We start from the raw sequence: 111,088 nt of genomic DNA on the forward strand, positions 1-111,088 counted from the left end.
CCCAAGGGGTCGCGGATTGCTGGATCAGGGTAAAGCCCGCGACCGGCACTTCCTCCAGCGTTTGGCGGACGTAATCATCGATGTCAGTCGCCACCCGAAACTCGGCCCCCGGCATCATCACCCGCGCCAAAGAAACCAAGTGATCCTGGGTCACAAAGCGGCGGCGGTGGTGGCGGGCCTTTGGCCACGGGTCGGGGTAGTTCAGAAAGGTTTTGGCGATGCAGGCATCGGGCAAAATATCAAACAAATCACGCACGTCTTCGGGGTGCACCCGCAGGTTCGACACATCTGCCGCGCGGATTTTGCCCAAGAGCATGGCCACGCCGTTCACAAACGGCTCGCACCCGACAATGCCGACTTCGGGATAGCGCGCGGCCATATGGACCAGATGCTCGCCCCCGCCAAAGCCGATTTCCAGCCACAAAGGTCGGTCGTCACCGAAAAAGCTGCCGGGGTCGACGACCGTGCGGTCGGGGTTATCGGCGTGGCTGGTGCCTGCGGGGCGCAATGGTTCCAGATCCTCGGCCAGATAGGCCTTTTGGCTGGGCCGCAGGGTCTTGCCGTGATGACGCCCGTAAAAATTACGGCGTTCGGGCGTGGTTTTGATCTCATTTTCCGGCATTGTGGCCCCCTTGGCTAACGCGGGGTGGGGGTAGACCCTGCGCGGCGGCGCGTCAAGCGGTTGGATAGTGTGGAAATGTGGGTGCGCGGCGTTGCAATTTGCCTTGGGCAAGGCGAAGCTGTGCCAACGCGACACCGGAGCACGCCCCATATGAAAACGATCTATCTTTTGAACGGCCCCAACCTGAACCTATTGGGCAAACGCCAGCCCGAGATTTACGGGCATGAAACGCTTGCCGATGTGGAACGCGATTGCACGGCTTTGGCGCAGGGTTTGGGGCTGGGGCTGGTGGCGTTTCAATCCAACCATGAAGGCGCGATCATCGACAAAATCCATGAGGCGCGGGATAGGGCGGCGGCGATTGTGATCAATCCCGGTGCGTTTACCCATACATCCATTGCCATTCTGGATGCGTTGAATGCCTTTGACGGCGCGGTGATCGAGGTTCACATCTCAAACGTCCACAAGCGAGAGGAATTCCGCCATCATTCCTATGTGTCCTTGCGGGCCGAGGGTGTGATCGCGGGTCTGGGGACCGAAGGCTATAAGGCCGCCGTTCGCCGCATCGCGCAGCTAGTCGCTTAGGCTGGCTGTCACCGCTGAATACTCCGCAAGTGCGGCCACACCTTTGGGCGTTAGCATGTAAATCCCGCGCTCGACCCGTTCAAACCAACCGTAATGGTCGTCGCGCATCAAAGGGGCGGCGCGTTTCACGCCTGTGGCCCCTGCCACAACCGAGGCCTTGCACGGCCCCGCCTGCAAATGCACTGCGCAGCGCAAGGCGTCCTGGCGGTACACGGTCATCTTTTTCACGCCGGTACTGCCGCCCAAGTTCGGATCGCCCACACGGCGGTCAAATTCGCGCAGCAGCCGCGCGGCGGGTTTGGTTTTCAGCTTGGGCGCATAGGGTGCGGGGTCCAGATGCGCCTCGACCCCGTCGGGCCCCACAGCCAGCAGGCCCAATGACAGGCGGCGGCACAGCGCGATAATGTCGCGGTAGCGCAGTTTCCAGCCCTTGTTTCGCGGCACGGCCAAATAGACCTGCTGAAACATGCCCTGCCGTTCAACCCCTTGCATCACCAGTTGCAGGGAAAACGTCAGCTTCATTTCCACAATCACCGGGGGTTCATCGCCGCGCCGCGCCATGATATCGCAATCGCCGATTTCGGCTTTCACCTCATAGCCTTGCGCCTGCAAATAGGCCTTTAGCGGCGCGTAAAGATCGGCCTCGCGCATGGGCTATCAGGTGCGGCGCAACCGGATCACCACATCAACCTTTGAAATCTCGGTCCCTTCGGGCAGATCGGGCAGGCGCGTGATTTCCAGTTGGTCGGCTCGGGCATCTGTTAGCTCGGCCGTAGCTTCCCAATAGAAATGCGGGTGGTCATCCATGCGGGTATCAAAATAGCTTTTCGACCCGTCTACCACGACCTCTTGCATCAACCCCGCCTCGCAAAAGGCGCGCAGGGTGTTGTAGACGGTGGCAAGGCTTACCCCTTCGCCCGTGTCATTGGACGCGGCAAACAGGCTTTCGGCCGTAACATGGCGGTCAATACCATCACCAACCAGCAGACCCGCCAGAACCACGCGCTGCCGCGTTGGCCGCAGCCCGCCTTTGGCAAGCCAATCGGTCGCACGTTGCAAAGCCTGATCACCCATTCAATATCCGCCTTTTATACTTGCCCTATATATAAGGCCGGATTTGATGGTTTTTCAACCCGAATGCGTGCCCTAAATGCCGCCGCCCTTGCCAGTCTATAAAGCGGGGTGTTAATGGAGAGGAAAGAGCAGCGAAAGAAGGGGCTTTGCCTTATGTCACAATATCCAACAAGTTTTGACAAAGAGGGCTTGCTGAAATGCGCACGCGGCGAGCTGTTTGGCCCGGGCAATGCCCAGCTGCCTGCCCCGCCCATGCTGATGATGGATCGCATTACCGAAGTATCGGCCGATGGTGGCGCCCATGGCAAAGGCCATATTGTCGCTGAATTTGATATCACCCCCGACCTGTGGTTCTTCGACTGCCACTTTCCGGGCAACCCGATCATGCCCGGCTGTCTGGGCCTTGACGGGTTGTGGCAGTTGACCGGCTTTAACCTTGGCTGGCGCGGCTGGCAGGGGCGCGGCTATGCGCTGGGTGTCGGCGAAGTAAAGCTGACAGGCATGGTGCGCCCTGATCGCAAGATGCTGACCTATAAGGTAGATTTCACCAAAGCGATCCAAACCCGCCGCCTGACCATGGGCGTGGCTGACGGGATTGTCGAAGCGGATGGCGAAGTGATCTATATTGTTAAAGATATGAAGGTTGCGCTGTCGGAAAGCTGATCTGCGCAAGATTAAGACCCAAAGATTTGTCTACGACCAAGTTCTGACTACGAAAGGAATGCGCCCATGCGTCGCGTCGTTATCACCGGTATCGGTATTGTTTCGTCTATCGGCAATAATGCCACCGAAGTAGAGGCCAGCCTGCGCGCAGGCAAATCCGGCATTGTCGCCGCCCCGCAATATGTTGAACACGGCTTTCGCAGCCAGATCCACGGCATGCCGCAGATCGTGCTAGAGGACCATATCGACAAGCGCGACCTGCGCTTTATGGGCGCCGGTGCGGCCTATAACTTTATCGCGATGGAACAGGCGATTGCCGATGCGGGGCTGGATGCCGCCGATGTATCGAATGAACGCTCGGGGCTGATTATGGGCTCTGGCGGGCCGTCGACCTCGAACTTCTTTGCCGCGCATAACATCGTGATTGAAAAAGGCGCGCCCAAGCGTATGGGCCCGTTCATGGTAACGCGCTGCATGTCCTCGACCAACTCGGCCTGCCTTGCCACGCCGTTCAAGATCAAAGGCGTGAACTATTCGATCACCTCGGCCTGCTCGACCTCGGCGCATTGCATCGGCAATGGTGCCGAACTGATCCAGATGGGCAAGCAAGACATCGTTTTTGCTGGCGGTGGTGAGGAGTTGGATTGGACCCTCTCTTGCCTGTTCGACGCGATGGGCGCGATGTCCAGCAAGTACAACGACACGCCGGAACTGGCAGCCCGCGCCTTTGACGCCACGCGTGACGGCTTTGTCATCGCAGGCGGCGGCGGTGTTGTGGTGCTTGAGGAATTGAACCACGCGCTGGCCCGCGGCGCCAAGATTTACGGCGAAGTGACCGGCTATGGCGCCACATCCGACGGCGCCGATATGGTTGCCCCTTCGGGCGAAGGCGGTGAGCGGTCGATGAAGCTGGCGATGTCTACCCTGCCCGAAGGCCGCAAGGTTACCTATATCAACGCGCACGGCACCTCGACCCCCGCAGGCGATGTGACCGAGGTAAAGGCCATTCGCCGTGTCTTTGGTGACGGTTCGGTGCCGCCGATTTCGTCCACCAAATCGCTGACCGGCCACTCTTTGGGCGCAACCGGTGTGCATGAGGCGATTTACAGCCTGCTGATGATGCAGGGCGGTTTCATCACTGCCTCGGCCAACGTCACCCAGCTTGACCCGGAATTGAAGCCCGAAGAAATCGCCACTGAATTCCGAGAGATCGAGCATGACAGCATTCTGTCCAACTCTTTCGGCTTTGGCGGCACCAATGCCACGCTGCTGATGTCGAAGTATAAAGGATAACAAATGGCCGATCTGATGAAGGGCAAGCGGGGCCTTGTGATGGGTGTCGCGAATGAGCGCTCTATCGCTTGGGGCTGTGCACGCGCCTTGGCGGCCGAAGGGGCCGAGCTGGCCTTTACCTATCAAGGCGAGGCGTTCGGCAAACGTCTGGAACCGCTGGCCGCAAGCGTTGGGTCAACGCTGATGGTCGATGTCGATGTGACTGACGATGCCTCGCTTGATGCCGCCTTTGCGCGGATCAAAGAGGAATGGGGCAGCATCGATTTCCTGGTCCATGCCATCGCCTTTTCCGACAAAAGCGAACTGACCGGCCGGATCAGCAACACCAGCCGCGCCAACTTTAAAACCACGATGGATATCAGCTGCTTCAGCTTTATCGATGTGGCCCGCCGCGCGGCTGAATTGATGCCGGATGGTGGCACGTTGATGACCATGACCTATGGCGGATCAAACCGTGTAACGCCCAATTACAACGTGATGGGCGTGGCCAAGGCGGCGCTGGAATCGGCTGTGCGCTATTTGGCGGCCGATCTTGGCCCCCAGAAAATCCGTGTGAACGCCATTTCACCCGGCCCGATGAAAACGCTGGCCGGCGCTGCGATTGGCGGTGCACGCGCCACCTATCGCCATACCGAAAACAACGCGCCGCTGCAAACCAACGCCAGCCTGGAATCGGTTGGTGGCACAGCCGTTTACCTTGCATCCGATTACGGCATGCATACCACGGGCGAGATTGTCCGCGTTGATGGCGGTTACCATGTTCTGGGCATGCCACGGGCCGAACATATCGCTTGACCAAACTATCATTCGGCGCATCCTGTCTATGACAAAGGAGTGCGCCGAATGACCCAAAAGATCTTTGTTAACATCCCGGTGTCCGATCTCGAACGCTCCAAAGCGTTCTATCAGGCCATCGGCTTTTCGCTAAACCTGAATTTCGCCGATGAAACCGCCTGCTGCGTGGTGATCTCCGAGCATATTTTCCTGATGATTTTGACCTATCCTCGGTTCGAAGGTTTTGCCACCCTGCCCCGTGCCGATACGCAAAAAACCACAGGCGCCATGTTTGCACTTTCCTGCCAAGATCGCGCCGCCGTGGATAAAATCACCGAGGCCGCACTGGCCGCAGGCGGTTCCGAACCTAAACCTTTTGACGATCACGGCTTTATGTACACCCGCACCTTCCAAGACCCGGACGGCAACGTGTTTGAACCGTTCTGGATGGACGAAACCGCCATTCCAACGCATGAAACCTGAATGATTGGAGCGGGTGACGGGAATCGAACCCGTGTCTCTAGCTTGGAAGGCTAGGGTCTTACCATTACACAACACCCGCGCTGCACTTGGTATAATCATCCGGCCCGCCCTGTGCAAGCAGGTGCGCAACCAAAATGACGCAAATCACATTAACCCGCTACAGCCACACTTCCGTTTTGGCAGAAATCAAAGCTGTTGGGCTTCATCTTGGCCTAAATACCTACTCTGCCTTTACAAAAAGGTACAAAGGCCGCGCAATTCAGCGCGGCCTTTGCTAAAAATTCAATACCAACGGCAAGCGATCACTGACCGACAGTTTTAATGCGGCCTTCAACCTTGCTGGTTACGCCGCCCATTTTGGCCACATAATCCATCACGTCATTGGCCATCAAATTGCCATTGCCCGCGTTAATCAACACCTTACCACCGCCAAGCGCCGCAAAGCCGTCACCGCCGCCCAGAATGTAGTCATTCGCCGCAACCTTATAGACCTTGTTGATGTCTAGCGGCGCGCCGCCAACCGTCGCCTCGGTAATGCGCGACCCTGCTGGCGCGCTCGGGTCATAAACAATTGTCGCGCCCGAGATTTGCAAGAAACGGCCGGCGCCTTTTTCAACCTGGCTCACACCATTTTCAAAGGCGGCAAGCACATGGCTGCCAGGAAGCTCGGTTACAACGGTAACGTTGCCGAATGGCAGTTCGGTCAAAATATCGCGCCGCGTCAATGTCCTGCCCGCGTCATAGGTTGTATCGCCACGAATGCCGCCACCATTGGCCAGCCCGATATCGGCGCCAGTCGCATCACGCAACGCATCCGCGATCAGGTTGCCCATTGCCGATTCTTCGCCCCGAACCACGTTGCGGCGCGAATCCAGAACACCTTCGGTTGCACCAAGTGCGACATTCAGGCTTTCATCCAGCTTGGCCTGAAACCCGTCAACCATCGCTTGGCTTTCAGCATCTGGTTCAACATTCGCGGTGTCAATAAAGCGGAACATCGGCGTCCATTTCACCACCCGCTTGCCATCCTTTTCCGACACATCCACGATCAAATCGACAGGTGACAGAAACCGCGCGTCGATCGAGGTTTCGACATAAGCGGTGATCCCGTCATAAGAGGTGCCATAGCTGTGGTCATCGCCCGACAAAATCACGTCAAACGCCTTTGACGCGATCAACAGCGCATCGTTGGATTTGTCAGTCTGCACCACACCAACAACCAAATCTGCCCCATCCTCACGCGCTTGTTTCGCGGCAGCGATGCCCATATCAACCGTCGGCCCAAATTTCAGATCTTCGGTTGACGACACCGTGGGCGAGGTATCTTGCGCCACCGGAATAAGCGCGACCTTCAGCCCGGCAACCTCTTTCACCATGACACCGCCAAGCCCCGGCACTGCCGAACCATCAGCCTGCGTGATGTTGATCGCAGCCCAAGGGTATTTCGACGCCGCAACCTTTTCGGCAAAATTGGCAGGCCCGAAATCGAACTCATGGTTGCCAGGAACGGCCAGATCGAACGGCACAAGGTTGGTCAGCTCGACCGTGTTTTGCCCTTTGTCAAAGCCCGACAAAATCGAAGGCGACAGCATGTCACCATCAAACACATAAATCGTGTTCGGGTTGGCGGCGCGTTCGGCCTTGGCTACCGCATTCAAACGCGCAAACCCCCCGCGGCCTTTATCTTCGGCAAAGTTGTAAACATCACCTACGCCCAGAAAGGTCAGCTTCACCGTCTCGGCCGTTGCTGCCGTCATCGGTGCTGCAGACAAAGCCGTCGCGCCCAAAAGCAAAGCAGAAAGTCGTTGTGTCAGGATTTTCATATCCATTCTCCCTATCGGTTTATGGCAACATCATTGCGCCCTAAGGGCCCTGAGTCAAAGGGCTTGATCGTCTTGACCACAGCAACATCACAAACAGGTAACGATACCGTCGCGTTAAGCACCCCATTGACGCAAATTTAACCTCGGTGCATGTAGACAACATGTTTATTTTCAAAATCTTCCGCCGCCCAGAATGGAACGAATTGCGCGACGCCGGCGAAACCTCCGGCGCGCCGATTGATCTGACTGATGGCTATGTGCATTTTTCGACCGCTGCACAGGTGGCAAAAACAGCCGCGCTCTATTTTGCCGATCAATCCGATCTGGTGCTGGTGGCCGTGGATGCGGATAGCTTGGGTGATGCCCTGAAATGGGAACCCTCGCGCGGGGGCGATCTTTTTCCCCATCTTTACCGCAAGCTGCGCATGGAAGACGTGGTGTGGGATAAGGCATTGCCGCTGGGCGCATCGGGCCATATTTTCCCCGAAGGCCATATGTTTACGGGGGCGCAGCCATGAATTTTGCAGAACGTCTGGCGCTGGCCGCCCTGCACAAACTCGACCCCGAGCGTGCACACTGCCTGTCACTTGCCGCATTGCGTATGGGCCTCGCGCCCGAGCCGGGGCCATTTTCCTCCCCGCGGCTGGCCACTTCGCTTGCGGGGATGTCCCTGCCAAATCCCGTCGGCCTTGCCGCAGGTTATGACAAAAACGCCGAGGCCCTGCCCGCCCTGATGGCCGCCGGTTTTGGCTGGCTAGAGGTGGGGGCCGCGACCCCCCTGGCCCAGCCGGGCAACCCCAAACCGCGCCTGTTTCGCCTGACCGAAGACCGCGCCGCCATCAACCGCTTTGGCTTTAACAACCAAGGGATGGAGGCAATCGTCACCCGCCTTGCCCAACGGCCGCGCGGTGTGCCTGTTGGCCTTAATCTCGGGGCGAACAAAACCTCGGATGATCGCGCCGCCGATTTTGCCCGCGTTTTGGCGCGTTGCGGCCCGCATGTCGATTTCGCGACCGTCAACGTATCATCGCCCAACACCGAAAAACTGCGCGACCTGCAAGGTGCAGCCGCGTTGAAAGGCTTGCTGACCGGCGTGATGGATGTCCGCGAGGAACTGCCCAGCCCGATTCCTGTTTTCCTGAAAATCGCCCCTGATCTGACTGGGGATGAACTGGCCCAGATTGCCGAAATCGCTCTGTCCTCGGGCCTGTCCGGTATTATTGCAACCAACACCACCCTGTCGCGAGACGGGCTGAACAGCCCGCATAAATCCGAGATGGGCGGGCTTTCCGGTGCGCCATTGTTCGAAAAATCGACCCGTATTCTGGCGCAACTGTCTTTGCTAACCAATGGCCAACTGCCCCTGATCGGGGTCGGTGGCATCGCAAACGCGGAACAGGCCTATGCCAAAATCCGCGCTGGTGCCTCGGCTGTGCAAATCTATACCGCGATGGTTTACCACGGCATCACCCTTGCCACCGACATTGCCAGCGGCCTTGATGCGCTGCTGGAACGCGACGGTTTTGCATCCGTCGCCGAGGCCGTCGGCACCCAGCGCGAGCCTTGGCTATAGCCCTAGAACGCCTTGAACGTCATCGTCGTCAGCGTCCGCACGATGCCCGGAATATCGAACAAGGCTTGCGACAGGTAATGCCCGACATCCTGCCCCTCGGGGATGTAAATCTTTGCAATCAGGTCATATTCCCCGCTGGTGGAAAACAGCTCTGACACCACCTCGCGGTCATAGATCGCATCGGCGACCTCGTAGGTTTTGCCGGGGGTACAGCGGAATTGAACAAAAACGGCGGTCATGGTTTGGCTCCTCGGTTCTTTGCGTCAAACCATAGGCGCGGGCGTCAAAGGGCGAAAGCCCTATTCCTCGGCCTGCAATGCCAGCGGTGCGGGTTTGGCGACCAGATCGGCAACCCCCAGCGCCTCATTCGGGCGGCCAAGACGGTTGCGCACCACCCACAGCAAACGATCCTGCGCGCGCGTAATCGCCACATAGGCCAGCCGTTTCCACAGCGGCATCCCCGCCTCGCTCCGCCCGGCCTGCGCCGCGGCCCACAGATCGGGCGCAAAAACCTGCACCGTATCCCATTGGGAACCCTGCGCTTTATGAATGGTCACCGCCGCACCGTGCAAAAACGCAGCCCCCATTTTGGCCGCCGACGGGATAAAGGGTTCATCCTCATCCGGTTTTTCAATCTTGATAATGCTGGCGGCTGAAACCTGCGGCTCCTCGGCGCCGACAACATGCAGGCGGGCGAATCCGTCGCGGTTGCCCGGCCCCATATAGATGACCTGCGCGCCTTTGATCAGGCCCCGCGCCTCAAGGTCGATCCGCTTTTTACGGTGCTTTGCAGGCAATTCAATCCCGTCACAAATCAGCGGCTCACCGGGGATCAGCTCAAATTCCGGGGCACCGTGGGCCGCGCGAAACGCCGTAATCAGCCGGATGCGCGTGGCGTTGCGCCAAACCAAAACCGGACTGCGCGCCATCAGATCGCTGTCGACCCGCTGCGCCATAACCACCCTGTCATCACGCGCGGCGGCCTCTTCGACCATGCGCTCGAATGCTTCAAACGTCAGATCGGGGTCGGCCAGCGCGTGGGCAAGGTCTAAAATCGGGTTGTCTTGGGTCTGGCGGTGAATACGGTGCAACTCCAGCCGCCGCGTGCTGCCCAGCTTGTCAAACACCATCTCGCCCGAGTTGCCGACAGGCGCCAATTGCGCAGGGTCGCCAAACAGGACCAAGGTTGGAAAAATCTCACGCAGGTCATCGAACTGCCGCTGATCGAGCATCGAGGATTCGTCCACAAACCCCACATCCAGCGGCTCTTCGCGCCGTTTCCAGCCCTTGATAAAATCTGACCCCCGTAAACCGGCCGCCGCCAATGCCCCGGGAATAGAGGCAACCGAATCATAAAACGCTTTGGCCCTGTCCAGCGCAAGATCGGTCAGCCCCTCAACCTGAGGGCGCGGTCCATTCCCTGCAAGCCACTCGGCAATCATCTCATACTGTGGGTCATACAGCGGGGTATACAAGATGCGGTGAATCGTGGTGGCCGGCACGCCCCGCAATCGCAGCACCGATGCCGCCTTATTCGTCGGGGCCAAAATCGCCAAAGTCCGTCGATCTTTGCGCTTTTTGCCTTCATAATCGCCGGAAACCACATCGACACCGGCTGCCACCATCGCTTTATAAAGCTTTGCCAACAGCATGGTTTTACCGGAACCGGCTTTGCCCACAATGGCCATCACACTCGCCTTGCCCTCGGACGCAGGGGTCAGGCTTGCATCGTCCAAATCAATACCCATCCCTCTGAACTGATCAGAAAGCCTGTCCCAAGCCTCTGCCTGATCTTCGGAAAATGTGATTGGTGTGCTGTTCATCGCGCGACCATAGCCAAGCCACCGACGCAAGACCAGCCGAGCACCCCATTTTTCACCACCGCCAATCGCATTTATCTGCGGTCTTAATGCGTCCTTCGCCTTCGCGCTGCCCTTTCCTCCTCGGATGAATGATCAAGCCGTCGCGCCGGTGACATCGCCTCCTCTGCTACTTCCATATCTGCAACGCGCAAGGCAGCCGTTATATGTGCTGCAAACGCCGGTAAGTTGTTTTGCTCCGCATAGGCCCGCAGATCGGCCAATACGTCAAATATCCATTCATGGCGCATTGCGCCCCCATATCATGTTTACAAAAATGCCGCCAAATGAGAGCTGCCACTTCCGCCAGTTTAGCGGCAAATCCGTCAACAAATCGTAACCAAAGATCAGATAAATCTGCACAGCAAAAAGCCGCCAAACCCGGTGGGGCTTGGCGGCTATCCTGTCGCAGGGCCGATTACTGCTTTTTGCCGGCTTCCAGCGTGTCTGCGAACGTTCGCAGCCCGGTACGGGGCGCCTGTACCAGCACCGACATGTTGCCCGGCTTATGCTCGTTCCGGCGCATTTTCATATGGGCCGCCGGAATTTCTTCCCAAGGGAAAACCTCGGACATGCAGGGATCAAGACGCCGTTCCAGCATCAGCTTATTGGCCGAGGAGGCCTGTTTCAAATGCGCAAAATGGCTGCCCTGAATGCGCTTTTGGTGCATCCACAAATAGCGCACGTCAAAGGTGCAGTTAAAGCCGGTGGTGCCCGCGCAAATCACGACCATACCGCCTTTTTTGCACACCAAGGTCGATACCGGAAAGGTCGCCTCGCCAGGGTGTTCAAACACCATATCGACGTTGTTGCCTTTGCCCGTAATATCCCAAATCGCCTTGCCGAACTTGCGCGCTTCGGTAAACCACGCCTTATATTCGGGCGTGTTCACCGTGGGCAACTGCCCCCAGCATTTGAAATCCTTGCGGTTAATCACGCCTTTCGCGCCCAGGCCCATCACAAATGCGCGCTTGTCCTCTTCGGAAATCACGCCAATCGCATTGGCGCCCGCCGCGTTGATCAACTGGATCGCGTAGGAACCCAAACCGCCCGAGGCACCCCACACCAGCACGTTCTGGCCGGGCTTCAGGTCATGCGGTTCATGCCCGAACAGCATCCGGTAGGCCGTGGCCAGCGTCAGCGTATAGCACGCGCTTTCCTCCCACGTCAGGTGCTTGGGGCGGGGCATCAACTGCTGCGCCTGCACATTGGTGAACTGCGCGAAAGAGCCGTCTGGCGTTTCATAGCCCCAAATCCGCTGGCTGGTCGAGAACATCGGGTCGCCACCGTTGCACTCTTCATCATCACCATCGTCCTGGTTGCAGTGGATCACCACCTCGTCGCCAACTTTCCAGCGCTTCACCTTATCGCCCACGGCCCAAACGATGCCCGCAGCATCGGAACCGGCGATGTGATAGGGCTGTTGGTGGCCATCAAACGGGCTGATTGGCAGGCCGAGTGCTGCCCAAACGCCGTTATAGTTAACGCCTGCAGCCATAACCAGAACCAGCACTTCGTGGCTATCAACAACCGGCGTATCAACCACCTCAACCTGCATCGCGGTATCAGGCTCGCCATGGCGTTCGCGGCGAATGGCCCAAGCATACATTTGCTTTGGCACATAGCCCAAAGGTGGCATCTCGCCGATTTCGTAAAGGTCCTTTTCCGGTGCATCATATGCAACGATGTCCAGCTGCGTATCCAGTGCCATGCGGGCCTCCCTTATCCAAACTTCTGTGCCGCATCGCAGAATCGCGCGGGCTTGAAATAGGGAATACGGGCCATTGCGCAACTTTGCAATAGCTAGATGGATGTTTTTTGTAATTTTATGTCCGCTGCGTCGCGGCATTCACCCAGTGTTTGCCCCAAAGCCTGCAAAACCGGCGCCGCGTAAAAGCTGATCATAGCGCGCCCCTTTGCCGTGACCTGCACCCGCCCGCCATCCTCGGCCACAAATCCGCGCGCCATAAGCGGGGCCATACCTTCTTGCACCAAATCAGCCATCTTCCCTATCCGCAACACCGCCCCTTTGACTCGCAGATCTTGCACCAGCCCCGCGGCCCGTTGCGCCAGTTCGGCCTGTGTGGCGGCGCCCTTGCTCAGCACAGCCGCCATCAACGGCACTGGCAAAATCGGAACCGAGGCCGTAATACGCGCCATCAATTCTTGGCCCAACGCCTCGGTATCGCGTTCCGGCCCCTGCGCCAGCCAGTCGCGCAACGACAATGGCGCACCAAATCCGGCGGCAGCAATGCCAAAGCCCTGAAATCGCCCGCGCAGCTTTTGCCACAATAGCTTGGCCCCGAACCGCAGCATCACACCCAGCCGCGCCCGAAACCTCCTCGTGCCTGCTGCGGCGGCTTCGGTTAAAACACGGTCCTCCAGCACACGATCATAGGCAAGGCCGACCGGCACAAACACCACATCGCGTCCCGCAGGGTCAAACCCGGCTTTGATATAACTCAGCAATCCCATCTTGGCCTTACCCACACGGCCATCAAGGCTTAGCCCGCCTTCGGGAAATACCGCCTGCGTCGTGCCCTCGGCTGTGATCATCTGCACATAGCGGGCCAACACCTTGCGATACAGCGCGCTCCGGCTGTTGCGGCGAATGAAATACGCCCCCATCGCGCGGATAATCCGGCTCAGGGGCCAAACCCTTGCCCATTCCCCCACCGCATATGACAGCGCCGAGCGATCAGCGACCAACCATGTCACCAACACATAGTCCATATTGCTGCGGTGATTTATCACAAAGATCACCGTGGCCTCGCGGTCGATGCCGTTATGGTCGCCCCCTTTCAGCGCCGCATCAACCCGGCCAATTTTCACGCGGTACAGCTGCTTTGTCAGCCAGCGCGACACCCGCGTCGCCACGCCAAAATACAACAAGGTGGAAAATCCCGGCACAATTTCACGCGCATAGGCTTTTGCCTCGTCCAGCACGACATTCATCGGCGCGCCTGTTTCTTCTGCATGGTCGGCAATGGCCTGCATGACCTGCGGGTCATAGATCAGCCGCACGATCTTGTCTTGCCTGCGCATCAGTTTCAGCGGGTCAATCGGCCGCTGCAACTTTGCATTCAGCCGCGCCAATCCACGCTCGACCCGCCCGCGCAAAAACCAGCGCACCGAAGGAAACAGGAAATGCGAGGCAAAAGTGACCGCGCCAAACAGCACGATCAAGATAACAAGCCATAGCGGAAGCGTGACGGTGCTGCTCATGATGCGCAGTCTAGCGATTTTGTGAATAGGGTCACGCATCAATACACCTGCCCCCTTGCGCGGTGCAAAATCCTCACATCCAATGCCGCAACTGCAAATCCAGACCTGCCGCATCGCAGCGAATTGACATTGGCATAAAGTTACGCCTATCTAGCCAGTAACGTAAGATAATTGCGCGACACGATTTAAGGAGGCCGCCATGACCGCCCAGACCCCCAACCTGACCAATGCGCCCGCGCGCGACAAACCGTGGCTGTTTCGCACCTATGCCGGCCATTCGACGGCCTCGGCATCAAACGCGCTGTATCGCAGCAACTTGGCCAAGGGGCAAACCGGCCTCTCGGTCGCTTTCGATCTGCCAACGCAAACCGGCTACGATTCCGATCATGAACTGGCGCGCGGCGAAGTAGGCAAAGTGGGCGTGCCCGTGTCACATCTGGGCGACATGCGGGCGCTGTTTGCCGATATTCCGTTGGAAATGATGAACACCTCAATGACGATCAACGCAACCGCGCCATGGTTGCTCGCGCTCTATATCGCCGTGGCCGAGGAACAAGGCGCCGATATTTCCGCGCTGAATGGCACCGTACAAAACGACATCATCAAGGAATACCTGTCGCGCGGCACCTATATCTGCCCGCCCGCGCCCAGCCTGCGGATGATCACCGATGTCGCGGCCTATACGCAAAAACACCTGCCCAAATGGAACCCGATGAACGTTTGTTCCTACCACCTGCAAGAGGCTGGGGCCACGCCGGAACAAGAGCTTGCCTTTGCGCTGGCCACCGCCTGCGCCGTGCTGGATGACCTGAAGGGCAAAGTCTCCGACGATGATTTCCCGAATATGGTCGGCCGGATTTCATTCTTTGTAAACGCAGGCATCCGTTTTGTCACCGAGATGTGCAAAATGCGCGCCTTTGTTGACCTCTGGGATGAAATTTGCCTGACCCGCTATGGCGTCCAAGACGCAAAATACCGCCGCTTTCGCTATGGCGTGCAGGTCAACTCTCTCGGCTTGACCGAACAGCAACCCGAAAACAACGTCTACCGGATTTTGATCGAATCTCTGGCGGTAACCCTGTCGAAAAACGCCCGCGCCCGCGCCGTGCAACTGCCTGCGTGGAACGAGGCGCTCGGCCTGCCCCGCCCGTGGGATCAGCAATGGTCACTGCGGATGCAACAGATTCTGGCCTATGAATCCGACCTGCTGGAATATGACGACTTGTTTGACGGCAACCCCGCTGTGGACCGCAAGGTTGAGGCGCTGAAACAAGGCGCGCGCGAGGAACTGGCGCAAATCGACGCGATGGGCGGGGCCGTGGCCGCGATCGACTATATGAAAGGCCGGTTGGTCGAAGCAAACGCCGAACGGATCAACAAGATTGAGACGGGTGAGACGACAGTTGTCGGCGTCAACCGCTGGGTTGAAACCACACCCAGCCCGCTGACCGCAGGCGATGGGTCGATCATGGTCGCCGACCCCAAGGCCGAGGCCGACCAGATCGCACGCCTGACCGATTGGAAAGCGGCCCGCAGCTCGGCGGCCGTCGAGGCCGCACTCGCCGCGCTGCGCAGTGCCGCGCAGGACGGCACCAACATCATGCGCCCGTCTATTCTTTGCGCCAAAGTGGGTGTCACGACAGGCGAATGGGCCAGCACCATCCGCGCGGCCTTTGGCGAGTATCGCGCGCCGACAGGCGTTTCGCGCAACCCGTCAAACCGGACCGAAGGGCTGGAACCTATCCGCGAAGCTGTGCAGGCGGTTTCGGCAAAACTGGGCCGTCCATTGAAGTTTCTGGTCGGCAAACCGGGACTTGATGGCCATTCTAACGGCGCCGAACAAATCGCTGCCCGCGCCCGCGATTGCGGTATGGACATTCACTATGAAGGCATCCGCCTGACCCCGTCCGAGATCGTGAATGCGGCGATCGAGCAAAAAGCCCATGTCATTGGGCTATCAATCCTGTCGGGCTCACATTTACCACTCATTACCGAAGTGCTTGAAAAGATGCGCGTTTCCGGATTGGAAAACGTGCCTTTGGTTGTGGGAGGCATTATCCCCGAGGATGACGCGGCAAAGCTGCGCGCCCTTGGCATTGCGGCGGTTTATACGCCAAAGGATTTTGAGCTGAACCGCATCATGATGGACATCGTGACACTGGTAGATGCCCCCCTGGTCGCCGCGCAATAGAAAAAGGGGGGCAACAACGCCCCCCTTCCATATCATCTATCCAAAAATATCCCCGCCGGAGGCACAAATTTTCACAGAAAATTTGTGCCTTTTAGGCGTGGATAGCTCCATCGCCACAGGCAAGCGCAGCTTCGCGCACCGCTTCGGAATAGGTCGGGTGGGCGTGGCAAGTCAGCGCCAGATCCTGCGCCGAGGCCCCGAATTCCATAGCGACGCAAACCTCATGGATCAAATCACCTGCCATCGGGCCGATGATATGCGCGCCCAGAATCCGGTCAGTCTCTTTATCCGCCAGAATTTTCACAAAACCCTCGGCCTGAAAAATAGCCTTGGCCCGCGCGTTGCCCATAAAGGAAAACTTGCCAACCTTATAGGCGCGGCCCGCTTCTTTCAGCTGCTCTTCGGTCTTGCCAACACTGGCAACCTCGGGGGTGGTATAGACCACGCCGGGAATGACGTCGTAATTCACATGGCCCGCTTTACCGGCCAGAATCTCGGCCAGCGCCATGCCCTCATCTTCGGCTTTATGCGCAAGCATCGGGCCGACGATGGCATCACCGATGGCGTACAAACCCTTAACATTGGTTGCAAAGTGATGGGTTTTCACTTGGCCGCGTTTCTCCATCTCGACACCAAGCGCCTCTAGCCCCAAACCATCGACATAGGGTTTGCGACCTGTGGCAACCAGAACGCAATCAGCATCCAGCACGGCCTCGGACTCATCCTTGCGCAGCTTATAGGTCACTTTGGCTTTGCCGCCCTTGGTGGTCACACCCTGAACCGCCGCACCCAGAACAAACTTGATGCCTTGCTTGGCGAGGATTTTCTGGAACGAGCGCGCCACCTCGGCATCCATGCCGGGCGTAATCGCCTCAAGATACTCGACCACTGTGACCTCCGAACCCAAACGCGCGTAAACCGAGCCCATTTCAAGGCCGATCACACCCGCGCCGATGACAACCAGCGATTTCGGGATCTTGTTCAAAGTCAGCGCACCCGTCGAGGTAACAACAGTCTTTTCGTCAACCTCGACACCAGGCAGGCTTGCCGCTTCGGAGCCGGTCGCGATGACGATGCTTTTGGCCTCATGCACTTCATCGCCAACCTTAACCTGACCTGCCGCAGGGATAGAGCCCCAACCTTTCAACCAGGTTACCTTGTTCTTTTTGAACAGGAATTCGATACCCTTGGTATTGCCATCAACGACCTCTTGTTTGTAGGCCTTCATCTGGTCCCAATCGACCGAAGGGCTTTTGCCCTTGAGGCCCATTTTGGCGAAATTATGCTCGGCCTCATGCAGGGAATGGGTTGCGTGCAGCAACGCCTTGGAGGGGATGCAGCCCACATTCAGGCAGGTGCCGCCCAATGTTTCGCGGCCTTCAACCACAGCCGTTTTCAGACCAAGCTGCGCACAACGGATGGCGCAAACATAGCCGCCAGGGCCACCGCCGATGATGATGACGTCAAAATTTGCCATGGGTTCGTTCCTTGTTTTAAGTCAGAGCCGGGGGCTGTCTGCCCCCGGACCCCCGAGGATATTTTAGGATAGATGATTTACAGCAGGGCTGCGACAATCATCGCTAGTGTAGAGCCGAAGCCTATGGCCCAAATTGCGGAACGCCAAGGGCGCCAGCCAAAAGCATAGGCGGGGATGTAGAGAGTGCGGGCCGCGAGGTAGACCCAAGCGCAGGCGGCGGTGAAGCCGGTCGATTGGTTGCCAAGCGTGACCACCAATGTTGCGATGGTAAAGAGGATGAGCCCCTCGAAATGGTTATTCAGCGCGCGTTGGAGACGCCCCGTGCGTTCGGATATTTGGCGGGATGGCGGCCGGTCGCGGGCCGAGGAGGTGTAACCGGTGCCGAGTTCCATGTTTGCAGGGACCGCGAAGAGGAGGAACTGGACGGCCTGCAGCAGGGCCGCGAGGGCTAGGGCGGTGAGTTCTGGGGTCATTTAAGCACTCGCAAGAGACTTAAAAAGACCGCCTACAAATCCGCCCGCTAGGTCTCCAGCACCAGTAAAGTAACTTGTTTCTTTTTGTGTGCGCTGAACAGCTTCCCCGACAGTGGTCGTGCCTTCTCCTACTTTGAGCTGCTGCCCCATAAGTGCTAACCCGCGTGCCGTTAATGTTGGGCCCAAAATCCATGCATCACCACCGCCAAACTTCTGTATTTTATTCGTTCGGATAATGGCTTCAGCCTCAAGCCATTCTATGCATGTTGTAAAGAAAGGGAGATATTCATCATCGAGGTCAAGCTTGTAAAACTTAAGCTCCGCAGCCGACAGGCCCCACTCCATCAACAAACCCAGTATCTTTGCTATAACTAGTTCGCTTTTTTCGATGTTCGACAAGACCAGCCCCTTGTTGTTTAAGAGAGCTCTAACACGGATTGGGATCTGTGCTAGGCGCGATCAAACTTTTGAAGTTTTGCGGGTCGGCACCCACCCTATAAGTTGCCCCTAGGGTGGGTTCACCCCGACTCCCTCACAGATCCATCAACAACCGCCGTGGATCTTCCAGCGCTTCTTTCACCCGCACGAGGAACGTCACCGCGCCTTTGCCGTCAACGATGCGGTGGTCATAGCTAAGCGCCAGATACATCATCGGGCGGATCACGATTTCACCGTTCACCACGACCGGACGATCCTGGATTTTGTGCATCCCCAAGATACCCGATTGCGGTGGGTTCAGAATGGGCGAGGACATCAGCGAGCCGTAGACGCCGCCGTTCGAAATTGTGAACGTGCCGCCTTGCATTTCCGCCATCGACAGCTTGCCATCACGGGCGCGCAAGCCCTTTTCGGCAATCGCTTTTTCGATTTCAGCAAAGGACATGCTGTCGGCGTCGCGGATAACCGGCACAACAAGGCCCGAAGGTGTGCCAGCAGCCACGCCCATGTGGACGAAGTTCTTGTACACAATATCGGTGCCGTCGATTTCGGCGTTCACCTCGGGCACTTCTTTCAGCGCATGGCAGCAAGCCTTTGTAAAGAATGACATAAAGCCAAGGCGGACTTTGTGCTTTTTCTCAAACTGGTCTTTGTACTGGTTGCGCAGGGCCATCACCTCGGACATGTCCACCTCGTTATAGGTGGTCAGCATGGCGGCGGTGTTCTGGCTTTCTTTCAGGCGGCGCGCGATGGTCTGGCGCAGCTTGGTCATTTTCACCCGCTCTTCACGGCTGGCGTCATCAGCGGCCACAGGGGCGCGCGGAACCGACACGGGGGCTGCTGCGGCAGGCGCAGCGGCGGCCTTGGCCACGTCTTCTTTCATCACGCGACCATCGCGGCCAGAACCCTGAACCTGATCGCGGTTCAAACCGGCCTCGGCCATCGCTTTCTTGGCCGAAGGCGCGTCTTCGACGTCCTTTGCACCGGTCGCAGCAGGGGCGGCAGGCGCTGCCGCCGCCGGTGCCGCAACAGCTGCACCGGCCGAGGCGCCTTCGGCCACAACGGCCAGCTTGGCATTGGCAGAAACGGTAGCGCCTTCGGCTGCAATAATTTCAGTCAACACGCCAGCAACGGGGCTTGGAACCTCAACAGAAACCTTGTCGGTTTCCAGCTCGCACAGCATTTCATCTTGCGCGACCGTATCACCAACCTTTTTGAACCAGGTCGAAACGGTGGCCTCGGAAACGGATTCGCCAAGGGTTGGCACATTTACATCAGTCATTTTACCCTCTTCCGCGCTGGCCGGGGCCGATGCGCCTTTGTCATGTGTGGTCGAGGCAGCCGCCCCGGTGTTATCCGCTTGCGCACCGATCTGGGCCAACAGGGCGGCTACGCCCACGGTGGTCCCTTCGGCAGCAACGATTTCGATCAAGGTGCCTGCCACAGGGCTTGGCACTTCGACCGTCACTTTATCGGTCTCCAGTTCGCACAGCATTTCATCGACTGCGACCCTGTCACCCAGTTTTTTGAACCAGGTTGCAACGGTCGCCTCGGTGACGCTTTCACCCAGAGTGGGAACCCGTACTTCAGTTGCCATGCGTACGCGCCCCCGTCAGTGCATCGGCGATCAACGCCTCTTGTTCGGCCTTGTGGCGGCTTGCAAGGCCCGTCGCTGGCGAGGCCGAGGCAGCACGACCCGCATAGCGCGCACGGCTGCTTTTGGCTTTGATCTTGCCCAACACCCATTCGATATTCGGTTCGACAAAGGTCCAATAGCCCTGATTTTTCGGCTCTTCCTGGCACCAGATCACTTCGGCTTCTTTGAATCGTTCCAATTCCTTGACCATCGACATCGCAGGGAAAGGATAGAACTGCTCCAAACGCAGCAGATAGACGTCATCCAGACCCTGCTCATCGCGGGCGGCCAGCAAGTCATAATACACCTTGCCCGAACAAACGACGACGCGCTTGATCTTGTCATCCGCTTTCAGCTTCAGGTCGGAATGGCCCTTTTGCGCGTCATCCCACAAAACGCGGTGGAACGAGGAACCGGTGGTGAAATCATCGGCATCCGACACACACATCGGGTGGCGCAGCAGCGATTTCGGCGTCATCAAGATCAGCGGCTTGCGGAAATCGCGGTGCAGCTGACGGCGCAGAATGTGGAAATAGTTGGCCGGCGTCGAACAGTTAGCCACGATCCAGTTTTCATTCGCCGACATCTGCAAGAACCGCTCGGGCCGCGCAGACGAATGCTCTGGCCCCTGCCCTTCATAGCCATGCGGCAACAGACAAACCAGACCCGACATCCGCAACCACTTGCTTTCGCCCGAGTTGATGAACTGGTCAAACATGATCTGTGCGCCGTTGGCAAAGTCACCAAACTGGGCTTCCCACAGGGTCAAAGCGTTCGGTTCCGACAGCGAATAGCCGTATTCAAAGCCAAGCACCGCATATTCCGACAGCATGGAATCGATCACCTCATAGCGTGCCTGGCCCGCTTTGATGTGGTTCAGCGGGTAATACCGCTCTTCGGTGGCTTGGTTGATAAAGGCCGAATGACGTTGGCTAAAGGTGCCGCGCGTACAATCCTGCCCTGACAAACGCACAGGGAAACCTTCGGTAACCAACGAACCAAAGGCAAGCGCCTCGGCTGTAGCCCAGTCAAAGCCGACGCCATCTGCGAACATCTTTTTCTTGGCGTCCAACTGGCGGCCAACGGTTTTGTGCAAATCAAACCCGTCCGGCACACGGGTCAGGCCCGCACCCACCTCGGCCATCGTTTTTTTGGTGATCGCGGTTTTACCTGCTTCATACTTTTCGCCTTCACGGCTCATGTTTTTCCAGCGGCCATCCAACCAGTCGGCCTTATTCGGCTTATAGTCTTTGCCCGCGTCGAATTCCTCGTTCAGATAGGCCTGAAACGCGGCTTTCATATCCTCGATCTCACCCTCGGGGATCAAACCATCCTTGACCAGACGCTCGGTATAAAGCGACAGCGTGGTCTTGTGCTTTTTGATCTGGGTGTACATCGCCGGGTTGGTGAACATCGGCTCGTCGCCTTCGTTGTGACCAAAGCGGCGATAGCAGAAAATATCCAGAACCACGTCTTTGTGGAACTTCTGGCGGAACTCGGTCGCCACTTTGGCGGCATGAACCACGGCTTCGGGGTCATCGCCATTCACGTGGAAAATCGGCGCTTCTACCACCAAGGCGTTATCGGTCGGATAGGGCGACGAGCGGCTGAAATGCGGCGCAGTGGTAAAGCCGATCTGGTTATTCACCACAATATGAATGGTGCCGCCGGTGCGGTGCCCGCGCAGCCCCGAAAGGCCAAAGCATTCCGCAACAACACCCTGTCCTGCAAAGGCCGCGTCGCCATGCAGCAGGATCGGCAGAACCTGATAGCGCTCGGTATCATTCAACTGGTCTTGCTTGGCGCGCACTTTGCCCAGCACAACAGGGTTCACAGCCTCAAGGTGGCTTGGGTTGGCCGTCAGTGACAGGTGCACCGTATTGCCATCGAACGAACGGTCGCTTGACGCACCAAGGTGGTATTTCACATCGCCCGAGCCATCAACGTCTTCGGGCTTGAAGCTGCCGCCCTGAAACTCGTTGAAAATCGCGCGATAGGGCTTTTTCATCACGTTCGACAGCACCGAAAGGCGGCCGCGGTGCGGCATACCGATCACGATTTCCTTAACGCCCAACGCGCCACCGCGTTTGATGATCTGCTCCATCGCAGGGATCAGGCTTTCGCCCCCATCAAGGCCAAAACGCTTGGTCCCCATGTATTTCACATGCAGGAATTTCTCGAACCCTTCGGCCTCGACCAGCTTGTTCAAAATGGCTTTGCGGCCTTCGCGGGTAAAGGCGATTTCCTTGCCGTAACCTTCAATCCGTTCCTTCAGCCAGCTTGCCTGCTCGGGGTCGGAAATATGCATGTATTGCAGCGCGAATGTGCCGCAATAGGTGCGGCGCACGATCTCGAGGATCTGGCGCATCGACGCCATCTGAAGGCCCAGCACGTTATCAATAAAGATCGGACGATCCATATCCTGCTCGGCGAACCCGTAGGATTTCGGGTCCAGCTCAGGGTGCGTGGTCGTATCCTGCATTTTCAGCGGGTCCAGATCAGCGGCCAAGTGACCACGGATCCGGTAAGCGCGGATAATCATCAACGCGCGAATACTGTCCAGAACGGCGCGCTGCACTTGCGCATCCGACAGCGACACCCCTGCCTCGGCGGCCTTGGCGGCAATCTTTGCCCCCGCGGCTTTGCTTTCCTTGGCAGGCACAACCGGCCATTCGCCAGTCAACGCACCTGTCAAATCATCGCTTGGCACCGGCGGCCAATCGGCCCGCGCCCAGCTCGGGCCAGCTGCGGCAGCGGTCGCGACACGGTCCGCTTCACCCAACTCGGCAAAAAACGCGGCCCAGCTTGCATCAACCGATGCAGGGTCCTGCGCATGTTTTGCCGCAATCTGGTCGATGTATTCGGCATTGGCGCCATCCAGATAGCTTTGGGCGCGGAATTGGGCGTTTGGGGATTGTTCGGTCATTTTTGGACCTCATAAGGGTTGGGGCCGGGGGGCGCGGGTGAAAAGCACCACTGCCAGAATGAAGTAATGGCGGGGTTGCCCCCGCCAAAAGTTTTATGCCTTGATCGCGGCCATTACGGCCTCACCCAAATGGGCAGGGCTTTCGGCAACCACAATACCTGCGGCTTTCATCGCTTCGATCTTGCTTTCGGCATCGCCTTTGCCACCGGCAACAATCGCGCCGGCATGGCCCATACGGCGGCCAGGAGGTGCCGTGCGCCCTGCGATAAAGCCGGCTGTTGGTTTCCAACGGCCTTTCTTACGCTCATCCGCAAGGAACTGCGCGGCTTCTTCTTCGGCAGAGCCGCCAATCTCACCGATCATGATGATCGAATGGGTTTCAGGGTCGGCCAGGAACATCTCCAGAATATCAATATGCTCGGAACCCTTGATCGGGTCGCCACCAATACCGACAGCCGAAGATTGGCCAAGACCCAGATCGGATGTCTGCTTAACGGCCTCATAGGTCAACGTGCCCGAGCGCGACACAACACCAACCGACCCGCGGCGGTGAATATGGCCCGGCATAATGCCGATCTTGCAAGCATCAGGTGTAATAACACCGGGGCAGTTTGGCCCGATCAGACGCGACTTCGACCCTTCCAAAGCACGTTTCACACGCATCATGTCCAGCACCGGAATACCCTCGGTAATGCAAACAATCAGCTCCATCTCGGCGTCAATCGCCTCAAGGATCGAGTCGGCAGCAAACGGCGGTGGCACATAGATCACCGAGGCATTCGCCTGCGTCAAAGCGCGGGCCTCATGCACCGAGTTGTAAACCGGCAGGTCCAAATGCGTGGTGCCGCCTTTGCCTGGTGTCACACCGCCAACCATTTTGGTGCCATAGGCAATGGCCTGCTCGGAATGGAATGTACCTTGGCTTCCCGTAAAACCTTGGCAGATCACACGGGTATTTTCATTAACGAGAACGGCCATTCGGGCCTCCTTATGCAGTCATAAAAGCACCAAGCGGTGCCGGTTATCAGTTGGCAGGGCGGGTATGATCTGGGCAAGTAATGGTAATATCGCCGCCGTCAACTTTGCCACTGCGCGCCCAATCCGATTGCTCGGCACATACAGCTGCTTCATTGCCGTCGCTGGCAGTGCCGCCGCCTGCACAAGCAGCAAGCATCAACAAGATCGCTGACCCCATCACAAACTTTTGCATTCCATACCCTTTCACCACTGTTGACGTTATCCGCGCGCCTCATGGCCGCTGCGGTATCTTTCGCCGGGGGCCAAAACGACACCCGGCGCAAACAGGTTTAGCCTTTGACCGCTTTCACGATCTTTTGCGCGCCGTCTTTCAGGTTTTCCGCGGCGATCACGTTCAGGCCGGAATTGTTGATGATGGCCTTGCCTTCTTCAACATTCGTGCCTTCCAAACGCACAACCAATGGCACCTTCAAACCGACTTCTTTCACAGCCGAAACCACGCCTTCGGCGATCACGTCACAGCGCATGATACCACCAAAGATGTTGACCAGAATGCCTTTGACGTTCGGGTCCGAGGTAATGATCTTGAACGCTTCGGTTACCTTTTCCTTGGTCGCACCGCCACCAACGTCAAGGAAGTTCGCAGGCTCGGCGCCGTACAGTTTGATGATGTCCATCGTCGCCATCGCAAGGCCCGCACCGTTCACCATGCAACCAATTTCGCCGTCCAGCGCGATATAGTTCAGGTCAAACTTGCTGGCTGCCAGTTCTTTCGGGTCTTCTTCGGTCTCGTCGCGCAGCGCCATGATATCAGCGTGGCGGTACAGCGCGTTGCCGTCAAAGCCCATCTTGGCGTCAAGGCATTTCAGGTTGCCATCTGGCGTCACGATCAGCGGGTTGATTTCCAGCATCTCCATGTCTTTCTCAACGAAAGCCTTGTAGAGAATTTTGATCAGGCTGACGCATTGCTTAACCTGACCGCCGGTCAGGCCCAGCGCGAACGCAACCCGGCGACCGTGGAAATCAGACAGCCCCGAGGCCGGATCAACCGAGAAAGATACGATCTTTTCAGGGGTTTTCGCCGCAACTTCTTCAATATCCATGCCGCCTTCGGTCGAGGCAACGAATGAAATGCGGCTGGACTGGCGGTCAACCAACAGCGCCAGATAAAGTTCGCGCGCAATGTCGGAACCGTCTTCGATATAGATACGGTTCACTTGCTTGCCCGCAGGGCCGGTCTGATGCGTGATCAGGGTGCGGCCCAGCATCTGCTTGGCCATCTCGGCAGCTTCCGACACCGATTTTGCCAAACGCACGCCGCCTTTTTCGCCGGCTTCCGCCTCTTTAAAATGGCCCTTGCCACGGCCACCTGCATGGATCTGCGCTTTTACCACCCAAAGCGGGCCATCCATTTCGCCTGCTGCGGTTTTGGCCTCTTCCGCCTTCAGAACGACGCGACCATCGGACACGGGCGCCCCATAGCTGCGCAAAAGGGCTTTGGCTTGGTATTCGTGAATGTTCATCGTTGGTCCTATCGGTAAGGAATTTGCACTGTGATGCCATAGAAATAAGCATTTTCAAATGGCATTTGTTGGAAATCCACGTTTTGGCGAAAAAAACCGACATTTGTGATCACAGCCTTGAAAAGTGTGATCACAAAACTGCGCAGCAATCCGAATCTCGGACAACCGCCCCCCGAACAACGCCCTTATTCCGCCAAATCACCGGCCATTTTGGCCTGCTCTATTTCGGCCACCAACTTGCGCAACTTCCAATTCGGCACCACTTCCAAGGCGCGTCTGGCGGCCCGTTCGGCCAGTGTCAAATGCCCCTTGGCAACCGCAGCGGCCAGCAGGTTCAGCAAATAGGGCACCGCCTGCCGCCGCGACCGCATCAACTGACGAAAGGCAAAAGGCGTCAGATCTCCGCGCATCCCCAGCAGCGTCACCTCTTTCAATACGCCCATGCGCTTCAACATCGGTGGTATCTTATGCGAGAAATGCGGCACCGGCAGCAACTGCACCGCCCCGCCCGCCATGCGCAAGGCGTGCAGCCTGTCGCCTTCGATCAAGGGGTCAAAGACCAGATAGGCACAACCGGCGCTTGCCACCCCCTCTGCCGCATCGTGGAATGGCGCCGACCAATCGCCAAGCCCGCGCCCATAGCGATAGCGCCGCTCAAACGGGGCAAGCCCACGGTCCAACGTCGATTGCGCAGCAAAGGCCAAAACGGTGCAGCCCGGCGCCAAAGGCGCAAAAGCCGCGGCTCCAAACCCGCCCATCGACGCGCCATACATGGCGACATTCTCATATCCCGCAAACAGCCCCGCATCCCGCAGCGCCAGCAGTGCCGCCTTCAAATGCGGGCATTGAAACCAGTCTTTACGCTTGACCATCACCCCCAGTATCGCCCAGCCCTTGCGCCGCACCAACTGGCAGGCAAAGGGCATGCGGCCCTCGACATCGCGGTCGGATGCAAGGTTGTCAAAGGTCACCACCAAACGCTTTTGCCCCGGCAGATAGGCCAGCATGTGATGCTCGGTTTCAATGAAAAACGCGCCGGCCGTTTCATGACACAGTGCCTGCAACGGCCCCATTCCGGGCGGCAACGGCGTTGCATCATTTGTTAGCAATGGCTGGGCAATCACAAGAAATGCGGTCCTGAAAGGGCAATGGCCCAAACCGTATCACCGCAGCCCAAAATAAAACAAGCCCCGCAACGCGGGGCCTGTCCGTCCGAATTTCAACGTGAAACCGCGCCGCAGCTTAGGTCAAAGATGGATCGATTTCTTTGCAAGCGACCATCAGGCCCTTTACCGCATCAACCGACTTGTCGAACATCGCCTGCTCGGCAGCGTTCATCTTGATGTCGGCAATCCGCTCGATCCCGCCAGCGCCGATGATCGTTGGCACGCCAACATACATGCCTTTCACGCCCAGCTCGCCATCACAATAGGCCGCACATGGCAGCAAACGCTTTTGGTCTTTCAGATAGGCCTCGGCCATTTCGATCGCCGAGGTCGCAGGCGCATAAAACGCCGAACCGGTTTTCAACAGACCAACGATTTCGGCGCCGCCATCACGGGTGCGCTGAATGATGCCGTCCAGCTTGTCTTGGGTAGTCCAGCCCATGGCCACCAGATCGGGCAAAGGAATGCCGCCAACCGTCGAATACCGCGCCAATGGCACCATCGTATCACCGTGGCCGCCCAGAACAAACGCTGTCACATCGCGCATCGAGCATTCGAATTCAACTGACAGGAAATGACGGAAACGCGCGGAATCCAGAACGCCGGCCATACCAACAACCTTGTTGTGCGGCAGACCCGAAAACTGCTGCAAAGCCCAAACCATAGCGTCCAGCGGGTTGGTGATGCAGATCACAAAGGCGTTCGGCGCGTGCTTGGCAATGCCTTCGCCAACCGATTTCATCACCTTCAGGTTAATCCCCAACAGGTCGTCACGGCTCATCCCCGGTTTGCGGGCAACACCGGCGGTAACGATGCAAACATCAGCGCCTGCGATATCGGCGTAATCATTTGCGCCTTTCATTACAGCGTCAAAGCCCTCGGACGGGCCCGATTGCGCGATGTCCAGCGCTTTGCCCTGCGGGGTGCCTTCTGCAATATCAAACAGGACGATATCGCCCAGTTCTTTAATCGCTGCGAGATGGGCAAGCGTGCCGCCAATCTGCCCTGCGCCGATAAGTGCAATCTTAGGTCTGGCCATGGTATCAATCTCCGGATCGGGTTATTTTGATGCAGCGATGCCTAGACTCTTGGTGCACATTAATCAATAGCGCTGCAACGCGGCATTGCGATTGACTACCATACAGGCCTAATGTTTGCGCTAAATGTCGACCGAATCTAACGCGGGGGCCCTGTGGAAGGCACAACATTCTGGATCATCGCGGTCATCGCATCCATCTCGGTCGGCCTTTCCAAGGGCGGGTTGCCCATCATCGCCATGATGTCGGTGCCGATTCTATCGCTGGTCATGCCACCATTGCAGGCCGCCGGTTTGTTGCTGCCCATCTACATCGTATCCGATTGGTTCGGCGTCTGGGCCTATCGCCGCGAATTTGACCTTAAACTGCTGAAAATCCTGATACCGGCAACGGCCATCGGCGTGGCCATCGGCTGGGCCACGGCAAGCCTGATATCCGAAAACATGGTCGGCGGGGTAATCGGCGCCTTGGGCTGTGCCTTTGCCGCCACCCGCCTGCTCGGCTGGGGCGTAAAGCCCGAGGCCCAAAGCGCCAAGCTGGCACCGGGGCTGTTTTGGGGCACTGTTGCCGGTTTTACCAGCTTTGTCAGCCATTCCGGCGGCCCACCTTACCAAATCTACACCCTGCCGCTGCGCTTGCCCAAAGCGGTCTTTGCCGGCACTTCGACCATTCTGTTCGCATGGGTCAATTTCATCAAACTGCCCGCCTATTATGCCATCGGCATCGTGTCATTCGACAGCCTGCACATCGCGGCATGGCTATTTCTGCCCGCCACGCTTGCCGTGTTCGCCGGTGTCCGCCTTGTACGGATCCTGCCGGAAAAGCTGTTTTACGACCTCGTGTTATGGGCGCTTTTGCTACTGTCGATGCGGATGCTCTGGGTGGCGGTCGCGCATACCTTAGCGGCCTAGGCAGGCTCTCCTTTGGCGGGCAGCGGCTCGGCCATCGCCTCATACCCCTGCCCCGAGGCGATCAGGCAGGTCTGCCCCTGCGTGGTCGTCACCGTGATCGACCAGCTTTGCGATGCGTCCGAGGCAAACAGCTCCATCACCATAGTATTCGCCGCAACGCCTATCGACCGCCGCGTTTCGCCATAGCGGTCGGCCAGTTGCGCCATCACTGCTGCCCGCGGCCCGCATTGCGGTGCCCCTGCTTGGCCCCCCGCTTGGGCCCAAACTTCGGCCTGCGCCTGTGTCACCAAAATCAATGCACCAAAACCCAATGACAGTGCAAAAAGTGTCTCTTTCATCGCATCCCCCTTTCCGATTGGCCTTGGATCAGCCTGCCCCCAACTTGCGCAAAAAAGGTTAACGCGCCGCACCACATATGCTGCGCTGCGGCAACTTTGGGGTTGAAGAATGTGCCAAAATAATGCCCCTTAACGCAACAAAGTTGCTTGGGAGAGAATCATGGCCACCACCCGCCCTTACCGTTCCGTCCTTTATATTCCCGGCTCGAAAGAGCGGGCGCTGGAAAAGGCACAAACCCTTGCCACCGATGCCATCATCTTTGATCTCGAAGACGCCGTGTCACCCGATGAAAAACCGGCGGCCCGTGCGCTGCTTGTCGAAACCTTGGCATCGGCCAATTTCGGCAACCGCGCACGGATTGTCCGCGTGAACGGGCTGGATACCGAATGGGGCGCCGATGACATCGCTGCCTTTGTCGGCGCCGATATTGACGCCCTGCTGATCCCCAAGGTCTCGACCCCCGAAGACCTCGATGCCGTGGCCGAGATGATCCCCAATACCCCGCTTTGGGCAATGATGGAAACGGCACTGGGAATGCTGAACGCCACGGCAATTGCCGCCCACCCGCGCCTTGCCGGCATGGTCATGGGCACCAATGACTTGGCCAAAGAACTGAACAGCCGTTTCCGCGCCGACCGTCTGCCGATGCAGGCCGGCCTCGGCCTGTGCCTCTTGGCGGCCAAAGCGCATAACCTGACCATCATCGACGGCGTTTATAACGCCTTTAAGGATGACGATGGCCTGCGCGCCGAATGCGACCAAGGCCGCGACATGGGCTTTGACGGCAAAACCCTGATCCACCCCGCGCAATTGGAAATCGCCAACACCGCCTTTGCGCCAAGTGAGGCCGAAGTCACCCTTGCCCAGCGCCAGATCGATGCCTTTAACGCGGCCAAAGCGGAAGGCCAAGGCGTGGCCGTCGTAGATGGAAAAATCGTAGAGAACTTGCATATTGTCACCGCAGAGGCGACCTTGGCCAAAGCGGCGGCCATCGCCGCACAGTCTTAAGTATTTGCCCTAACCCCAAAGGCTCAATATGCTCCTCATCTTCCTCGGCCTGATCCTGTGGTCTGGCGTCCACTTCTGGAAACGCATTTCACCCGACAGCCGCGCCAGCTTTGGCGACAAAGGCAAAGCCATCGTCGCCGCAGGCTCGGTACTGGCGATCATCCTGATGGTCATCGGCTATCGCAGCGCCGAGGGCACGTTCTTTTGGGGCCGCAGCCCCGCGATGACGGGCATCAACAACCTGTTGATGATCTTCGCTTTTTACCTGTTTGCAGCATCCGGCGCAAAAACCCGCATCACCAAATGGGTGCGCAACCCGCAGCTCACGGCGGTTAAGGTCTGGGCAATTGCCCACCTGCTGGTCAATGGCGACACGCCTTCGTTCCTGCTGTTCGGCGGAATATTCGCTTGGGCGCTGGCCGAGGTGATCGTGCTGAACCGCGTCGCGCCCCCCGGTCCCTATCACGCCGTTCCGGTGAAAAAGGAAATCACCGCCGTTGTTGCCACCATCGTTGCCTTCTCACTCACCGCCGCCGTGCATATCTGGCTCGGCTATAACCCGTTCGGATAATTCCATGAAACTTTACCGCCTGCTAACCGAAGAAGACACCTCGGCATTTTGCCACAAAGTCACCGATGCGCTGAACAAAGGGTGGGAGCTGTACGGCTCGCCCACCTATGCTTGGGATGCCGCCAAAGGTGTGATGCGCTGCGGCCAAGCCGTGACCAAAGAGGCGCCGGGCACCTACACGCCCGAAACCAAGCTCGGCCAGCAATAGCCCTGCAATGGTGCGCTAAAGCACACCCTACCCCAACGCCCGTAGGGTGCGCTTCAGCGCACCGCCCCTCACCAACCACGAGCCTCCCCCAAGGAAAACCACCATGAAAACCAACGCCAAAACCAACTCCGGCCGCTTTTTCGAAGACTACACCTTGGGCGAGACTATCCAACACGCCGTCCCCCGCACCGTGGCCGAAGGCGAACGCGCCCTTTACCACGCACTCTACCCCGCCCGCACCGCGCTCTATTCTTCGGATGATTTCGCAGGCAATTGCGGGTTAGAGGGCTCTCCGCTCGACGACCTCATCGCCTTTCACACCGTGTTCGGCAAAACCGTTCCCGATATTTCCCTGAACGCCGTGGCCAACCTTGGCTATGCCGATGGCCGCTGGCTTGCCCCTGTCTACCCCGGCGATACCTTGCGCTCGGAAAGCACCGTCATCGGGCTGAAACAAAACTCGAACGGTAAATCCGGCGTAGTTTACGTTCGCACCACCGGTCTGAACCAACGGGACGAGCCGGTGCTGGACTATGTCCGCTGGGTCATGGTGCGCAAAAACCGCGACACACCCGCCCCCGAAACCACCATCCCCGCCCTGCCCGAAACCGTCACCCCCGACCGCCTTGTCATCCCCGAGGGATTAGACTTTTCAAACTACGATTTCACCTTGGCAGGCGAGCCGCACCGCTGGGGCGATTATGCCATCGGCGAGCAAATCGACCATGTTGACGGCGTCACGATTGAGGAATCCGAGCATATGCTCGCCACCCGCCTCTGGCAAAACACCGCCAAAGTGCATTTTGACGCCACCAACCGCGAGGATGGCCGCCGTCTGATCTATGGCGGCCATATCATCAGCCTCGCGCGGGCGCTGTCGTTCAACGGGCTGGCCAATGCGCAAATGATCGTGGCCTTGAACGCGGGCGCCCATGCCAACCCGTGCTTTAGTGGCGACACCGTCCGCGCATGGTCGCAAGTGCTGGATAAGGCCGACACAGACGCGCCAGGCGTAGGCGCCATTCGCCTGCGGCTGGTTGCTGTGAAACACGGCGCCGCGCCCTTTGCCCTGCGCGGCGCGGATGGCAAATACGACCCGTCGGTTCTGCTTGATCTCGACTATTGGGCCTTGATGCCGAAATAACATGAAACGCTTTTGCCTCGGCCTTTTCGCGGCGTTGTGGCTGGCCGCCCCGCTTCACGCCCAAGACATCGCGCCCCAAGACCTTGAGGTGTTCTTTGAACTTGTCGCCGTTGGCCCCACTGCGGCGGTTGCGGCGTCTCTGGCCGAAACTCCTGCCCTTGCCACCCAGCGCGATGCCTCGGGGTTCGAGGCGATGCATATGCTCGACTACGCCGATTTCGCACCCAAACTGGCGCTTTTGCTGGCCAATGGCGCGCAGATCAACGCACAAAACGAAGATGGCATCGCATTGATCCACATCCTGATCGACCCCGCGTTTTTGCCAGCCGTCCTCGCCGCAGGTGCCAATCTCAACCTGCCTGACAGCATGGGCCGCACGCCGCTGATGCTCTTTGCGCAAGAGCCCGACGGCCCCGCCATGGTCCATGCCCTTCTGGCAGCCGGCGCCGACATCAGCCTGCGTGACGCCAACGGCCAAAGCATCCTGTATTACGCGCGCGAAAGCGGCCAAGATGACAGCTTTATCCAAAGCCTTATTCAAGCCGGCGCCCAAGATTAACCAACCCCTACCTGGGGCCAAATCGCGCCCAAGGCATCTCACGGCTGTATTTCAATGGCACAAACCCCGATCCGGCCAACATAGGCATCCATGTTCACCGCCGTCACGATATGCCCGCCCCGCAACCGCAACGCAGCCCCCACGGCATGCCATTTCGGCCTGTGACGCGCGTTGATAATCGCCGTGGCCGCGGCTATCAGTTCGGCCTCTTGTTTTTGCATCACACACCTCTCGCACCCTGAAAAAGACGCTTGCACCACCTTAGCCAAAAGCGCCAGATAGCGCCTATCTGCCCCTTTCGATTCAGGTGACGCCGTTGTTCAAGACCTGCTGTTCCGTCCTTCTCGTCAGCCTTTTGCCGCTGCAAGCCCATGCCGATGGTGCGCAAGATTTTGTTACGGCAAACATCGTCTCGACGCTTTATCACGAATTCGGCCATGCCCTGATCGACATCACAGACGCCCCCGTTTTGGGCCAGGAAGAAGATGCCGCCGATATTTTATCCGTCGTCTTGCTTGATGCCTTTTGGGAAGAGGATGCTGCGCAATCCATCACCGCCCTGACCGCCCTGTCGTTTGAACTTGCCGCGCAAGAAAACGAAGAACCGGCCTATTGGGATGTTCACGGTCTTGATATGCAACGCTATTACAATCAGGTCTGCCTGTTCTACGGCGCAGACCCCGAAACCCGATCCGAGCTTGCTGCGGATTTTGAGCTGCCCGAGGAACGCGCGGACAGCTGCGTTGACGAATTCAATCTGGCAGAAAGCTCTTGGGCGGCTGTTCTGGAACCGCTGGAAACCCAAAAACCGTCCAAAACCATTCAGTTTAACGGCGAAACCTCGACCGAGGTCGGCGCGCTTTTGGCGGATGAAATACGCGACTTGAACGCAAGCTATCACCTGCCCAAACCAATCCTGGTGACTCTGAAACCCTGTGGTGAGGAAAACGCGTTTTACGACCCGGAAACCGCAACCATCACAATTTGCACCGAATATGTCGATTTTCTAAATCGTCAAGCCATTGCAAATGATTTGTGATCACATAATGTTTGCGCTCACAGCAACAAGGGCGTGACAGCCTGCGCCGTGACCGCAAGACTTTGGTATTTGCCACGGCCCCGACTCTGCAACCAATGCCACAAGGCCTTTCCTGCCCAATATTGTGATCACGCGACATAATTTCGTGATCACAAACCCGATTTTTCGCACCTTCCGCCCGATAATTTAGTTGTTTTTTCTGCTACAAGGCGTGACTCAGGGCAAAAATACGTTATTCATAAGCAAAGCAGATAGCCTTAATACGGGCCCGTCCCGTAAGGCGCAGCCACGAGGGATTGATTATGGCCGAAACAAAGCGGGTTGAACGCCCCCTTTCCCCCCACCTTCAAATTTACCGCCCGCAGCTTACCTCGATCACGTCAATCCTGACGCGCATAACGGGCAACGGGCTGATCGTCGGCACAATACTTGCGGTCTGGTGGTTGCTGGCCGCCGCAACCTCGCCCGAATATTTCGCCACGGCAAACGCCGTTGCGACCTCGTGGTTCGGCGATCTGGTCTTTACCTGCTCGCTTTGGGCGATCTGGTATCACTACCTTGCGGGCCTGCGTCACCTCTATTTCGATGCGGGCAAAGGCCTTGATATCCCCACCGCCGAAAAGCTCGGCTGGGCGGTTATCGGCGGCTCGGTCGTCTTGACCATCCTCACCATCATTCTTGTGCAATAAGGGGGCGATCATGCGTTACCTAACAGACCGCAAACGCGCCATGGGCAAGGGTTCGGCCCATACCGGTACCGAACACCACTGGTACATGACCGTTTCCGCCGTGGCCCTCGCCTTCATGGTGCCGACATGGCTTTATATCTTCGGCTCGGCCCTCGGCGGCACCCAAGAAGAAGTCGTCGCCACCTTTAGCCATCCGTTCCCTGCCATCCTGACCGGCCTTGTGCTATTTGTCGGCATGCAGCACTTTGCCAAAGGCGCCACAATGATGATCGAAGATTACGCCCGCGGCTCGGCCCGCAAGGGGCTCGTCATCCTCGCCATTTCAATCTCTTACGCGATCACCGCGACCGGGCTTTTCGCCTTGATCCGTATCGCGCTCTGAAGGACTGACCATGACCGCATATGAATATGAAACCCATGACTATGATGTTGTTGTGGTGGGGGCTGGCGGTGCCGGCCTGCGTGCAACGCTTGGCATGGCCGAACAAGGCCTGCGCACCGCTTGCGTGACCAAGGTTTTCCCGACCCGCTCGCACACCGTTGCGGCCCAAGGCGGCATCGCGGCGTCCCTGTCGAACATGGGCCCCGACAACTGGCAGTGGCACATGTATGACACTGTCAAAGGCTCTGACTGGCTGGGCGACACCGATGCGATGGAATACCTCGCCCGCGAAGCGCCCAAGGCGGTGTATGAGCTTGAACACTACGGCGTGCCATTCTCGCGCACCGAAGAGGGCAAGATTTACCAGCGCCCCTTCGGTGGCCATACCACCGAATTTGGTGAAGGCCCGCCCGTACAACGTACCTGCGCCGCAGCCGACCGTACCGGCCACGCCATTTTGCACACGCTTTACGGCCAATCACTGAAAAACAACGCCGAATTCTTTATCGAATATTTCGCGCTTGATCTGATCATCACCGATGGTCGCTGCACCGGTATCGTCGCGTGGAAACTCGACGATGGCACGATCCATGTGTTCAACGCCAAAATGGTCGTTCTGGCCACCGGCGGTTACGGTCGCGCCTATTTCAGCGCCACCTCGGCCCATACCTGCACCGGCGACGGTAACGGCATGGTCGCCCGCGCTGGTCTGCCGCTGCAAGATATGGAATTCGTGCAGTTCCACCCCACCGGCATCTACGGTTCGGGCTGCCTGATCACCGAAGGCGCGCGCGGCGAAGGCGGCTATCTGACCAACTCGGAAGGCGAGCGTTTCATGGAACGCTACGCCCCGACCTACAAAGATCTGGCCAGCCGCGATGTTGTATCGCGCTGCATGACCATTGAAATCCGCGAAGGCCGCGGCGTTGGCCCGAATAAGGACCACATCCACCTGAACCTGAACCACCTGCCCAAGGCGACGCTCGATTTGCGCCTGCCGGGCATTTCGGAATCCGCCCGCATCTTCGCCGGCGTCGATCTGCAAAAAGAGCCGATCCCCGTTATCCCGACCGTGCATTACAACATGGGCGGCATTCCGACCAACTACTTTGGCGAGGTGCTGAACCCCACCGCCAAGAACCCCGACGCCATCTTCCCCGGCCTGATGGCTGTGGGCGAGGCAGGCTGCGCATCCGTTCACGGCGCCAACCGCCTCGGCTCGAACTCCCTGATCGACCTCGTGGTATTCGGCCGTGCCGCCGCCATCCGCGCGGGCGAGATTGTGAACCCCAAGGAACGCAACGCCCCTGTGAACAAGGTCGAAGTTGACAAAGCCTTGGGTCGTTTCGACGCCGTGCGCCACGCCAACGGCTCGGTGCCCACCGCCGATCTGCGCCTTGAAATGCAAAAAACCATGCAGGCCGATGCGGCCGTGTTCCGCACCGATAAAACGCTGGCCGAAGGTGTCGTGAAAATGACCGCCATCGCCGCGAAAATGGATGACCTCAAGGTCACAGACCGCTCGATGGTCTGGAACTCGGATCTGATGGAAACGCTGGAACTGGGCAACCTGATGCCCAACGCCCTTGCCACCATCGTCGCCGCCGAGGCCCGCAAGGAATCGCGCGGCGCCCATGCGCACGAAGACTACCCCGATCGTGACGACAAAAACTGGCGCGTCCACAGCCTTGCGCATGTGGTCGGCAACAAGGTCACACTGTCCACACGCCCCGTCCACATGGACCCGCTGACCAAACACGAAGACGGCGGGATCGATCTGAAAAAGATCGCCCCCAAAGCGCGGGTGTACTGATGCGCGCGGCTCTTGTCCTTACGCTTTTCATCGCGGCCTGCACATCTACGGGCGATGTCGGCCTCGATGTGCTCCGCGCCACGGCAAAAACCGTGGTCCTGCCCGTGGTGCAACAACGCCTCCCCGGCCCGCAGGCCGAGGCGGTAACGATCTGCGTCCTCGACAATGCCAGCAGGGATGAGATCGTCTCGCTTGCGAAAGATGTCGGCACCCGCGCCGGCAGCAGCACCGTGCAAACCATTGCCACCATCCTGCAACGGCCCAACACAGTGCAATGCGTGCTGCGCGCAGGTCTGCCGGGGTTGACCCTATGATCCGGCTTGGCGTTCTGCCTGCCTTGCTGGCCATGGCCGCCTGCGGCCCGGTCACGCTTGCGCAAGCCGAACGCCAATGCCTTGCCCGCGCCTATGATGCCTCTGGCCCGCATGGCTCGGTCGGGGTTGGCGTCGGTGGTGATGGCAAAGCCAAGGCCAAAGTGTCGCTTGGCATCAGCTCTGATTATCTGATGGGCCGCGACCCTTCGGCCGTTTATGACCAATGCGTCTTTCAAAAATCCGGCCAGATGCCCAGCCAGCCGCTCTATGCGCGCACCGATTGGAAAGGCTAGGCCGTGGCACCCGAACCCAACACAATCGACCGCGCCCAGGTAAACCGCTTTTTGCGGCGCAAGGGGTTAACGGCCAATGCCGACAAATCCCGTGCCGAGCATCTGCAATGCTTTGGCCTTGCCCCCGATGTCGTGTTTGATGTTGGCGTCGATACCGGCACCCCGATGCTGTATCGCGCCTTTCCCAACGCACGCTTTGCCCTGATCGACCCGCGCCCCGAATCCCGCACGGCCCTGACCGGCGCTGATGCCCCGCGTGATGCGCAGTTCTTTGAAACCGCACTTGGGGCGACCAATGGCACGCTTACCCTGACCATCCCGCATTCCGCCAAAGGCGAACAAGGCGCAATGGCCAGCCTGCGCCACCGCACCGACCGCCTGTCCGCCAAGTTCACCAAAACTGAAACCCGTCAGGTTCCCGTCACCACGCTCGACAGTATCGCCGCCCAATTTCCCGGCCGCGTCGGCCTTAAAATCGATACCGAAGGGTATGAGGATGACGTGCTGCAAGGCGCCACGCAAACCCTGCTGCGCACCGATTTTGTGATCCTAGAAATGTCGCTGACCCAGCGTTTCGCTGGCCTCGCCCCGCCTTCACAGCTCATCACCCGCCTTGCTGCCGCCGGCCTTGAATTCCGCGATGTCCTGCGGATGACAGGCGATGGCAAAGGCGGCGGCGCGCCCCGCCTGATGGACGTTCTTTTCACCCGGTGGCCCGCCCATGCCCCGGCCCCCACAACCGTTTCTTAATAGGAGAGGGACCCATGGTTCAATTCACCCTGCCCAAAAACTCCACCATCCGCACTGGCAAAACCTGGCCAAAACCCAGCGGCACCAACATCCGCAAATTCAGCATCTATCGCTGGACGCCCGATGATGGCGAAAACCCGCGGGTTGATACCTATTTCGTCGATATGGATACTTGCGGGCCCATGGTCCTCGACGCCCTGATCAAAATCAAGAATGAGATCGACCCAACCCTCACCTTCCGCCGGTCCTGCCGCGAAGGTATCTGCGGCTCTTGCGCGATGAACATCGGCGGCATCAACACTCTGGCCTGCATTTACGGGCTGGATGAGGTAAAGGGCGATGTCAAAATCTACCCGCTGCCGCACATGCCCGTGGTCCGCGACCTGATCCCCGATCTTAACCACTTCTACGCCCAGCATGCCTCGATCATGCCATGGCTGGAAACCAAAACCAACACCCCCGCCAAGGAATGGAAGCAATCGATTGAAGATCGTGAAAAGCTTGACGGGCTCTATGAATGCGTGATGTGCGCCTGCTGCTCCACCTCTTGCCCCAGCTACTGGTGGAACTCTGATCGCTACCTCGGGCCGGCCGCTTTGCTGCACGCCTATCGCTGGATCATCGACTCACGCGATGAGGCAACGCCAGAACGTCTCGACGACCTCGAAGACCCGTTCAAACTCTACCGTTGCCACACCATTATGAACTGCGCCAAAACCTGCCCCAAAGGGCTGAACCCGGCCAAAGCGATTGCCGAGATCAAAAAGAAAATGGTCGAACGCGTCGTCTAAAATCACAGGCCCAAGGCGCAACATACCGTCTTGGGCCCCATCATCTATCCAAAAATATCCCCGCCGGAGGCTCCGCCCTCTACGATGCGCCGCCGTCTCAGGCCTGCCCCCACCGCAACGCTGCCTTGCAGAAATCGCCGTTGTACCCCCCTCGGTTCAGGCCTAACCTACCCTCGGGAGGAACCCCGTGAAACCCGAGGTTCACAATGAACGACCAAGCTAAAACCCCCGCTGAACTGGCGCTGGAAGTCCTTGAACTGGCCTTTGCCTATTATGATGCGCCACCGTCCAGCCAATCCCAACAGCCCGAGCCGCAAGAATATTACGAATATTGCGCTGCGGCCTGATGCAATGCCTTTGCAGGCTCTGACAGGCATGGCATAACCGCGCCATGCCTATACTTCTTCTCATCCTTCTGCTCGGCACCTTGCTGTTCATGTGGCTCTCGCGCCGCAACTCAACGCTCACCCGCGCCTGCCGCTGGCGGCTTGATCGGACAGGCGGCCCAAACCACTATCGCTGTACCGCCTGCAACGCGGAAACCGATACCAAAGGCAAAGAGCCCCGCGATTGCCTGCGCCCCCGCCGGTAAACCGCGAAACGCTTGGCAAGGCTTTCAAGTCCACCATCTTTCCGGCCCGCCGCCCCCCAAAATTTCCCAACAACAAATCCGTAGGGTGCGCTTCAGCGCACCCCCCCAAACGCAAAAACCCCCAAACCGCACCGCGGTTCAGGGGTTAACAACAGGTTAGTTTTATTCTGAAATATTAACAAAATCAACCGCTTGCGAAACTGTCCGCACGCGGTCATCCGGCCAGATCCGCCCCAATCAGCCAGAAAACAAAAAGTGCAAAACGTCGCCGTCTTTCACCAGATAGGTCTTGCCCTCGACGCGAAACTTGCCCGCCTCTTTGGCCCCCGACTCGCCATTTCCAGCGATATAATCGTCATATCCAACCGTCTCCGCCCGGATAAACCCTTTTTCAAAATCACCATGAATAACCCCCGCCGCCTGCGGCGCCAGGGTGCCTTTTGAGATCGTCCAGGCCCGCGCTTCCTTGGGCCCGACCGTGAAATAAGTCTGCAATCCCAGCAGCTGATAGCCCGCGCGGATCAACCGGTCGAGACCCGCCTCTTCCAGCCCCATCTCACCCAAGAACATCTCGGCCTCATCAGCGGCAAGCTGGCTGATTTCTTCCTCGATCCGCGCCGAAATCACCACCATGCCGGCGCCTTGCTTGGCCGCCATTTCCGCCACGCGGGCAGATTGCGAATTCCCCTCCGCAGCCGAGCTTTCCTCGACGTTGCAGACAAAAAGCACAGGTTTCGAGGTCAAAAGCTGCAGCAGGCGCCAGTTCCGCTTGTCATCCTCAGCCACCTCGACCGACCGTGCCGGCCGCCCTTCTTCCAGCGCCACCTGCGCCAGCTTCAGCAGCCGCACCTGATCGCCTGCATCCTTGTCGCCGCCTTTGATCTTGCGAGCAAGGTTGGCCAGTCGCCGCTCAATCGATTCCAGATCCGACAGCATCAGTTCCGTTTCAATCGTCTCGGCATCGGCCACGGGGTCGATTTTGCCTTCGACATGGGTGATGTCATCATCTTCAAAACAGCGCAGAACATGGGCAATCGCATCACATTCGCGGATGTTGGCCAGAAACTGGTTGCCCAGGCCTTCGCCCTTGCTCGCGCCGCGCACCAAACCCGCGATATCCACAAACGTCATCCGCGTCGGAATGATGGTCTTGGACCCCGCAATCGCGGCCAGTTTTTCCAGCCGCGCATCCGGCACCGCCACATCACCCACGTTCGGCTCAATCGTGCAGAACGGAAAGTTCGCCGCCTGTGCCGCCGCCGTGCGGGTCAGCGCGTTGAAAAGGGTAGACTTGCCCACATTTGGCAGCCCGACGATCCCCATGCGAAATCCCATGATCTAATCTCCATTCATTTTCCAGCCCTCATAGGCCGAAACGCAGGCAATCCGCAAGCATCAGCCTTGGCAGATGCCTTCGTTGCTGACACACTGTCCCGCAGGAGGACTAACCATGAGCTTTACCCCCTATATCCATTTTCAAGGCAACTGTGCCGAAGCGATGCAGTTTTACGCCGATCTTTTTGGCGGTGAGTTGACCCTGTTTCGGTATAGCGAGATGCCCGACGCCCCGCCAAACTATGCAAAAAGCGACCTGGTGATGAATTGCCATCTCCGAACCGAAACGGCGAGCTTTTACGCCTCGGATTTTCCACCTGATGAGGTCGGAGAGCCGCAGCAGGCCTTTTCCATCAGCCATGACGCCCCCGATGCCACACAGGCCAAGGCAATCTATGACCGGCTGATGGAGGGCGGCACCGCGATCATGCCTTTTGGCCCCACCTTCTGGTCACCCGCTTTTGGCATGCTGAAAGATCGTTTTGGCACACATTGGATGATCTCGGTCCCCTATCCAGCGTAACGCCCATTGATTTCCGGCCCGGCATTGGGCAAACCGGACGGCGACACATATAAGGACGCCGCCATGACCCGGATTGATCAAAAATTTGCCGCGCTGAAAACGCAGGGTCGCAAGGCCTTTGTCTCCTATATCATGGCGGGCGATCCGGATGTTGAAACCTCATTGGCTGTGATGAAGGGCCTGCCGGGCGCAGGCGTCGATATTATCGAAATCGGTCTGCCCTTTACCGACCCGATGGCCGATGGCCAGACCATCCAGCTTGCCGGCCAACGCGCGCTGGAAGGCGGGATGACACTGAACAAAACACTGGCAATGGTGACCGAGTTTCGCAAAGGCGACGATACCACCCCGATCGTGCTCATGGGCTATTATAATCCGATCTACAGCCGTGGCGTCGATCTGTTTTTAGAACAGGCCAAGGCGGCCGGCATTGACGGGTTGATCGTTGTCGATCTGCCGCCCGAAGAAGACGAAGAACTGTGCATCCCCGCGCAAAAGGCCGGGCTGAACTTTATTCGCCTTGCCACGCCCACAACCGATGACAAGCGCCTGCCCAAAGTGCTGCAAAACACCTCTGGTTTTGTGTATTACGTATCAATCACGGGCATCACAGGCGCCGCAGCACCAAAGGCGGCCGATGTCGCCCCCGAGGTGACCCGGATCAAAGCCCAAACCGATTTGCCGGTGATTGTCGGCTTTGGCATCACCACACCCGATGCGGCACAGGCGATTGCCGGTATTGCCGATGGCTGCGTGGTCGGTTCGGCCATCGTCAAAGATATTGCCGAAGGCAAACCCGTAGCCGAGGTGCTGGCCCGCGTGGCCGCCCTCGCCGCTGGCGCGCATCGCGGATAACCCATATGAAAGCCGATACAATGGTTCTGACCATCCTTGCCCAAATCCACGTAGTTCCCGGCAAAGAGGATGCGCTGGTTGCAGAAATGCACAAGCTGATTGCCGCCACTAAGCAAGAGGCGGGCTGCCTGCAATATGATATGCATATCGACAACGATAACCCCGGTTTCATCATGTTCTATGAAAACTGGGAAACCCGCGATCTGTGGCTAGACCACATGAAAGCGCCACATTTGGCGGCCTATAACGCAGCGACAAAGGGTTGGATCCAAAGCCTGACCTTGAACGAAATGACACGGGCCGGCTAAGCGCCCGCAACCTATGGGGCTGATATGACCGCGCTTCTTGCCGGGATAGACACTGATCACCTACGCCATTTCGCAACGCAAGAGGCGATGCGCTATAGCGTCGGCCGCCCCAACACCCAACACGCGCTGAACATGGGCGAAGGCGCGTTTTTGGCAGGCGTGCCAATGCATTGGATGCGCGATTGGCCGATCCCGTTTCCATTGCTGATCTCATCCGCCAAAGGGGCGAAGATCACCGATATTGACGGCTATGGCCTTGATGATTTCTGCCTTGGCGATACCGGCAGCCTGTTTGGCCATTCGCCCGCGCCCGTTGCCAAGGCGATTGCGCGGCAGGCACGGCACGGGCTGACCTATATGCTCCCCTCGCCCGAGGCGCTTGAGGCGGGGCGCCTGTTGACCAAGCGCTTTGGCAATTTCCGCTGGCAAATCGCGACAACCGCCTCCGATGCCAACCGCTGCGCCATTCGGGTGGCGCGCGAGGTGACGGGGCGGCCCAAGATTCTGGTGTTCAACGGCTGCTATCACGGAACAGTTGACGATGTGATGGTGGAACTGTCAGAGGGTGCGACGGTCACGCGCGCAGGCATGGTTGGCCAAGTGTCAAACCCCGCCGAACATGCTGTGGTGGTGGAATTCAACGACCTTGCCGCATTGCAGGCGGCGCTGGCCACAGGGGATGTGGCGGCTGTACTGGCCGAACCGGTGATGACCAATTGCTGCATGGTTTTGCCGGATGCAGGCTTTTGGGCTGGCGTACGTGCGGCCTGTGACGCGGCGGGCACGCTGTTGATTATGGATGAAACGCATACCGTTTCCAGCGGTCTTGGCGGTTGGGCGCGCGGCAACGGGCTGGCGGCCGATCTGTTTGTGATTGGAAAAGCTGTGGCCGGCGGCGTGGCTTGTGCCGCTTGGGGGCTGGCCCCCGACGTGGCGCGGCGCTTTGCTGTGACCGAAGCAAAACGGGGGGCGGGGCATTCGGGTATGGGCACAACGCTATCCGGCAACCCGCTGCAATTTGCGGCCCTGCGGGCAAATTTGGCCGAGGTGATGACGGCGAAATCCTATGCCCATATGGAAAAGCTGGCCGCGCGGCTGGAGGCGGGTTTGGCCGCTGCAATTACGGGCGCCGCTGCGCCGTGGCATGTGGTGCGCGTTGGTGCACGTGTGGAATTTATCTGCGCCCCCGGCCCGTTGCGCAATGGGTCCGAGGCGATGGCCGCACATTGTGCGCCGGTCGAACGCGCTGTGCATTTGGGATTGGTCAATCGCGGATGCCTGATAGCACCGTTTCACAACATGATGCTGGTCAGCCCTGCGACGAAAAAGCGCCAGGTGGACAGGTTGGTTGGTGCCTTTGCCGAGGTATTGGGCGCGCTTTTTGAGTGACGGTTTTGTGGCCAGCGCAGGGGGGCTAGCCCCCCTGACCCCCCAAGGTATTTTGGCCAAGATGAAATACGCAGATTCAGGTTTTGTTAAGGACGTAAGACGATGAGCGAAGAGTTTAGCCCCTCGGGGTCAACCGTGGCAGAAGCAGAAGCATTTTTGGCCGCCCACCCCGAGATCGAGGCGATCGATCTGGTGTTGCATGATGCCAACGGCATCGGGCGTGGCAAGATCATTCGCCGTCATGAGTTGCTGGGCTTTTACAAATCGGGGCGGCACTTGCCGATTTCGATTATGGGTTTGGACATTTGCGGCGAGGATGTGCATGAAACCGGTCTGATTTGGGACCAAGGTGACGGCGATTTGCGGGCCTGGCCGGTGCCAGGCAGTTTGGTGCCTTTACATGGCACCAAACCCGCGCGGGCCGAGGTGTTCATGTGCATGTATGATCTGGACGGGGTGGCAATGACCTCGGACCCGCGCCATGCGTTGCAGCGGCAAGTAGATGCCTTGGCCGCTGAAGGGTTGACGCCGGCGGGGGCGTTTGAGTTGGAATTTTTCCTGTTGGCCAATGATCGGGGTCCGGATGGCCGGGTGCAGCCTGCGCGCGATGTGTTGGACGGGCGGGCAAGCGCCAAGACCGAGGTCTATTCGGTAGATCACCTGCACGGCATGTTGCCTTTGTTTTCCGATATTTACGCGGGGGCCGCAGCAGCTGGCATCAAGGCCGAGACCATGATTTCGGAATATGCGCCGGGGCAGTACGAGCTGACCTTGCATTACCGTGAGGATGTGATGCAGGCCGCCGATGACTTGATGCGTCTGAAACGCATTGTGCGGGCGCAGGCGCGTGCCCATGGTGTGACCGCCTGTTTCATGGCCAAACCGGTGCAGCAATATGCGGGCTCGGGCATGCATTTCCACGTGTCTATGCTGGACCAATCAGGCCGAAACGTGTTTGTCGAGGCCGAGGAGGGCGTGTGGTCGCCGACCATTCTGCACAGCATCGGCGGTTTGCGCACGACGATGGCAGAATCGATGCTGGTTTTTGCGCCGCATGCCAATTCCTGGCGGCGGTTTGTCGGCCAATCCTATGCGCCGGTCAGCCCGTCTTGGGGGGTGAACAACCGCTCGGTCGCGTTGCGCATTCCGGCAGGTGACATCAAGGCGCGGCGGATCGAACACCGGCCGGCGGGTGTGGATGCCAACCCCTATCTGGTGGCGGCGACGGTTTTGGCCGGTATCCGCAAGGGGCTGGCGGAACGCGTGGATCCGGGGCCCGAGACCACCGGAAATGGTTATGCGGGCGCCGAGTCGGGCGAAATGCCTGTCGATTGGCGGGGCGCGATTGAAGCCGCGCGCAACTCGGCGTTTTTGCGTGACGCTTTGGGCGAAGATATGCACCGCACCTTTGTCGCCATCAAAGCTGCCGAATACGCACGGGTAGCCGCGACGATTTCCGAGGTGGATTTCGATCTGTATCTGCATACGGTATAATGCGGGGCACATCTCAACGATTGCAATGCAGCCTATACATTGGTAAGGAAACATTACCAGATAAGGGGAGAGACAGCCGTGCCCGTGATCACCTGCATTGATGACCTGAAGCGCCTGCACAAAAAGCGCACGCCCAAGATGTTCTATGACTATGCCGAAAGCGGCAGCTATACCGAGCAGACCTTTCGCGAGAACTCTTCCGATTTTGCACAGTTGCGGCTGCGGCAAAAGGTGGCCGTCGATATGTCGGGGCGCAGCACCGAAAGCACGATGATTGGCGAAAAGGTCGCGATGCCCGTTGCGCTGGCGCCTGTGGGCCTGACCGGGATGCAGCACGCCGATGGCGAAATTTTGGCTGCCAAAGCGGCCGAGAAAATGGGCGTGCCTTTTACCCTTTCGACGATGAGCATTTGTTCCATCGAAGATGTCGCCGCGCATACGACCAAGCCGTTCTGGTTTCAGGTTTACACCCTGAAAGATGATGATTTCATGAACCGTTTGTTTGAGCGCGCACGCGCGGCGAATTGCTCGGCCATCGTGATTACGGTTGATCTGCAGATCATGGGCCAGCGGCATAAGGATTTGAAAAACGGCTTGTCTGCCCCGCCAAAACTGACGCCGCAATCTATCGCCAATATGATGACAAAGGTGCCGTGGGGCCTTGAGATGCTGCAAACCAAGCGTCGGTTCTTTGGCAATATCGTCGGCCATGCCAAAGGCGTTTCCGACCCGTCGAGCCTGTCTTCGTGGACCGCCGAGGCCTTTGATGAAAGCCTTGATTGGAAGCGCATTGCCAAGTTCAAGGAAATGTGGGGCGGCAAGGTTATCCTAAAGGGTGTGATGGATGCCGAAGATGCCCGCAACGCGCTGTCGGTCGGTGCCGATGCAATTGTGGTGTCGAACCACGGCGGGCGGCAGCTGGATGGGGCGCTATCGTCGATCCGCGCGCTACCAAGCATCGTCGATGCTGTCGGAGACAAGATCGAGGTCCATATGGATAGCGGCATCCGGTCGGGCCAGGACGTGCTGAAGGCGCTGTCTTTGGGCGCCAAGGGCACCTATATCGGCCGCGCCTTTGTGAATGGCTTGGGCGCGATGGGCGAGGCTGGCGTGACCAAGGCGCTAGAGGTGATCCAGAAAGAGCTGATCACCACGATGGGCCTGTGCGGCGAACGCAGCATTGCCGACCTTGGCCGCCATAACCTGCTGATCCCAAAAGGCTTTGATGGCGACTGGGTCGAATAATCAGCGCTTCATCAAAGGTGCAAGCAGCACAACCGCCATTAACGCCACCGCTGCCGCACCAAAGGCTGCCCGCAAGCCAAACCCCGCCGCGATAAACCCGATCAGCGGCGGGCCAAAGAAATAGCCGAAATACCCCAGCAATGTGGCCCGCGCGACAGCCCTCGCCCGCGCCTCGGGCCGCGCCAGTTGCCCTACCAGCGTAAAGGCGGTCGGCGCCACCACGGACGCACCAATGCCCAACACGATAAACCCCGCATAGGCCATCGCAGGGTTTACCGCCGCCGCCGCAACCAGTGCCCCTACTGCCGCCAGCATTGCACCACCGGTCAGCAACCGCTGCGGGCTGACCCGCGCTATCACGCTTTGCCCCGCCAACCGCGCCACGGCCATGGTCAGCGCCATAGCCGCAGGACCGAATGAGCCTTGCGTGGGGCTGCCACCCAAGGTTTGCTCGATATGCAGCGCCGACCAGCTTTCAGCAGCATTCTCGGACAGAAACGCGATCATCACAATCGCCCCGCCAATCACCGCCACCCGCCCCAGCGCCGCCTCGCCCAGCCCTTTTGGCTTGGCCAGCCCGTCAATCCGGCCGTCTGCCTCAAAGGACAACACGCCCAAAACCCCGGCAATCAGCGCCGCCGCCAGCATCACCTGCCCCGGCGGCAACCCTTGGCCGCGCAGGGCACCGCTAAACAGCGCCGACACAGCATAGCCCAGCGAATAGGCGGCATGACACAGGTTCATCAGCGAATGCCCCCGCGCGTTTTCCATCGCCGCCACACGCGCATTCATCAGCACATCCAACGTGCCCGTCGCCGCGCCGCATAGCGCCATCGCCACAGCAAATGCCGCAAGCATAAAGCCACCAGCCAGCGACGCCTGCCCCGGCAAAGCAAAGGCCAACACCATAGCCAAACAGCCCAGCGGCAAAGCAAATCGCCCCAGCATCACCCCCGTCGCTGGCGCCACCAGCATCGCGAGCACGGCCGCAACCGGCGCGCCCAGTATCAACAACCCCAGCGCCGCCTCATCCACGCCCAGCATGGCCTTGATATCGGGCAAAGTGGCGGCATAGCAGCCCCACACCACACCCATTGCCGCAAAGGCTGCAAACGCAGGGCGGGCAACAACAAAGGTACTGGGAACAGACATTTTACTCTCCAACCGGTCGGATCGGTGGTACAGATGAAGCACTGGCGCAGCAAGGCCCGCTTTTTCTGCCGATTCCCCGCCGCAAAGGCCTTTTTCGCCTTTCCCCGCCAGTGATTCCCCGCTATAGCCCAGCGGTCGCGTCGCACACCCTTGGAGGGCGGCGGATTTAACATATGGAGAATTAAAATGGCAAAAGAGATCCCGGATCTTGTAGCCGAGGTTCGCGCGGGGACAGGCAAGGGGGCCGCCCGCCAAGCTCGTCGTGATAACTTAGTACCAGCAGTGGTTTACGGTGGCGGTTCCGACCCTATCGCTTTGACCATGAAGTACAACTACCTGCTGAAGCATCTGAAGGCCGGCCGCTTCTTGTCGACCCTGTTCAACCTGAAGGTTGAGGGCGAAAAAGACGTGCGCGTTATCTGCCGCGGTGTTCAGCGCGATGTTGTCAAAGACACCCCGCTGCATGTTGACTTCATGCGCCTGCGCGCCAACAGCCGCATTGACCTGTTTATTCACGTTGATTTCATCAACCATGAAAAAGCACCCGGTCTGAAAAAAGGCGGCACGCTGGTTATCGTTCGTAACGAAGTTGAACTGAACGTAAACGCAAGCGACATTCCGGATCACATCACTGTTGATCTGACCGGCCTGCAAGTTGGCGACGTTATCCACATCAAAGACGTGGATCTGCCAAAAGGCGCCAAGCCAACGATCGACCGTAACTTCGTTATCGGCAACATCTCGGCCCCATCGAGCCTGCGTTCCGCTGGTGATGACGAGACAGAGACCGAAGAAGACGCAACAGAAGAATAATCCACCCCCTTTGGGCGGATTTGAAAACGCGGCGGCCCTTGGCTTGCCGCGTTTTTTCATTTTGATGCGGGCGATTGGGTGCTATCCAATGGGCGCAAAGAAAGGCTGGCAGCGATGAAACTGTTTGTAGGCTTGGGCAATCCGGGCGCGAAATACGCGGGCAACCGCCATAACATCGGCTTTATGGCGCTGGATCGTATCGCCGCCGATCACGGCTTTAGCCCTTGGAAAAAGGCGTTCAAAGGGCTGGTGGCTGAGGGGCGTTTGGGCAACGAGCGCGTGCTGCTGCTAAAACCCGAAACCTTTATGAACCTGTCAGGCGAATCCGTGCAGGCGGCAATGGCCTTCCACAAACTGCCCTTGACCGATGTAACCGTGCTACATGACGAGCTTGACCTCGCACCCGGCAAGCTGCGCCTGAAACAGGGCGGCGGCCATGCCGGGCATAATGGTTTGCGCTCCATCCACGCCCATCTGGGCGAGGCATATGGCCGCGTGCGGCTGGGCATTGGCCACCCCGGTCACAAAGACGCCGTGGCAGGCTATGTGCTGCATGATTTCGCCAAATCCGATGCCGATTGGCTGGATGACCTGCTGCGCGGTATTTCTGATGGCGCGGTCTTTCTGGCAGAAGGTGACGGCGCCAAATTTTCCAACGCCGTTGCCCTGCGTACAGCACCGCCCCGCGCCTCGACGGGTGCGGCCCGCCCCGCAGACGCGCCCAAAGCCGCAGCCCCAAAACCAAAGCCAGAGCCAAAGCCGGAACCAGAACCTGCGGCACCCGATACCCGCAACGCTTTGCAAAAGCTTGCTGACAAGTTTCGCACATGACACCTGTGCGCGACAGCTTTGTCGCACAAGCGCAGGCCTGCGAGTCGCTCGGTTCGCCGTTTACGGCCCGCATATTGCGGTTGCTGGCCGAGGGGTTAACCCATGGCAGCCCCGTTGCCGACCGCATTCTGGGCTGGCAAGGAGACCCTTCTTCGCGCGCCGATGCATTGGCTTTGCGCCTCGCAGGCGGGTTGCATGCGCTGGCATTGCAAGGCCAACCCATTGCGCTGCACAGCTTTTACGCCAACCCCACCCGCTATACCGATATCGAGGCGATGGCGGTTTTACTCGATACGGTCGAGGCCGCGCCCGATACCCTGATGCACTGGCTCGACAGCCCGCCCCAAACCAATGAGGTCCGCCGCTCGGCCGTCCTGATCGCTGCGGGGCATTGGTTGGCCGCCAAGTTTGGCCTGCCGATGGTGCTGTCAGAGCTGGGCGCAAGCGCAGGGCTGAACCTGAATTGGGATCATTATGCGCTGGATATCGGCGAGACCTTTGGCCCGCCCGACAGCCCGCTACGCCTGACGCCCGAATGGCGCGGCCCCTTGCCACCCCACACCGCACCCCAAATCATCGAACGCCGCGCGGTTGATCTGAACCCGCTCTGTACCACCCACGACAGCCTGCGCATCCGGTCCTATATCTGGGCCGATCAACCCCATCGCATGGCGCTGACCCAAACGGCGATCAGCCTTGGCAAAGGCATTTCAGTCGAAAAGGGCGATGCGGTCGAATGGCTGGAAACCCGCCTGCGCAATCAAATGCCCAACTGCCTTCACCTGATTTACCACACCGTTGCCTGGCAATATTTCCCCGCCGCAACCCAGGCGCGCGGCGAGGCCGCCTTGCAAACCGCAGGCCAACGCGCCACCGCAACCGCCCCGCTTGCGCATCTGGCAATGGAAAGCGATGGCACCGACAGCGGGCCCGGCGCAGCATTGACCCTGCGCCTTTGGCCGGGAAATCAGGTTATCCCGCTGGGCCGCGTCGATTTTCATGGCCGCTGGGTGGATTGGCAGGCCCCGCATATTGGCGCAGCCTAGCGCCATAGCAGGCTTGCACAGGCAGCGAACCCGACGCAGACTATAACCTTGTATTCTTTCACAAAACCGCGGCACGATACCCCTAACGGAAAGGCACAAGATGGCACCGAGAAAAGCAGAGTCAATCAACGTCCTCGGCAGCGCACTCGAAGGTTGCTCCACCGCGCCGCTGACAGGGTTTTTCCGCAACGGCTGCTGTGATACTGGCCCCGACGATCACGGCGCGCATACTGTCTGCGCCGTGATGACGGCCGAATTTCTGGCCTTTTCCAAATACTTGGGCAATGACTTGTCCACCCCGCGCCCCGAATTCGGCTTTGCCGGCCTGAAACCCGATGACCGCTGGTGCCTCTGCGCTGCCCGTTTTTTGCAGGCCCATGACGAAGGCGCCGCCCCGCAGGTAAACCTTGCCGCCACCCATATCCGCACTTTGGACATCGTGCCGCTGGATATTCTGCAAAGCTATTCGATATAGCTGCGACAGCTTGGCACTTGCCGACCAGCCCATACAAAGCTAGGCCAATCACATGACCCTCGCCCGCTTTCCCATCACGCCCGACCAGATCGACGAAGTCGTTGCCGGCTTTTACATGGCCGTGCGCAAGCACCCCAAACTCGGCCCAGTATTTGCCGCCCATGTCACCGACTGGCCCGCGCACGAAGCCAAGATCGCCCGCTTCTGGCGCAATGCGATTTTGTTTGAACGGGGCTATGACGGCAATCCGATGGCTGTGCATAGGGCGGCGGGCAATGTCCGCCCCGGTATGTTTGACGATTGGCTGGCCCTGTTTGATACCGTGCTGGACCAACGCCTGCCCCCCGAAACCGCCGCGCAATGGTCTGCCCTTGCCCATCGCATCGGGCGCGGGCTGCGTATGGGGGTGGTCGAAGGCCTGACCCCGCAAGGCGCAGTCCCCAAACTAACATAAAGCCGCAACTCAAGGCGCTGAAAACAATCGCCTCAGCCCGCATCGGGCCAAAAAACGCAATGCGGAATACCTCAGCTACTGCCGCCCATCAGATCTTCGATAAACAAACTCAAAAGCTGCGGTCGGCCGGTAACACCGGCCTTACGGTAAATCGCGTTTGTTTGTGCCTTTACCGTACCTTCTGACGTACTGCGCAGCTTGGCAACTTCGGCAATCGACAATCCCTTGATCGCAAAAAGCGCGACATCGCGCTCTGCGGCAGTCAGCCCCCACTCGGCAAAGCGTTCCTCGAGGATCACCATAAAAGCGCTGGATGCCCGCCGCAGCCCTTCAGCCGCCAAATTGCGCTCTTGGATCACACGGTACAAAACCATGGCCCCCAGCAATAGCCCAAGAATAAGCCCAACCGCCGCGCCAATCTCGATAAACTCTTGGAATTGCCAGTTGATCGGCCGGGTCTGCCATCCGAAAACCGACGAAACAATATCCCACACAAAGAACACAGCGCACAGGAACTGAACAAGCAAAATTGCAATGACAATGCTAAGGCGCGTCATGGGCTGGCCAATTGGTTTTCAATTATCACCACTCTCGTCATGGTCATCATCATGGCTATGGTCACCGGTGCCTTTATCATCATCGCTACTGGAATCATCCTTCCCGCTGCCAGACGACCCGTTGTCACTGCGGTGTTTTTCCTGCTCGTCATCGCCAAAAATCGAATGCGAACTGCCATTGTCAAAAATCACGTCGCGCAGCACCTCGCCGGTGGTGCGGTTCAAAATAACCTCGCGCGACTTGCTGCCTTTTTGCGCGGTTACGCGCAAACGGCCCAAAAAGGTACGGTTGGTTTTGACCTCTTTATACCCTTGCCGCCGCAACGCTTTTTCGACCTTTTCCTCAAGCGTTTCGGCCGCAACAGCCTTTGCGCCCAAAGACATAATCACAAAGGTCGATAGTGCAGTTCCAAGAAATTTTCGGCGGCTGTGCATCGTATTGGGCCTCTAATGCAGATCAAACTGCGTTCGGTATCGGGCGAGTATGCCGTGACAATCGGCAAAGCTGAATAGGCGTAAAGGCCCGAAACCTTTGCCAGCGAATAACCGCTTGGCATCCGGTTTCAGGCCTTGTTCATCATATAGGCGTGGAACGCCTAATCAATCATTGTGGTCGCTATCGCTGCTGTCGTGATCGCCACCATGGTCACTGTCATGGTCGCTGTCATCATTGCTGTCATGGTCGCTTCCGTGATCATCGTCATCATTGCTGTCATCGTCGGCGCTATCGGAATGGTCTTGCCCGGAATGGTCATTCATCTCTGAACCATCCGAGTCCTTCCCTGAAATTTGGGTGCGCAAAACCGCGCCGGTTGCCGCATCATACACCGTTTCAACACGATCCGCACCAAGTGTGCCTTCTACCGAAATCTTGCCATTGCTTTGCTTGATTTCAACTTGGGTATAACCCTGAGCTGCCAGATCAGCAGCGATCGATTCAACGGTTACAGCCGCAAACGCCATCTTTGCCGTGATCAGCAGACCCGCAGTTATTAAAAGCATCGGTTTCATCGTTAGTCCTTTCAGATTGGGTTTCGCCACAATGCAGCGGCTGTACCCACCTAACCGCCCCGCGCGCCTTGGTGGAATTGGACTGCGGTTTAGATATGCCCCCCTAAACCCATGGGAAATACGACTAAACAGAAGTTTATACTGCCTTTTGCAGAGGATTTTCGGTCATCCCCACAAAGTGCCGACCCCTCAAAACCCCTGCGGCACGTACTCAAACGCCGCGGGGGCCCGGTTTGGCACGCATAAAAAAGCCAGCTTGCCTGACACTAAGTCCCGGCAAACTGGCTATACACTCACGTCAGGGAAACCCGCGTGTTGGTCAGATCTTCATGTCAAAGCCAAGGTGCTTGGCCACCGTGAAAATATCCTTGTCGCCACGGCCACACATGTTCATCACGATGATATGGTCGGCAGGCAAACCGGGCGCGATTTTCATTACATGGGCCAGCGCATGGCTGGGTTCCAGCGCAGGGATAATCCCTTCCAACGCACAGGACAGCTGGAACGCCTCCAGCGCCTCTTTGTCGGTGATCGACACATATTGCGCGCGCCCCGTATCATGCAGCCAGGAATGCTCAGGGCCGATACCGGGGTAATCGAGACCGGCCGAGATAGAAAAGCCTTCCAGAATCTGGCCGTCATCATCTTGCAGCAAATAGGTGCGGTTGCCGTGCAGCACACCGGGGCGGCCGCCAGTCAGGCTGGCGCAATGCTCCATCCGGTCGTCAACGCCTTTGCCGCCAGCCTCGACCCCGATGATATTGACCGACGGGTCATCAAGGAACGGGAAAAACAGCCCCATCGCATTCGACCCGCCACCAATTGCCGCGATCACGGTATCGGGCAAGCGGCCCTCACCCTCTTGCTCGGGCAGTTGCCAGCGCACTTCCTTGCCGATGATGCTTTGGAAATCGCGCACCATTGCGGGGTAAGGCGCGGGGCCGGCCACGGTGCCGATGCAATAGAACGTATCGCGCACATTGGTCACCCAATCGCGCAATGCGTCATTCATCGCGTCCTTAAGCGTGCCACGACCCGAGGTCACCGGTACCACCTCAGCGCCCAGCAAACGCATCCGGAACACGTTGGGCGCTTGGCGTTCAACATCATGCGCGCCCATGTAAACCACGCATTTCAAACCGAATTTCGCACAAACGGTCGCCGTGGCCACACCATGCTGGCCCGCACCGGTTTCAGCGATGATCCGCGTTTTGCCCATACGGCGGGCAAGAATTATCTGGCCCAACACGTTGTTGATCTTATGCGCGCCGGTGTGGTTCAGCTCATCGCGCTTTAAATAGATCTTGGCGCCGCCCAGATGTTTGGTCAGGCGGTCGGCGTAATACAAAGGGCTGGGGCGGCCAACGTAATGCTTCCACAGATCGTCCATCTCGGCCCAGAATGTCGGGTCGGTTTTGGCGAACTCATACCGCTCTTCCAGCTCCAGGATCAGCGGCATCAAGGTTTCAGACACAAAGCGCCCGCCAAAAATACCAAAGCGGCCCTGCTCATCCGGGCCTGTCATAAAGCTGTTGATTCCGTCTTCGGCCATGCCATCCCCCGAACTGTGCTCATGCCTCATGTAGCGCAGGCAAATGGCATTGAAAACTGTTTCAACCGTTTTTCCAAGGGGATGGGACGGAATTAGGTATTTTAGCCAAGATGAAATCAGGAGATCGGCTTTTTGAACCCGATATGAGAGGGGGTAAAGCCTGCGCGTTCGTAGAACCGATGCGCGCCCTCTCGGCTTTTATCGGCGGTCAATTGCAGCAAACTGCAGCCTTCATGCAGCGCCCGCATTTCGGCATCGCGCATCAAAGCCGCGCCAACACCTTCGGAGCGCAACTTTTCTGTCACCCGTACCGATTCGACCTGTGCGCGCCGCGTGGCTCGCAGCGACAAGCCGGTGATAAAGGTCAGCTGATAGGTTGCCACCACGCGGCCATCGGCCTCGCCCACGATCAGGCTGTTGCCGTATTCATAGCTCATCGCATCAAAGGCGGCGTAATAGGCGGCCATATCATCGCTTTCGCGGGTTGCGCCCAACGCATCCTCGGCCAAAAGCGCCACAATCGCGGGCACATCTTCGCGCTTCGCCTCACGCCAACGGATCATTGCGCAGCCTTTACAAAATCAGAAATCATCGTGGCATCCTTAACCCCCGGCGCGGATTCGACGCCCGAGGCCACATCAACCTGCCGCGCGCCAGTCAGCCGTATCGCCTCGGCCACATTTTGCGGGGTCAGCCCGCCGGCCAGCATCCACGGCTTTAGCCACTTGCGCCCGACCAACAGCCGCCAGTCAAAGGTAATGCCGTTGCCGCCCGGCAGCTTGGCACCTTTAGGCGGCTTGGCATCGATCATCAACTGATCAGCGACCAAGGAATATTCCACCAGATCCGCAAGATCGCTTTCATCCGCAACGCCGAGCACCTTCATCACCGGCAGCCCGTAACGCGCACGCAGTTCGGCCACACGCGCGGGCGATTCGTGGCCGTGCAGCTGTAACATATCCAAAGGCACGGCATCGACGATCTGGTCCAACCACGCATCATCGGCATCGACGGTCAGCGCCACCTTGGCCAAACCGATAGGCGCCGCAAGCGCCACTTCGCGGGCTTGCGCAGGCGCCAGATAGCGCGGCGATTTTGGGAAAAAGTTAAAACCGGCATAGGCCGCGCCGACACGCGCTACGGCCTCTACGTCAGCAACGCTGCGCATCCCGCAGATTTTCACCCGAATATCCGACATGGATTAACCCGCCTTGGCAGGGCGTTCCAGCAAGGCCAATACGTCGTCTTTTTGCGCAGGGTTTGATTTACGCAGCGCTTCCAGCTCGCGCTCAAGCCGGGTGATTTCACGCGCACGGGTGCTGGATGTCGCGCGGATACGATGCTCGCGGAACCATTCCCACACGAAACCGATCATCAAACCAACAACGATACTGCCAAAAATCACCAGATACAGGGGAATCGACAGCGCGTAATGCAGGCTGGCAAAGGCCGCCATATCCGGTGGCAAAGCATTGAGCGTGACAGGCGCGCGATTTGCAATCGCCACCGTAATCAAAACAACCGCCAAAGCAGCAAGCAGCAGATACCGCGTGTACCGGATCATCGTTCGTTTACCTTCCGTTCAGTCGATCGCGCAGCAGCTTGCCGGTTTTGAAGAACGGAACTTTTTTGTCTTCAACTTGAACCGTTTCGCCCGTGCGCGGGTTACGCCCTGTTCTGGCATCGCGCGACTTGACCGAGAACGCGCCAAATCCGCGCAGTTCAACCCGGTCACCACGCGACAGGGACTCAATTATCTCTTCGAACACCGTGTTCACAATACGCTCGACATGGCGCTGCGTCAGGTGTGGATTTTCATCTGCAATCTTCTGGATCAGTTCAGAACGGATCATCCGTAATACCCCCCGGTGTGCATAAGCGATCTTGGTGCCGCAAATTTTTGTTTCTTAACTATAGGGATAAATCATTCCCGCACAAACAGGAAATCCAAACAACCCTGTACAATCACGCACATAAATAAGGGGCCCCACCTTTCGGCAGGGTCCCAAAATCATGATTCAGCGATGAGATCGCCCTTGGATCAGTTTTTGTCGCCTTTCAGCGCTGCACCAAGAATGTCGCCCAAGGACGCGCCCGAATCGGACGAACCGTACTGTTCGACGGCATCTTTCTCTTCTGCGATCTCGCGTGCTTTGATCGACAGACCCATGCGGCGGGTCTTGGCGTCGATGTTGGTTACGCGCACGTCGATCTTGTCACCAACGCTGAAACGCTCTGGGCGCTGGTCAGCACGGTCACGCGACAGGTCCGAACGACGGATGAAGGATTTCATACCGTTGTAATCGCACTCAACGCCGCCGTCTTCAATCGCGGTCACTTCAACCGTGATGATCGAGCCGCGCTTTACGCCGTCAATCGCATCGGTGAAGGTGTCTTCGCCAAGGGCTTTGACCGACAGGGAAATACGCTCTTTTTCAACGTCCACTTCGGTAACAGCGGCCTGAACCGTGTCGCCTTTGCGGTAGTTGGCAATCGCGTCTTCGCCGCGCTGGTCCCAAGACAGGTCGGACAGGTGAACCATGCCGTCGATGTCGTTTTCCAGACCAACAAACAGACCGAATTCGGTGATGTTCTTGACTTCGCCTTCGATGTTCGTGCCAACGGGGTGGGTTTCTGCAAACACTTCCCATGGGTTACGCTGGGTCTGCTTCAGGCCCAAGGAAACGCGGCGCTTGGCGCTGTCGATTTCCAGAACCATAACGTCAACTTCCTGGCTGGTAGATACGATCTTGCCGGGGTGTACGTTTTTCTTGGTCCAGGACATCTCGGACACGTGAACCAGACCTTCAACACCGGCTTCCAGCTCTACAAATGCGCCGTAATCGGTGATGTTGGTGACACGGCCTTTGTGCACGGTGCCAAGGGCGTATTGCGTTTCAACTGCATCCCATGGATCCGACTGCAACTGCTTCATGCCAAGGCTGATGCGGTGTGTCTCTTTGTTGATCTTGATAACCTGAACCTTAACGGTTTCACCGATTGTCAAAATCTCGGACGGGTGGTTCACACGGCGCCATGCCATGTCGGTGACGTGCAGCAAGCCGTCAACGCCGCCCAGATCAACGAACGCGCCGTATTCGGTGATGTTTTTCACAACGCCGTCAACAGTTTGGCCCTCGGTCAGGTTGCCGATAACTTCGGCACGCTGTTCCGCACGCGATTCTTCAAGGATTGCGCGACGCGATACAACGATGTTGCCACGACGACGGTCCATTTTCAAAATCTGGAACGGCTGCTTCATACCCATCAACGGGCCTGCGTCACGCACAGGGCGCACGTCAACTTGGGAACCTGGCAAGAACGCAACAGCGCCGCCCAGATCAACCGTAAAGCCGCCTTTAACGCGGCCAAAGATCGCGCCATCAACGCGGGTCTCGTCGGCGTATGCACGCTCCAGACGGTCCCAAGCTTCTTCGCGTTTCGCTTTATCGCGCGAGATCTGTGCTTCGCCACGTGCGTTTTCAACACGGTCGAGGAACACTTCAACTTCGTCGCCAACATTGATTTCGGCAACGCCGCCAATGTCTGCAAATTCTTTAAGATCAACGCGGCCTTCCATTTTGTAGCCGACGTCGATGATGGCTTGGCCCGCTTCGATTGCGATAACCTTACCTTTGACAACAGACCCTTCTTGAGGGGTGTCAATTTCCAAGCTCTCAGCCAAGAGTGCTTCGAATTCTTCCATAGAGTTCATAGTAGCCATTAAAATCAGTTTCCTTTTCGTCGTTTTCACTGGCCTTGCGGTTGTCTCCGCCGGTCTTTGGATGGGGCCTTTGCAGAAAATCAAAAGCGCGCCGAAAATGCGGCACGCGACAGAATCCCCCTTAGGCTGCGGGGGCTATAGCGCGAATGGCCCTTATTGGCAAGCAAAAGGGGGGCAAAGGGTTTCCCCTTGCCCCCCAAATTTCATTCATCGCAGCTTATGCAACCAGCGTCACAAACTTGTCCATCGGACGGCGCACTTTCTTGGCGCCTTTTAACCAGTCACCTTCTTCGGCGCGATAGCCCACTGGCAAAATCGCGACCGATTTCAAACCACGTTTGCGCAAGCCCAGAATTTCGTCGAATTTCTCGGGCTCGAACCCTTCCATCGGCGTCGCGTCAACCTCTTCAAAGGCGGCAGCAGTCACCGCAAGGCCCAGCCCGATATAGGCCTGACGTGCCGCATGTTCAAAATTCACCCGCTCATCGCGCGGCAAATACATGCCTTTCAGCCGGTCAAAATAGCCGGTCAGCGTGTCCGATTTCATGCCGCGCACAGCCTCGGTCAGCTCCAAAACGCTATCAATCCGCGCTTCGGTATAGTTGTCCCAAGCCGCGAAAACCAGCAAAGCGGTGCTGTCTGTGATCTGGCTCTGGCCAAAGCCAGCTTCTTGCAGCTTGGCGCGAACGTCAGGGTTGGTCACCACGATCACCTCAAACGGCTGCAAGCCGCTGGATGTTGGCGCAAGGCGTGCGGCTTCCAGAATCCGGTCCAGCTTGTCTTGCGACACTTTTTTGGACGGATCCATTTTTTTCGTCGCATAACGCCAGTTCAGCTTTTCATTCAACATATCAGTATTCCTATTTCCACCAAGGGTTTGGCCGTATTACCCGCTATACATAGGCCTGCACCCACCCCGCGCCAATGCACCAAAACGCATGCCCCCTGTGCGAAAATCGCGTAAGTCAGGCATCGGGAAAAACCGGGCCAACCCCGCCGCGCCTATTTCAACGCAGCCTCGACCGCCCCCACAATCTGCGGCGACATCGGCGCTGGCCCCGATGGCCAGCTGCCCAACACCGCACCATCCCGCCCGATCAATACCTTGTTGAAATTCCAGCTTGGCACAAACCCCGCCTCGTCGCGCAGCCACGCATAAACCGGATGCGCCTGCGTGCCTTTGACATGGGTAATATCGGTCATCGGCAAGGTGATGTCATAATTGATCGCACAAAACTCTTTAACCTCGGCCCCGCTGGCCAGCTCTTGCTGAAAATCATCCGACGGCACGGCCAGCACCACCAGCCCTTGGTCGCGATAGGTATCATACAGCGTCTGCAACCCCTCATACTGCGGGGTATAGCCACACATCGACGCGGTATTCACCACCAATACCGGCTTGCCCGCCCAATCGGCCAGCGACATTTCCCCGCCGTCAATCGACACAAACGGTGCAGCAGGCGGCGCGGCCACCGCAGCCGACGCCATCCCGATACTCACCGCCAAACCAGCCAGAACTTTCATCGCACACTCCTTTGATGCCAAAGAGTATACGCAGCAAACCGCAAATTGGTTTCAAACTTATTTACAGCCGCGCCGAAACCGTCGCCACGGCAAAGGCCACAGCATCCTCGATCGACATATCGGACGTATCCACCATCACCGCATCCACCGCAGGCCGCAGCGGCGCGTCACTGCGATTCATATCGCGGTCGTCACGCTCGCGCACCTGCGCCAGCACCTCGTCATAGGTCTCAAACGCCGCCTCGCCGCCCAGTTCCAGCCACCGCCGCCGCGCCCGTATCTCGGCACTGGCCGTCACAAACAGCTTCACCTCGGCATCGGGGCAAATCACTGTGCCAATATCGCGCCCGTCCAACACGGCGCCACCGTCACGCCGCGCAAAATCACGCTGAAACGCAGTCAGCGCCGACCGCACTTCGGGCAGCGCCGCCACCTGACTCGCCGCCTGCCCTGCCGCCAAACTGCGCAGATCATCGCGCGCCAGATCGGCGGGCACCAGACTCCGCGCCGACAAAACCGGATCGCCGCCTTTCATCCCAACGGCCCGATACAGCAGCCCCGTGTCCAGATGCTCAAACCCGAACCGCGCCGCCACCGCCCGGCTGATCGTGCCTTTGCCAGCCGCCGCAGGGCCGTCAATCGCCACCGTAAACTTCATCCGCTGCCCTCTTTCCACCCGAAACCGGCGCCCAATTTCATCTTGGCAAAAATACCTGCGCCGCAGGCTCTGCCCTATGCGCCAAGCGCCGCTTCAATCGCATCCCACAACGGCTCAACCGGCTCGACCCCAACCGACAGCCGGATAAAGCCGCCCGCCACAGGGTCGCCCCAACGCGCCCGCCGCTCACCCGCCGTATGGGTGCCGCCAAAGCTGGTCGTCTGGGTGATAAACGGGCACGCAGCCAAGAACGCCTCAGCCGCCTCGGCGCACTCCAGTTCAAACCCGATCAGAAACCCCGCACCCGCCATTTGCCGCCGCGCAATAGCATAGGACGGGTCACTCACCAGCCCCGGAAAGCGCAAATTCCTAACCTTCGGATGCGCGGCCAAACGCTCGGCAATCACCTGCGCCGAGGCACACATCCGCTCCAGCCGCACCTCAAGCGTCTCAATCCCGCGATGCAGCAACCACGCCTCAAACGCCCCCGGCACCGCGCCTGACAGCTTGCGCCACTGCCGCACCCGCGCCTCAAGCCCCGCATCGCGCGTCGCCACATGACCGAACAAAATATCCGAATGCCCGCCGGGGGCCTTGGTATCGGCCGCCACAACCATATCTGCGCCCAAATCCAGCGGGCGCTGCAACAGCGGCGTCATCGTGGTGTTGTCAACAATCAACAAACCACCTGCCGCCCGCACCCGCTGCGCAATCAGCGCAATATCACAGCAATCCAATCCCGGATTCGACGGCGTTTCCAAAAACACCACCGCCCCGCCCGAAACATCGACGGTTTCCATATCGGCCGTCGCCACTTCGACGACCTCAACCCCATAAGCCGCCAGATATTCCGATGAAAACACCCGCGTCACATAATAGCCATCCGCCGGAATAATCAGCTTTTTGCGGTCGGTCAGCACAGCCATCAACGCCGCCGAGATCGCCGCCATCCCCGATGGAAACGCCACACAAGGCGCATCCTCCAATATGCCCAGCTGCGCCTCTACCGCGTCCCAAGTGGGCATCGACATGCGGCCATACACATGGCTTGCGCCTTCAACCTCGGGCAAATGATAGGTAGTGGCCGACACAATCGGCGGCACCACAGCCTCGCCCTTGGCCAGCCCCGCAGCCCGATGATGCAGCAACTTGGCGAACCGCGCCTTACCCTGAGCGTCCATACCTCAGCCCTTTGCCAATTGCGCGCCCAAGCCCGTCATCAACCCTTCGAACAAAGGGAAAGACGTGGCAATCGGGCTGGCATCATCAACCGAGATCGGCGCCTTGCTGGCCATGCCCGCCACCAGAAACGACATCGCGATCCGGTGGTCGATATGGGTCGCACAAGTCGCCCCACCAGGCACATTGCCCGCGCCCATGCCATGCACGATCAGCGTGTCCTCGTCTTCCTCGACTGTCACACCACAAGCCTCAAGCCCGCGTGCCATCGCATCAATCCGGTCGGATTCCTTGACCCGCAATTCCTTAATGCCACGCATCACGGTTTTGCCCGTGGCATTCGCCGCCACAACCGACAAAACAGGGTATTCATCAATCATCGAGGGCGCACGTTCGGGCGGCACCTCAATGCCGCGCAACGCCGAAAACTTGACCCGCAAGTCGGCCACAGGCTCGCCGCCTTCCTCACGCGGGTTCTCAAATGTAATATCGGCCCCCATTTCGACCAGCGTGATGTAAATCCCGTTGCGCGTCAGGTTCTGGGAAACGCCGGGCACAAAAATATCCGACCCTTCGACGATCAGCGCCGCACAAACCGGAAACGCAGCAGACGAAGGGTCACGCGGCACCGCCACCACCTGCGGCCGCAACTCGGGCTGGCCGGTCAGGGTAATCACATTGCCCTCGGCGGTTTTTTCAACCACCAACTCGGCCCCAAAACCCACCAGCATCCGCTCGGTATGGTCGCGCGTCGCCTCCGGTTCAACAACGACAGTCTGCCCGGGCACATTCAACCCCGCCAACAACACCGCCGATTTCACCTGCGCCGAGGCCACCGGCAAAACATAGCGCACCGGCACAGGGTTCGCCGCACCCACCACGGTCATCGGCAAACGCCCGCCTTTGCGGCCAAACGCCTGCGCCCCAAACAGCGCCAGCGGGTCCGTCACCCGCCCCATCGGCCGCTTGCGCAAAGACGCATCGCCGGTAAAGGTCGCCGTCATCGCCGTGGTCGCCATACAGCCCATGATCAACCGCACACCGGTGCCCGAGTTGCCGCAATCAATCACCGCTTCCGGCTCTTTAAACCCGCCAACACCCACGCCATGCACCGACCACGCGCCGGGTCCATGCTGCACCACCTCGGCCCCAAAGGCCCGCATGGCGCTTGCCGTATCCAGCACGTCCTGCCCTTCCAGCAAACCGGTGATTTTGGTCTCCCCCACCGCCATAGCGCCAAAAATCAGCGCGCGATGGCTGATCGATTTATCGCCCGGAACCTCGGCGCGGCCACTCAAAGGCCCTGATTTGGTTGCGGTCATCACTTGGGCTGCGCCGTGGCCAGACATATCACTCTCCTGCAAACTCAGCCGTTTGATAGCCCAAGCAATCGGGGGCGTCCAGAACGCTTGCACCCTCGCGCCGCACGGCTGCCGGTCCCTATAGCAAAAACCACTACCCCTTGGACCATCGCGAAATGCCCCCCGATTTCATCTTGGCCCAAATACCTAAAACAACGGCACCACACAGGCAGTCAGGGTAAAATCTCTACAGGTGTACCAATCGGCACAAAATCCCAGATCTCGCGCATCTCGGCATCGGTCAATGCCATGCAACCTGCCGTCCAATCACCGGGCAATGTCGCCCCATCGGGCAATCCGTTCGGCTGGCCATGGAAAAAGATGTCACCTCCGGCCGAATAGCCCCCCTTCACCGCCCGCGCAACATCCAAAGGACGAGGGTAATCAATCCCCAGCGACAGATGATAGGCACTGCCCGCATTGCGCCGGTCAATCTTAAAAACACCTTCGGGCGTGCGCCCGTCACCCTGCCGCTCTTTGGCCCCCAAAGGCGCAAAGCCCAGCGCGATTTTGTAGTCACGCACCACCGCACCATTCTGATACAGCATCATGCGCCGCGCCGCTTTTTGCACAACGATCCGTTCGATCACCCCGCCCAGCGGCGGCAATACCGGCACAACTGGCGGGGGCCGCATCACAATTACCAATGCGACAGCGGCCAAAACCGCCATCAGCACCAGCGCCGAAAAGACCCCCGCAAGCCGCTTCACTGCAAGTCGGAAAACGCCGCCTTCAACCGCGCAACAGCCTCAACGATCCGCGCCCGTGGCGTCGCGATGTTGAACCGCAGATAGGTTTCGCCCCCCTTGCCAAAGCTCGGCCCGTGATTGGCCGCAATCTTTGCGTCTTTTTCCACCCGTGCGGTAAATTCATCGCGCGTCATACCGGTGCCGGAAAAATCAACCCAGGCCAGATAGGTCGCCTCCAACGGCATCGAACTCAGCCCCGGAATCGCGGCGATCCCTTCGTCAAAAATCCGCTTGTTCTCGGCCAGATAGGCCAGCAACGCATCCAGCCATTCCGCGCCCACGGGCGAATAGGCCGCTGTCGCCATGAACAAACCGAACGAGTTGGGCGAGATTCCCAAACCGTTCATCACGGCTGCAAATTTGGCCCGCAATGCCGTGTCATGGATGATCACATTGCCAATATGGCTGCCCGCGATGTTAAAGGTCTTGGTCGTCGCGGTCATCATCACCAAGCGGTCGGCGATTTCAGGCGCGGCCAGTGGCATCACAGTATGCTTGCCGCCCGGATAAACCAGATCATGGTGAATCTCATCCGACACCACGATCAGATCGTGCCGCTTGGCAAATGCCGCCACGCCGCGCAGCTCCTCAACACTCCATACCTGCCCGCCGGGGTTATGCGGCGAACACAGAATCAGCATCCGCTCATTCCCTGTCATCTGGCGGTCCCAAGCATCAAAATCCATCACATGGCGGCCGTCCACGACAGGCAATTGGCACTCGACCACCTGCCGCCCTGCAGCCGCGATCACCCGCGCAAAGGCATGGTACACAGGCGTCATCAAAACCACCCCATCCCCCGGCGCGGTAAAGGCCTGCACACACAGGCCCGTGCCATTCACCAAACCATGCGTCGTGAAAATAGCGCCCGCATCGACATCCCAGCCGTGGCGGTTTTTCATCCACCACTGGATCGCCCCCAAATAGGCCGAATCATCACCGAAATAGCCGTAAATCCCATGCGCCGTCATGCCGTCCAACGCCTGCTGTACACAGGCCGGCGGCCGGAAATCCATATCGGCCACCCACATGGAAATCCCTTCCTCGGGCGACACACCATAGAGCTTTTCCATCGCATCCCATTTTACCGAATGCGTGCCAACGCGATTGATCTCTTCATCAAAATTCATAGCTATTCCCTGCATCGTTTGCCCCACCCTAAAGCGGCAAGCATCCCCATTCCAGCCCTGCAATGTGCCCGACACAATGGACAGGCCACAAATTCCCCCCGCATTTCCATCGCACAGGATTGCACGGCTCTGCCCAATCCCTTACACCAAAGCCCATGATACGCCCCATCCTGATCCACCCCGACCCACGCCTCAAGAAAAACTGCGCCCCCGTGGACGCGGTCACGCCCGAGCTTGGCCAACTGGCCGAAGACATGCTGGCCACCATGTATGACGCCCCCGGCATCGGCCTTGCGGCGCCACAGGTCGGCGCAATGACGCGGCTTTTGGTAATGGATTGCGTCAAAGACCCCGAAAAATCGCCACGCCCGATGGTGCTTATAAACCCCACCGTCACTTGGTCGTCCGAGGATACCTCGGTCTATGACGAAGGTTGCCTGTCCATCCCCGACCAATATGCCGAGATCACGCGCCCGGCCAAGGTTCGCGTTGAATGGCTGGGCCTTGATGGCAAAACCGTCGAGGAAGAGTTCGAAGGCCTCTGGGCCACCTGCGTTCAACATGAAATCGACCACCTGAACGGCAAGCTGTTCATTGATTACCTTGGCCCTCTGAAACGCCAGATGATCACCCGCAAAATGGAAAAGCTGAAACGCGAACTTGCACGGCGCGGCTAATGGCTGTGCTGCCCGTTCTCTTGCTGCCCGATGCCCGCTTGCGCGAAACCTGCGCCCCCGTCACCACGTTTGACGCGGCGTTGAAACAGCTGGCCGATGACATGCTGGAAACCATGTATGCCGCCCCCGGCCGCGGCCTCGCAGGCCCGCAAGTCGGTGCGATGCAACGCATTTTCGTCATGGACACCAGCTGGAAAGAGGGGCGGCCCAGCCCGCTCGTCTGTATAAACCCCGAAATCAAAGATGCCTCAGGCAGTGCGGTAAATGACGAGGGCTGCCTGTCTATCCCCAATCGCCCCGTTCGCATTGCCCGCCCCGCAATGATACGCATGGCGTGGCAAGACCTTGCCGGCCGCCATTGCGAAGGCTTCTTTGACGATTTTGCCGCCGTCTGCGCCCAGCATGAACGCGACCACCTCGATGGCATCCTGTGCATCGATTACCCCAACCTAGCCCCGCCCCCCAACCTGGCCCCGCCCGAGGTATCCGCATGACCGTCCGCCGCTGCATCCCATGGCCCGACAAACGCCTGCAAACCGTCGCCGCGCCCGTGACCGAAATCACCGATGACATCCGCGCGATCTGGCAAGATATGGTTGACACGATGGAGGCGATGCCCGGCTATGGCCTCGGCGCACCCCAAATCGGTGTGATGCTGCGCCTCGCCGTGGTGGATTGCTCAACCGAACGGGGCCGCGCTGTGCTGATGGCCAACCCTGAAATCCTCCACGCCTCGGCCCAACCGCGCGACCATGATGAGGCTAGCCCGAACCTGCCCGGCGTCCATGCCAAAATCACCCGCCCGCGTGCGGTAACCGTGCGTTTTCTGAACGCACAAGGCGAAATGGAAGACCGCGATTTTGTGCATCTTTGGGCGACCTCGGTGCAGCATCAGATCGACCACCTGAACGGCAAAATGTATTTTGACAGGCTCAGCAAGGTCAAACGCGACATGCTGCTGAAAAAGGCACAAAAGCTGCGCAACTAACCTGAACCCACAAAGGAAAACCCCGATGCGCGTGATCTTCATGGGAACCCCCGATTTCTCTGTCCCTGTGCTGGATGCGCTGGCGCAGCACCATGACATCGTGGCCGTCTATTCCCAACCGCCCCGCCCCGCCGGTCGCGGCAAAAAAGACCGCGCCTCACCCGTGCAAACCCGCGCCGAGGCGCTTGGCTTGCCCGTCCGCCACCCCACATCGTTACGCAACCAACAGGCTGCGGCCGAGTTTGCCGCCCTAAATGCCGATATCGCCGTCGTCGTCGCTTACGGATTGATATTGCCACAAAATATCCTTGATGCCCCGCGCCACGGCTGCCTGAATATCCACGCCTCTTTGCTGCCCCGCTGGCGTGGTGCTGCCCCCATTCACCGCGCCATTCTGGCGGGCGACACGGCAACCGGCATCTGCATCATGCAGATGGAGGCAGGGCTTGATACCGGCCCCGTTCTGCTGCGTCAGGAAACCCCGATTGGCCCGCAAGAAACGACTGCCGACCTGCACGACCGCCTGTCCGCGATGGGCGCCGCGCTGATCGTTCAGGCATTGGATCAACTGCCCCTTACGCCTGCGCCACAGCCTGACCAAGGCATCACCTACGCCACCAAGATCGACAAATCCGAGGCGCGGATCGATTGGTCGCAGCCCGCCGAGCAGGTCGACCGTCAGATCCGCGGCCTTTCCCCCTTTCCCGGCGCTTGGTGCGATATCGGCGGCGAGCGTGTAAAGCTCCTGCGCTCGCGTCTGGCCACGGGCAACGGCACGCCGGGTCAGGTTCTGACCGGCTTCACCATCGCCTGCGGCACCGGTGCGGTTGAAATCCTGCAAGCCCAGCGCGAGGGCAAGCGCCCTGCCGATACCGCCGAAATCCTGCGTGGCTTCACCCTGCCTGCAACGCTCGGCTAACGCATCCCGCGCCACCCGGATGACAAATCCCGTCACCTGTCTCGCAGCAATTGACGCGCCGCAACCAGCGCCCTAACTTCGTGTTATTGAAACCAAACAAAGGTAACACGATGAAATCTTTTCTGCTGACTGCCGCCCTTATTACCGCCATTGCAGCCCCCGCCCTGGCCCAAGATACAGGCCCAAGCGCCGCCGTGCTTGACCAAATCGTCATCAGCGAAAAGCTGATCGCGGCTGGCACTGCCCGCAATGACGCCGTGCTTATTCTGGCCGGTATCAAGCTGCGCAGCGGCCTTGGCGATGACATGGGCACCCTGCCCGCCGAAACGATCAGCAAAGAGGCTGCCTTTGCCGCCGCCCGTACCGCCGCCACCGGCGATGATGCGATGCTGGGGATGATCGATGATGTCGAGGCCGAAGGCTCGCGCCGGATGCCGATTTGCTCGACCAACACCTATGGCAGCAATTACTGCTATTAATCAGTAACCGGCGGGGCCAAACTGGCCCTGCCACCTGACCCGCCTAAAAGGAGCCGCCATGCCCATGATTCTTTTGATCGTCATCATCGGCGCCGCTGCAGGCTTTCTTGCGACCCGCTTTATGAAAGTGCAGGCCGATGTACCAACAACCATCGCCATCGGGGTCATCGGCGCGGTCGTCGGTTGGGTTATCCTGCGTATTCTGCTGGCAGTTACCGGCCCGCTCGCAATGTTCGTCGCCTCCGTCCTCGGCGCCGTTTTCCTGCTATGGCTTTTGCAGCGCTACAAATCCAAATAGGCCTATTGCTTGGCCAGATACGCGACCGGCGCATTCTCATCCCGCCAGAAATCCAGCGCCGCCTTATCCGACACAGCAGTCGATCGCTTGAACTCGCAAATCAGCTCGCCGTTCTCGACCGTTGAGGCCACTACCAGGCATTGGAAAATCTGGTTGGCGCCGTCATAAACATCAACCAACCCGCGCAGCTTTGGCGCAAAATCGGCATCCAGCGCGATACCATTTCCCCACATACGCAGAATCGGAAAAACCGCCTCGCCCACCTGCACCCTCAGCCGGGATTTGCGCGCAACCTCACGCTTTTTTGCGGCCTTCAGACCCTCACGAATATCGTCTGGCAGAAATTCCAACATATTCCGTCCTCCCTCATGGTCAGTCTGCGGTAAAATCCGTTAAAATCAAGACAACAGTGTGACAGTTTTCCAATCCGACAAAGGTGCAACATAAAAGCATCGTTGCCCTTGGCAGCAAAATCAGGTTTCTGGGCATCAAAACCAAAGGGACAGCATGGCCAACACATCGCAGCACAAAGCCGATCATGGCGGCGGGATTGACGCCGCAGTGGCGCAGTTTGGTGGCAGCCGCGCAGGCTGGATTGACCTGTCTACCGGCATCAACCCCACGCCCTATCCGCTGGGCACCCTGCCCCCCGATCTGTGGAACGCCCTTCCCGATGAAGGCGCCTTTGCCCGCCTTGAACAGGCCGCGCGCAGCTTTTGGAACATCCCCCAAACCGCCGCCATTCTGCCCGCCCCGGGTGCAAGCGCGCTGATCGCGCGGATGCCTGCCATTGCGCCTACAGGCCGCGTGCACATCCCTGCCCCCACCTATAACGAACATGCCCGCGCCTTTGCCGCCCAAGGTTGGACGGCAGACGAAGGCGCAAACACCCGCGTCCTCGTGCATCCCAACAACCCCGACGGCAGGCTTTGGCAGACCAGCGATTTCGCCCCACTGACAGTTATCGACGAAAGCTTTTGTGACGTCACGCCACAGGCCACGCTGATCGCACATGCCACCCGCCCCAACACGATTATCCTTAAAAGTTTCGGCAAGTTCTGGGGCCTTGCCGGCCTGCGGCTTGGCTTTGCCATTGGCGACCCCGCATTGATCGCAAAACTGGCGCAAAGCATCGGGCCTTGGGCGGTTTCTGGCCCCGCGCTCGAAATCGGCACACGGGCGCTGCGCGATCACGCTTGGGCCGATGCCACCCGCGCCCGCCTTACCGCAGATGCCGCGCGGCTTGATGCGCTGATGGGCCTGCCCGTGGTTGGCGGCACCTCGCTGTTCCGCCTTTATGACATCGAAAACGCCACTGCCCTGCAAACCCGCCTTGCCCGCGCCCATATCTGGACCCGCGTTTTTCCCTATTCCAAACGCTGGCTCCGCCTTGGCCTGCCCGGCACGCCCGACCAATGGGCGCGGCTGCAAACCGCGATGGCAACAGCATGAGCGCGGCACTCCTCCTCCCCGCCCTGCTGCTGGATGCAGCGCTGGGCGAGCCGAAATGGCTGTGGGATAAATACCCCCACCCCGCCGTGCTGATGGGCCGTGCCGTTGGCTGGGCCGATAAGGCGCTGAACCGCGGCGAAAACCGCCGCAACAAAGGTATCGCGGCAATGGTCATGCTTGGTCTTGGCGCTTGGATGCTTGGTACGCTAATCGCAGTGATCCCCGATTTTGGCCTGCTGGAAATCATCTGCGCCGCCATGCTGTTGGCGCAAAAATCGCTGGTCGATCATGTGCGCGCCGTGGCCGATTCCCTGCGCCAATCGCTGCCCGCAGGCAGGCGGGCCGTGGCGATGATCGTGGGCCGCGATACCAAAAACCTCGACGCCCCCGCCATTTCCCGCGCCGCAATTGAAAGCGCCGCTGAAAACCTGTCCGACGGCGTGATCGCCCCGGCTTTCTGGTTTCTTATCCTCGGGCTTCCGGGCCTGATGCTCTATAAAATCACCAATACCGCCGACAGCATGATCGGCCATCGCACCCCGAAATACGAACAATTCGGCTGGGCCGCCGCGCGGTTTGATGACCTGCTGAACTGGGTGCCCGCCCGCATCACCGCCGCGCTAATCGCCATCAGTCATTTGAATTTCGACCCCGCCCCCATCTTGCGCGACGCGCCGCTGCACCGCTCGCCCAACGCAGGCTGGCCCGAGGCCGCGATGGCTGTTGTCCTCAACACCTCACTCTCGGGCCCGCGCAGCTATGATGGCAAGATGCAAGATTTCCCTTGGGTCTGGCCCGAGGGCAACCGCAGCCCCACCCCCGACACCATCGACGCTGCCTGCTCGGCGCTTTGGCGGGCATGGGGGCTGATGCTGCTGGCCGTGGCCGTATTGGCGAGCGTTTGACACAAGGCGCCATCTCTGATCTGCAAGACGCAAAGGAAAGGGATAACAATGGCTAAACCGCTGAACACCGCAGAAATCGGCGTTGCCCTGATTGGCGCGGGTATGATCGCCCCCACCCATATTGCCGCACTTTCCGCGCTCCGCCCCCGGCTTGGCTTGCGCGCCATTGTCTCGCAACGCCCCGAACGCGCGATGCATTACGCCAGCCAATACGCTGGCCCCGCGCCACTCTTCACCGCCGATCTGGCGCAAGTGACAGATGACCCCACAATCAAGATGGCCATTGTCGCCACCCCGCCCAGCGTGCGGATTGACCTGATCACGGCGCTCGCCCAATCGGGCACACATATCCTGCTGGAAAAACCGGTCGCCCGCACATTGGATGAGGCGCAACAGGTGGTCGATATCTGCAACCGCGCCGGCGTGACACTTGGGGTTCTCTTTCAGCACCGCATGCGCGCACCGTCCCTCGCTGCGGCGCGCCTTATCGCCGACGGCAACTTGGGCAAACTCGGCCATGTCGAGATCGCGGCCCCGCTCTGGCGCGATCAATCCTATTATGACGAGCTGGGCCGCGGCACCTATGCCCGCGATGGCGGCGGCGTGCTGCTGACCCAAGCAATCCACACCATCGACTTGGCGCTCAGCCTGACTGGCCCCGCTGCGGGCCCCGTCACCACCGTCCGCGCCATGACCGCCACCTCGCCGCTTCACCAGATGGAGGCCGAAGATTTCGCCGTCGCGGGCCTTACCTTTGCCAATGGCGCCGTGGGCTCTCTGGTCGCCAGCACCGCGTCATTCCCGCAGCGTCCCGAAACCATCACCCTGCATTTTGAACACGCCTCCCTGCGCGTCGGCACCAGCGACCTTAACCTGATGTGGCGCGATGGCCGCCCCTGCGCCGATGCCCAAATCACCGGAACCGCAACCGATACCGGCCCGACAATCGCCAAACACGAATGGCACCAAGCCGTGATCGACGATTTCGCCACAGCCCTGCGCAATAACCGCCCCCCGCTGGTCAGTGGCCAAACCGCCCTTGCTGCCCACCAACTTATCACGGCTATTGAAACCTCGTCCCGCACCGGCCAGCCCGTCACCCTTAGCCCGCCCCAAGGATAACCATGCGCCGCATCCTCGCCCTTCTTTTGCTAACCGCCAGCCCTGCCCTCGCCGCCCCTTGCGGTGGCTCTTTCACCGCTTTCATCACCGCCATGAAAGCCGAGGCCACAAACCTGACCCCATCCGAGGCCGACCGCTTTTTCCAAAACATCGCACAAGACCCAAAGGTCCTAAAGGCCGACCGCGCCCAAGGCGTTTTCCGCAAAACCTTTACCGATTTTTCCCGCAGCCTGATCAGCCAGAACCGCATCGACAACGGCCGCGCGAATGCGAAAAAATACGCCGCGCTGTTTGACCAAGCCGAAACCGACTACGGCATCCCCTCGGGCATCCTGCTGGCATTCTGGGCGTTTGAAACCGATTACGGCAGCTTTCAGGGCGATTTCAACACCGCCAACGCGCTGGCAACCCTCGCGCATGATTGCCGCCGCCCCGACCTGTTCCAGCCACAACTGCTTGCCGCCACACAGCTTTGGCAAAAAGGCATGTTCGACCCCAACACCACCACCGGCGCCTGGGCGGGCGAAATCGGCATGGTGCAAATGCTGCCCTATGACATCCTGACGCGTGGCGTGGATGGCGATGGCGATGGCAAAGTCAGCCTGAAAACCTCGGTCCCCGACGCCATCCTGTCGGGTGCCGCCATGCTGCGCGATCTGGGCTGGCGCGCGAATGAACCGTGGTTACAAGAGGTAACGCTGCCCCAAACCCTGCCATGGGAAAAAACCGGCCTGCGCACCACAATGACTGGCCCCGAATGGGCAGCCCTTGGCGTCAAACCGCGCAACGGCAGCCTTGCCAACCTGCCCGCCTCTATCCTGCTGCCCGAGGGGCGCAAAGGCCCGGCCTTCATCGCCTACCCCAATTATTCCACGCTGTTCAACTGGAACCAAAGCTTTGTCTACGTCACCACTGCCGCCTATTTCGCCAACCGCTTAGTCGGCGCGCCTGTGTTCAACCCCGGCAACCCCGACCCGCAGCTTTCGCTTGACGATACCAAAACCCTACAAGAAAAACTGCAAAAGCGCGGCTATGATGTCGGCGGCATTGATGGCATCCTTGGCACCAATACCCGCGACGCGGTGCGTCAAGAGCAGCTTCGCCTTGGCCTGCCCGCCGATGCATGGCCTACGCCCGAGCTGTTGGAAAAACTATGACCAACTGGGGTATCTGCACAACCGTGATGGCCCCGCCCGAGCAGGTACAGGCCTTTGCCGCCTACCACCTTGGCATCGGCGCGGCCCATATCTGGCTGCATTTCGACAACCCTGATGACCCCGCGGCCGACCTCTTCAACCACCCGCAAATTACGACCATCCGCTGCAGCGACAGCTATTGGATGGATTATATCGGCAAGCGTCCCGACCGGCACCAAAACCGTCAGGGCCGCAACATGCAGCGCATCTATGCCGCCGAACCCCTGCCGTGGGTCGCCCATATCGACGTCGATGAATACCTCCTGCCTATGGCAAACATCGGCGATACGCTCGACGCCTTGCCAACAAGCCAACCCATACTGCGCGTGGCCCCGTATGAGGCACTGCATGACCCCGCGCTGCCCGATGACATCTTCACCGCCCAGCACTTCCGCGCGCCCCTGAACGGCGCCGAAAACGCGGCCGCCCGCAACCGCATATTCGGCCCCTACGCGCCACTGCTGGAAAACGGCGTCCTGTCCCATTCTGCCGGAAAATGCTTTTTCCGCACCGGTCTCGCGCGATTCGAACCCCGCCTGCACGGTGCTTTTCGGGCCGGCGCCCGCGTCGATGGTGGTGATTTCAGCCGTTACATCGCCCTGCTGCATTTCCATGCCCAAGACCCCACCCGCTGGCGTGACCGCCTGCAATTTCGCCTGACGCGCGGCGCGTATCAGTTCAACCCCGCGCTTCAACAATGGCTCTTGGCCGCCAGTGATGCCGAAATAGACAAATTCTATCTTGAAACCCAAACCGCTACGCCGGAAACTCTTGCAAAACTGCGCGCCGAAGACGCGCTGATCAGCACCTCGTTACACCTGCGCCAACATATCAAGGACATGCCCCTCACATGACCCCAAGCACCGCCGAACTCATGGCCGCCCTGCCGCATATCCACGCCGCGCCCAAAACCGACAGCCGCGTCGAACAGCTGTGCTTCCGGCCCGCCCGCAACCAACGCACATTCCCCGACCATCTTACCCTGACCCGCGCCCAAGGCGTGCCGGGTGAACGCTGGCTGACCGAGCCTTGGCTGCGCCTGCCCGATGGCAGCCCCGACCCGAATATCCAGGTGTCCATCCTGCCACTGCGGGTCCTCAACCTCGTCTGGGCCGAAACCGACGCCGAGCCCCACCCCGGCGATACCATCATCGCCGATCTTGATACATCCGAGGCGAATTTGCCCGCAGGCACCTTGCTGCAAGCAGGCAGCGCCGTGCTGCGCGTATCAAACCTGTTCAACGATGGCTGCGTCAAATGGAAAGCCCGCTACGGAGCCGACGCCAAAAACTGGATCACCGCCCCCGGCCACCCGCAGCTGCGCCTGCGCGGCATCCTCTGCGCGATCGAGCAAGACGGCATCCTGCACCTCGGCGATCCCATAACCAAACTCTGACCGCGCCAAACCTCCCACCGCGCCAAAACTCAGGCTTCACAAGGCCTGAACCGCGCCGGTTTCATCTTGGCAAAAATACCTGAAACACTTGGCCGTTCAGGCCCGAGATCCGCATTCTCTTTGGCCCAAATATCCAATCCCGCCGCCGCCCGATGTACAATGCGTCAAGACCAAACCCGCCCGCAAAACTGCGGACGCGCAGGTTAATTTTTGGTAAACTGAATCACGAAAACAAAGCAATATCAAAGCATTGCAATATTGACCGCGCGTGGACAACCCTGCAATTTCGCGCCTCAGGCCACCAGCGCCTCGGCCCGTTTCAGGTCCACACTCACCAACTGGCTCACCCCTTGCTCGGCCATCGTCACGCCGAACAAACGGTCCATTCTGGCCATCGTGACCGCATGGTGGGTGATGATCAAAAACCGCGTTTCCGTCCGCCGCGTCATTTCATCCAGCAAGTCACAAAAACGCGTCACGTTGGCATCATCCAGCGGCGCGTCCACCTCATCCAGCACGCAAATCGGTGCCGGATTGGCAAGGAAAACCGCGAAAATCAGCGCCATCGCGGTCAAGGTCTGCTCGCCCCCGGAAAGCAGGCTCAGCGTCGCCAGTTTCTTACCCGGTGGCTGGCACATGATCTCCAGACCAGCCTCCAGCGGGTCATCCGATTCCACCAGCACCAAACGCGCCTCACCGCCGCCAAAAAGGTGCGTGAACAGCGTCCCGAAGGAATTGTTCACCTGTTCAAACGCCGTCAAAAGCCGCTCGCGCCCTTCGCGGTTCAGGCCGGCAATACCTGCCCGCAGCTTCTTGATCGCCTCTTCCAGATCGGTCTTTTCCTTGGCCAGCGCGTCATGCTCTTCCTGTACCGATTTCGCATCTTCTTCGGCCCGCAGGTTCACCGCACCCAAAGCCTCGCGTTGCCGCTTCAAACGCCCGACCTCGGTTTCCAGATGCTCGACGCCCGGCATCTTTTCGGGGTCGGCATCCAACGTCTCTAACAGTGCCTCGGGCGCAGATTCGGCCTCTTCGCGGATCCGCAAGGCTGCCGCCTCGCGTGCCTCAACCGCCGCCTCATGCCGCGCCTCGGTACGGGCGCGGGCCTCACGCGCCTCACCTGCCAAACGCTCGGCCTCGCGCTCATGCAAGGTAGCCTCGCGCAGCGACGATTCCGCCAGAACCAGCGCATCGGATGCCGCCGCACGCCGCGCTTCGGCTGCCTCCATCGCATCCGCCAACTCTTCGCGCTGGATGGCAATCTCTTCCGGCGCGGCCATCGCGTCGACCAGCTCGTCCTCGGCAGCGGACTTGCGTTCCGCCAGCTCTTGGTTGCGCTTTTCCGCAGTCTCCAAGCGGTGCTTCCAGCCCGAGGTTTCCTTGATCACCTCTTGCCGCCGTTTCAGCCGCGCCTCGCCCTCGCGGCGCAATTCATCATGCGCCGAGCGCCGCGTCATCATTGTGATGCGCGCGGCCTCGACAGCTGTTTTCAGCGCCTCAACAGTGGTTCGTGCCGCATCAAGATCGGGCAGCGCCTCAACAGCGGCGCGGGCATCGCGCAGCACTGCGCGGGCATCTGTCGCTTCGGTTTCATAGCGGTTCACGGCCAGCCGCGCGGCTTCAAGCTTCCCGCCAGCGATAGAACGGTCTGCCTCGGCGCGGGCAAGCGCACGGTTAGCTTCGGTCACGCGCCCATCGGCAGCGCGGCGGGCGTCACGCGCCATCTGATCGGCACGTGCAAGATCGGCGAGCCGCGCTTGCAGCGCCTCATGTGCCAGCCTTGCCCCATCGGCCCGTGCGGCAATATCTTCGAGGTCGCGTTTCAGCTGCACCAGCCGGTTCAACTGTTTCAGCCGCAGCGCAGCCGCCGAGGGCGCATCATCGGCCCCCGCGCGAAACCCGTCCCAGCGCCATAGATCGCCCTCGATACTGACCAACCGCTGGCCGGGGCGCAGCAAGGGCTGCAGAGCGGCCCCTTGGGCGCGGGAAACAAGGCCGATATGGCCAATCCGGCGGCGCAGAACATCCGGCACGCGAACCCATTCGCCAAGCGGCTGCGCCCCGTCTGGCAAAGCTGCTTTCGCATCATAATCGGGCAACGCGGCCCAACCTGATACTGCCCCCGCTGGCACCGCTGGCGCACGCAGATCATCGGCAAGCGCGGCCCCCAGTGCGGCCTCATACCCCGGCTGAACCGAACACTGGTCCAGTACTTGGCTGCCCGCCGCGGATTCGCGCTCGACCAACCGCGCCAAGGCCGCCACTTCGGCACGCAAAGCATTTGCTTCGCCTTCGGCTTCGGAGCGCATGGCGCGGGCCTCGGCCTCGCGGGTTTGCACATCGGCACGGGCCTCTTCGGCACTTAACAACGCCTCTTCGGTTGCCTCGGCCAGCGCGAGCGCCTCTTCTTGGGCAATCTCGGCGGCCTCATAGCCCTCTGCGGCACGGGCCTCGGCCTCAAGCGCCTCGGCGGCCGCCTCTTTGGCGCGGGTAGCCTGGGTTTCGGCCTTTTCAACTGTGCCTTGGGTATCGGCCAACAAGCGCCCCGCCGATTGATGGCGGGCGGCAAGGCGCGCGACATCTTCGGTCATTTCCGACATGCCGCCTTCGCGCTCGGTCAGCAAGGCGCCTGCCTCGCGCGCCGCATCGGCCGCATCACGCAGCTTTTCGTCATGGCCTTCGGCGGCACGGGCCAATTGCTCGGCCTCCCATTCCAGCCGCTCAATCGTGTCTTGGGCATCGCGGTTCAAACCCGCTTCGCGCTCCATATCGCGGGTCAGCTGGTCAATGCGGCCACGCAGGGTTTCGATCATCTGCAAGGCGCGGGCCTCGGAATCGTTCAGCGTATCGCGCTGGACGGTCAGGCGTTGCAAGACCGCACCGGCAATTGCCTCTTCCTCGCGCTTGGGTGGCAGCGCTTCTTCGGCCTTGGCGCGGGCCTGTTGCGCCACGTTCGACAGCGTTTCGGCTTTGCCAGCCTGAACCAGACGTTCACGCAGCAAGGATTCGGCCTCATGCACCGCCATATCCGCCTCGCGCCAGCGGCGGAACAGCAACATCCCTTCGGCGCGGCGCAATTCGGTGCCGATTTCGCGATAGCGGGCGGCTTGGCGGGCCTGACGGGCAAGGGTGCCTAGTTGACTGGCCAGCGCCTCAAGCACGTCATCTACACGGGTCAGGTTGGTTTCGGTCGCGGTCAGCCGCAGCTCGGCTTCATGGCGGCGCTGGTAAAGGCCGGAAATGCCTGCGGCTTCTTCCAGAATGCGGCGCCGCGCCTTGGGCTTGGCGTTGATCAGTTCGGCAATCTGGCCTTGCCGCACCAAAGCCGGCGAATGCGCACCGGTCGAGGCGTCGGCAAACAGCATCTGGATGTCGCGCGCGCGCACATCACGGGTGTTGGCCTTATAGGCCGAGCCTGCATCGCGGGTAATCCGGCGCGTGATCTCTATCTGATCGGCATCGTTGAAGCCCGAGGGCGCTAGCCGGTCCTGGTTATCCATGACCAGTACCACTTCGGCAAAGTTGCGGGCCGGGCGGCTGGTGGTGCCCGCAAAAATCACGTCTTCCATGCCGCCCCCGCGCATCGCCGTGGGGCGGTTTTCGCCCATCACCCAGCGCAATGCCTCAAGCAGGTTGGATTTGCCGCAACCATTCGGACCAACCACGCCTGTCAAACCCTCATGGATAATCAAATCCGTGGGGTCTACAAAGCTTTTAAAGCCGTTAAGCCGAAGGCGGTTGAAACGCAAAGGGTTGGCACCTGTGATTCTGGTCAGGGCGTGATGGTCTGTTTCATCACGGAATGTGTCAACCCGTTAACCCCCAGCATTATGGGGTATCGGGCAGGTTATCCACAACATCTTGGCAATAGGGGGATAGTTGGCACCCCTTTGGCAGCTTTCATGTTTAAGCAAGCGCAGAATCGCTTGACCGGCTGGCGTAAGGCCCTGAAGGTTGCGGACGCAAAGGAAGCCAGAATGACCCCATTTCAACCCAAAGAACCGTATGATTGGGAAGCGCTGCTGGCGTTGATCAGGCGGGCATTTGCCGGGATGGAAGGGCGGATTGACCCGCCATCTTCATTGCACAAGGTCACACCGCAAGATCTGGCGACATATGCGGGTGAAGTATGGGTTATTGGCCAACCGCCGCGCGCCTGCATGGTGCTGACGCCCAAACCGCATGCGCTGAATCTGGGCCGATTGTCTGTAGATCCGGCCTATCGCCGCAAAGGCTATGCACATATGCTTATCACCCATGCCGAGGCGCGCGCACGCGCCCTTGGGCTGCCCGCGCTAGAACTGCAATCGCGCATCGAGCTGGTAGAAAACCACGCGATTTTCTTTGCGCTTGGTTTCAAGCAGGTGGGTGCGACGACGCACCCCGGTTTTGCCACGCCGACCTCGCTGGTATTCACCAAACAGGTCTGAAACCGCCTAGCCTTGGGCCTGCCGCGCCCGCCACAGCGTGAACAGCCCTGCCAGAACAACGACGCCTGCGCCAATAGCGACATGCAGTTCCAGCACCTCATGGAACACAGCTATTCCCAATGCCGAGGCAAAGACCAGTTGTAGATAGGCAAAAGGTTGAATGGCCGAGGCCTCGGCCACCTCATAGGCGCGGATCAGCATGAAATGGCCAACAACGCCGGTGATGGAAAGCAGCAGCATCCAGACCCAATCGGCGGCGACCATCGGTTGCCACTGTGTCGCCCCCAACAGCGTCGTGATAACCGCCCCTACCGTGCCAACCCAAAAGAACGAAACGATGGCGGTGTCTTTGCGACCGACATAGCGGGTCAGCAGGCCGTAGGTGGCAAATATCAGCGCCCCCGCAATTGGCAGCAGGGCATCGGGGGAAAACACCGCAAAACCGGGCTGCAAGATTATCAGCACGCCGACAAATCCGATGCCAATCGCCGCCCAGCGCCGCCAGCCCACAAACTCGCCCAAGATCGGGCCGGACAGGGCCGCGATCAAAAGCGGGTAACAGGCAAAAATCGCATGATTGCCGACAAGCCCGATTTTCACAAAACCCAGCACCAGAACGTTGATTTGCACCGCCAGCAATGCCCCCCGCAAGGGTTGCAGGAACGGGTGCCGCGTTGCCCCCGCCGCCCGCAGGCTGCCCGCCTTGCGCCGCGCCAACCAGATGGCAAAGGCAGCAAAGAACCAATAGCGGATCATCACCACCATCAGCACATTATACTCGCCCGCCAGATGCCGCGAAATCCCGTCTTGCATCGCAAAAACAAAGGTTACGCCAACCATCAGCAGAATGCCAAGACGGGTGTTTTGCGCCTTCATCTTTGGCCCACCCGCAGGCCTTTGCCTTGGTTGACCTGACGGCTGCGGATTACTGTAAACAGCCCTGCAAGGATAACGATACCGCCACCAATTACGATGTTCATCCGCAGGGCCTCATCAAACACCGTGATCGCGATGATGGTGATGAAAACGATCTGTAAATAGGCAAAGGGCTGCAAGGCACTAGCCTCGGCCATTGAATAACTGCGGATCAAAAGAAAATGGCCGAAAAGCGCAAGAAAGGAATAGACCGCCAGAATGAACAGATCAAACAGCGGCATTGCGGTCAGGTATGGCAAGCCGATTGCTGTCATCAATACGCAACCGATGATGCCTGACCAAAAGAAGGAAATAAACGCAGGCTCGTCACGCGTGGTCAGCCGTGTCATCAGGCTGTAGAGCGCAAAAAGCAAGGCACCGAGCAGGGGCAAAAAGCTGTCGATGGAAAACACGCCGCCATCGGGTTGCAGCAGCACGGCCACGCCCACCATGCCGATCACAATCGCCGTCCAGCGCCGCCAGCCGACTTTTTCACCCAGTATCGGCATGGCAAGCCCTGCCACCAGCAAAGGGCTAACCGCAAATATCGCATGGGTGTTGATCAGGCCGATCCGCGTATAGGCATAGACCATTACGCAGATCTCGGCGATCAGAATGACCGAGCGGACCAGTTGTAGCCACGGGTGGCGCGTGCGCACAGCGGCGCGCAATCCGCCGGGTTTCATCAGCGCCTGCACGGTCACGAAAATAGCGAAAAACCAATAGCGCACCATGATGACCATAAACACGCTGTAACCGGCGGCCAAATAGCGGGCAAAGCCATCTTGCACCGCGAAAATAAACACGGTGACGATCATCAGCAAAATGCCAAGCCGGGTGTTTTGGTCTGTCATGTTGGCATCTTTCCTGTCGCCATATGGCGTTTGTGGCCATGGCCTTTGCGCCGCTCTACGGTAAATCCGGCGGCTTGCAAGCCTCGGCGTACGAAACCCGCTGCCGTATAAGTCGCAAAGCTGCCGCCCTTGGCCGTGTGGCGGGCAACTTCGGCCATCAAATCCTCGTTCCACAGCTCGGGGTTTTTGGCGGGCGAGAACCCGTCCAGAAACCACGCATCGGCGCGGTGTTGCCAAGCGGGCAGTGTGTCGCGGGCATCGCCGATAATCACCTCAACTGCGATGGGGCCAAGCTGAAATTTTCGCGCGCCTGTGGCCCATTGGGAAAGAAACGGGGCTGCCACTGCTTCTGCCTCGGGGAATGCCTCCAGCGCGCGGGCGATATCGGGGGCGGCCATCGGATATGCCTCAAACGAGGTGAACCGGATCGGCGTATCGCCCACCGCCAACAGGGTCGCGAGCAAGTTCAATCCGGTGCCAAAGCCCAGCTCGGCAATGTGAAAGCCGGGGCGCAGGCGGGCGGGCAGGTCATTGCCTGCCAAGAACACATGGCGCGTTTCATCCAACCCGTTGGCAAGGCTGAAATAGGGGTCGTCGAACTGCGTCGAGATCGGCAAAGCGCCGTCGCGCCATTCCAGTTGCGGCAGGGTTTCGGGGTTACTCTGGTCGGGCACGGGGAAATCGCCTATGGGATTGCTTTGGGGCGACAATGGGCAAAGGGGCGCGGAATGGCAACGCCAGATCTGACAGTGCACGGTGCGGGAATTTTTGGCCTGTCGATTGCCTGGGCCGCCTTGTTACGTGGTGCACGGGTGCGGGTGGTCGAGGTGTCGCATCCGGGGGCTGGCTCTTCCGGCGGGATCGTGGGGGCGCTGGCGCCGCATGTGCCGGAAAATTGGAACAGCAAAAAGGCGTTTCAACTGGACTGTTTGCTGGGTGCCGAAAGCTGGTGGCGCGAAGTGCACGAAACCGGCGGCCTTGACCCGCTATATGCCCGCACAGGCCGCCTGCAACCCGTGATGGACGAGGGCGGTCTGGCGTTGGCCCTTGCGCGGGCCGAGACGGCGAAAGAGCTGTGGCAAGGCCGCGCCGAATGGCAGGTCATCGCTGCAACGGGCGCGGAATGGGAGCCGCACAGCCCCACCGGATGGCTGATCCATGATACGCTGACGGCACGTTTGCACCCAAGGGCTGCGGGGGCGGCACTGCTGGCGGCGATAAAGGCAAAAGGCGGCGAGCTGGTTATTGGCGCTGCCGAGACCGTCGGCCCGCAGGTTTGGGCGACGGGCTATGCAGGCTTGCTCGACCTGTCGCAGGGCCGCGCCCGCGCCGTTGGCGGCGGGGTAAAGGGCCAAGCCGCCAGTTTCCGCTTTGACGCCGCAAGCTTGCCCCAAGTTTTCACGGATGGCCTGCATATCATCGGGCATGGTGATGGCACCGTCGCCATCGGGTCAACTTCCGAGCGCGAATGGACGGATGCCACCAGCACCGATGCTCAGCTGGATACGCTGATCGCCAAGGCCCGCGCGGCCCTGCCCTGCCTTACAGATGCGCCGGTGATTGAACGCTGGGCCGGAATTCGCCCGCGCAGCCGCAGCCGTGCCCCGATGCTGGGCGCATGGCCCGACCGGCCCGGCCATTTCATCGCCAATGGCGGATTCAAGATCGGGTTTGGCATGGCCAGCGGTGTGGCGGCCTGCATGGTCGACCTGGTGCTAGAGGGGCGCGACACCATGCCTGCGGAATTCCGCGTCGAGAGAAGCCTTTGACCCCTTGAACCCCACGCCGCATCAGCGCAATGTTTGTGCAAATTGCGGATTTGGGGGTAAAAAATGCGGCACGGTGGGCAGATTTTGGTGGATCAACTGGTGGCCCAAGGTGTCACCCGCGTGTTTTCGGTTCCGGGGGAAAGCTTTCTCGCTGCGCTGGACGGGTTGCGTGACAGCGGGATTTCCAACGTCGTTTGTCGGCAAGAAGGCGGCGCGGCGATGATGGCCGAGGCGCAGGGCAAGATGACAGGCAAACCCGGCGTGTTGTTCGTGACCCGCGGGCCAGGGGCCACGAACGCGTCGGCGGGTATTCACATCGCCAAGCAAGACAGCACGCCGATGGTGGTTTTCGTAGGCCAGATTGCCCGCGCCCACCGCGACCGCGAGGCGTTTCAGGAAATGGATTACCGCGCGGTGTTTGGCACTATGGCGAAATGGGCTGCCGAGGTGGACCAGATCGAACGCTTGCCCGAGTATATCAGCCGCGCGTTTCATGTGGCCTGTTCGGGGCGGCCCGGCCCAGTAGTGTTGGCCCTGCCCGAAGATATGCTGTCCAGCCATGCCGAGGTGGCCGATCTGCCCGCCCCTGCGCCGCAGCCCCTTGCGGTAAGTGACGCGCAGATTGCTGCCATTACAGCAGCCCTACAAACCGCCCAGCGGCCTTTGGTGATCGCTGGTGGGCCGGGTTGGTCACAGGCCACGGCCGATGCTTTGGCCCGCTTTGCCGAGGGTTGGAACCTGCCCGTGGCCGTGACCTTCCGCCGCCAGGATCGCATGAACAACGATCATCCGCATTTTGCCGGTGATCTGGGTGTGGGCATGAACCCCAAGCTGGGGCAACGATTGGCACAGGCCGATCTGTTATTGGTGCTGGGCGCGCGGCTGGGCGATATCGCCACCAACGGCTATGAGATTTTGGACCCGACCCGCCCCGGCCCGCGCATTCTGCACATCCACGCCGACCCGGATGAGCTGGGCCGTGTGTTTCATCCGGCATTGGCGATTGCGGCGCCGACGGCCGATGTCGTGGCGGCGCTGGCGGGCACCTCGGGGGATGGTGGTTGGGCCGAATGGACCACGCAGGCGCGGGCCGAGTATGAGGCATGGCAACAGCCGACCGAAACACCCGGCGCGGTAAAACTGGAACAAGTAATCGCATGGCTGGCGGGCAACTTGCGCCATGACAGCATTATCACCAATGGCGCGGGCAATTATGCGGCCTTTTTGCACCGCTACTACCGGTTTCAGCGGTTCGGGACCCAGCTTGCACCAACTTCAGGGTCTATGGGCTATGGCTTTCCCGCGTCCGTGGCGGCGTCACTGCAACATCCTGACAGAACCGTGGTTTGCATGGCAGGCGACGGCTGCTTTCAGATGACTTGCAACGAGATGTCAACAGCTGTGCAGCATGGCGCAAAGCCGATTGTGATTGTGGCCAATAATGGCCGCTATGGCACCATTCGGATGCACCAAGAGCGGCACTTTCCCGGCCGCACCTCTGGTACCGATCTTGCCAACCCCGACTTTGCGGCACTGGCACGCGCCTATGGCGGGCATGGCGAAACGGTGACCGATCAGGCCGAATTTGCAGCCGCTTTCGGGCGCGCCCAAGCCAGCGGCACGGTTGCAGTGATCGAGTTGAAGCTGGATCCCGACATGCTGACAACCGGCCAAACGCTAAGCCAAATACGCGCAGCCAGCCAGAAATCCTGACGCGGGGCGCTTTGATTACACTGTGTAAAGTCAGCGCACCGCGACTGGTTTCAATGACCGCTTAGCTCTGCGCTGACATTCACCACACCCACAGCCCCGCGCAGTTTTGCACGGTAAATTACCAGCGATTCCACCACCCGCATCACATAGGTGCGGGTTTCATTGAACGGGATGGTTTCAACCCAATCCACCACATCCACGCCGGGCTGCCTTGGGTCGCCAAACTCGGTCACCCAGCGGCGCGGACGCCCCGGCCCCGCGTTATAGCCCGAGGCGACAAGGGCGACGGCGGGACCGAATTCATCAACCAGTTGCGCCAGATAGGCCGCGCCAAGCCCAACGTTATAGGCCGGATCGGTGGTCAGCTGCGACAGCGCATAGGGCTTGCCGGTCTTTTCGGCCATCAGCTTGGCAGTGCCCGGCATCACCTGCATCAGGCCACGCGCCCCCGCAGGGCTGACAACGCCCACGTTAAATTCGCTTTCCCGCCGCGCGATCGACAGCGCCAGAGCGCGACTGACGGCAAGGTTATCTGGCACCATGCCAACAACGGGAAAATAGGCGCGCGGCAAAATAACACCCCGCGACGCCGCCTGTTTGCCGACCAGCACGGCGATATGCGGCTGCCCGCTTTGCAAGGCGAAATCAGCCAGTTGATCCAGCTCTTTTGGCCCCAAACCTTCGGCCAGATGCAACACAAACCGCTTGGCCAGATCAAGATCGCCTGCCGCAAGCAAAAGCTGAGCAGCCTGCAAAACCGACGATTTCGCGAAACCGGCTTGCCGCCAATCGCTTGGCTTGGCATTGGCCAAAAGCGACGCGTCCAACGGCAGCCCCAGCTTTTCGGCGCTTAACAGGCCGTAATAGGCCGTTTGGTGCTTGGCCCCTGCCTGAAACGCCAAACGCGCGGCGGCGGCATTGCCCAATGCCTCTTCGGCACGGCCTTCCCAATAATGGGCGCGACTAAGGCTGATCGGGGTGCTAACACCCTGTTTCAAGTGCTGGAAATGGTTGCGGGCAGTCATCGGATCGTTCAACTTGCGCAGCGCGATGAAGCCGGCCAGAAACTCCAACTCGGCATAGTCGCCGCCTTCGGTCAGGCGGTGAGAGGCGGCTATGCGGTAAGCCTCGTTCATCCGCCCCGCCTCGATCAGATCACGGACAAGGCGGATACGCCGGTCGGCCCATGCATCCGGTCGGCCCAGCGATGCCTCGGAAATAGAGCGTTCCAAAATAAGGGCGGCTGCGCCATCGGTGAGCCCTTTGCGCGACCGCCAGACAAACCTGTCATAGGCCAGCCCGGCATTCCCGGATTCTGCGGCAGGTACGGCAGCAATCAGACCATCAACCCCGTCAGCCATATCGCGCAGCGCGATGCGGGCCTTGGCCAAGGCTTGCCACCCCTGAGACACCAAGGGCAGCATTTGCCGCGCCTCGGCCGTGCGCCCTTCCCAAAGCAACATGTCCATGCGCTTGGTATGTGCCGATTGCAGCGCTTGCGGTTGCAGGGCCAGCATTTCGGCCTGCGCGCCTGCGTCAAATTTCAACTTCACCCAAGCACGCCGCGCCTCGACGCCCGCGCCATCCTTGTTGCCTTTGGCCAGAAAGGCCTTGACCAATGCAATAGACCCCTCGGCCGTAGAGGGTTTATCCTTGGCGAAATAGGCGATCACCCGGTCGGGCGTGCTGGACCGCGCCACAGCCACTTCGCCCTTTTGGTGCAGCCAAGGCAAGCCCGGCCAATCGCGGCGGCGGGCCAGAAAATCCTCATACTCGCCCAGCAGGCCATCACCTGCGCGCAGACGTTGCCATTCTATGACATCATGCGCCACGCCAGCGGGCGCCAAGGCCAGCGCCTTACTCCAATCACGGGCATCGGCAGCAGATAGCGCATTGCGCAAATCATCTGTTGCATCGGCGCGGGCGTATGTGGCTAGCCCCCCTGATAAAATTAACAAAACCCCGCAAAGACGGGCAAAGGACGACAGGTTATGGGCATGTGATATTTTCATGCCGCCAATTTGCCATTGTGGCCCGCAAGGCGCAACTCACATCGCTGCGTGCAGGCCATTTCGTGCCACGCTTGGCAAGGGCCGCACATAGCGCTAGGAAGACGCACACACCAACGGGGCGATTCAAAAAAGGCCGCCCATTTCATAAGAGGAGAAGCGTACCATGTTCAAAGGGTCAATGCCTGCCCTGGTCACGCCGTTCAAGAACGGCCAAGTTGACTTGGTTACGCTGAAGAAACTTGTGGAATGGCATATTGCCGAGGGTAGTCACGGGCTGGTTCCGGTTGGCACAACAGGCGAAAGCCCGACCCTGACACATGCCGAGCATGGCCAAGTGATTGAAGAGGTGGTGAAAGCCGCCGCCGGCCGCATTCCGGTAATCGCAGGCGCGGGCTCGAATAACACCGCCGAAGGGATCGGCCTTATTCAGCACGCCGAGCGCGTTGGCGCATCGGCTGCGCTGGTGGTGACGCCTTATTACAACAAGCCGACGCAGGCTGGTTTGATTGCGCATTTCACCGCGCTGCATGATTGCTGCAGCTTGCCGATTATCATCTACAACATCCCCGGCCGTTCTGTCGTGGATATGTCGCCTGCCACAATGGGCGAGCTGGCAAAGCTGCCGCGCATTGTCGGCGTCAAGGATGCAACGGGTGACTTGTCGCGCGTGCCAAAGCAGCGCATCACCTGCGGCAAGGATTTCATCCAGCTTTCGGGCGAGGATGCCACAGCTTTGGGCTTTAACGCGCATGGCGGCGTGGGCTGCATTTCGGTCACGGCCAATGTGGCCCCGCGTCTTTGTGCCGAGTTCCAAGAGGCAACGCTGGCAGGCGATTACAGGAAGGCACTAGACCTGCAAGACCGCCTGATGCCGCTGCACGAAGCCATCTTTATCGAGCCGGGCCTTGTGGGTGCAAAATACGGCATGTCTTTGCTGGGCCGTTGCTCGGAAGAGGTGCGGTTGCCGCTGACCGGTCTGACCGATGGCACCAAAGCGAAAATCCAAGCTGCTATGCGCCACGCTGGCCTGCTGAACTGATGCGGGCAACCGCGTGATTTTGACACGTAACTTTGACCGGCGCACCACAAGGTGCCGCCGGTCTTTTTAATGAACCAAGGCAGGCCCGACCATGAACGACAATCAACGCGGCGGCCTGTTTATGATTGCCGCAATGGCGGGCTTTGCCATTGAGGATATGTTTCTGAAAACCGCCGCACAGCAGGTGCCGGTAGGGCAGATCTTGATGATTTTTGGCACGGGTGGCGCAATTGGCTTTGCCATTCTGGCCAAACGCCAAGGTGCGCGGCTGTTGAACTCGGAAATCCTTAGCCGCGCCATCCTGATGCGCGCGATGTTCGAGGTGATGGGGCGGCTGTTTTTTACCCTTGCGCTGGCGCTGACGCCGCTGTCTTCCGTTTCGGCGATTTTGCAGGCCACGCCTTTGGTGGTTGTGGCGGGTGCGGCGCTGTTTTTTGGGGAAAAGGTGGGGTGGCGGCGCTGGTCGGCGATTACAGCGGGCTTTGTCGGCGTGCTGGTCGTGTTGCGGCCGGGGATGGACGGGTTCACCCCGCTTTCGGTGCTGGCAGTACTGGGGATGCTGGGCTTTGCGGGGCGCGACCTTGCCACGCGGGCCGCCGCTAAAACCCTGTCAAACCTGACGCTTGGCGTCTATGGCTTTGCGGTTCTGGTGCCAACGGGTGCCGCTTTGCTGGCGTGGACTGGGGGCGCGGTGGTGCCGGATGCGCGGTCCGGTTTTGCACTGGCGGCTGGTACTTTGGTCGGCATTGCAGCCTATTTCGCGCTTACCGTGGCCATGCGCACAGGCGAGGTGTCGCTGGTCACGCCGTTCCGCTATACCCGCCTGCTCTTCGCGCTTATCCTGAGCGTGCTGGTCTTTGCCGAGCGGCCCGATGCGGCAACCTTGCTGGGCAGCGCAATCATCGTCGGGTCGGGCATTTACACCCTGCTGCGCGGGCGCAAGGCGCGTTGATCAAGGGCTTGCGCGACGCCTGCGCCTAATGCACTCTGGCAGCTATGGATGCAGTTGATTTGAAAACGATTACCCAAGCCAACCGCGCCGCCTGGGATGCCTCGGCGCAGGCGCACGCGCAGGGCGATGACTGGGCAAAGTTGCTGACAGGCTTTGCCGAAGGTGGGTTTTCAACTTTTGACGATTGTATATCCAAAACTTTGCAAACGATTGACCTTGCTGGAAAAACATCAGTTCAAATTGGCTGCAACAACGGACGAGAGCTGCTGTCGCTGGCGCAGTTCGGCGCAATCCCCGCGCTTGGGATTGACCAATCTGCAGGTTTCTTGGCCCAAGCCTGCCAACTGGCAAAAGTAGCAAACAGCGATTGCACCTTTCTATGCGCCGATATTTACGACCTGCCCGAAACCACACCGCGCAACCACGACTTTGCGTTGATCACCATTGGCGTGCTGAACTGGATGCCCGATTTGGCACAGTTCTTTCGTATTGTGGCGGTGCTGTTGGCACCACACGGTCGCCTGCTGATCTATGAAACACACCCGGTTTTGGATATGTACGATCCGGACGCACCAAACCCATATCTACCCGAGCGGTCGTATTTTCAAACCGCGCCGTAGGTGTTTGAAGATGTGATAACCTATGACGGGTCAGACGCGGGCAAAGGCGCGCGGTCCTATTGGTTCGCTCATCCTTTGGGGGCGATAGTCACCGCTATTGCAGCCGCCGGCCTGCGCATTGAAAGCCTAACTGAACACCCTCACTCCAACCGCGAGATTGAATTTGACAAATACCAAAACCAACCGGCACAACTGCCGCTCTCCTATACTCTGATCGCCAAATGCGGTTAATCCTGCCGCTTGCGGGCGTTCATCTGGCCCAGCCGCACATGGCGCAGTGCCTCGACCAGCAGCGCCGTTAGCAGACCAAAGTTCAGCAAGCCATTGGCCGCCGCCATGCCTGACAGCAAGCGCCAATCGCGCGGCAGCAGCACGTCACCAAACCCCAGCGTGGTAAAGCTGACCAAGGAAAAATAAACAGACGCCTCTAACGTGACGAAAATGCCCAGAAGATAAAACGCCAGCGCCCAAATCCACACGCCCGCCGTGATGATCCCCAGCACCACGAACGACACCCCCAGCATCACCAGCAACAGCTTTGGCCGGTGCGGCTCGCGGATCAGCCAAAGGTGGCTGCGGGCAAAGCCCAATTCCATTGCCAAAATCCCCAAGCCTCCCACTGCCAGCGATAGCATCATCAACCCTGTGCCAATGGCTATCTGAAGAAACATGGTTTTCCTTTATGCATTCCGGCGTGCCGCCATCTGGACAGTTGTGCTTACAATCCCTATTTGGAGAGGACCATGGTAAAACACAGTGATCCAAATTCCAAATTGATTGCAGAAAACCGCCGCGCGCGGTTTGATTTCGCTATTGAGGACGACATTGAGGCCGGCATCATGTTGCTCGGGTCTGAGGTCAAGTCGTTGCGTCAGGGTGGCTCTAACATCGCAGAAAGCTATGCGAGCGTTGAGGATGGCGGTTTGTGGCTGATCAACGGCTATATTGCCCCCTATTTGCAGGCCAAGACCTGGGGCCACGAAGAGCGCCGTAAGCGCAAGTTGCTGGTATCCAAGAAAGAACTGGCGCGGCTGTGGAATGCGACCGCGCGTGAAGGCATGACAATTGTACCGCTGAAAATGTATTTCAACGAACGCGGCATGGTAAAGCTAAAGATCGGCATCGCCAAAGGTAAGAAAAACGCCGACAAGCGCGAAACCTCGGCCAAGCGCGATTGGGACAGGCAGAAATCCCGCCTGCTGAAACAAAACCAGTACTGACCCCGTGGCCCTCCGGGTCGGTTTCTGGGTATTTGGCGGCTCTGGCCTTGCCTCAGGCAACTTATCCGATATACCCGAGGCATTGCCGCCCCGGTTATTGCTGCAAGGAGCCAAACATGACCCCCGCCCCGCAAGACGACCCAAGAACGCTTGTATCCACCGATTGGCTGGCCCAACACATCAAAGACCCGGATCTGCGGATCATTGATGCATCTTGGCATATGCCCGCCACGGGCCGCGATGCAAAGGCCGAATATGCCAGCGCCCACATTCCCGGCGCACGGTTCTTTGATATTGATGAAATCTCCGATCATCGGTCAGACCTGCCGCATATGGCCCCGCCGGTGGAAAAGTTCATCAGCCGGATGCGCGCGATGGGTATTGGCGACGGGCATCAGGTGGTGATCTATGATTGCACGGGCCTGTTTTCGGCGGCGCGTGTTTGGTGGACATTTCGTTTGATGGGCAAGATGGATGTGGCCGTACTGGACGGTGGTTTGCCAAAATGGCAGGCCGAGGGCCGCGAGATTGAAGACATGCCTCCGGTTGTGCGCGACCGTCACATCACCGTGCAGCGCCAGTCGGGCCTTGTGAAAGATGTGACCCAGGTGGCGTCAGCATCGAAACTGGCCGAAACCGAAATCATCGACGCCCGCGCCGCCGCCCGTTTCAAAGGCGAGGCCGCAGAGCCCCGAGCGGGTCTGCGGTCTGGACGCATTCCAAATTCCAAGAACGTCCCTTTTGGCAATTTGCTGAACGCGGACGGCACGATGAAAGCGCCCGATGCGCTGAAAACCGCGTTTGAGGCCGCAGGCGTAGACCTTTCCAAACCTGCGATAACCACCTGCGGGTCGGGTGTGACGGCGGCGATCCTTAGCCTTGGCCTTGAACGGATCGGTCACCAAAATCACGCGCTCTATGATGGCTCTTGGGCAGAATGGGGCATGTTTGATGACCTGCCAATCGCCAAAGGCTAGTCCGCCAACCAGTTGAAAGTAAACCAAATGCTGAACGCCCTGAACGCCCAACCGCAAGACAAAATCTTGCAACTGATCCAGATGTACAAAGACGACCCGCGCGATACCAAGATCGATCTTGGCGTTGGAGTCTATAAGGATGCGACCGGCCTGACGCCGGTGATGCGGGCCGTAAAATCGGCGGAAAAGCAGCTTTGGGAAACCGAGAAAACCAAAACCTATACTGGTCTTGCGGGTGAGCCTGCCTATGCCGAGGCGATGCAGACCCTGTTGCTGGATAGCGTGGTGCCTGCCGATCGTTTGTCGGCCGTGGCCACACCCGGTGGCACGGGTGCCATTCGTCAGGCGCTGGAACTAATCAAGCTCGCCAGCCCCGATGCCTCCGTTTGGCTTTCCAACCCCACATGGCCAAACCACCCGTCGATCATCAAATACCTTGGCATGAACATGGCCGAGTACCGCTATTTCGACGCGGAAAGCCGTGGTGTCGATTTTGATGGCATGATGGCCGATTTGGCGCAGGTTAAGGCGGGTGATGTGGTGCTGCTGCATGCCTGTTGCCACAACCCGACCGGCGCAAACCTGACCCTGCCGCAATGGGCCGCTGTGGCCGATTTGCTGGAAAAAACCGGCGCTATCCCGTTTATCGACATCGCCTACCAAGGTTTTGGCGACGGGTTGGAAGAAGACGCTGCCGGCATGCGCTTGCTGGCAAGCCGCCTGCCCGAATTGCTGATCGCGGCGTCCTGCTCAAAGAACTTCGGCATCTACCGTGAACGGACCGGCATTCTGATCGCCATTTCACCAAAGGCTGATATGCGGGCCGTGGTGCAGGGTAACCTTGCGTTCCTGAACCGTCAGAATTTCAGCTTTCCACCCGATCACGGTGCCCGCCTTGTCACGATGATTTTGAATGATCCCGCCCTGCGCGCCGATTGGCAGACCGAGCTGGAAGAGGTGCGCCAGAACATGCTGACGCTGCGCGAGAGCCTTGCCACCGAGCTGCGTCGCCTGTCAGGATCAGACCGCTTCGGTTTCCTTGCCCAGCATCGCGGCATGTTTTCGCGCCTTGGTGCCACGCCCGAGCAGGTTGAAACCCTGCGCCGCGATCACGGGATTTACATGGTCGGTGACAGCCGCATGAACATTGCCGGTCTGAACGCCCGCACCGTGCCGATCCTGGCCAAAGCCATCATCGACGCGGGGATATAAGCCATGTTTGACGCGGTGATCTTTGACCTCGACGGCACGCTGCTGGATACCGAAGCGCTGACGCAAACGGCCATCATTGCAGCCTTTGCCGAGGTCGGGATAGCCGTTGACCCTGCGTTCTTGCACACCCTTATCGGGCGCGATGATGTCACGGGCGCAGGCATTATCCGCGCCAAATATCCCGATCTGGAATTTGACAGCTTTGCCCAAATCTGGAAGCGCTCGGTGCTGGACCATTACGCCCCAGGCATCCCGCTAAAGCCCGGCACGCATGAATTGCTGGGGGCGATTGACCAGCCTCTTGCGCTTGCCACATCCTCGACGCGTGTGCAGCTGGAATTCAAGATGTCCGTCACTGACATCGCCCCATATTTCTGCCACCTCATCAGCTTTGATGATGTGAAGCAGGCAAAACCCGCACCAGACCCGTTCTTGCTGGCGGCCAGTTTGCTGGGCGTAGACCCCGCACGCTGTTTGGCGTTTGAAGACAGCGAGGCAGGCGCCGAATCTGCCCATCGCGCGGGAATGACCGTCGTGCAAGTGCCCGACATTAACCCCGCCTCGGGCCGCTTTGCCCATCTGGTCGCACCCGATCTGCTGACCGGCGCACGCGAGATCGGGCTTTTGCCCAAGTGATCTTGCGAATCTCGTTTTGCTTGCCTATATAGGTCTTGAGAGGTTGGCGCGGGCGAGTGCCTCGCCAACCTGGTCAGGTCCGGAAGGAAGCAGCCACAACGAGCCCCACTTGGGTCGATGTCCAGCCTCTCACCCTACTACCCCCCAACCTGTTGAAAATGCAAATACCCCCTAGCTTGCTGGGGCTTTTGCTGCAAAAGGTTCATAAAGACCGGATTGAAAAACATTCGCCGCCTCAAATGAATGTGGATAGTTCGTGCCACCGTACCGAAAGAGCTATAGCCAATCATCGGGCAGCATGAGCTAGTCGAACAGGACGTGCCTTTTGGCAACCATCACGCAGACGATCGGCGCTCGGTATCCGTAGTCATTGTTTTGCAAATTTGGGTGATCTGCAAAATTGATTTGGGCAAGGCAGATCGCATGTGCGTTGAAAAGGTCGGGTCGATGGTTCCCATTGCGATACCTTAGGAAACCACCGACATTAAGCCTTCGCCAAGTTCAGACGTCGATGACCACCTTGCCGATAGCTTTCCCGCTTGTCAGGCGATCATAGGCCGCGCCAACGCTGTTAAGATCGAAACGCTGCTCATCCAGAAGTGGCTTCATCGCCCCGGCGTCCACGATTTCTGCAAGCTGCGCCAAGATAGCGCCGTGTTCTTCACGCTTGTGATTGTGCAGCATTGGCAGCAACATGAAAACGATATGCAGTGACAAGCCTTTGAAATGCGCTGGCGACAGATCGATTTCCAACAATCCAACCGTCGAGGCTATGCTGCCATTCAGTGCTGCAGCCTCAAAAGAGCTTGTCATATTGGCACCGCCGACAGTATCAAAAATAACATCAAACCCGGCACCATCGGTGTATTTCGCAACGTAGTCGGCGATTTTTTCGGCGGCAAAGTCAATCGGAGTGGCGCCGTATCCCAGGATCACCTCGAGCTGTTTAGCACCGGTTCCGGTGCCATAAACGTCTGCGCCAAAATGCTTGGCCAATTGCACGGCCAAATGCCCTACGCCACCAGCACCTCCTTGCACAAGAACCTTTTGGTCCGCTGCGATGCCTGCGCGTTGCAGCCCCTCATAGGCAGTGATGCCGACCAGCGGGATGGCCGCCGCTTCGCGCATTGAGATCGACTTTGGTTTGTGGGCGATCAGCTTGGCGTCAGCTAGCATAAATTCCGCCAATGCCCCCTGCAGATCGGCCAAACCGCCCGCGCAGCCGTAAACTTCGTCGCCAACTGCAAAGCCAGTCACATTTTCGCCAACTGCATCCACAATACCGGCGAAATCCATACCCAGAATTGCGGGCAGTGCGGGTGAAAGCGGCAGGTCAGCCCCCATCGCGCGGATCATCGTATCAACTGTGTTTACGCTGCTTGCAACAACACGAACAACGACATGGCCGGGCGTGGCGACAGGCTTTGGAAGGTCGGCAGCTTCGAATTTGGCATTTTCGCCGTAGGCTGTGATGGTCGTGGCTTTCATTTGGTAATTCCTATTTTGTCTGATGAGCCACCACCTAAACTATTTAGCGAAGGAATAAATTGACGTAAAAATAGGTTCAGTATTCTGGTTTTGACTATAATCAAGACTCGGGATAACCGGATAAGTATTGGCGACCGCCGCGCTGAAACAATCAGTCACCGCCAAGCAATAGTTGCATCAAACCGCCCCAAACGAAGGCAGCTTGCCCCCCGCTGTTACCTTGCTGATCTTCCTTGTTGCTGAGTGAACAACTCAGCCGCAGCGTTCATTCACAAGTCACGCAGCCACCTAGCTGCAGTTGCGGGAGGAACCCGATAGTGCTTGGTGACCGGCCATCACAATCCCCGCCCAATGATTTCGTTCTGCAACAAAAGTCATCGTAGCGCAGTATTACGGGCGCGGCAGGATTGATCGCTTTTGCCCTGTCTGACCCCACCGGAAGGGCAGGTCTCCCCGCCCTTCCAGAAATCTGCGTTTCTGCGCCTTAGAACGGTGCAAATCCGTCGCTCTTTGCAGTTGGAACGGACCAACGTTGCTGCGGATCGACCTTAGCCTGCGCGCCGCCGAGCCGCGGCAATTGCCCTTGGTCCCCATAAAGCCAAAGAACCAGGTTTGAGCGGGACCCTTTCGTGATCGGCATGGATTCATGCGCCACACTGCCGTGGTGGATCAATGCTGTGCCCGGGGCGAATGTCAGCTCGCTCACCTGTCGGGTTTTCTGGTCAAAGAACCGCACGCCTGAACCGGAAAAGTCTTCGCCCGGAAGGTTCAGGTTGATGTTCAATGTCACCGAAGACGCGTCCGTATGCGCACGCAGAGACGTGTCGGCATCAGCTTGCCACTGGATCGAAAACCCGAAAGTCTGCGTGTCATGGCCAACAACGTCAGGAAACAAGAGCCGCGAAATCGGGCGCATATAGGAAGCCATAAGGCCGCGGTAGAACGACTGGAAGTTCGGGGCCGCAAGATGGCCTTCGGAGCGTTCATCCAGCATCGCGCCACCACGGTTCAATGATATCCCGTAAGGCGGGCGCAGCGGGATTTGCGCATCGGCGACGTTTTCAAGATAGTCTCGCAGGATGTTCAGGCGTTCTGGATCAAAAAACTGGGCCTTATAGACGCCGGGAAACACTTCCTCCCAAAGGTCTTTGACCGCAGCTTCTGTGGTCGGGTCGGCCCAAGCCTGTTCGACCGCCGCACGCAATTCAGGGGCGTAAAGGCTGCTGTCCAGAGCAGAGGTCAGACCCTTGGAATCTTCCCATTCTTTCCAGGCCTCAGTGAAAAGGTTTTTGTTCTGGTCCCAGAATTTCTGCACCGAAAATGAACGTGCCAGCATTTCTTCGCGCGTCGGGCGGGCTATGGCACGGGCGCGGTCGAGTGCATTTGTTTGCATGATATGGTTCCTGTCAGTGCTGCACGTACGCAGGGCCACGTGCAGGTGTTGTTGGGGTTAACTAAGCTTGGCCACGGCGTCTTTGATGCCTTGCATCACGTCAGCCACGTGTTTTGTATCCGTGGCGGCAGGGTGCGGTTGCGCGAAACGCCTGTTGTCATTGTCAAAATACTTGCCCGTAGCATTGACAAAAGACGCGCCCAACGCAGCTTCGCACAGAATACCGGCACCAATTGCCAGATCATTGCCAGCGACACCAAAGCCCTCTTTGACCATTTTAGAAGCCAGAAGCGAGCCGGGGTTCACAGCCACAACGAGCGGGCCGTCCACCAACTCCTTTGCCATTTCGCGCGTCCAGATCGTGATGGCCAACTTGCTTTGGGCATAGGCGCTCATATCATCAAGCTTCTTGCGTCCGCCCATCGCTGCCAGATCAATCGGCGCTTGGGCCGCAGACGACAGATTCACGATACGCCCGTCCTTTGCAATGCTAGGTAACAGCGCGCGGGTTAGCGCGTATGGCGCAAAGGTGTTGACCATAAAACGAAGGTCGTAGCCCTCAGCTGTGACGGGTCGAGGTGCCCTGAGAACGCCAGCATTGTTGATGACGATATCAAGCCGGCTGTGATGTTTAAGAATATCAGCCGCCAGCGCCTGCACGTCGGCCATGCGGGACAGATCGGCAGAATAGGTCTCGGTCTTGCCGCCGACCTTATTTGCCGCTGCTGCAAGCTTCTCTGCGCTGCGACCATGCAGAAAGATTGTGTGCCCTTCGGCAGCCAGCGCCTGTGCGGTCACCAGGCCGATACCATCAGTTGCACCCGTGATAAGAATTGTTTTTGTCATTTGATTTCTTTCGCTTTGTTCATCCAGACAGAAGGTTTCTGACCATCCGGCTTGGGGGCAAGTCAGTAGCGCACCAGTGTCCGGCTCTCGATGCTTTGGCGCACTGTGTGGTTGTTCGGATCCTCAACCATGTCCAACGCGCTATGCCCGATAGAAGCGCGGCCCCGATTGTCGAAAATATTGAAATATGCGACCTCGTCCGGAGTCATTTTGGACATATAAATCCACTGATGATCAGGGTTTGCCGCCAGCCCCATGATCTGGCCCATACGGTCAGGGTAAATCAGGTCGAGCAAAATCCAGTCGCTATTCGAAACTGTCGACGGCAGGATAAACCCAAGCGGGGCCGCGTTGATCGGCGCACCCACGGGCCGCCAAACGTTTACAAAGGCATAGTGGCGTTTGCGCCATTCGGCAGCGTTCCCCTCCCCACTATGTCGATCAACCGCTGTTTGGCACCGTGCAGGCTATAGTCGCTGTGCACATTGCGGGCGGGTCTGCGCGCCGCATCCGGGTCATCCCTGCGCACCGTGTGATCGAAGACGATCACCTCTTTCGCGTCGATTTCATCAGTCAGCAATTTGGTCAACTCGGCATCATAAATGCGCCGCCAACTCTGCCCATCAGCAAAAGAGTGAACCTGACTTGGAAAATTTGCAAAGCCGACAGAGGCATCTTCAAACGATGTGCCAGTGCCAAAGCCGCGTTCATCAAAAACCCGTACCTGCGTGGGCGCAAGTTCCGGCGCGATAAGGTTTCCTACAATTCCGCCGGCATTCAGCTCAAACCACTGCCGCTCGGGTTTGTGCACATGATAATTCACAGTTGCCGTTTGGGTCATGGGTGTCTCCGAAATTCGTCTTGGCCTTTGACATAACACTCTGGAAAAATATAAAAACGGGTCAAAATTGACTTCAGTATTCCGTATAAGGATAAAATATGGATACCCAAAGCCTTCGCTTGTTTGTGCTTTCCTGTGAAACGCTTAATATCAGCGCGGCAGGTCGTGCGCTTGGCATGGCCCCAGCCGTCGCCAGCACACGTATTGCCAAGTTAGAACATTTCGTCGGCGCTGACCTCTTGCACCGCTCAACCCGCAAGGTTTCGATATCGCTGGAGGGGCAGGATTTTCTGCCCTACGCCAAAGAAATGATCGCCCAGGAAGAAGCCGCACTGGCAGCACTTGGCAAAGGCCGGACAAAGATAAGCGGAACGCTGCGGTTCGCCGCACCCAGTTCATTCGCGCAACTCTACATTGCGCCGTTGTTGCCGGCATTCATGGACAAATATCCTGATCTCACCTTGGACCTGCACCTGTCAGACACGCAGTTTGACCTCATTCAGGGCAGCTACGACCTTGCCCTGCGCAATTCCGTTCTGACGGACAGCACCCTGACAGCGCGAAAACTTGCCGACGACAGGCGCATACTTTGCGCGACACCGGGATATCTTGATCGCCACGGCACCCCAGTAAAACCTGCTGATCTGGACAAACATCGGTTGATTGCCTTCCGGGATCTAGAGCCTAGGGGCCTCATTGCATCTGATGGAACACCGGCGGTTTTTGATCCAAAGCGGGCCGCGCAGCGGCTAACCTTGAACGATGGCCTTACCCAAAAGAAGATCACTCTCAACGGGGCCGGAATTTCCATCAATTCCTTGTGGTCAGTCCATGAAGAACTGGCTAACGGCCGTCTTAAACGTGTTCTGCCAGAGTATGAGATTGCCGATAAACCAGCGCTTTGGCTAATCTACCCCAAAAGCAACGTGGTATCGGCCAAAGTCAGGGTTTTCATGGATTTCCTTATTGCGCACATTGGCCGTGCCCAAGCGTGGCAGGGATCAACCTGAATAAGGGCACGATGTACGGTTTAAAACTTGCAATCTTTTCGACGGCTTGGATTTGAAAGTGTACATGCCGCCTTGGTCATGCCCGAGATCATGTGTGAAGACGGGAACATCTCAAGGAAGACCGGAAACCAATTGGTTCGCGAGCAACCGAGGCATCCGGTCGCAAGGAAATCCCGTGATCTGACGTCCCAAATGACGTTTTGCCCCCGAGCTAGGGCGTTGTCGGTACAGGTTCCCTGAATGCCCAACCAAAGCGCGCCGGCGGCATAAACAGTCGCCCCAATGCAAACATCAACGAGGCAGACGTGCTGGAACACATCGAAACCGTGCAAACCGGAAAGACGGCAGCCACTACGGCCGTGAATGGCCTAACCTTCGGCCATAAAATGGCTGGGCCGTTGCGTGTTAAGGCATGTCAAACTGGGCATGGCACCTTTAAAATCACGATCTTTCCCGATACGAGTGCTCCCGTGCATAGGGCTAAATTCCGAAGGAATGGGCGGGTTCACAACTAAGTTAGAAACCTTCCCGCGCTGGATAGGTTGACAGGTCGATCTTGTTCCTGCATCGGTTTGGAATGATAAGAAATGAGCCCTTTGCCAAAGCGATTCAGGTGCTGTCGTGCCTTGCTGTTGCTTTTGCTTTGGTGTTTTTCCCGCCCAATGCGGCGCACGCTGCGGCCAAGGTTCATGGCGGGCATTCTGCAATAGAACAGGGTAAAACGTCTTCGGTTCAGGCTGTTCATTCACATTCGGCACAAATGGATTGTGGCTCAAACAAAACCGCGACATCCACAGCTGACGCGGGCGTACACCAATGCTGTGCCGGCATGTGCTTGGCAGCCATCCTGATTGATGTGTTTACATCACCCCAGACAGATGCATCGGCTATAGCGCTTGCAGCCCCGCACACACTGCCAATAGCCGCAGTTTCGCACGGCTTTTTGCGCCCCCCCAAACACCTGGCCTGACACACAGCCCCCAACTTTCGGGCTTTTTCTCTGCGCGCATCCCCGTGCGAGATGTATTCCTGATCAGGTAAAATATATGAAATTCCAATACTATAGCGGGGCTTTCGCCTTGGCCTTTTGTGCATGTGCATCAACGCCACCAACACCACCCCGAAACCCCAATTCACCCCACGCCCAACGTCGACGGGCAAAGGTCAACCATCCCCGACGGCTCCGGATGGGCCACCCAATATACAGGATACAAAAATGAAACTTGCACTTGCTACAACCCTGCTCGCCCTGACCCTTTCGCCCGCTTTTGCCGACGGCACCCATGGTGGTGGCCATGGTGAGATGATGGAAATCGGCATGCCGGCCCAAAAGTCGGGCAAGATGACCAACGTCACTGTGTCGCTTCTTGAAACCGATGACGGCAAAATGCTGTTTGAACCGCAGGAGTTTACGTTCAAAGCGGGTGAAACAGTCCAGTTCACCATCACCAATGATGGCGAGGCCGAGCACGAGTTTGTCTTGGACACGATGGCCAACAATGCCAAGCACAAAGAGATGATGGAAAAATCCCCCGAGATGGAACACGACGACCCGAATGCAATCCGCCTGCAACCCGGCGAAAAAGGCACCATCATCTGGACTTTTGCCAATGCGGGCAGCTTTGAATTTGCCTGCCTGATCCCTGGCCACTACGAGGCCGGAATGCACGGCGCATTGACCGTTAACTAACGCCCCAAATTCAATAAAAAGGCCGTTCCAATGAATTTTCTTAAAACACTCGCACTGGCTACTTTGGCTTTGGCCGCCTCGCTTTCGTTTGCTGCGGCCGAAACCTTTTCCCAAGGCTCCATCAAAAAGCTGGATGCCAAGGCCCGCAAAGTGACCATCATCCACGAGGAACTGGTTGGTCATGGCATGCCGGCAATGACTATGGTGTTCCGCGCCACTGCAGGAAGGGTCGCCCAATTGGCTGAAGGCAAAGAGATCGCGTTTCTGGCCGACCGTGTGAACGGCAAGCTGACTGTGACAGCCCTGAAATAACGCCCGAATGGGGCGTGGCGTTTCCGTCAGCGCCCCAAGTTTGCGTATAAATACGAAAGAGAATGACATGAATAAACTGGCACTTTTACTCGCAGGCATCGCACTTGCCGCCGGCACTTGGTATCTGATGCAGCCGAAATCCGATCAAACCAGCATTTCAGCCGAGCCACCACTTGCCACGGGTGCAATGGTCGCAGTTTCGCTGCCTGCCAAGTTCACCGAGCAAGAGCAAATAGGAAATCGCGCTTATGATGCGGTTTGTGCTGCCTGTCATGGCGCAAATGCGCAAGGTCAGGAAGGCGTTGCCCCACCGTTGGTTCACCGTATTTATGAGCCAAACCACCACGGCGATATGGCCTTTGTTCTCGCCGCCCAGAACGGGGTCCAAGCCCATCATTGGAAGTTTGGGAATATGCCGCCTGTTGAAGGGGTTACCAAGGCTGACGTCCTTAATATCGTTGCCTATGTACGGGCCTTGCAGCGGGAAAATGGGATAAACTGAGCCAAAGTCGAAAGCAATTTTTGCTTTTGCGGGGCCTCAGGACCAGCGTTAAGCCCGGTTCACCAGGCCCCGCGAGGTAACTATACCGCGCTTTGCGGAAATGGCCCCCCGCCACGCAACGGCGGCCATCTTTCGCTTGCCCGAACAGGCATCAGCCGAGCGATGGGCGGGGCTTGGCCCAAGACCCAAGAAAAACTACAGGCTTTCTTGGCAACGACGCCCCGCATTTTGTCGGTGCGCCCTTTATCGCGTTGCGCCTAGCCGCCAGACGCGTTTGCCTATCGTTAGTCGTTTTTATCCCGATTGATCGGATAGCCGCTCGCTGGCTCTTTGACAGGCTGGACCAACATCCGATCTAACCACTGGTCTCGGGGCGTTCTGAATTGCTCGATCCCGATCGTCATCGCTTCGTGGCCCGCCAAAGGCTGCGCCCTATAGGTGCCCAATAGCCAGTCCCACCAAGGCAGGTTAAAGCCAAAATTGCTGTTCGTTTCCTCTGGCAGAATTGAGTGATGAACGCGGTGCATATCTGGCGTCACCACAATCAAGCGCAAAAACCGGTCCACGATCAAAGGAAGTCGGACGTTCGAGTGATTGAACATCGCAGTCGCATTCAGCAAGACCTCAAACATCAAGACCGCAATGGCAGGCGGGCCCAATACCAGCACCAATGCCAGTTTGATCCCCATCGACAACACAATCTCGACCGGATGAAAACGCAGGCCCGTGGTGACATCGAAATCGAGATCCGCGTGATGCATCCGATGGAACCGCCAAAGTGCAGGAACGGCATGAAACATGACGTGCTGCAAATAGATGACCAAATCCAGAACGACGACACTTACAAAGACCGCAAGCCAAGCAGGCGCATCGATGAAATTGAACAGCCCCCAGCCACGATCCTGTGCCATGATCGCCAATCCGACCGCGAGGATTGGAAAGGTCAAGCGCAAAACAATCGCGTCTATTACCACCAAGGCCAGATTGTTCGACCACCGGATCACCCGCGGAATATCTCGCCTGCGCCGGGGGGCGAGCAATTCCCACAATGCCATAATTACCAAAACGCCAAGAAACACCCCGAGGCGCAACTGCGGCTCGGCGGCGAAGATGGTTTCCGTCGTTGACATGCGCATGCCTCCTTCGCGTAGAGCATCGCGTTCAGCGAACCGCTCTCAGGTGACGGTGAATTGCCCCATCATACCCGCATCTTCATGCTCAAGGATATGGCAGTGAAACATATAAGGTGTTTCTTGGCGCGCTGGTTGGTCAAAACGCGCTATGATCTCTGCTTCGCCTGGCACAAGCAGCGTATCTTTCCAGCCGGTGTTTTCAGGCCGTGGCGCTGCTCCATTCTCGCTTAACACGCGAAACCGAACGCCATGAATGTGGAACGGGTGGGCAACCATCGTGCTGCGGATACGCCAACGCTCGACACTGCCCTGCGCGACAGCGAAATCGATCCGTTCCATGTCATAAGGGCGTCCGTTAATGGCAAAGGCGCCCCCACCCGTCATCATACCGCCCATACCCATATCCAGCGAGACGAGACGTGTTTGCACTTCGCTGCCTGCAAGATCTTCGAGCACACCATCCAGTTTGTCTGGCAGTCTGGTTATGCGCACGGGCAGCGCTGGATCGACCTCAAATGGCAGAACGCCGTAAGGTTGGGCTGGATCGCTCATCATAACAGCTGCGCCGCCATCGGACATATCAACAAGCACTTCGGCCCGCTCACCCGGCGCAAGGCTCAGCCTGTCCAGAGCAATCGGTGCGGGCAGGAACCCGCCATCCGTCGCCACCAAATGCATTGGCCGCGTATCGCCAAAAAACAGCGTATAAATGCGGGCGTTTGATCCGTTGAGCAGGCGCAATCGCACGATCCCTTGCGGCACAACCGCCGTCGCGCCAGCCTGACCGTTGACCAGCAAATAGTTACCCGCAAACCCGTGCATTACATCCATCATCGATGGATCATAAATCATGCGCCCCGCGTCATCGAAACGGCGATCCTGCAAGACGAGTGTCAGGTCATCGACACCATACGCCGATGGCAAACCGCGCGCGTCGTCGTCTCCATCCGTGATGTGAATGACGCCCGCCAGCCCGAAATACACCTGCTCTGCCGTCCGCTCGTGGATATGCGAGTGATACCAGACTGTCGCGGGATCTTGCGCGACATGCATCTCTGGTTGCCAGCTCTTGCCCGGCGCGATTGGCAGATGCGGGCCACCGTCATGTTCACCGGGCACCAAAAACCCGTGCCAATGGGTGCTTACCGGGGATTTCAGCGCATTGGTAACTTCGGCGGCAAGATAACCATTCTTAACAATGATCGTCGGCCCCAGATAGTCTTGGTTGAATCCGGCAGTCGGTGTGGCGGCCCCTCCGAGAAAGCTGCGACTTCCTGATTGGGCTTGCAAAGACAGCCGCCCGGTCGAGCGTGTGTCAAGAAGCGCCGGCATTGCCAGACGCGCCATTGGCGCTGTTTCTTGCGCGAATGCACGCGCAGGCCAGCGCGACACGGCTCCTGTTGTGACAAGCGCAGCGGTAGAGGACGTTAAAAACTGGCGTCTTTTCATTGGGCTATTCAATCCGGTTACTGACCCAAAAGCTGATCGCAATTGGCGCGTCATTCCTTACATCACTAAGGTGCTTGCTTGTCCAAGGATTAGTCAAGCAGCGCTTTCTTGCGCGCTGTGAATTCTACAGTGTCAATTTCGCCCGTGGCAAATCGCTCATTCAAAAGCACCAAGGTACGGTCGCTTATATGTGGACCAATGCCACCACCAAAGTGGCGCAGGACGTCAACCGTACCTGCGACAATCCCGATACCCAAAAGGGTCATGAATATCGGTCCGAGAAACATGGCAACGCCCCCCATTGGCCGTCGCCACAAGCAAACCCGCTATCCGCCAAATAGTTTTCATCGGCATCCCGCATCGCCTTTTGTGTGGCGTCACGATCAGTATTGACCTCGCTATCACTAGATCACGCACCTTGCGTAGATTCCGGTCAATGAAACCGCGAAGAATTCTTCTTCGCCAAAGGGTCAGTACATAGTCAACGATACCCTCAATTTCACATGACAACGCTCACTCAAGATGCACCTTGCCCCTGCTATCGATGCCGATACTAACCCAACAAGAGACTGTTGTTTTTCCAGAATTTCGCCTGTCCCAAGTGCCCAAATCGCCCAGTGGGGCCGATGCCAGCGTTCAAAACGACAAACATTCACCCAAAGCGCTGTAAATGTTAGCGAATCATAAGAGTTGCCGTGGTGTGACCATTCCGCTACAACTGCCATTATGAGCACAGCGACAAACCGATCCCAACATGCAGCTTAAGCCTTTGACTTTAAAACCATTAATAGGCAGCATGAACTGCCCTGTTTCTCGTCTTAAACCCCACGCGGCCCGTATGCCGCCGCCAATGGGATGACTGCTATTTCCCCTGATACATACACACTGGAAGCACTGGGCTGGGCCGAAGATTTCGCGCACCAGGTTACTGATGAGGATGAAGGCGACCGCCCTGCCCGCGTGGCCCAAGTGCATCGCGACCGTTTGGCCGTGCTAACCCCCGATGGCCCGCGTGAGGTGGCGCTGCCCAATGGCCACCCCTCGGGCAGTTTTGCCGTAGGCGACTGGGTTATGGTTTCAGCCAGCCAGTCGGTGATGCGCCGCCGGCTGGAACGGCGCAGCCTGCTGCAACGCCGCGTCCATTCCCGCGCTGGCAGCCGCAATATTGGTGAATACCGGCTGATCGGCGCGAATATCGACACGCTGTTCATCACCACATCCTGCAACGCCGATTTCAACGTGGCGCGGCTTGAACGCTATCTGACGCTGGCGCATGATGCGGGGGTCGAGCCGGTAATCTTGCTAACCAAGGCCGATATGGCCGAAGACCCCGAAAGCTATGCCATTGAGGCGCAAAAGTTGGGCCGCGATTTGGCCGTGTTGGTGCTGGATGCCCATGCCCCCGACGTGGCCGAAAAACTGGCGCAATGGTGTGGGGCCGGCAAAACCGTGGCGCTGTCGGGGTCATCCGGCGTTGGCAAAACCACGCTGACCAACGCGCTGACCGGCAAGGATGAGGCTACCCAGGGCGTGCGCGATGACACGCGCGGCCGCCACACCACCACTGCTCGCAGCTTGCACCCTTTGCCCAGTGGCGGCTGGCTGATTGATACCCCCGGAATCCGCGGCCTTGGCGTTTCCGATGCTGCCACCGGCATTGATGTCACCTTTGCCGAAATTACTGAGCTTGCCGCCCAATGCAAATTCCGCGATTGCGCCCATGTGGCCGAGCCGGGTTGCGCCGTCCAAGCCGCGGTTGCCAGTGGTGAGATTGACGCCGACCGGCTGGACCGCTGGCGCAAGCTTTCGGCCGAAGATGCGGTGAACACGGCCAGTTCCGGCGCGGCAATGGGCAAGGGATACGGCATTACAAAACGGGGCAAAGGTAAAGCTGTCGCCAAACAAATCAAAGCCGCGCAAAAACACAAAAAACGCTAGGTACTGGCCCAAAGCCGCTGGGCCTCGGTTTCCACCGCACAAGGCCGCACCGCGCGCAGCCGTGCCAGCGCTGCATCAGGGGCCTCGCCCAACTCAATCATCAACCGCAGTGCGATCATGCCCGTGCGCCCGCATCCGCCGCGGCAATGCACGATAATGCGCCCACCTTTGGCCAACCGCCCGTGCAAATCGGCCGATATTTCCGACCAACCGGCCACGGGCACACCAAAATCGGCAATAGGGTAACAACGCTGCGCAATCCCCTCAGCCGCCAAAGCGTCGGCCAGATCAGGCGACAGTTCTGCCGCCTCGGCCTGTTCAACCAATGTCAGCACCACATCCGCCTGCCAATCGCGCAAAACAGCCACATCTGCCGCCTGTGGCAAAGGGCATAGGCCCAGCACACCGCCACCCACCGCAATTTCAGAAATCGAAAACACTCTGCCCCCATTTTCCATTACTCTAGCCCCACGGGTGGACGCGCCGCAAGCGAGTGCTTAGATTGCAACCAAGCGCCGAATCCGAGGGGACCGCATGTCTGAAACCACAAAGCCCGCCTATCAGGTTCTGGCCCGCAAATACCGGCCCGAAACCTTTGCCGATCTGGTGGGGCAGTCGGCGATGGTGCGCACCTTGAAAAACGCCTTTGCCGCCGATCGTATCGCGCAGGCGTTTATCATGACGGGTATTCGCGGCACCGGCAAAACCACAACCGCGCGGATCATCGCCAAAGGCCTTAACTGCATCGGTCCCGATGGCACAGGCGGCCCGACAACCGAACCCTGCGGGGTCTGTGACCAGTGCAAATCGATCATGGAAGGTCGCCATGTTGACGTCATGGAAATGGACGCGGCCTCGCGCACGGGTGTTGATGATATTCGTGAAATCATCGCCTCGGTCGCCTATCGCGCCACGTCCGCGCGGTACAAGATCTACATCATCGACGAAGTTCACATGCTGTCGACCAGCGCCTTTAACGCGCTGCTGAAAACGCTTGAAGAACCGCCAACGCATGTGAAATTCATCTTTGCGACCACGGAAATTCGCAAAGTGCCGGTGACGGTTCTGTCACGCTGCCAGCGGTTTGACCTGAAACGGATTGAGCCCGAGGTGCAGATTGCCCTGCTGCAAAAAATTGCCAAGGGCGAAGGTGCACAGATTTCTGACGATGCGCTGGCGCTGATTACCCGCGCCGCCGAAGGCTCGGCCCGCGATGCGACCTCGCTGCTCGATCAGGCAATCAGCCACGGCGCAGGCGAAACCACCGCCGACCAAGTGCGCGCGATGCTGGGGCTGGCCGACCGCGGGCGGGTGCTTGATCTGTTTGATATGGTCGTGCGCGGCGATGCGGCGGCGGCGCTGACCGAGCTTGCGGGCCAATATGCCGATGGCGCGGACCCGATGGCGGTGCTGCGCGACTTGGCCGAAATCACGCATTGGCTCTCGGTCATCAAAATCACCCCCGAGGCCGCCGAAGACCCGACGATTCCACCGGATGAGCGGACGCGCGGTCTTGATATGGCAGGGCGTTTGCCGATGCGGGTGCTGACGCGGATGTGGCAGATGCTGCTGAAAGCGCTGGAAGAGGTGGCGCTGGCCCCTAACGCGATGATGGCCGCCGAAATGGCCGTGATCCGGCTAACCCATGTGGCCGACCTGCCTGACCCTGAAACCCTGATCCGCAAGCTACAATCCACGCAGCCCACCGCCCCCACAGGCGGTGCGCCTGCTAGCGGTGGTGGCGGCGGCATGGTTCATGCAACGACGCGCCTGCAGGCGCCCGCGATGGGGGCGGTTCACGGGGCAACGATGCAGGGCGGGCAATCCGCTGCCGTGGCTTTGGCCCCCGATGCCCTGGCCTCATATCTGACGTTCGAACATGTCGTCGACCTGATCCGCGAGCGTCGCGACATGAAACTGCTGGTCGAGGTGGAAACCACGCTGCGGCTGGCCAAATACTCGGCCGGCCGGATTGAATTTGAACCCACCGCCGATGCCCCACGCGACTTGGCGGCACGACTGGCGGCGCGGCTGCAAGGCTGGACCGGCACGCGTTGGGCCGTGACCGTGGTAAATTCCGGTGGCGCCGCCACGATTGCCGAAGAGCAGGACAAAGACCGGATTGAGGCCGAGGCAAAGGCGATGGAAAACCCGCTGGTGCAGGCTGTTTTCACTGCCTTTCCGGGTGCCAAAATCACCGCGATGCGCAAGCCCGAGCTTGAGGCCGCCTTTGAGGCGCTGCCCGAGGTTGAAGATGAATGGGACCCGTTCGAAGAAGGTTGAAGCGCGGCAAGCGGCACCTTAGGTCGGGGTAAATCAGTTGGAGAAAATAGAATGCTAAAAGGTTTGGGTGGGCTTGGCGACATGGCCAAGATGATGAAAGCCGCGCAGGAAATGCAAGGCAAGATGGCCGAGATGCAAGACGGGCTGGAGCGGATTGTTGTGATCGGCGAAAGCGGCGCGGGTTTGGTCAAGGCGCGGGCCACCGCCAAGGGAGAGTTGACAGGACTGGATATTGACCCATCGATCTTTGTCGCGTCTGAAAAGGAAGTGGTCGAAGATCTTATCCTTGCCGCAATCAAGGATGCACAAAGCAAGGCGAGTGAGCGGGCGCAATCGGAAATGGCCAAGCTGACCGAAGGTTTGGGCCTGCCTGCGGGCATGAAACTGCCATTCTAAATGAGCCAGGCCCCGCGCGATATTGAGCAGCTGATCGACCTGATGGCGCGCTTGCCTGGGCTGGGCCCTCGGTCGGCGCGGCGGGCCGTTTTAATGCTGCTGAAAAAGCGGGGCGCGGTGATGGCCCCATTGGCGCGGGTGATGGCCGAGGTGGCCGAGAATGCCCGCGACTGCCGGTTTTGCGGCAATATCAGCAGCGCCGAGATCTGCGAGATTTGTAGCGATGAGCGGCGCGCGACCGGTGAGATTTGCGTGGTCGAGGACGTGGCCGATCTGTGGGCGATGGAGCGCGGGCATGCCTTCAAAGGGCGCTATCATGTGCTGGGCGGCACACTTTCGGCGCTGGATGCGGTGGGGCCCGAGGAGCTGCGGATTCCGGTGCTGTTGGATCGGGTCCGCGAGGAGAATGTGACCGAGGTAATCCTTGCCTTGAATGCGACCGTAGACGGGCAAACCACGGCCCATTATATCGCCGAAGTGCTGGAAAATACCGGCGTTCAGGTGACCAGCCTTGCCCAAGGCGTACCGATTGGGGGCGAGCTGGATTATCTGGACGATGGCACGATCGGGGCGGCCTTGCGGGCGCGGCGGCGGTTTTAGGCGCGGGTTGTGCCGCAAAAGCCCGCGCGCGGACACTTTCGCAAACGTTTGAAAACAAACAATATTGTTAGTTTTGTTTACCCAATATTAACCTTTGCCGCAGGGCATGGCAGGCGGGCCTTGCGCATTCACACGGGGTCAGTGGCCCCTAAAGACAAGATCGGCACAGCCTGTCTGAGGCATAAAAAAGCACCCCGCAGGCCAGCCCTTTGTAGTAAATGGCGCAAGCGAGGCGAACTGCAGGTTGAGCCCACTTTGGCAAATGCTGCGCGTTGCACGAATGTCCGCTATCATGAGATCTTCCAAAAACCTCCAACAACCGCTTAGGTTTTGAGCGGGGTTTTTGGCAGCGTCGATCGGGGTGGTTCTGGCGTGTTCCAAAAAGGAGGGTTTTTGGAACAGCCCTGACGGTCCGACGTGCGGACAAAGTGCGCCTGCGCAGACGCCGAACGAATGACTGGTTAGCGGATCGAGCGGCGCATAGTCCGGTTTATGCTAATGCTACTATCCGATTTCGGTTTTTGCGGTTGCCGTTTCCAGCGGGTCAAACCGCTTTTGTGAGTCGCGGTCAGCCACTATCCAGCGCCGCCGCGCCACCAGTTCTGGGGACGTGTCAGCGCATGACAGATGGCGCACCCAATCTGTCTGTAATCAGGTCCCAATTGTCTCGAAAGGCCTCAAGGTCTTTTGTGGCGACAGAGGCATGTTTCGACTCCTTATTGCGCGGTCGTTCGCCTCCATTCTGAGCCAAGTACCCCATGTAACCGTCGAAAATCAGGTCTTGCAGATCGCGCAGTGTCAGAATGTAGAACCGAACATGCGCGAGACAGTCGCCCAAGTAGACATAGACGTAAATCAGATCAGGGTCGTCCAAGGGGTCCACCTTGGTTACAATCTGCTTCGGGCCGCGCTGTTCTATGTTCAGCAGATTTCCCAGTCCGATGGTTGCGGTTTCTTTCCGCATGGCCTTGACCTGCAGGCGAAGGGTGCGTCGCCCATGCATCGCCAAGATGTCAGCAACAGGCAGGTTTCCTGAAAATGCCGTTGCCACAATGTCGTTTCGCCCGAGTTCTGCCACCACCAGACTTTCACCCATTTGGCCCGTCAAAAAACGGCTATAGTCTTTTCCCATCGTCAGCCCTCCACTAGCGAAATCCATTGGCGCGTTCATTAACACGTTTTTACCCCCACCACGAAAGAGCGGAAATTCGAGATCATCGCTGTATTCGGTAAAATGGACTCAGGCACTTTGAGGCCATTCGCTGCGCTTGTACAGCCCGCCCCAAAAGGTGAAGGTTTTCTGATGCGGGTCGCGGCGATACGCTGCGCATTTGCGCGACCACGACCCGCGTTGGAAAACCTCCCAAGGAGGAAGCCGCGGGGGTCTTGGTGCGATCTATGGGGAAAGTGCTGGGACGGTTGAGGCGACGGCTGTGTCAGGGGTGCGGCTGAAGGTGCGCGTAACGGCTGAGCCGGTCGCAGAAGCGGCCGAACATGCTGACACCGCTGTGCAGATTGTGGTGCTTTCCGTCGTTTTTCGCGCCGCGGAGCGATAAGCGCATACGGGCTGGGCCGGGTCTGCGGGCAGCAGCCAGTGGCGGTTCGAGACAAATGACAGGCGGTGCGTCATGCGGCCTGCTCCCTCGGAGGTGCGCGCGACATCGGCTTTTGCCCGCGACGGAAGATCTCGATGATGCGCATGGGTCCGCCGCAGCAGGGGCACGGTTCGCGCAGGGTGAGTGGTATGATCTCGGTGCTGCGTTCTGACGCGGCGGCCTTGTCCGGGCGCTGGACACATAGCAGGGCGCGGATCGTGGTGATGTTGGCCTTGCGGTCGCGCTGGCCAGTAATCCGTAGTGCCGGATGCGGTGGAACCCGTCGGGCAGAACATGGATCAGGAAGCGGCGAATGAACTCGGGCGTGGCCAGGCGCATGACCTTTTGGCGGTCGCCGGATTTGATGCGGTAGTCCTTCCAGCTGAAGGCGACAGTTTGGGCATCGGCGCTGACCAGGCGGGCGTTCGAGATTGCCACCCTGTGGGTGTATCGGCTCAGGTAAGCTAGCACGGCCTCGGGACCGCCGAAGGGTGGCTTGGCATAGACGACCCACTCGGATTTGCGGAATGGAGCGAGCCAGTCAGTGAAGGCATCAACCTGCGCCAACCGTTCGAGTTCGCCAAAGAAGACCAGTTTCCCGGTTCGGTGCAAATCCATCAGCCCTTCCAGAAACAGGCGCCGAAACAGCCGCGACAAAACTCGCACATGCAGGAAGAATCCCGGGCGGCAGGCGACCCACTTGGTGCCCTCAGGCGACAGGCCGCCGCCGGGGACGATCATGTGGATGTGCGGGTGGTGGGTGAGTGCCGAGCCCCAGGTGTGCAGCACGCTGGTCAAACCCACCCGCGCGCCCATGCGCTTGGGATCGGCCGAGATTGTCATCACCGTTTCGGCGGATGCCTTGAACAGCAGCCCATAGACCGCCTTCTTGTTCAGTAGGCGATCTGGGCGATCTCGGCCGGCATAGTGAAGACGACGTGGAAGTATTCCACGGGCAGCAGGTCCTCGGCGCGCGCCTCCATCCAGTCGCGCGCCGCGGGCCCCTGGCACTTGGGGCAGTGCCTGTTTTTACAGGAGTTATAGGCGATGTGATGGTGGCCGCACTTGGCACAGCCAGCCACATGCCCGCCGAGCGCCTCGGTTCGGCAGGCTTCAATCGCTGACATCACCTTCAACTGGGACAGGCTGACATGCCCCGCATTGGCCTGCCGCCACGCAGGACCAAGGGCTCGGAAGATGTCAGCGATCTCCAGTTTACGCCGGGGCATCCCGGCGTCTGGTCA

General features: G+C 58.9%; 121 protein-coding genes, 1 tRNA gene, 1 other RNA gene and 2 pseudogenes (2 of these 125 cut by a window edge). 67 read left to right on the forward strand and 58 right to left on the reverse strand.

Going from position 1 to position 111,088, the window contains the following annotated elements:
- Positions 1-622, reverse strand: partial view of a tRNA (guanine(46)-N(7))-methyltransferase TrmB gene (trmB, locus tag AKU79_RS13620; RefSeq protein ID WP_050524250.1) — the 5' portion only. The gene continues 86 nt to the left of window position 1, outside the view; 622 of the gene's 708 nt are visible here — the first part of the coding sequence; the start codon lies at positions 620-622; its stop codon lies off the left edge, out of view.
- A gap of 150 nt (positions 623-772) precedes the next feature.
- On the opposite strand from trmB, the gene aroQ reads away from it, so the two are divergent.
- The gene (aroQ, locus tag AKU79_RS13625; RefSeq protein WP_050524132.1) at positions 773-1,207 is read left to right on the forward strand and encodes a type II 3-dehydroquinate dehydratase; all 435 of its coding nucleotides are present in this window, start codon (positions 773-775) and stop codon (positions 1,205-1,207) included.
- Here the strand turns inward: aroQ and AKU79_RS13630 are convergent.
- Positions 1,196-1,858 carry a DUF2161 domain-containing phosphodiesterase gene (locus AKU79_RS13630; RefSeq protein WP_050524133.1) on the reverse strand — a complete coding sequence of 221 codons (663 nt, stop codon included), beginning with the start codon at positions 1,856-1,858 and terminating at the stop codon, positions 1,196-1,198. The genes aroQ and AKU79_RS13630 overlap by 12 nt on opposite strands.
- 6 nt (positions 1,859-1,864) lie before the next feature.
- The gene (irr, locus tag AKU79_RS13635) at positions 1,865-2,281 is read right to left on the reverse strand and encodes a Fur family transcriptional regulator Irr (RefSeq protein WP_050524134.1); all 417 of its coding nucleotides are present in this window, start codon (positions 2,279-2,281) and stop codon (positions 1,865-1,867) included.
- 153 nt (positions 2,282-2,434) lie between these two features.
- On the opposite strand from irr, the gene fabA reads away from it, so the two are divergent.
- From fabA to AKU79_RS13655, 4 genes are all read left to right on the forward strand, one after another.
- A complete protein-coding gene (gene fabA / locus AKU79_RS13640) occupies positions 2,435-2,944 on the forward strand; it encodes a bifunctional 3-hydroxydecanoyl-ACP dehydratase/trans-2-decenoyl-ACP isomerase (protein ID WP_050524135.1) in 510 nt (169 codons plus the stop codon).
- A 66-nt stretch (positions 2,945-3,010) separates the two neighbouring features.
- Complete coding sequence (fabB, locus tag AKU79_RS13645) at positions 3,011-4,237, forward strand: beta-ketoacyl-ACP synthase I (RefSeq protein ID WP_050524136.1); 1,227 nt, start codon at positions 3,011-3,013, stop codon at positions 4,235-4,237.
- A 3-nt stretch (positions 4,238-4,240) separates the two neighbouring features.
- Positions 4,241-5,032, forward strand: a complete 792-nt coding sequence (locus tag AKU79_RS13650) for an enoyl-ACP reductase FabI (RefSeq protein WP_050524137.1) — start codon at positions 4,241-4,243, stop codon at positions 5,030-5,032.
- A 48-nt stretch (positions 5,033-5,080) separates the two neighbouring features.
- A complete protein-coding gene (locus AKU79_RS13655) occupies positions 5,081-5,494 on the forward strand; it encodes a VOC family protein (RefSeq protein ID WP_050524138.1) in 414 nt (137 codons plus the stop codon).
- A gap of 5 nt (positions 5,495-5,499) precedes the next feature.
- Here AKU79_RS13655 and AKU79_RS13660 read toward each other — a convergent pair.
- A tRNA-Gly gene (locus AKU79_RS13660) sits at positions 5,500-5,573 on the reverse strand.
- 223 nt (positions 5,574-5,796) lie between these two features.
- The gene (locus AKU79_RS13665; RefSeq protein ID WP_050524139.1) at positions 5,797-7,323 is read right to left on the reverse strand and encodes a bifunctional metallophosphatase/5'-nucleotidase; all 1,527 of its coding nucleotides are present in this window, start codon (positions 7,321-7,323) and stop codon (positions 5,797-5,799) included.
- 155 nt (positions 7,324-7,478) lie between these two features.
- Between AKU79_RS13665 and AKU79_RS13670 the strand changes: the two genes are divergently transcribed.
- Together AKU79_RS13670 and AKU79_RS13675 are read left to right on the forward strand one after the other, a co-directional pair.
- Positions 7,479-7,835 (forward strand): DUF952 domain-containing protein, encoded by a 357-nt coding sequence (locus tag AKU79_RS13670; protein ID WP_050524140.1) that lies wholly within the window; start codon positions 7,479-7,481, stop codon positions 7,833-7,835.
- A complete protein-coding gene (locus tag AKU79_RS13675) occupies positions 7,832-8,890 on the forward strand; it encodes a quinone-dependent dihydroorotate dehydrogenase (protein ID WP_050524141.1) in 1,059 nt (352 codons plus the stop codon). Before AKU79_RS13670 ends, AKU79_RS13675 begins: the two co-directional genes overlap by 4 nt.
- 2 nt (positions 8,891-8,892) lie before the next feature.
- On the opposite strand, the gene AKU79_RS13680 is transcribed toward AKU79_RS13675, so the two are convergent.
- The 4 genes from AKU79_RS13680 to AKU79_RS13695 form a co-directional block, all read right to left on the reverse strand.
- Positions 8,893-9,129, reverse strand: a complete 237-nt coding sequence (locus AKU79_RS13680) for an Lrp/AsnC ligand binding domain-containing protein (protein WP_050524142.1) — start codon at positions 9,127-9,129, stop codon at positions 8,893-8,895.
- A 60-nt stretch (positions 9,130-9,189) separates the two neighbouring features.
- Positions 9,190-10,713, reverse strand: a complete 1,524-nt coding sequence (locus AKU79_RS13685; RefSeq protein WP_050524251.1) for an ATP-dependent DNA helicase — start codon at positions 10,711-10,713, stop codon at positions 9,190-9,192.
- A 454-nt stretch (positions 10,714-11,167) separates the two neighbouring features.
- Complete coding sequence (gene ccrA / locus AKU79_RS13690; RefSeq protein WP_050524143.1) at positions 11,168-12,460, reverse strand: crotonyl-CoA carboxylase/reductase; 1,293 nt, start codon at positions 12,458-12,460, stop codon at positions 11,168-11,170.
- 92 nt (positions 12,461-12,552) lie between these two features.
- A complete protein-coding gene (locus tag AKU79_RS13695; protein ID WP_050524252.1) occupies positions 12,553-13,974 on the reverse strand; it encodes a 1-acyl-sn-glycerol-3-phosphate acyltransferase in 1,422 nt (473 codons plus the stop codon).
- Positions 13,975-14,173: 199 nt separating this feature from the next.
- On the opposite strand from AKU79_RS13695, the gene AKU79_RS13700 reads away from it, so the two are divergent.
- Complete coding sequence (locus AKU79_RS13700; protein WP_050524144.1) at positions 14,174-16,165, forward strand: protein meaA; 1,992 nt, start codon at positions 14,174-14,176, stop codon at positions 16,163-16,165.
- A gap of 91 nt (positions 16,166-16,256) precedes the next feature.
- Here the strand turns inward: AKU79_RS13700 and lpdA are convergent, their stop codons facing one another.
- The 10 genes from lpdA to mdh form a co-directional block, all read right to left on the reverse strand.
- Positions 16,257-17,642 (reverse strand): dihydrolipoyl dehydrogenase, encoded by a 1,386-nt coding sequence (gene lpdA, locus AKU79_RS13705; protein ID WP_050524145.1) that lies wholly within the window; start codon positions 17,640-17,642, stop codon positions 16,257-16,259.
- 77 nt (positions 17,643-17,719) lie between these two features.
- Complete coding sequence (locus AKU79_RS13710; protein ID WP_050524146.1) at positions 17,720-18,115, reverse strand: MAPEG family protein; 396 nt, start codon at positions 18,113-18,115, stop codon at positions 17,720-17,722.
- Positions 18,116-18,514: a hypothetical protein gene (locus AKU79_RS13715; RefSeq protein WP_156209758.1), complete on the reverse strand. Its 399-nt coding sequence runs from the start codon at positions 18,512-18,514 to the stop codon at positions 18,116-18,118.
- Between the two features lie 133 nt (positions 18,515-18,647).
- Complete coding sequence (gene odhB / locus AKU79_RS13720) at positions 18,648-20,150, reverse strand: 2-oxoglutarate dehydrogenase complex dihydrolipoyllysine-residue succinyltransferase (protein WP_050524148.1); 1,503 nt, start codon at positions 20,148-20,150, stop codon at positions 18,648-18,650.
- Positions 20,140-23,115: a 2-oxoglutarate dehydrogenase E1 component gene (locus AKU79_RS13725; protein WP_050524149.1), complete on the reverse strand. Its 2,976-nt coding sequence runs from the start codon at positions 23,113-23,115 to the stop codon at positions 20,140-20,142. Before AKU79_RS13725 ends, odhB begins: the two co-directional genes overlap by 11 nt.
- Positions 23,116-23,208: 93 nt before the next feature.
- On the reverse strand, positions 23,209-24,093 hold the full coding sequence (sucD, locus tag AKU79_RS13730; protein WP_050524150.1) for a succinate--CoA ligase subunit alpha: 885 nt from the start codon (positions 24,091-24,093) through the stop codon (positions 23,209-23,211).
- A gap of 46 nt (positions 24,094-24,139) precedes the next feature.
- Entirely contained in the window at positions 24,140-24,325 is a 186-nt protein-coding gene (locus AKU79_RS13735; RefSeq protein ID WP_050524151.1) for a hypothetical protein, read from the reverse strand.
- Positions 24,326-24,422: 97 nt separating this feature from the next.
- Positions 24,423-25,616 (reverse strand): ADP-forming succinate--CoA ligase subunit beta, encoded by a 1,194-nt coding sequence (gene sucC / locus AKU79_RS13740; RefSeq protein ID WP_050524152.1) that lies wholly within the window; start codon positions 25,614-25,616, stop codon positions 24,423-24,425.
- 185 nt (positions 25,617-25,801) lie between these two features.
- The gene (locus tag AKU79_RS13745) at positions 25,802-26,725 is read right to left on the reverse strand and encodes a hypothetical protein (RefSeq protein WP_197087340.1); all 924 of its coding nucleotides are present in this window, start codon (positions 26,723-26,725) and stop codon (positions 25,802-25,804) included.
- Positions 26,726-26,858: 133 nt separating this feature from the next.
- Positions 26,859-27,821: a malate dehydrogenase gene (mdh, locus tag AKU79_RS13750; RefSeq protein ID WP_050524154.1), complete on the reverse strand. Its 963-nt coding sequence runs from the start codon at positions 27,819-27,821 to the stop codon at positions 26,859-26,861.
- Positions 27,822-27,974: 153 nt separating this feature from the next.
- On the opposite strand from mdh, the gene AKU79_RS13755 reads away from it, so the two are divergent.
- A complete protein-coding gene (locus AKU79_RS13755) occupies positions 27,975-28,730 on the forward strand; it encodes a sulfite exporter TauE/SafE family protein (RefSeq protein WP_050524155.1) in 756 nt (251 codons plus the stop codon).
- On the opposite strand, the gene AKU79_RS13760 is transcribed toward AKU79_RS13755, so the two are convergent.
- Entirely contained in the window at positions 28,727-29,068 is a 342-nt protein-coding gene (locus AKU79_RS13760; protein WP_197087342.1) for a hypothetical protein, read from the reverse strand. The two genes, AKU79_RS13755 and AKU79_RS13760, sit on opposite strands and share 4 nt — an antisense overlap.
- A 160-nt stretch (positions 29,069-29,228) precedes the next feature.
- Here AKU79_RS13760 and AKU79_RS13765 point away from each other — a divergent pair, with 160 nt between their 5' ends.
- The 5 genes from AKU79_RS13765 to AKU79_RS13785 all read left to right on the forward strand — a co-directional run bounded on the left by AKU79_RS13765 (position 29,229) and on the right by AKU79_RS13785 (position 32,559).
- Positions 29,229-30,077, forward strand: a complete 849-nt coding sequence (locus AKU79_RS13765) for an HpcH/HpaI aldolase/citrate lyase family protein (protein WP_050524156.1) — start codon at positions 29,229-29,231, stop codon at positions 30,075-30,077.
- Positions 30,078-30,105: 28 nt separating this feature from the next.
- Entirely contained in the window at positions 30,106-30,648 is a 543-nt protein-coding gene (locus AKU79_RS13770; protein ID WP_050524157.1) for an NnrU family protein, read from the forward strand.
- Positions 30,649-30,652: 4 nt separating this feature from the next.
- Positions 30,653-30,856: a DUF1737 domain-containing protein gene (locus AKU79_RS13775; RefSeq protein ID WP_050524158.1), complete on the forward strand. Its 204-nt coding sequence runs from the start codon at positions 30,653-30,655 to the stop codon at positions 30,854-30,856.
- Positions 30,857-30,959: 103 nt separating this feature from the next.
- The gene (locus AKU79_RS13780; RefSeq protein WP_050524159.1) at positions 30,960-32,000 is read left to right on the forward strand and encodes a MaoC family dehydratase; all 1,041 of its coding nucleotides are present in this window, start codon (positions 30,960-30,962) and stop codon (positions 31,998-32,000) included.
- 1 nt (position 32,001) lies between these two features.
- Positions 32,002-32,559 carry an ankyrin repeat domain-containing protein gene (locus AKU79_RS13785; RefSeq protein ID WP_050524160.1) on the forward strand — a complete coding sequence of 186 codons (558 nt, stop codon included), beginning with the start codon at positions 32,002-32,004 and terminating at the stop codon, positions 32,557-32,559.
- Between the two features lie 38 nt (positions 32,560-32,597).
- Here the strand turns inward: AKU79_RS13785 and AKU79_RS13790 are convergent, their stop codons facing one another.
- Positions 32,598-32,780, reverse strand: coding sequence for a cytidine/deoxycytidylate deaminase family protein (locus AKU79_RS13790; RefSeq protein WP_050524161.1), 183 nt, complete (start codon positions 32,778-32,780; stop codon positions 32,598-32,600).
- A gap of 86 nt (positions 32,781-32,866) precedes the next feature.
- Between AKU79_RS13790 and AKU79_RS13795 the strand changes: the two genes are divergently transcribed.
- From AKU79_RS13795 to AKU79_RS13835, 10 genes are all read left to right on the forward strand, one after another.
- Entirely contained in the window at positions 32,867-33,598 is a 732-nt protein-coding gene (locus AKU79_RS13795; RefSeq protein ID WP_050524162.1) for a DUF4344 domain-containing metallopeptidase, read from the forward strand.
- Positions 33,599-33,900: 302 nt separating this feature from the next.
- The gene (gene sdhC, locus AKU79_RS13800; protein ID WP_050524163.1) at positions 33,901-34,287 is read left to right on the forward strand and encodes a succinate dehydrogenase, cytochrome b556 subunit; all 387 of its coding nucleotides are present in this window, start codon (positions 33,901-33,903) and stop codon (positions 34,285-34,287) included.
- Positions 34,288-34,297: 10 nt separating this feature from the next.
- Complete coding sequence (gene sdhD / locus AKU79_RS13805) at positions 34,298-34,669, forward strand: succinate dehydrogenase, hydrophobic membrane anchor protein (RefSeq protein WP_050524164.1); 372 nt, start codon at positions 34,298-34,300, stop codon at positions 34,667-34,669.
- Positions 34,670-34,679: 10 nt separating this feature from the next.
- On the forward strand, positions 34,680-36,482 hold the full coding sequence (gene sdhA, locus AKU79_RS13810; protein WP_050524165.1) for a succinate dehydrogenase flavoprotein subunit: 1,803 nt from the start codon (positions 34,680-34,682) through the stop codon (positions 36,480-36,482).
- Complete coding sequence (locus AKU79_RS13815; protein WP_050524166.1) at positions 36,482-36,796, forward strand: hypothetical protein; 315 nt, start codon at positions 36,482-36,484, stop codon at positions 36,794-36,796. Before sdhA ends, AKU79_RS13815 begins: the two co-directional genes overlap by 1 nt.
- The gene (locus AKU79_RS13820) at positions 36,793-37,089 is read left to right on the forward strand and encodes a hypothetical protein (RefSeq protein WP_050524167.1); all 297 of its coding nucleotides are present in this window, start codon (positions 36,793-36,795) and stop codon (positions 37,087-37,089) included. Before AKU79_RS13815 ends, AKU79_RS13820 begins: the two co-directional genes overlap by 4 nt.
- Before the next feature lie 3 nt (positions 37,090-37,092).
- Complete coding sequence (locus tag AKU79_RS13825) at positions 37,093-37,839, forward strand: FkbM family methyltransferase (protein ID WP_050524168.1); 747 nt, start codon at positions 37,093-37,095, stop codon at positions 37,837-37,839.
- A 14-nt stretch (positions 37,840-37,853) separates the two neighbouring features.
- Entirely contained in the window at positions 37,854-38,630 is a 777-nt protein-coding gene (locus AKU79_RS13830; protein ID WP_050524169.1) for a succinate dehydrogenase iron-sulfur subunit, read from the forward strand.
- A gap of 206 nt (positions 38,631-38,836) precedes the next feature.
- Positions 38,837-38,977, forward strand: coding sequence for a hypothetical protein (locus AKU79_RS19335; RefSeq protein WP_156209762.1), 141 nt, complete (start codon positions 38,837-38,839; stop codon positions 38,975-38,977).
- A 44-nt stretch (positions 38,978-39,021) separates the two neighbouring features.
- A complete protein-coding gene (locus AKU79_RS13835; RefSeq protein ID WP_050524170.1) occupies positions 39,022-39,222 on the forward strand; it encodes a hypothetical protein in 201 nt (66 codons plus the stop codon).
- Positions 39,223-39,459: 237 nt separating this feature from the next.
- Here the strand turns inward: AKU79_RS13835 and ychF are convergent, their stop codons facing one another.
- Positions 39,460-40,557 (reverse strand): redox-regulated ATPase YchF, encoded by a 1,098-nt coding sequence (ychF, locus tag AKU79_RS13840; protein WP_050524171.1) that lies wholly within the window; start codon positions 40,555-40,557, stop codon positions 39,460-39,462.
- 115 nt (positions 40,558-40,672) lie between these two features.
- Between ychF and AKU79_RS13845 the strand changes: the two genes are divergently transcribed.
- The 6 genes from AKU79_RS13845 (at position 40,673) to AKU79_RS13870 (ending at position 46,371) form a co-directional block, all read left to right on the forward strand.
- Positions 40,673-41,080, forward strand: a complete 408-nt coding sequence (locus tag AKU79_RS13845) for a VOC family protein (protein ID WP_050524172.1) — start codon at positions 40,673-40,675, stop codon at positions 41,078-41,080.
- 63 nt (positions 41,081-41,143) lie between these two features.
- Positions 41,144-41,935, forward strand: coding sequence for a tryptophan synthase subunit alpha (gene trpA, locus AKU79_RS13850; RefSeq protein ID WP_050524173.1), 792 nt, complete (start codon positions 41,144-41,146; stop codon positions 41,933-41,935).
- Positions 41,936-41,940: 5 nt separating this feature from the next.
- Positions 41,941-42,243 carry a putative quinol monooxygenase gene (locus AKU79_RS13855; protein ID WP_231580190.1) on the forward strand — a complete coding sequence of 101 codons (303 nt, stop codon included), beginning with the start codon at positions 41,941-41,943 and terminating at the stop codon, positions 42,241-42,243.
- A 24-nt stretch (positions 42,244-42,267) separates the two neighbouring features.
- Positions 42,268-43,632 carry a transaminase gene (locus tag AKU79_RS13860; protein WP_050524174.1) on the forward strand — a complete coding sequence of 455 codons (1,365 nt, stop codon included), beginning with the start codon at positions 42,268-42,270 and terminating at the stop codon, positions 43,630-43,632.
- 102 nt (positions 43,633-43,734) lie between these two features.
- Complete coding sequence (locus tag AKU79_RS13865) at positions 43,735-45,126, forward strand: glutamine synthetase family protein (protein WP_050524175.1); 1,392 nt, start codon at positions 43,735-43,737, stop codon at positions 45,124-45,126.
- Positions 45,127-45,204: 78 nt separating this feature from the next.
- Complete coding sequence (locus AKU79_RS13870; protein ID WP_050524176.1) at positions 45,205-46,371, forward strand: alpha-hydroxy acid oxidase; 1,167 nt, start codon at positions 45,205-45,207, stop codon at positions 46,369-46,371.
- Here the strand turns inward: AKU79_RS13870 and AKU79_RS13875 are convergent, their stop codons facing one another.
- Positions 46,372-47,523, reverse strand: coding sequence for an MFS transporter (locus AKU79_RS13875; RefSeq protein ID WP_050524177.1), 1,152 nt, complete (start codon positions 47,521-47,523; stop codon positions 46,372-46,374). It abuts the gene before it with no gap.
- 186 nt (positions 47,524-47,709) lie between these two features.
- On the opposite strand from AKU79_RS13875, the gene AKU79_RS13880 reads away from it, so the two are divergent.
- The 5 genes from AKU79_RS13880 (at position 47,710) to AKU79_RS13900 (ending at position 51,142) form a co-directional block, all read left to right on the forward strand.
- Complete coding sequence (locus AKU79_RS13880; protein WP_050524178.1) at positions 47,710-48,336, forward strand: 50S ribosomal protein L25/general stress protein Ctc; 627 nt, start codon at positions 47,710-47,712, stop codon at positions 48,334-48,336.
- A 114-nt stretch (positions 48,337-48,450) separates the two neighbouring features.
- Entirely contained in the window at positions 48,451-49,167 is a 717-nt protein-coding gene (gene pth, locus AKU79_RS13885; RefSeq protein WP_050524179.1) for an aminoacyl-tRNA hydrolase, read from the forward strand.
- Positions 49,164-50,213: a DUF2332 domain-containing protein gene (locus tag AKU79_RS13890; protein ID WP_050524180.1), complete on the forward strand. Its 1,050-nt coding sequence runs from the start codon at positions 49,164-49,166 to the stop codon at positions 50,211-50,213. The genes pth and AKU79_RS13890 overlap by 4 nt, the downstream gene beginning before the upstream one ends.
- A gap of 100 nt (positions 50,214-50,313) precedes the next feature.
- Positions 50,314-50,688, forward strand: a complete 375-nt coding sequence (locus tag AKU79_RS13895) for a DUF2237 family protein (protein WP_050524181.1) — start codon at positions 50,314-50,316, stop codon at positions 50,686-50,688.
- Between the two features lie 52 nt (positions 50,689-50,740).
- Complete coding sequence (locus tag AKU79_RS13900; RefSeq protein ID WP_050524182.1) at positions 50,741-51,142, forward strand: group III truncated hemoglobin; 402 nt, start codon at positions 50,741-50,743, stop codon at positions 51,140-51,142.
- Between the two features lie 71 nt (positions 51,143-51,213).
- Here the strand turns inward: AKU79_RS13900 and AKU79_RS13905 are convergent, their stop codons facing one another.
- From AKU79_RS13905 to AKU79_RS13980, 16 genes are all read right to left on the reverse strand, one after another.
- On the reverse strand, positions 51,214-51,699 hold the full coding sequence (locus AKU79_RS13905) for a helix-turn-helix transcriptional regulator (RefSeq protein ID WP_050524183.1): 486 nt from the start codon (positions 51,697-51,699) through the stop codon (positions 51,214-51,216).
- An 18-nt stretch (positions 51,700-51,717) separates the two neighbouring features.
- Positions 51,718-52,083: a hypothetical protein gene (locus AKU79_RS13910; protein WP_231580191.1), complete on the reverse strand. Its 366-nt coding sequence runs from the start codon at positions 52,081-52,083 to the stop codon at positions 51,718-51,720.
- A 216-nt stretch (positions 52,084-52,299) separates the two neighbouring features.
- Positions 52,300-52,710 (reverse strand): hypothetical protein, encoded by a 411-nt coding sequence (locus AKU79_RS13915; RefSeq protein WP_050524185.1) that lies wholly within the window; start codon positions 52,708-52,710, stop codon positions 52,300-52,302.
- Positions 52,711-53,029: 319 nt separating this feature from the next.
- Positions 53,030-54,262: a tryptophan synthase subunit beta gene (trpB, locus tag AKU79_RS13920; protein ID WP_050524186.1), complete on the reverse strand. Its 1,233-nt coding sequence runs from the start codon at positions 54,260-54,262 to the stop codon at positions 53,030-53,032.
- 116 nt (positions 54,263-54,378) lie between these two features.
- On the reverse strand, positions 54,379-54,825 hold the full coding sequence (locus tag AKU79_RS13925) for a GNAT family N-acetyltransferase (protein WP_050524187.1): 447 nt from the start codon (positions 54,823-54,825) through the stop codon (positions 54,379-54,381).
- Entirely contained in the window at positions 54,822-55,460 is a 639-nt protein-coding gene (locus tag AKU79_RS13930) for a phosphoribosylanthranilate isomerase (RefSeq protein ID WP_050524188.1), read from the reverse strand. Before AKU79_RS13930 ends, AKU79_RS13925 begins: the two co-directional genes overlap by 4 nt.
- Before the next feature lie 3 nt (positions 55,461-55,463).
- Positions 55,464-55,826: a lipopolysaccharide assembly protein LapA domain-containing protein gene (locus AKU79_RS13935; RefSeq protein ID WP_331458390.1), complete on the reverse strand. Its 363-nt coding sequence runs from the start codon at positions 55,824-55,826 to the stop codon at positions 55,464-55,466.
- A gap of 7 nt (positions 55,827-55,833) precedes the next feature.
- Complete coding sequence (ihfB, locus tag AKU79_RS13940) at positions 55,834-56,115, reverse strand: integration host factor subunit beta (RefSeq protein WP_050524189.1); 282 nt, start codon at positions 56,113-56,115, stop codon at positions 55,834-55,836.
- A gap of 188 nt (positions 56,116-56,303) precedes the next feature.
- Complete coding sequence (gene rpsA, locus AKU79_RS13945) at positions 56,304-57,986, reverse strand: 30S ribosomal protein S1 (protein WP_082224051.1); 1,683 nt, start codon at positions 57,984-57,986, stop codon at positions 56,304-56,306.
- A 217-nt stretch (positions 57,987-58,203) separates the two neighbouring features.
- Complete coding sequence (locus AKU79_RS13950) at positions 58,204-58,836, reverse strand: NAD(P)H-dependent oxidoreductase (RefSeq protein ID WP_050524191.1); 633 nt, start codon at positions 58,834-58,836, stop codon at positions 58,204-58,206.
- A 152-nt stretch (positions 58,837-58,988) separates the two neighbouring features.
- The gene (locus tag AKU79_RS13955; protein ID WP_050524192.1) at positions 58,989-59,510 is read right to left on the reverse strand and encodes a glutathione peroxidase; all 522 of its coding nucleotides are present in this window, start codon (positions 59,508-59,510) and stop codon (positions 58,989-58,991) included.
- 61 nt (positions 59,511-59,571) lie between these two features.
- Positions 59,572-60,168, reverse strand: coding sequence for a (d)CMP kinase (locus AKU79_RS13960; protein ID WP_050524193.1), 597 nt, complete (start codon positions 60,166-60,168; stop codon positions 59,572-59,574).
- 74 nt (positions 60,169-60,242) lie between these two features.
- Positions 60,243-61,349 carry a cystathionine gamma-lyase gene (locus AKU79_RS13965; protein ID WP_050524194.1) on the reverse strand — a complete coding sequence of 369 codons (1,107 nt, stop codon included), beginning with the start codon at positions 61,347-61,349 and terminating at the stop codon, positions 60,243-60,245.
- Positions 61,350-61,352: 3 nt separating this feature from the next.
- Positions 61,353-62,696, reverse strand: coding sequence for a 3-phosphoshikimate 1-carboxyvinyltransferase (gene aroA, locus AKU79_RS13970; RefSeq protein ID WP_050524195.1), 1,344 nt, complete (start codon positions 62,694-62,696; stop codon positions 61,353-61,355).
- A 185-nt stretch (positions 62,697-62,881) separates the two neighbouring features.
- A complete protein-coding gene (locus AKU79_RS13975; protein WP_050524196.1) occupies positions 62,882-63,418 on the reverse strand; it encodes a L,D-transpeptidase family protein in 537 nt (178 codons plus the stop codon).
- Positions 63,415-64,587: a MalY/PatB family protein gene (locus AKU79_RS13980; RefSeq protein ID WP_050524197.1), complete on the reverse strand. Its 1,173-nt coding sequence runs from the start codon at positions 64,585-64,587 to the stop codon at positions 63,415-63,417. Before AKU79_RS13980 ends, AKU79_RS13975 begins: the two co-directional genes overlap by 4 nt.
- Positions 64,588-64,742: 155 nt before the next feature.
- Between AKU79_RS13980 and def (AKU79_RS13985) the strand changes: the two genes are divergently transcribed.
- The 6 genes from def (AKU79_RS13985) (at position 64,743) to AKU79_RS14010 (ending at position 67,948) form a co-directional block, all read left to right on the forward strand.
- Entirely contained in the window at positions 64,743-65,264 is a 522-nt protein-coding gene (gene def / locus AKU79_RS13985; protein ID WP_050524198.1) for a peptide deformylase, read from the forward strand.
- On the forward strand, positions 65,264-65,758 hold the full coding sequence (gene def / locus AKU79_RS13990; protein ID WP_050524199.1) for a peptide deformylase: 495 nt from the start codon (positions 65,264-65,266) through the stop codon (positions 65,756-65,758). The genes def (AKU79_RS13985) and def (AKU79_RS13990) overlap by 1 nt, the downstream gene beginning before the upstream one ends.
- Entirely contained in the window at positions 65,755-66,252 is a 498-nt protein-coding gene (gene def, locus AKU79_RS13995; protein ID WP_050524200.1) for a peptide deformylase, read from the forward strand. The genes def (AKU79_RS13990) and def (AKU79_RS13995) overlap by 4 nt, the downstream gene beginning before the upstream one ends.
- A gap of 25 nt (positions 66,253-66,277) precedes the next feature.
- Positions 66,278-67,171 carry a methionyl-tRNA formyltransferase gene (gene fmt, locus AKU79_RS14000; RefSeq protein WP_050524201.1) on the forward strand — a complete coding sequence of 298 codons (894 nt, stop codon included), beginning with the start codon at positions 66,278-66,280 and terminating at the stop codon, positions 67,169-67,171.
- 110 nt (positions 67,172-67,281) lie between these two features.
- Positions 67,282-67,650, forward strand: a complete 369-nt coding sequence (locus tag AKU79_RS14005) for a hypothetical protein (RefSeq protein WP_050524202.1) — start codon at positions 67,282-67,284, stop codon at positions 67,648-67,650.
- A gap of 58 nt (positions 67,651-67,708) precedes the next feature.
- Positions 67,709-67,948, forward strand: a complete 240-nt coding sequence (locus AKU79_RS14010; protein ID WP_050524203.1) for a GlsB/YeaQ/YmgE family stress response membrane protein — start codon at positions 67,709-67,711, stop codon at positions 67,946-67,948.
- Between the two features lie 2 nt (positions 67,949-67,950).
- On the opposite strand, the gene AKU79_RS14015 is transcribed toward AKU79_RS14010, so the two are convergent.
- Positions 67,951-68,301, reverse strand: a complete 351-nt coding sequence (locus AKU79_RS14015) for a hypothetical protein (RefSeq protein WP_050524204.1) — start codon at positions 68,299-68,301, stop codon at positions 67,951-67,953.
- A 154-nt stretch (positions 68,302-68,455) separates the two neighbouring features.
- Here AKU79_RS14015 and AKU79_RS14020 point away from each other — a divergent pair, with 154 nt between their 5' ends.
- From AKU79_RS14020 to AKU79_RS14045, 6 genes are read left to right on the forward strand one after another with little or no spacing between them, the layout of a single operon-like run.
- Positions 68,456-69,400, forward strand: a complete 945-nt coding sequence (locus AKU79_RS14020; RefSeq protein ID WP_050524205.1) for a threonine-phosphate decarboxylase — start codon at positions 68,456-68,458, stop codon at positions 69,398-69,400.
- Positions 69,397-70,305: an adenosylcobinamide-phosphate synthase CbiB gene (cbiB, locus tag AKU79_RS14025; protein WP_050524206.1), complete on the forward strand. Its 909-nt coding sequence runs from the start codon at positions 69,397-69,399 to the stop codon at positions 70,303-70,305. The genes AKU79_RS14020 and cbiB overlap by 4 nt, the downstream gene beginning before the upstream one ends.
- Before the next feature lie 48 nt (positions 70,306-70,353).
- Positions 70,354-71,427, forward strand: coding sequence for a Gfo/Idh/MocA family protein (locus tag AKU79_RS14030; RefSeq protein ID WP_050524207.1), 1,074 nt, complete (start codon positions 70,354-70,356; stop codon positions 71,425-71,427).
- A 2-nt stretch (positions 71,428-71,429) separates the two neighbouring features.
- Positions 71,430-72,584 carry a lytic murein transglycosylase gene (locus tag AKU79_RS14035; RefSeq protein WP_050524208.1) on the forward strand — a complete coding sequence of 385 codons (1,155 nt, stop codon included), beginning with the start codon at positions 71,430-71,432 and terminating at the stop codon, positions 72,582-72,584.
- Positions 72,581-73,477 (forward strand): glycosyltransferase family 2 protein, encoded by an 897-nt coding sequence (locus AKU79_RS14040; protein WP_050524209.1) that lies wholly within the window; start codon positions 72,581-72,583, stop codon positions 73,475-73,477. The genes AKU79_RS14035 and AKU79_RS14040 overlap by 4 nt, the downstream gene beginning before the upstream one ends.
- Positions 73,474-74,019: a hypothetical protein gene (locus AKU79_RS14045; RefSeq protein WP_050524210.1), complete on the forward strand. Its 546-nt coding sequence runs from the start codon at positions 73,474-73,476 to the stop codon at positions 74,017-74,019. The genes AKU79_RS14040 and AKU79_RS14045 overlap by 4 nt, the downstream gene beginning before the upstream one ends.
- 293 nt (positions 74,020-74,312) lie before the next feature.
- Here AKU79_RS14045 and smc read toward each other — a convergent pair whose 3' ends face one another.
- Complete coding sequence (gene smc / locus AKU79_RS14050; RefSeq protein WP_050524211.1) at positions 74,313-77,768, reverse strand: chromosome segregation protein SMC; 3,456 nt, start codon at positions 77,766-77,768, stop codon at positions 74,313-74,315.
- 228 nt (positions 77,769-77,996) lie between these two features.
- Here smc and AKU79_RS14055 point away from each other — a divergent pair, with 228 nt between their 5' ends.
- On the forward strand, positions 77,997-78,449 hold the full coding sequence (locus AKU79_RS14055; RefSeq protein WP_050524256.1) for a GNAT family N-acetyltransferase: 453 nt from the start codon (positions 77,997-77,999) through the stop codon (positions 78,447-78,449).
- A 6-nt stretch (positions 78,450-78,455) separates the two neighbouring features.
- Here the strand turns inward: AKU79_RS14055 and AKU79_RS14060 are convergent, their stop codons facing one another.
- The 3 genes from AKU79_RS14060 to mnmD are packed head-to-tail and all read right to left on the reverse strand — an operon-like array spanning position 78,456 to position 80,892.
- Complete coding sequence (locus AKU79_RS14060) at positions 78,456-79,325, reverse strand: DMT family transporter (RefSeq protein WP_050524212.1); 870 nt, start codon at positions 79,323-79,325, stop codon at positions 78,456-78,458.
- Positions 79,322-80,218, reverse strand: coding sequence for a DMT family transporter (locus AKU79_RS14065; RefSeq protein WP_050524213.1), 897 nt, complete (start codon positions 80,216-80,218; stop codon positions 79,322-79,324). Before AKU79_RS14065 ends, AKU79_RS14060 begins: the two co-directional genes overlap by 4 nt.
- Positions 80,215-80,892 carry a tRNA (5-methylaminomethyl-2-thiouridine)(34)-methyltransferase MnmD gene (mnmD, locus tag AKU79_RS14070; protein WP_231580192.1) on the reverse strand — a complete coding sequence of 226 codons (678 nt, stop codon included), beginning with the start codon at positions 80,890-80,892 and terminating at the stop codon, positions 80,215-80,217. The genes AKU79_RS14065 and mnmD overlap by 4 nt, the downstream gene beginning before the upstream one ends.
- 54 nt (positions 80,893-80,946) lie before the next feature.
- Here mnmD and AKU79_RS14075 point away from each other — a divergent pair, with 54 nt between their 5' ends.
- Positions 80,947-81,987, forward strand: coding sequence for an NAD(P)/FAD-dependent oxidoreductase (locus AKU79_RS14075; RefSeq protein WP_050524214.1), 1,041 nt, complete (start codon positions 80,947-80,949; stop codon positions 81,985-81,987).
- 63 nt (positions 81,988-82,050) lie between these two features.
- Positions 82,051-83,700: a thiamine pyrophosphate-binding protein gene (locus tag AKU79_RS14080; protein ID WP_050524215.1), complete on the forward strand. Its 1,650-nt coding sequence runs from the start codon at positions 82,051-82,053 to the stop codon at positions 83,698-83,700.
- 50 nt (positions 83,701-83,750) lie between these two features.
- On the opposite strand, the gene AKU79_RS14085 is transcribed toward AKU79_RS14080, so the two are convergent.
- A complete protein-coding gene (locus AKU79_RS14085; protein WP_050524216.1) occupies positions 83,751-85,712 on the reverse strand; it encodes a lytic transglycosylase domain-containing protein in 1,962 nt (653 codons plus the stop codon).
- 163 nt (positions 85,713-85,875) lie between these two features.
- On the opposite strand from AKU79_RS14085, the gene dapA reads away from it, so the two are divergent.
- The 4 genes from dapA to AKU79_RS19785 all read left to right on the forward strand — a co-directional run bounded on the left by dapA (position 85,876) and on the right by AKU79_RS19785 (position 88,554).
- On the forward strand, positions 85,876-86,751 hold the full coding sequence (gene dapA, locus AKU79_RS14090) for a 4-hydroxy-tetrahydrodipicolinate synthase (RefSeq protein ID WP_050524217.1): 876 nt from the start codon (positions 85,876-85,878) through the stop codon (positions 86,749-86,751).
- Positions 86,752-86,842: 91 nt separating this feature from the next.
- Positions 86,843-87,703: a DMT family transporter gene (locus tag AKU79_RS14095; protein ID WP_050524218.1), complete on the forward strand. Its 861-nt coding sequence runs from the start codon at positions 86,843-86,845 to the stop codon at positions 87,701-87,703.
- A gap of 44 nt (positions 87,704-87,747) precedes the next feature.
- A complete protein-coding gene (locus tag AKU79_RS14100; RefSeq protein WP_231580193.1) occupies positions 87,748-88,323 on the forward strand; it encodes a class I SAM-dependent methyltransferase in 576 nt (191 codons plus the stop codon).
- The gene (locus AKU79_RS19785; protein WP_231580194.1) at positions 88,324-88,554 is read left to right on the forward strand and encodes a hypothetical protein; all 231 of its coding nucleotides are present in this window, start codon (positions 88,324-88,326) and stop codon (positions 88,552-88,554) included.
- Here AKU79_RS19785 and AKU79_RS14105 read toward each other — a convergent pair.
- Positions 88,551-88,994, reverse strand: coding sequence for an ion channel (locus AKU79_RS14105; RefSeq protein WP_050524219.1), 444 nt, complete (start codon positions 88,992-88,994; stop codon positions 88,551-88,553). The genes AKU79_RS19785 and AKU79_RS14105 overlap by 4 nt on opposite strands.
- Before the next feature lie 72 nt (positions 88,995-89,066).
- On the opposite strand from AKU79_RS14105, the gene smpB reads away from it, so the two are divergent.
- The 5 genes from smpB (at position 89,067) to ffs (ending at position 92,503) form a co-directional block, all read left to right on the forward strand.
- Entirely contained in the window at positions 89,067-89,543 is a 477-nt protein-coding gene (gene smpB / locus AKU79_RS14110) for an SsrA-binding protein SmpB (protein WP_050524220.1), read from the forward strand.
- Between the two features lie 116 nt (positions 89,544-89,659).
- The gene (gene sseA / locus AKU79_RS14115) at positions 89,660-90,520 is read left to right on the forward strand and encodes a 3-mercaptopyruvate sulfurtransferase (RefSeq protein WP_050524221.1); all 861 of its coding nucleotides are present in this window, start codon (positions 89,660-89,662) and stop codon (positions 90,518-90,520) included.
- Between the two features lie 27 nt (positions 90,521-90,547).
- Entirely contained in the window at positions 90,548-91,732 is a 1,185-nt protein-coding gene (locus AKU79_RS14120; RefSeq protein ID WP_050524222.1) for an amino acid aminotransferase, read from the forward strand.
- Positions 91,733-91,735: 3 nt separating this feature from the next.
- The gene (locus tag AKU79_RS14125; protein ID WP_050524223.1) at positions 91,736-92,368 is read left to right on the forward strand and encodes an HAD family hydrolase; all 633 of its coding nucleotides are present in this window, start codon (positions 91,736-91,738) and stop codon (positions 92,366-92,368) included.
- A gap of 36 nt (positions 92,369-92,404) precedes the next feature.
- Positions 92,405-92,503: signal recognition particle sRNA small type (gene ffs, locus AKU79_RS19020), an RNA gene on the forward strand.
- A gap of 366 nt (positions 92,504-92,869) precedes the next feature.
- Here the strand turns inward: ffs and AKU79_RS14130 are convergent.
- From AKU79_RS14130 to AKU79_RS20030, 4 genes and pseudogenes are all read right to left on the reverse strand, one after another.
- Positions 92,870-93,856 carry a zinc-dependent alcohol dehydrogenase family protein gene (locus AKU79_RS14130; protein ID WP_050524224.1) on the reverse strand — a complete coding sequence of 329 codons (987 nt, stop codon included), beginning with the start codon at positions 93,854-93,856 and terminating at the stop codon, positions 92,870-92,872.
- Between the two features lie 484 nt (positions 93,857-94,340).
- Complete coding sequence (locus AKU79_RS14135; protein ID WP_050524225.1) at positions 94,341-95,249, reverse strand: 2OG-Fe(II) oxygenase family protein; 909 nt, start codon at positions 95,247-95,249, stop codon at positions 94,341-94,343.
- 57 nt (positions 95,250-95,306) lie between these two features.
- The gene (locus AKU79_RS14140; protein WP_050524226.1) at positions 95,307-96,095 is read right to left on the reverse strand and encodes an SDR family NAD(P)-dependent oxidoreductase; all 789 of its coding nucleotides are present in this window, start codon (positions 96,093-96,095) and stop codon (positions 95,307-95,309) included.
- Between the two features lie 62 nt (positions 96,096-96,157).
- A pseudogene (locus tag AKU79_RS20030) lies at positions 96,158-96,936 on the reverse strand (CmcJ/NvfI family oxidoreductase).
- 98 nt (positions 96,937-97,034) lie between these two features.
- Here AKU79_RS20030 and AKU79_RS14150 point away from each other — a divergent pair.
- On the forward strand, positions 97,035-97,946 hold the full coding sequence (locus AKU79_RS14150) for a LysR family transcriptional regulator (RefSeq protein WP_050524227.1): 912 nt from the start codon (positions 97,035-97,037) through the stop codon (positions 97,944-97,946).
- Positions 97,947-98,457: 511 nt separating this feature from the next.
- Here the strand turns inward: AKU79_RS14150 and AKU79_RS19340 are convergent.
- The gene (locus AKU79_RS19340; protein WP_156209767.1) at positions 98,458-98,691 is read right to left on the reverse strand and encodes a hypothetical protein; all 234 of its coding nucleotides are present in this window, start codon (positions 98,689-98,691) and stop codon (positions 98,458-98,460) included.
- A 471-nt stretch (positions 98,692-99,162) separates the two neighbouring features.
- Between AKU79_RS19340 and AKU79_RS19945 the strand changes: the two genes are divergently transcribed.
- The 3 genes from AKU79_RS19945 (at position 99,163) to AKU79_RS14170 (ending at position 100,450) form a co-directional block, all read left to right on the forward strand.
- Positions 99,163-99,636 carry a cupredoxin domain-containing protein gene (locus tag AKU79_RS19945; protein ID WP_050524229.1) on the forward strand — a complete coding sequence of 158 codons (474 nt, stop codon included), beginning with the start codon at positions 99,163-99,165 and terminating at the stop codon, positions 99,634-99,636.
- Positions 99,637-99,666: 30 nt separating this feature from the next.
- Positions 99,667-99,948, forward strand: coding sequence for a copper-binding protein (locus AKU79_RS19950; protein WP_050524230.1), 282 nt, complete (start codon positions 99,667-99,669; stop codon positions 99,946-99,948).
- Positions 99,949-100,015: 67 nt separating this feature from the next.
- Entirely contained in the window at positions 100,016-100,450 is a 435-nt protein-coding gene (locus AKU79_RS14170) for a c-type cytochrome (RefSeq protein ID WP_050524258.1), read from the forward strand.
- Between the two features lie 284 nt (positions 100,451-100,734).
- On the opposite strand, the gene AKU79_RS14175 is transcribed toward AKU79_RS14170, so the two are convergent.
- From AKU79_RS14175 to AKU79_RS19350, 3 genes are all read right to left on the reverse strand, one after another.
- Positions 100,735-101,580 (reverse strand): sterol desaturase family protein, encoded by an 846-nt coding sequence (locus tag AKU79_RS14175; protein ID WP_050524231.1) that lies wholly within the window; start codon positions 101,578-101,580, stop codon positions 100,735-100,737.
- 45 nt (positions 101,581-101,625) lie between these two features.
- Positions 101,626-102,915 (reverse strand): multicopper oxidase family protein, encoded by a 1,290-nt coding sequence (locus tag AKU79_RS14180; RefSeq protein ID WP_231580197.1) that lies wholly within the window; start codon positions 102,913-102,915, stop codon positions 101,626-101,628.
- A gap of 206 nt (positions 102,916-103,121) precedes the next feature.
- Positions 103,122-103,298 (reverse strand): SHOCT domain-containing protein, encoded by a 177-nt coding sequence (locus tag AKU79_RS19350; protein ID WP_156209769.1) that lies wholly within the window; start codon positions 103,296-103,298, stop codon positions 103,122-103,124.
- 589 nt (positions 103,299-103,887) lie between these two features.
- On the opposite strand from AKU79_RS19350, the gene rsgA reads away from it, so the two are divergent.
- Positions 103,888-104,970, forward strand: a complete 1,083-nt coding sequence (rsgA, locus tag AKU79_RS14185) for a ribosome small subunit-dependent GTPase A (RefSeq protein ID WP_050524233.1) — start codon at positions 103,888-103,890, stop codon at positions 104,968-104,970.
- Here rsgA and AKU79_RS14190 read toward each other — a convergent pair.
- A complete protein-coding gene (locus tag AKU79_RS14190; protein WP_231580198.1) occupies positions 104,967-105,410 on the reverse strand; it encodes a phosphatase domain-containing putative toxin in 444 nt (147 codons plus the stop codon). The two genes, rsgA and AKU79_RS14190, sit on opposite strands and share 4 nt — an antisense overlap.
- Before the next feature lie 94 nt (positions 105,411-105,504).
- Between AKU79_RS14190 and AKU79_RS14195 the strand changes: the two genes are divergently transcribed.
- Genes AKU79_RS14195 through recR form a run of 3 tightly spaced genes read left to right on the forward strand, consistent with a single transcriptional unit; the run spans position 105,505 to position 108,249 of the window.
- Positions 105,505-107,253 carry a DNA polymerase III subunit gamma/tau gene (locus AKU79_RS14195; RefSeq protein ID WP_050524235.1) on the forward strand — a complete coding sequence of 583 codons (1,749 nt, stop codon included), beginning with the start codon at positions 105,505-105,507 and terminating at the stop codon, positions 107,251-107,253.
- A 51-nt stretch (positions 107,254-107,304) separates the two neighbouring features.
- Complete coding sequence (locus tag AKU79_RS14200; protein WP_050524236.1) at positions 107,305-107,649, forward strand: YbaB/EbfC family nucleoid-associated protein; 345 nt, start codon at positions 107,305-107,307, stop codon at positions 107,647-107,649.
- Complete coding sequence (recR, locus tag AKU79_RS14205; protein ID WP_050524237.1) at positions 107,650-108,249, forward strand: recombination mediator RecR; 600 nt, start codon at positions 107,650-107,652, stop codon at positions 108,247-108,249.
- Between the two features lie 613 nt (positions 108,250-108,862).
- Here recR and AKU79_RS14210 read toward each other — a convergent pair.
- The 3 genes and pseudogenes from AKU79_RS14210 to AKU79_RS14220 form a co-directional block, all read right to left on the reverse strand.
- Positions 108,863-109,408 carry a hypothetical protein gene (locus tag AKU79_RS14210; RefSeq protein WP_156209771.1) on the reverse strand — a complete coding sequence of 182 codons (546 nt, stop codon included), beginning with the start codon at positions 109,406-109,408 and terminating at the stop codon, positions 108,863-108,865.
- Positions 109,409-109,875: 467 nt separating this feature from the next.
- A pseudogene (locus tag AKU79_RS14215) lies at positions 109,876-111,073 on the reverse strand (IS91 family transposase).
- Positions 111,074-111,085: 12 nt separating this feature from the next.
- On the reverse strand, positions 111,086-111,088 hold the final stretch of the coding sequence (locus tag AKU79_RS14220) for a tyrosine-type recombinase/integrase (RefSeq protein ID WP_050521776.1). The gene runs 885 nt beyond the window's last position; 3 of the gene's 888 nt are visible here — the last part of the coding sequence; its start codon lies off the right edge, out of view — the gene reads right to left on this strand; the stop codon is at positions 111,086-111,088.

The organism is Pseudorhodobacter wandonensis (assembly GCF_001202035.1).
GTDB classification, from domain to species: domain Bacteria; phylum Pseudomonadota; class Alphaproteobacteria; order Rhodobacterales; family Rhodobacteraceae; genus Pseudorhodobacter; species Pseudorhodobacter wandonensis.

Excerpts from the sequence above, each read along its gene's own strand:
- aroQ (WP_050524132.1), top strand. The coding sequence starts at position 773 with ATGAAAACGATCTATCTTTTGAACGGCCCCAACCTGAACCTATTGGGC.
- AKU79_RS13630 (WP_050524133.1), bottom strand. The coding sequence starts at position 1,858 with ATGCGCGAGGCCGATCTTTACGCGCCGCTAAAGGCCTATTTGCAGGCG.
- irr (WP_050524134.1), bottom strand. The coding sequence starts at position 2,281 with ATGGGTGATCAGGCTTTGCAACGTGCGACCGATTGGCTTGCCAAAGGC.
- fabA (WP_050524135.1), top strand. The coding sequence starts at position 2,435 with ATGTCACAATATCCAACAAGTTTTGACAAAGAGGGCTTGCTGAAATGC.
- fabB (WP_050524136.1), top strand. The coding sequence starts at position 3,011 with ATGCGTCGCGTCGTTATCACCGGTATCGGTATTGTTTCGTCTATCGGC.
- AKU79_RS13650 (WP_050524137.1), top strand. The coding sequence starts at position 4,241 with ATGGCCGATCTGATGAAGGGCAAGCGGGGCCTTGTGATGGGTGTCGCG.
- AKU79_RS13655 (WP_050524138.1), top strand. The coding sequence starts at position 5,081 with ATGACCCAAAAGATCTTTGTTAACATCCCGGTGTCCGATCTCGAACGC.
- AKU79_RS13665 (WP_050524139.1), bottom strand. The coding sequence starts at position 7,323 with ATGGATATGAAAATCCTGACACAACGACTTTCTGCTTTGCTTTTGGGC.
- AKU79_RS13670 (WP_050524140.1), top strand. The coding sequence starts at position 7,479 with ATGTTTATTTTCAAAATCTTCCGCCGCCCAGAATGGAACGAATTGCGC.
- AKU79_RS13675 (WP_050524141.1), top strand. The coding sequence starts at position 7,832 with ATGAATTTTGCAGAACGTCTGGCGCTGGCCGCCCTGCACAAACTCGAC.
- AKU79_RS13680 (WP_050524142.1), bottom strand. The coding sequence starts at position 9,129 with ATGACCGCCGTTTTTGTTCAATTCCGCTGTACCCCCGGCAAAACCTAC.
- AKU79_RS13685 (WP_050524251.1), bottom strand. The coding sequence starts at position 10,713 with ATGAACAGCACACCAATCACATTTTCCGAAGATCAGGCAGAGGCTTGG.
- ccrA (WP_050524143.1), bottom strand. The coding sequence starts at position 12,460 with ATGGCACTGGATACGCAGCTGGACATCGTTGCATATGATGCACCGGAA.
- AKU79_RS13695 (WP_050524252.1), bottom strand. The coding sequence starts at position 13,974 with ATGAGCAGCACCGTCACGCTTCCGCTATGGCTTGTTATCTTGATCGTG.
- AKU79_RS13700 (WP_050524144.1), top strand. The coding sequence starts at position 14,174 with ATGACCGCCCAGACCCCCAACCTGACCAATGCGCCCGCGCGCGACAAA.
- lpdA (WP_050524145.1), bottom strand. The coding sequence starts at position 17,642 with ATGGCAAATTTTGACGTCATCATCATCGGCGGTGGCCCTGGCGGCTAT.
- AKU79_RS13710 (WP_050524146.1), bottom strand. The coding sequence starts at position 18,115 with ATGACCCCAGAACTCACCGCCCTAGCCCTCGCGGCCCTGCTGCAGGCC.
- odhB (WP_050524148.1), bottom strand. The coding sequence starts at position 20,150 with ATGGCAACTGAAGTACGGGTTCCCACTCTGGGTGAAAGCGTCACCGAG.
- AKU79_RS13725 (WP_050524149.1), bottom strand. The coding sequence starts at position 23,115 with ATGACCGAACAATCCCCAAACGCCCAATTCCGCGCCCAAAGCTATCTG.
- sucD (WP_050524150.1), bottom strand. The coding sequence starts at position 24,093 with ATGGCCGTTCTCGTTAATGAAAATACCCGTGTGATCTGCCAAGGTTTT.
- AKU79_RS13735 (WP_050524151.1), bottom strand. The coding sequence starts at position 24,325 with ATGCAAAAGTTTGTGATGGGGTCAGCGATCTTGTTGATGCTTGCTGCT.
- sucC (WP_050524152.1), bottom strand. The coding sequence starts at position 25,616 with ATGAACATTCACGAATACCAAGCCAAAGCCCTTTTGCGCAGCTATGGG.
- mdh (WP_050524154.1), bottom strand. The coding sequence starts at position 27,821 with ATGGCCAGACCTAAGATTGCACTTATCGGCGCAGGGCAGATTGGCGGC.
- AKU79_RS13760 (WP_197087342.1), bottom strand. The coding sequence starts at position 29,068 with ATGAAAGAGACACTTTTTGCACTGTCATTGGGTTTTGGTGCATTGATT.
- AKU79_RS13765 (WP_050524156.1), top strand. The coding sequence starts at position 29,229 with ATGGCCACCACCCGCCCTTACCGTTCCGTCCTTTATATTCCCGGCTCG.
- AKU79_RS13770 (WP_050524157.1), top strand. The coding sequence starts at position 30,106 with ATGCTCCTCATCTTCCTCGGCCTGATCCTGTGGTCTGGCGTCCACTTC.
- AKU79_RS13775 (WP_050524158.1), top strand. The coding sequence starts at position 30,653 with ATGAAACTTTACCGCCTGCTAACCGAAGAAGACACCTCGGCATTTTGC.
- AKU79_RS13780 (WP_050524159.1), top strand. The coding sequence starts at position 30,960 with ATGAAAACCAACGCCAAAACCAACTCCGGCCGCTTTTTCGAAGACTAC.
- AKU79_RS13785 (WP_050524160.1), top strand. The coding sequence starts at position 32,002 with ATGAAACGCTTTTGCCTCGGCCTTTTCGCGGCGTTGTGGCTGGCCGCC.
- AKU79_RS13790 (WP_050524161.1), bottom strand. The coding sequence starts at position 32,780 with ATGCAAAAACAAGAGGCCGAACTGATAGCCGCGGCCACGGCGATTATC.
- sdhC (WP_050524163.1), top strand. The coding sequence starts at position 33,901 with ATGGCCGAAACAAAGCGGGTTGAACGCCCCCTTTCCCCCCACCTTCAA.
- sdhD (WP_050524164.1), top strand. The coding sequence starts at position 34,298 with ATGCGTTACCTAACAGACCGCAAACGCGCCATGGGCAAGGGTTCGGCC.
- sdhA (WP_050524165.1), top strand. The coding sequence starts at position 34,680 with ATGACCGCATATGAATATGAAACCCATGACTATGATGTTGTTGTGGTG.
- AKU79_RS13815 (WP_050524166.1), top strand. The coding sequence starts at position 36,482 with ATGCGCGCGGCTCTTGTCCTTACGCTTTTCATCGCGGCCTGCACATCT.
- AKU79_RS13820 (WP_050524167.1), top strand. The coding sequence starts at position 36,793 with ATGATCCGGCTTGGCGTTCTGCCTGCCTTGCTGGCCATGGCCGCCTGC.
- AKU79_RS13830 (WP_050524169.1), top strand. The coding sequence starts at position 37,854 with ATGGTTCAATTCACCCTGCCCAAAAACTCCACCATCCGCACTGGCAAA.
- AKU79_RS19335 (WP_156209762.1), top strand. The coding sequence starts at position 38,837 with ATGAACGACCAAGCTAAAACCCCCGCTGAACTGGCGCTGGAAGTCCTT.
- AKU79_RS13835 (WP_050524170.1), top strand. The coding sequence starts at position 39,022 with ATGCCTATACTTCTTCTCATCCTTCTGCTCGGCACCTTGCTGTTCATG.
- ychF (WP_050524171.1), bottom strand. The coding sequence starts at position 40,557 with ATGGGATTTCGCATGGGGATCGTCGGGCTGCCAAATGTGGGCAAGTCT.
- AKU79_RS13845 (WP_050524172.1), top strand. The coding sequence starts at position 40,673 with ATGAGCTTTACCCCCTATATCCATTTTCAAGGCAACTGTGCCGAAGCG.
- trpA (WP_050524173.1), top strand. The coding sequence starts at position 41,144 with ATGACCCGGATTGATCAAAAATTTGCCGCGCTGAAAACGCAGGGTCGC.
- AKU79_RS13855 (WP_231580190.1), top strand. The coding sequence starts at position 41,941 with ATGAAAGCCGATACAATGGTTCTGACCATCCTTGCCCAAATCCACGTA.
- AKU79_RS13860 (WP_050524174.1), top strand. The coding sequence starts at position 42,268 with ATGACCGCGCTTCTTGCCGGGATAGACACTGATCACCTACGCCATTTC.
- AKU79_RS13865 (WP_050524175.1), top strand. The coding sequence starts at position 43,735 with ATGAGCGAAGAGTTTAGCCCCTCGGGGTCAACCGTGGCAGAAGCAGAA.
- AKU79_RS13875 (WP_050524177.1), bottom strand. The coding sequence starts at position 47,523 with ATGTCTGTTCCCAGTACCTTTGTTGTTGCCCGCCCTGCGTTTGCAGCC.
- AKU79_RS13880 (WP_050524178.1), top strand. The coding sequence starts at position 47,710 with ATGGCAAAAGAGATCCCGGATCTTGTAGCCGAGGTTCGCGCGGGGACA.
- pth (WP_050524179.1), top strand. The coding sequence starts at position 48,451 with ATGAAACTGTTTGTAGGCTTGGGCAATCCGGGCGCGAAATACGCGGGC.
- AKU79_RS13890 (WP_050524180.1), top strand. The coding sequence starts at position 49,164 with ATGACACCTGTGCGCGACAGCTTTGTCGCACAAGCGCAGGCCTGCGAG.
- AKU79_RS13895 (WP_050524181.1), top strand. The coding sequence starts at position 50,314 with ATGGCACCGAGAAAAGCAGAGTCAATCAACGTCCTCGGCAGCGCACTC.
- AKU79_RS13900 (WP_050524182.1), top strand. The coding sequence starts at position 50,741 with ATGACCCTCGCCCGCTTTCCCATCACGCCCGACCAGATCGACGAAGTC.
- AKU79_RS13905 (WP_050524183.1), bottom strand. The coding sequence starts at position 51,699 with ATGACGCGCCTTAGCATTGTCATTGCAATTTTGCTTGTTCAGTTCCTG.
- AKU79_RS13910 (WP_231580191.1), bottom strand. The coding sequence starts at position 52,083 with ATGTCTTTGGGCGCAAAGGCTGTTGCGGCCGAAACGCTTGAGGAAAAG.
- AKU79_RS13915 (WP_050524185.1), bottom strand. The coding sequence starts at position 52,710 with ATGAAACCGATGCTTTTAATAACTGCGGGTCTGCTGATCACGGCAAAG.
- trpB (WP_050524186.1), bottom strand. The coding sequence starts at position 54,262 with ATGGCCGAAGACGGAATCAACAGCTTTATGACAGGCCCGGATGAGCAG.
- AKU79_RS13925 (WP_050524187.1), bottom strand. The coding sequence starts at position 54,825 with ATGATCCGTTGGCGTGAGGCGAAGCGCGAAGATGTGCCCGCGATTGTG.
- AKU79_RS13930 (WP_050524188.1), bottom strand. The coding sequence starts at position 55,460 with ATGTCGGATATTCGGGTGAAAATCTGCGGGATGCGCAGCGTTGCTGAC.
- AKU79_RS13935 (WP_331458390.1), bottom strand. The coding sequence starts at position 55,826 with ATGATCCGGTACACGCGGTATCTGCTGCTTGCTGCTTTGGCGGTTGTT.
- ihfB (WP_050524189.1), bottom strand. The coding sequence starts at position 56,115 with ATGATCCGTTCTGAACTGATCCAGAAGATTGCAGATGAAAATCCACAC.
- rpsA (WP_082224051.1), bottom strand. The coding sequence starts at position 57,986 with ATGGCTACTATGAACTCTATGGAAGAATTCGAAGCACTCTTGGCTGAG.
- AKU79_RS13950 (WP_050524191.1), bottom strand. The coding sequence starts at position 58,836 with ATGTTGAATGAAAAGCTGAACTGGCGTTATGCGACGAAAAAAATGGAT.
- AKU79_RS13955 (WP_050524192.1), bottom strand. The coding sequence starts at position 59,510 with ATGAAAGTTCTGGCTGGTTTGGCGGTGAGTATCGGGATGGCGTCGGCT.
- AKU79_RS13960 (WP_050524193.1), bottom strand. The coding sequence starts at position 60,168 with ATGAAGTTTACGGTGGCGATTGACGGCCCTGCGGCGGCTGGCAAAGGC.
- AKU79_RS13965 (WP_050524194.1), bottom strand. The coding sequence starts at position 61,349 with ATGGACGCTCAGGGTAAGGCGCGGTTCGCCAAGTTGCTGCATCATCGG.
- aroA (WP_050524195.1), bottom strand. The coding sequence starts at position 62,696 with ATGTCTGGCCACGGCGCAGCCCAAGTGATGACCGCAACCAAATCAGGG.
- AKU79_RS13980 (WP_050524197.1), bottom strand. The coding sequence starts at position 64,587 with ATGAATTTTGATGAAGAGATCAATCGCGTTGGCACGCATTCGGTAAAA.
- def (WP_050524198.1), top strand. The coding sequence starts at position 64,743 with ATGATACGCCCCATCCTGATCCACCCCGACCCACGCCTCAAGAAAAAC.
- def (WP_050524199.1), top strand. The coding sequence starts at position 65,264 with ATGGCTGTGCTGCCCGTTCTCTTGCTGCCCGATGCCCGCTTGCGCGAA.
- def (WP_050524200.1), top strand. The coding sequence starts at position 65,755 with ATGACCGTCCGCCGCTGCATCCCATGGCCCGACAAACGCCTGCAAACC.
- fmt (WP_050524201.1), top strand. The coding sequence starts at position 66,278 with ATGCGCGTGATCTTCATGGGAACCCCCGATTTCTCTGTCCCTGTGCTG.
- AKU79_RS14005 (WP_050524202.1), top strand. The coding sequence starts at position 67,282 with ATGAAATCTTTTCTGCTGACTGCCGCCCTTATTACCGCCATTGCAGCC.
- AKU79_RS14010 (WP_050524203.1), top strand. The coding sequence starts at position 67,709 with ATGCCCATGATTCTTTTGATCGTCATCATCGGCGCCGCTGCAGGCTTT.
- AKU79_RS14015 (WP_050524204.1), bottom strand. The coding sequence starts at position 68,301 with ATGTTGGAATTTCTGCCAGACGATATTCGTGAGGGTCTGAAGGCCGCA.
- AKU79_RS14020 (WP_050524205.1), top strand. The coding sequence starts at position 68,456 with ATGGCCAACACATCGCAGCACAAAGCCGATCATGGCGGCGGGATTGAC.
- cbiB (WP_050524206.1), top strand. The coding sequence starts at position 69,397 with ATGAGCGCGGCACTCCTCCTCCCCGCCCTGCTGCTGGATGCAGCGCTG.
- AKU79_RS14030 (WP_050524207.1), top strand. The coding sequence starts at position 70,354 with ATGGCTAAACCGCTGAACACCGCAGAAATCGGCGTTGCCCTGATTGGC.
- AKU79_RS14035 (WP_050524208.1), top strand. The coding sequence starts at position 71,430 with ATGCGCCGCATCCTCGCCCTTCTTTTGCTAACCGCCAGCCCTGCCCTC.
- AKU79_RS14040 (WP_050524209.1), top strand. The coding sequence starts at position 72,581 with ATGACCAACTGGGGTATCTGCACAACCGTGATGGCCCCGCCCGAGCAG.
- AKU79_RS14045 (WP_050524210.1), top strand. The coding sequence starts at position 73,474 with ATGACCCCAAGCACCGCCGAACTCATGGCCGCCCTGCCGCATATCCAC.
- AKU79_RS14055 (WP_050524256.1), top strand. The coding sequence starts at position 77,997 with ATGACCCCATTTCAACCCAAAGAACCGTATGATTGGGAAGCGCTGCTG.
- AKU79_RS14060 (WP_050524212.1), bottom strand. The coding sequence starts at position 79,325 with ATGAAGGCGCAAAACACCCGTCTTGGCATTCTGCTGATGGTTGGCGTA.
- AKU79_RS14065 (WP_050524213.1), bottom strand. The coding sequence starts at position 80,218 with ATGACAGACCAAAACACCCGGCTTGGCATTTTGCTGATGATCGTCACC.
- AKU79_RS14075 (WP_050524214.1), top strand. The coding sequence starts at position 80,947 with ATGGCAACGCCAGATCTGACAGTGCACGGTGCGGGAATTTTTGGCCTG.
- AKU79_RS14080 (WP_050524215.1), top strand. The coding sequence starts at position 82,051 with ATGCGGCACGGTGGGCAGATTTTGGTGGATCAACTGGTGGCCCAAGGT.
- AKU79_RS14085 (WP_050524216.1), bottom strand. The coding sequence starts at position 85,712 with ATGAAAATATCACATGCCCATAACCTGTCGTCCTTTGCCCGTCTTTGC.
- dapA (WP_050524217.1), top strand. The coding sequence starts at position 85,876 with ATGTTCAAAGGGTCAATGCCTGCCCTGGTCACGCCGTTCAAGAACGGC.
- AKU79_RS14095 (WP_050524218.1), top strand. The coding sequence starts at position 86,843 with ATGAACGACAATCAACGCGGCGGCCTGTTTATGATTGCCGCAATGGCG.
- AKU79_RS14100 (WP_231580193.1), top strand. The coding sequence starts at position 87,748 with ATGGATGCAGTTGATTTGAAAACGATTACCCAAGCCAACCGCGCCGCC.
- AKU79_RS14105 (WP_050524219.1), bottom strand. The coding sequence starts at position 88,994 with ATGTTTCTTCAGATAGCCATTGGCACAGGGTTGATGATGCTATCGCTG.
- smpB (WP_050524220.1), top strand. The coding sequence starts at position 89,067 with ATGGTAAAACACAGTGATCCAAATTCCAAATTGATTGCAGAAAACCGC.
- sseA (WP_050524221.1), top strand. The coding sequence starts at position 89,660 with ATGACCCCCGCCCCGCAAGACGACCCAAGAACGCTTGTATCCACCGAT.
- AKU79_RS14120 (WP_050524222.1), top strand. The coding sequence starts at position 90,548 with ATGCTGAACGCCCTGAACGCCCAACCGCAAGACAAAATCTTGCAACTG.
- AKU79_RS14125 (WP_050524223.1), top strand. The coding sequence starts at position 91,736 with ATGTTTGACGCGGTGATCTTTGACCTCGACGGCACGCTGCTGGATACC.
- AKU79_RS14130 (WP_050524224.1), bottom strand. The coding sequence starts at position 93,856 with ATGAAAGCCACGACCATCACAGCCTACGGCGAAAATGCCAAATTCGAA.
- AKU79_RS14135 (WP_050524225.1), bottom strand. The coding sequence starts at position 95,249 with ATGCAAACAAATGCACTCGACCGCGCCCGTGCCATAGCCCGCCCGACG.
- AKU79_RS14140 (WP_050524226.1), bottom strand. The coding sequence starts at position 96,095 with ATGACAAAAACAATTCTTATCACGGGTGCAACTGATGGTATCGGCCTG.
- AKU79_RS14150 (WP_050524227.1), top strand. The coding sequence starts at position 97,035 with ATGGATACCCAAAGCCTTCGCTTGTTTGTGCTTTCCTGTGAAACGCTT.
- AKU79_RS19340 (WP_156209767.1), bottom strand. The coding sequence starts at position 98,691 with ATGAACAGCCTGAACCGAAGACGTTTTACCCTGTTCTATTGCAGAATG.
- AKU79_RS19945 (WP_050524229.1), top strand. The coding sequence starts at position 99,163 with ATGAAACTTGCACTTGCTACAACCCTGCTCGCCCTGACCCTTTCGCCC.
- AKU79_RS19950 (WP_050524230.1), top strand. The coding sequence starts at position 99,667 with ATGAATTTTCTTAAAACACTCGCACTGGCTACTTTGGCTTTGGCCGCC.
- AKU79_RS14170 (WP_050524258.1), top strand. The coding sequence starts at position 100,016 with ATGAATAAACTGGCACTTTTACTCGCAGGCATCGCACTTGCCGCCGGC.
- AKU79_RS14175 (WP_050524231.1), bottom strand. The coding sequence starts at position 101,580 with ATGTCAACGACGGAAACCATCTTCGCCGCCGAGCCGCAGTTGCGCCTC.
- AKU79_RS14180 (WP_231580197.1), bottom strand. The coding sequence starts at position 102,915 with ATGCCGGCGCTTCTTGACACACGCTCGACCGGGCGGCTGTCTTTGCAA.
- AKU79_RS19350 (WP_156209769.1), bottom strand. The coding sequence starts at position 103,298 with ATGACCCTTTTGGGTATCGGGATTGTCGCAGGTACGGTTGACGTCCTG.
- rsgA (WP_050524233.1), top strand. The coding sequence starts at position 103,888 with ATGACTGCTATTTCCCCTGATACATACACACTGGAAGCACTGGGCTGG.
- AKU79_RS14195 (WP_050524235.1), top strand. The coding sequence starts at position 105,505 with ATGTCTGAAACCACAAAGCCCGCCTATCAGGTTCTGGCCCGCAAATAC.
- AKU79_RS14200 (WP_050524236.1), top strand. The coding sequence starts at position 107,305 with ATGCTAAAAGGTTTGGGTGGGCTTGGCGACATGGCCAAGATGATGAAA.
- recR (WP_050524237.1), top strand. The coding sequence starts at position 107,650 with ATGAGCCAGGCCCCGCGCGATATTGAGCAGCTGATCGACCTGATGGCG.
- AKU79_RS14210 (WP_156209771.1), bottom strand. The coding sequence starts at position 109,408 with ATGGATTTCGCTAGTGGAGGGCTGACGATGGGAAAAGACTATAGCCGT.